Origin of the sequence: Rhizobium sp. NLR8a (assembly GCF_019685235.1) — a bacterium.
In the GTDB taxonomy this organism is placed as follows: domain Bacteria; phylum Pseudomonadota; class Alphaproteobacteria; order Rhizobiales; family Rhizobiaceae; genus Rhizobium.
Genome location: NZ_JABDWI010000008.1, coordinates 111,068 through 226,410, shown reverse-complemented (window position 1 = coordinate 226,410; position 115,343 = coordinate 111,068). Strand labels below are relative to the sequence as shown.

General features: G+C 62.5%; 101 protein-coding genes (2 of these 101 running past the window's edge). 63 read left to right on the top strand and 38 right to left on the bottom strand.

What is annotated here, in order from left to right; translation table 11 throughout:
* The 3 genes in view from hisS to hisG are tightly spaced (at most 51 nt apart) and all read left to right on the top strand, a layout consistent with a single transcriptional unit that may run on beyond the window.
* Nucleotides 1-6: the 3' portion of a histidine--tRNA ligase gene (gene hisS / locus HJC04_RS17225; protein WP_221146706.1), read on the top strand. Its footprint begins 1,518 nt before the window's first position; 6 of the gene's 1,524 nt are visible here — the last part of the coding sequence; the start codon falls outside the window, past its left edge; it ends in the stop codon at nt 4-6.
* A 51-nt stretch (nt 7-57) separates the two neighbouring features.
* Nucleotides 58-1,179 carry an ATP phosphoribosyltransferase regulatory subunit gene (locus tag HJC04_RS17220; RefSeq protein WP_221146705.1) on the top strand — a complete coding sequence of 374 codons (1,122 nt, stop codon included), beginning with the start codon at nt 58-60 and terminating at the stop codon, nt 1,177-1,179.
* Nucleotides 1,176-1,871 carry an ATP phosphoribosyltransferase gene (gene hisG, locus HJC04_RS17215; protein WP_210629043.1) on the top strand — a complete coding sequence of 232 codons (696 nt, stop codon included), beginning with the start codon at nt 1,176-1,178 and terminating at the stop codon, nt 1,869-1,871. The genes HJC04_RS17220 and hisG overlap by 4 nt, the downstream gene beginning before the upstream one ends.
* Nucleotides 1,872-1,949: 78 nt before the next feature.
* Here hisG and HJC04_RS17210 read toward each other — a convergent pair whose 3' ends face one another.
* Nucleotides 1,950-2,393: a DoxX family protein gene (locus HJC04_RS17210; RefSeq protein ID WP_210629042.1), complete on the bottom strand. Its 444-nt coding sequence runs from the start codon at nt 2,391-2,393 to the stop codon at nt 1,950-1,952.
* 203 nt (nt 2,394-2,596) lie between these two features.
* Between HJC04_RS17210 and HJC04_RS17205 the strand changes: the two genes are divergently transcribed.
* The 3 genes from HJC04_RS17205 to HJC04_RS17195 all read left to right on the top strand — a co-directional run bounded on the left by HJC04_RS17205 (nt 2,597) and on the right by HJC04_RS17195 (nt 5,359).
* A complete protein-coding gene (locus HJC04_RS17205) occupies nt 2,597-3,307 on the top strand; it encodes a glutathione binding-like protein (protein WP_210629041.1) in 711 nt (236 codons plus the stop codon).
* A gap of 403 nt (nt 3,308-3,710) precedes the next feature.
* On the top strand, nt 3,711-4,454 hold the full coding sequence (locus HJC04_RS17200) for an SDR family NAD(P)-dependent oxidoreductase (RefSeq protein ID WP_221146704.1): 744 nt from the start codon (nt 3,711-3,713) through the stop codon (nt 4,452-4,454).
* Complete coding sequence (locus tag HJC04_RS17195) at nt 4,451-5,359, top strand: sigma-70 family RNA polymerase sigma factor (RefSeq protein ID WP_221146703.1); 909 nt, start codon at nt 4,451-4,453, stop codon at nt 5,357-5,359. Before HJC04_RS17200 ends, HJC04_RS17195 begins: the two co-directional genes overlap by 4 nt.
* 191 nt (nt 5,360-5,550) lie before the next feature.
* Here HJC04_RS17195 and HJC04_RS17190 read toward each other — a convergent pair whose 3' ends face one another.
* The 3 genes from HJC04_RS17190 to groES form a co-directional block, all read right to left on the bottom strand.
* Nucleotides 5,551-5,997 carry a hypothetical protein gene (locus HJC04_RS17190; protein WP_210629039.1) on the bottom strand — a complete coding sequence of 149 codons (447 nt, stop codon included), beginning with the start codon at nt 5,995-5,997 and terminating at the stop codon, nt 5,551-5,553.
* Nucleotides 5,998-6,678: 681 nt separating this feature from the next.
* Nucleotides 6,679-8,316, bottom strand: a complete 1,638-nt coding sequence (groL, locus tag HJC04_RS17185) for a chaperonin GroEL (protein WP_088396568.1) — start codon at nt 8,314-8,316, stop codon at nt 6,679-6,681.
* A gap of 72 nt (nt 8,317-8,388) precedes the next feature.
* Nucleotides 8,389-8,685: a co-chaperone GroES gene (gene groES, locus HJC04_RS17180; protein WP_004675403.1), complete on the bottom strand. Its 297-nt coding sequence runs from the start codon at nt 8,683-8,685 to the stop codon at nt 8,389-8,391.
* 350 nt (nt 8,686-9,035) lie between these two features.
* Here groES and HJC04_RS17175 point away from each other — a divergent pair, with 350 nt between their 5' ends.
* The 4 genes from HJC04_RS17175 to HJC04_RS17160 all read left to right on the top strand — a co-directional run bounded on the left by HJC04_RS17175 (nt 9,036) and on the right by HJC04_RS17160 (nt 14,832).
* Nucleotides 9,036-9,884, top strand: a complete 849-nt coding sequence (locus HJC04_RS17175; protein ID WP_210629038.1) for a TIGR01459 family HAD-type hydrolase — start codon at nt 9,036-9,038, stop codon at nt 9,882-9,884.
* A gap of 14 nt (nt 9,885-9,898) precedes the next feature.
* Nucleotides 9,899-10,882 carry a bifunctional riboflavin kinase/FAD synthetase gene (locus HJC04_RS17170; RefSeq protein ID WP_221146751.1) on the top strand — a complete coding sequence of 328 codons (984 nt, stop codon included), beginning with the start codon at nt 9,899-9,901 and terminating at the stop codon, nt 10,880-10,882.
* Nucleotides 10,883-11,165: 283 nt separating this feature from the next.
* Nucleotides 11,166-14,072, top strand: coding sequence for an isoleucine--tRNA ligase (gene ileS, locus HJC04_RS17165; RefSeq protein WP_210629037.1), 2,907 nt, complete (start codon nt 11,166-11,168; stop codon nt 14,070-14,072).
* A gap of 130 nt (nt 14,073-14,202) precedes the next feature.
* Nucleotides 14,203-14,832: a hypothetical protein gene (locus tag HJC04_RS17160; protein WP_210629036.1), complete on the top strand. Its 630-nt coding sequence runs from the start codon at nt 14,203-14,205 to the stop codon at nt 14,830-14,832.
* Nucleotides 14,833-15,092: 260 nt separating this feature from the next.
* Here HJC04_RS17160 and HJC04_RS17155 read toward each other — a convergent pair whose 3' ends face one another.
* Nucleotides 15,093-15,530: a nucleoside deaminase gene (locus tag HJC04_RS17155; RefSeq protein ID WP_210631690.1), complete on the bottom strand. Its 438-nt coding sequence runs from the start codon at nt 15,528-15,530 to the stop codon at nt 15,093-15,095.
* A gap of 90 nt (nt 15,531-15,620) precedes the next feature.
* Here HJC04_RS17155 and HJC04_RS17150 point away from each other — a divergent pair, with 90 nt between their 5' ends.
* The 3 genes from HJC04_RS17150 to HJC04_RS17140 are packed head-to-tail and all read left to right on the top strand — an operon-like array spanning nt 15,621 to nt 18,963.
* A complete protein-coding gene (locus HJC04_RS17150) occupies nt 15,621-17,525 on the top strand; it encodes a pseudouridine synthase (protein ID WP_221146702.1) in 1,905 nt (634 codons plus the stop codon).
* Complete coding sequence (gene rsmD, locus HJC04_RS17145; RefSeq protein ID WP_221146701.1) at nt 17,506-18,066, top strand: 16S rRNA (guanine(966)-N(2))-methyltransferase RsmD; 561 nt, start codon at nt 17,506-17,508, stop codon at nt 18,064-18,066. Before HJC04_RS17150 ends, rsmD begins: the two co-directional genes overlap by 20 nt.
* A 15-nt stretch (nt 18,067-18,081) precedes the next feature.
* Nucleotides 18,082-18,963, top strand: coding sequence for a patatin-like phospholipase family protein (locus HJC04_RS17140; protein WP_221146700.1), 882 nt, complete (start codon nt 18,082-18,084; stop codon nt 18,961-18,963).
* On the opposite strand, the gene HJC04_RS17135 is transcribed toward HJC04_RS17140, so the two are convergent.
* The 3 genes from HJC04_RS17135 to HJC04_RS17125 form a co-directional block, all read right to left on the bottom strand.
* On the bottom strand, nt 18,952-19,431 hold the full coding sequence (locus HJC04_RS17135) for an EVE domain-containing protein (protein ID WP_210629032.1): 480 nt from the start codon (nt 19,429-19,431) through the stop codon (nt 18,952-18,954). The two genes, HJC04_RS17140 and HJC04_RS17135, sit on opposite strands and share 12 nt — an antisense overlap.
* Nucleotides 19,432-19,434: 3 nt before the next feature.
* Nucleotides 19,435-19,806 (bottom strand): VOC family protein, encoded by a 372-nt coding sequence (locus tag HJC04_RS17130; protein ID WP_210629031.1) that lies wholly within the window; start codon nt 19,804-19,806, stop codon nt 19,435-19,437.
* A 118-nt stretch (nt 19,807-19,924) separates the two neighbouring features.
* Nucleotides 19,925-21,739 (bottom strand): monovalent cation:proton antiporter-2 (CPA2) family protein, encoded by a 1,815-nt coding sequence (locus HJC04_RS17125; RefSeq protein WP_221146699.1) that lies wholly within the window; start codon nt 21,737-21,739, stop codon nt 19,925-19,927.
* A gap of 119 nt (nt 21,740-21,858) precedes the next feature.
* Here HJC04_RS17125 and HJC04_RS17120 point away from each other — a divergent pair, with 119 nt between their 5' ends.
* The 6 genes from HJC04_RS17120 (at nt 21,859) to lpxK (ending at nt 27,729) form a co-directional block, all read left to right on the top strand.
* Nucleotides 21,859-23,205 (top strand): TldD/PmbA family protein, encoded by a 1,347-nt coding sequence (locus tag HJC04_RS17120; protein WP_210629029.1) that lies wholly within the window; start codon nt 21,859-21,861, stop codon nt 23,203-23,205.
* 29 nt (nt 23,206-23,234) lie between these two features.
* Nucleotides 23,235-24,044: a 3'(2'),5'-bisphosphate nucleotidase CysQ gene (locus HJC04_RS17115; protein ID WP_221146698.1), complete on the top strand. Its 810-nt coding sequence runs from the start codon at nt 23,235-23,237 to the stop codon at nt 24,042-24,044.
* A gap of 62 nt (nt 24,045-24,106) precedes the next feature.
* Entirely contained in the window at nt 24,107-24,355 is a 249-nt protein-coding gene (locus tag HJC04_RS17110; RefSeq protein ID WP_210629027.1) for a DUF4170 domain-containing protein, read from the top strand.
* A 159-nt stretch (nt 24,356-24,514) separates the two neighbouring features.
* Complete coding sequence (waaA, locus tag HJC04_RS17105; RefSeq protein WP_210629026.1) at nt 24,515-25,834, top strand: lipid IV(A) 3-deoxy-D-manno-octulosonic acid transferase; 1,320 nt, start codon at nt 24,515-24,517, stop codon at nt 25,832-25,834.
* Between the two features lie 9 nt (nt 25,835-25,843).
* The gene (locus tag HJC04_RS17100; protein WP_210629025.1) at nt 25,844-26,566 is read left to right on the top strand and encodes an HAD family hydrolase; all 723 of its coding nucleotides are present in this window, start codon (nt 25,844-25,846) and stop codon (nt 26,564-26,566) included.
* An 89-nt stretch (nt 26,567-26,655) separates the two neighbouring features.
* On the top strand, nt 26,656-27,729 hold the full coding sequence (gene lpxK, locus HJC04_RS17095; RefSeq protein ID WP_221146697.1) for a tetraacyldisaccharide 4'-kinase: 1,074 nt from the start codon (nt 26,656-26,658) through the stop codon (nt 27,727-27,729).
* Nucleotides 27,730-27,777: 48 nt separating this feature from the next.
* Here the strand turns inward: lpxK and HJC04_RS17090 are convergent, their stop codons facing one another.
* Nucleotides 27,778-28,662 carry a GntR family transcriptional regulator gene (locus HJC04_RS17090; protein ID WP_221146696.1) on the bottom strand — a complete coding sequence of 295 codons (885 nt, stop codon included), beginning with the start codon at nt 28,660-28,662 and terminating at the stop codon, nt 27,778-27,780.
* A 99-nt stretch (nt 28,663-28,761) separates the two neighbouring features.
* Here HJC04_RS17090 and HJC04_RS17085 point away from each other — a divergent pair, with 99 nt between their 5' ends.
* The 3 genes from HJC04_RS17085 to HJC04_RS17075 all read left to right on the top strand — a co-directional run bounded on the left by HJC04_RS17085 (nt 28,762) and on the right by HJC04_RS17075 (nt 31,579).
* Nucleotides 28,762-29,820 (top strand): ABC transporter permease, encoded by a 1,059-nt coding sequence (locus HJC04_RS17085; protein ID WP_221146695.1) that lies wholly within the window; start codon nt 28,762-28,764, stop codon nt 29,818-29,820.
* Nucleotides 29,817-30,581 (top strand): ATP-binding cassette domain-containing protein, encoded by a 765-nt coding sequence (locus HJC04_RS17080; protein ID WP_221146694.1) that lies wholly within the window; start codon nt 29,817-29,819, stop codon nt 30,579-30,581. Before HJC04_RS17085 ends, HJC04_RS17080 begins: the two co-directional genes overlap by 4 nt.
* Before the next feature lie 80 nt (nt 30,582-30,661).
* Complete coding sequence (locus HJC04_RS17075; protein WP_210629020.1) at nt 30,662-31,579, top strand: sugar ABC transporter substrate-binding protein; 918 nt, start codon at nt 30,662-30,664, stop codon at nt 31,577-31,579.
* Nucleotides 31,580-31,788: 209 nt separating this feature from the next.
* Here HJC04_RS17075 and HJC04_RS17070 read toward each other — a convergent pair whose 3' ends face one another.
* Entirely contained in the window at nt 31,789-32,019 is a 231-nt protein-coding gene (locus HJC04_RS17070) for a DUF2093 domain-containing protein (RefSeq protein ID WP_210629019.1), read from the bottom strand.
* Nucleotides 32,020-32,086: 67 nt separating this feature from the next.
* Complete coding sequence (gene mutL / locus HJC04_RS17065) at nt 32,087-33,919, bottom strand: DNA mismatch repair endonuclease MutL (protein ID WP_210629018.1); 1,833 nt, start codon at nt 33,917-33,919, stop codon at nt 32,087-32,089.
* Nucleotides 33,920-34,102: 183 nt separating this feature from the next.
* Between mutL and HJC04_RS17060 the strand changes: the two genes are divergently transcribed.
* Nucleotides 34,103-35,833, top strand: a complete 1,731-nt coding sequence (locus tag HJC04_RS17060) for a response regulator (protein ID WP_221146693.1) — start codon at nt 34,103-34,105, stop codon at nt 35,831-35,833.
* A 145-nt stretch (nt 35,834-35,978) separates the two neighbouring features.
* Nucleotides 35,979-37,343, top strand: a complete 1,365-nt coding sequence (locus HJC04_RS17055; protein ID WP_210629016.1) for a bifunctional diguanylate cyclase/phosphodiesterase — start codon at nt 35,979-35,981, stop codon at nt 37,341-37,343.
* 273 nt (nt 37,344-37,616) lie between these two features.
* On the opposite strand, the gene HJC04_RS17050 is transcribed toward HJC04_RS17055, so the two are convergent.
* From HJC04_RS17050 to HJC04_RS17030, 5 genes are all read right to left on the bottom strand, one after another.
* On the bottom strand, nt 37,617-38,222 hold the full coding sequence (locus HJC04_RS17050; RefSeq protein WP_210629014.1) for a PRC-barrel domain-containing protein: 606 nt from the start codon (nt 38,220-38,222) through the stop codon (nt 37,617-37,619).
* A gap of 221 nt (nt 38,223-38,443) precedes the next feature.
* A complete protein-coding gene (locus HJC04_RS17045) occupies nt 38,444-39,331 on the bottom strand; it encodes an SMP-30/gluconolactonase/LRE family protein (protein ID WP_210629013.1) in 888 nt (295 codons plus the stop codon).
* A gap of 4 nt (nt 39,332-39,335) precedes the next feature.
* The gene (locus HJC04_RS17040; protein ID WP_210629012.1) at nt 39,336-39,968 is read right to left on the bottom strand and encodes a 2-dehydro-3-deoxy-6-phosphogalactonate aldolase; all 633 of its coding nucleotides are present in this window, start codon (nt 39,966-39,968) and stop codon (nt 39,336-39,338) included.
* Between the two features lie 13 nt (nt 39,969-39,981).
* Nucleotides 39,982-40,899, bottom strand: coding sequence for a 2-dehydro-3-deoxygalactonokinase (locus HJC04_RS17035; RefSeq protein ID WP_210629011.1), 918 nt, complete (start codon nt 40,897-40,899; stop codon nt 39,982-39,984).
* Complete coding sequence (locus tag HJC04_RS17030) at nt 40,899-41,696, bottom strand: SDR family NAD(P)-dependent oxidoreductase (RefSeq protein WP_221146692.1); 798 nt, start codon at nt 41,694-41,696, stop codon at nt 40,899-40,901. The genes HJC04_RS17035 and HJC04_RS17030 overlap by 1 nt, the downstream gene beginning before the upstream one ends.
* A gap of 103 nt (nt 41,697-41,799) precedes the next feature.
* Here HJC04_RS17030 and HJC04_RS17025 point away from each other — a divergent pair, with 103 nt between their 5' ends.
* The 11 genes from HJC04_RS17025 to HJC04_RS16975 all read left to right on the top strand — a co-directional run bounded on the left by HJC04_RS17025 (nt 41,800) and on the right by HJC04_RS16975 (nt 53,187).
* A complete protein-coding gene (locus HJC04_RS17025) occupies nt 41,800-42,594 on the top strand; it encodes an IclR family transcriptional regulator (RefSeq protein ID WP_210629009.1) in 795 nt (264 codons plus the stop codon).
* Nucleotides 42,595-42,851: 257 nt separating this feature from the next.
* Nucleotides 42,852-43,586, top strand: coding sequence for a LuxR family transcriptional regulator (locus HJC04_RS17020; protein WP_221146691.1), 735 nt, complete (start codon nt 42,852-42,854; stop codon nt 43,584-43,586).
* Nucleotides 43,587-44,201: 615 nt separating this feature from the next.
* Nucleotides 44,202-45,386 (top strand): Mrp/NBP35 family ATP-binding protein, encoded by a 1,185-nt coding sequence (locus tag HJC04_RS17015; protein WP_221146690.1) that lies wholly within the window; start codon nt 44,202-44,204, stop codon nt 45,384-45,386.
* Between the two features lie 448 nt (nt 45,387-45,834).
* A complete protein-coding gene (locus HJC04_RS17010; RefSeq protein WP_210629006.1) occupies nt 45,835-46,812 on the top strand; it encodes a magnesium transporter CorA family protein in 978 nt (325 codons plus the stop codon).
* A gap of 18 nt (nt 46,813-46,830) precedes the next feature.
* On the top strand, nt 46,831-48,732 hold the full coding sequence (locus HJC04_RS17005) for a potassium transporter Kup (protein WP_221146689.1): 1,902 nt from the start codon (nt 46,831-46,833) through the stop codon (nt 48,730-48,732).
* Nucleotides 48,733-49,056: 324 nt separating this feature from the next.
* Nucleotides 49,057-50,268: a cell wall hydrolase gene (locus HJC04_RS17000; RefSeq protein WP_221146688.1), complete on the top strand. Its 1,212-nt coding sequence runs from the start codon at nt 49,057-49,059 to the stop codon at nt 50,266-50,268.
* A 272-nt stretch (nt 50,269-50,540) separates the two neighbouring features.
* Nucleotides 50,541-50,876, top strand: a complete 336-nt coding sequence (locus HJC04_RS16995; RefSeq protein WP_210629003.1) for an AtpZ/AtpI family protein — start codon at nt 50,541-50,543, stop codon at nt 50,874-50,876.
* A 63-nt stretch (nt 50,877-50,939) separates the two neighbouring features.
* Nucleotides 50,940-51,692 carry a F0F1 ATP synthase subunit A gene (locus HJC04_RS16990; protein ID WP_210629002.1) on the top strand — a complete coding sequence of 251 codons (753 nt, stop codon included), beginning with the start codon at nt 50,940-50,942 and terminating at the stop codon, nt 51,690-51,692.
* 68 nt (nt 51,693-51,760) lie between these two features.
* Complete coding sequence (locus tag HJC04_RS16985; RefSeq protein ID WP_003588243.1) at nt 51,761-51,988, top strand: F0F1 ATP synthase subunit C; 228 nt, start codon at nt 51,761-51,763, stop codon at nt 51,986-51,988.
* A 77-nt stretch (nt 51,989-52,065) separates the two neighbouring features.
* A complete protein-coding gene (locus HJC04_RS16980) occupies nt 52,066-52,689 on the top strand; it encodes a F0F1 ATP synthase subunit B (protein ID WP_064800845.1) in 624 nt (207 codons plus the stop codon).
* A gap of 3 nt (nt 52,690-52,692) precedes the next feature.
* Nucleotides 52,693-53,187, top strand: coding sequence for a F0F1 ATP synthase subunit B (locus HJC04_RS16975; RefSeq protein ID WP_210629001.1), 495 nt, complete (start codon nt 52,693-52,695; stop codon nt 53,185-53,187).
* Between the two features lie 139 nt (nt 53,188-53,326).
* On the opposite strand, the gene HJC04_RS16970 is transcribed toward HJC04_RS16975, so the two are convergent.
* Complete coding sequence (locus HJC04_RS16970; RefSeq protein WP_210629000.1) at nt 53,327-54,016, bottom strand: ribonuclease HII; 690 nt, start codon at nt 54,014-54,016, stop codon at nt 53,327-53,329.
* A 166-nt stretch (nt 54,017-54,182) separates the two neighbouring features.
* The gene (locus HJC04_RS16965) at nt 54,183-55,340 is read right to left on the bottom strand and encodes a PA0069 family radical SAM protein (RefSeq protein ID WP_210628999.1); all 1,158 of its coding nucleotides are present in this window, start codon (nt 55,338-55,340) and stop codon (nt 54,183-54,185) included.
* Between the two features lie 140 nt (nt 55,341-55,480).
* On the opposite strand from HJC04_RS16965, the gene HJC04_RS16960 reads away from it, so the two are divergent.
* The gene (locus tag HJC04_RS16960; protein WP_221146687.1) at nt 55,481-55,999 is read left to right on the top strand and encodes a glycosyltransferase family A protein; all 519 of its coding nucleotides are present in this window, start codon (nt 55,481-55,483) and stop codon (nt 55,997-55,999) included.
* A gap of 411 nt (nt 56,000-56,410) precedes the next feature.
* A complete protein-coding gene (locus HJC04_RS16955; protein ID WP_221146686.1) occupies nt 56,411-56,746 on the top strand; it encodes a hypothetical protein in 336 nt (111 codons plus the stop codon).
* Between the two features lie 80 nt (nt 56,747-56,826).
* On the opposite strand, the gene moaB is transcribed toward HJC04_RS16955, so the two are convergent.
* The 4 genes from moaB to HJC04_RS16935 all read right to left on the bottom strand — a co-directional run bounded on the left by moaB (nt 56,827) and on the right by HJC04_RS16935 (nt 61,251).
* Entirely contained in the window at nt 56,827-57,378 is a 552-nt protein-coding gene (gene moaB, locus HJC04_RS16950) for a molybdenum cofactor biosynthesis protein B (protein ID WP_221146685.1), read from the bottom strand.
* The gene (locus HJC04_RS16945) at nt 57,378-58,262 is read right to left on the bottom strand and encodes a 4-(cytidine 5'-diphospho)-2-C-methyl-D-erythritol kinase (RefSeq protein ID WP_221146684.1); all 885 of its coding nucleotides are present in this window, start codon (nt 58,260-58,262) and stop codon (nt 57,378-57,380) included. The genes moaB and HJC04_RS16945 overlap by 1 nt, the downstream gene beginning before the upstream one ends.
* Nucleotides 58,263-58,274: 12 nt before the next feature.
* A complete protein-coding gene (locus HJC04_RS16940; protein ID WP_210628994.1) occupies nt 58,275-60,107 on the bottom strand; it encodes a tetratricopeptide repeat protein in 1,833 nt (610 codons plus the stop codon).
* Between the two features lie 127 nt (nt 60,108-60,234).
* Entirely contained in the window at nt 60,235-61,251 is a 1,017-nt protein-coding gene (locus HJC04_RS16935; protein WP_210628993.1) for a polyprenyl synthetase family protein, read from the bottom strand.
* A 108-nt stretch (nt 61,252-61,359) separates the two neighbouring features.
* Between HJC04_RS16935 and HJC04_RS16930 the strand changes: the two genes are divergently transcribed.
* Both HJC04_RS16930 and HJC04_RS16925 read left to right on the top strand, forming a co-directional pair.
* Nucleotides 61,360-61,587 carry a DUF2007 domain-containing protein gene (locus tag HJC04_RS16930; protein ID WP_088939554.1) on the top strand — a complete coding sequence of 76 codons (228 nt, stop codon included), beginning with the start codon at nt 61,360-61,362 and terminating at the stop codon, nt 61,585-61,587.
* Nucleotides 61,588-61,594: 7 nt separating this feature from the next.
* On the top strand, nt 61,595-62,392 hold the full coding sequence (locus HJC04_RS16925) for a tRNA1(Val) (adenine(37)-N6)-methyltransferase (protein WP_210628992.1): 798 nt from the start codon (nt 61,595-61,597) through the stop codon (nt 62,390-62,392).
* Here the strand turns inward: HJC04_RS16925 and HJC04_RS16920 are convergent.
* Entirely contained in the window at nt 62,382-63,722 is a 1,341-nt protein-coding gene (locus tag HJC04_RS16920; protein ID WP_210628991.1) for an Nramp family divalent metal transporter, read from the bottom strand. The genes HJC04_RS16925 and HJC04_RS16920 overlap by 11 nt on opposite strands.
* A gap of 182 nt (nt 63,723-63,904) precedes the next feature.
* Here HJC04_RS16920 and HJC04_RS16915 point away from each other — a divergent pair, with 182 nt between their 5' ends.
* The 11 genes from HJC04_RS16915 (at nt 63,905) to HJC04_RS16865 (ending at nt 77,112) form a co-directional block, all read left to right on the top strand.
* Nucleotides 63,905-64,765, top strand: a complete 861-nt coding sequence (locus tag HJC04_RS16915; RefSeq protein WP_221122513.1) for a S49 family peptidase — start codon at nt 63,905-63,907, stop codon at nt 64,763-64,765.
* A gap of 17 nt (nt 64,766-64,782) precedes the next feature.
* The gene (locus HJC04_RS16910; RefSeq protein WP_221122514.1) at nt 64,783-64,974 is read left to right on the top strand and encodes a hypothetical protein; all 192 of its coding nucleotides are present in this window, start codon (nt 64,783-64,785) and stop codon (nt 64,972-64,974) included.
* Between the two features lie 120 nt (nt 64,975-65,094).
* Nucleotides 65,095-66,051: a glycine--tRNA ligase subunit alpha gene (locus tag HJC04_RS16905; RefSeq protein ID WP_210628989.1), complete on the top strand. Its 957-nt coding sequence runs from the start codon at nt 65,095-65,097 to the stop codon at nt 66,049-66,051.
* A complete protein-coding gene (locus tag HJC04_RS16900) occupies nt 66,048-66,599 on the top strand; it encodes an AAA family ATPase (protein ID WP_221122516.1) in 552 nt (183 codons plus the stop codon). The genes HJC04_RS16905 and HJC04_RS16900 overlap by 4 nt, the downstream gene beginning before the upstream one ends.
* 262 nt (nt 66,600-66,861) lie before the next feature.
* Complete coding sequence (locus HJC04_RS16895) at nt 66,862-68,610, top strand: DUF2207 family protein (protein WP_221146750.1); 1,749 nt, start codon at nt 66,862-66,864, stop codon at nt 68,608-68,610.
* A 112-nt stretch (nt 68,611-68,722) separates the two neighbouring features.
* A complete protein-coding gene (locus HJC04_RS16890; RefSeq protein WP_210628987.1) occupies nt 68,723-69,274 on the top strand; it encodes a LemA family protein in 552 nt (183 codons plus the stop codon).
* Between the two features lie 90 nt (nt 69,275-69,364).
* Complete coding sequence (gene aroA / locus HJC04_RS16885) at nt 69,365-70,627, top strand: 3-phosphoshikimate 1-carboxyvinyltransferase (RefSeq protein WP_221146683.1); 1,263 nt, start codon at nt 69,365-69,367, stop codon at nt 70,625-70,627.
* Between the two features lie 38 nt (nt 70,628-70,665).
* Nucleotides 70,666-72,600 carry a DUF2207 domain-containing protein gene (locus HJC04_RS16880; protein ID WP_210628985.1) on the top strand — a complete coding sequence of 645 codons (1,935 nt, stop codon included), beginning with the start codon at nt 70,666-70,668 and terminating at the stop codon, nt 72,598-72,600.
* Between the two features lie 65 nt (nt 72,601-72,665).
* Complete coding sequence (gene purD / locus HJC04_RS16875; RefSeq protein WP_210628984.1) at nt 72,666-73,949, top strand: phosphoribosylamine--glycine ligase; 1,284 nt, start codon at nt 72,666-72,668, stop codon at nt 73,947-73,949.
* A 93-nt stretch (nt 73,950-74,042) separates the two neighbouring features.
* The gene (locus tag HJC04_RS16870; protein ID WP_210628983.1) at nt 74,043-74,504 is read left to right on the top strand and encodes a plant virulence effector HPE1-like domain-containing protein; all 462 of its coding nucleotides are present in this window, start codon (nt 74,043-74,045) and stop codon (nt 74,502-74,504) included.
* Nucleotides 74,505-75,288: 784 nt separating this feature from the next.
* Nucleotides 75,289-77,112, top strand: a complete 1,824-nt coding sequence (locus HJC04_RS16865) for a methyl-accepting chemotaxis protein (RefSeq protein WP_210628982.1) — start codon at nt 75,289-75,291, stop codon at nt 77,110-77,112.
* 131 nt (nt 77,113-77,243) lie between these two features.
* On the opposite strand, the gene HJC04_RS16860 is transcribed toward HJC04_RS16865, so the two are convergent.
* Both HJC04_RS16860 and glyS read right to left on the bottom strand, forming a co-directional pair.
* Entirely contained in the window at nt 77,244-77,732 is a 489-nt protein-coding gene (locus HJC04_RS16860) for a DUF523 domain-containing protein (RefSeq protein WP_210628981.1), read from the bottom strand.
* Nucleotides 77,733-78,025: 293 nt separating this feature from the next.
* Nucleotides 78,026-80,140, bottom strand: coding sequence for a glycine--tRNA ligase subunit beta (gene glyS / locus HJC04_RS16855; protein ID WP_210628980.1), 2,115 nt, complete (start codon nt 80,138-80,140; stop codon nt 78,026-78,028).
* A 226-nt stretch (nt 80,141-80,366) separates the two neighbouring features.
* Between glyS and HJC04_RS16850 the strand changes: the two genes are divergently transcribed.
* From HJC04_RS16850 to ubiA, 5 genes are all read left to right on the top strand, one after another.
* Nucleotides 80,367-82,676, top strand: a complete 2,310-nt coding sequence (locus tag HJC04_RS16850; protein WP_221123922.1) for a Tex family protein — start codon at nt 80,367-80,369, stop codon at nt 82,674-82,676.
* Between the two features lie 133 nt (nt 82,677-82,809).
* Nucleotides 82,810-84,069 (top strand): cyclopropane-fatty-acyl-phospholipid synthase family protein, encoded by a 1,260-nt coding sequence (locus tag HJC04_RS16845; protein ID WP_210628978.1) that lies wholly within the window; start codon nt 82,810-82,812, stop codon nt 84,067-84,069.
* A 35-nt stretch (nt 84,070-84,104) separates the two neighbouring features.
* Entirely contained in the window at nt 84,105-84,686 is a 582-nt protein-coding gene (locus HJC04_RS16840) for a histidine phosphatase family protein (RefSeq protein ID WP_210628977.1), read from the top strand.
* 306 nt (nt 84,687-84,992) lie between these two features.
* Nucleotides 84,993-85,805 carry a MipA/OmpV family protein gene (locus HJC04_RS16835; protein WP_221146682.1) on the top strand — a complete coding sequence of 271 codons (813 nt, stop codon included), beginning with the start codon at nt 84,993-84,995 and terminating at the stop codon, nt 85,803-85,805.
* 163 nt (nt 85,806-85,968) lie between these two features.
* The gene (gene ubiA, locus HJC04_RS16830; protein ID WP_210628975.1) at nt 85,969-86,928 is read left to right on the top strand and encodes a 4-hydroxybenzoate octaprenyltransferase; all 960 of its coding nucleotides are present in this window, start codon (nt 85,969-85,971) and stop codon (nt 86,926-86,928) included.
* Between the two features lie 95 nt (nt 86,929-87,023).
* On the opposite strand, the gene HJC04_RS16825 is transcribed toward ubiA, so the two are convergent.
* Nucleotides 87,024-87,590, bottom strand: a complete 567-nt coding sequence (locus HJC04_RS16825; protein ID WP_210628974.1) for a DUF6101 family protein — start codon at nt 87,588-87,590, stop codon at nt 87,024-87,026.
* A gap of 300 nt (nt 87,591-87,890) precedes the next feature.
* On the opposite strand from HJC04_RS16825, the gene HJC04_RS16820 reads away from it, so the two are divergent.
* Complete coding sequence (locus HJC04_RS16820) at nt 87,891-91,226, top strand: DUF1217 domain-containing protein (protein ID WP_210628973.1); 3,336 nt, start codon at nt 87,891-87,893, stop codon at nt 91,224-91,226.
* 263 nt (nt 91,227-91,489) lie between these two features.
* Here HJC04_RS16820 and HJC04_RS16815 read toward each other — a convergent pair whose 3' ends face one another.
* The 3 genes from HJC04_RS16815 to HJC04_RS16805 form a co-directional block, all read right to left on the bottom strand.
* A complete protein-coding gene (locus HJC04_RS16815; RefSeq protein WP_221146681.1) occupies nt 91,490-92,926 on the bottom strand; it encodes an FAD-binding oxidoreductase in 1,437 nt (478 codons plus the stop codon).
* A gap of 33 nt (nt 92,927-92,959) precedes the next feature.
* On the bottom strand, nt 92,960-93,934 hold the full coding sequence (locus HJC04_RS16810; protein WP_221146749.1) for an L-threonylcarbamoyladenylate synthase: 975 nt from the start codon (nt 93,932-93,934) through the stop codon (nt 92,960-92,962).
* A gap of 68 nt (nt 93,935-94,002) precedes the next feature.
* A complete protein-coding gene (locus HJC04_RS16805) occupies nt 94,003-94,611 on the bottom strand; it encodes a DUF6656 family protein (protein WP_210628971.1) in 609 nt (202 codons plus the stop codon).
* Between the two features lie 404 nt (nt 94,612-95,015).
* Here HJC04_RS16805 and HJC04_RS16800 point away from each other — a divergent pair, with 404 nt between their 5' ends.
* Together HJC04_RS16800 and HJC04_RS16795 are read left to right on the top strand one after the other, a co-directional pair.
* Nucleotides 95,016-96,260, top strand: a complete 1,245-nt coding sequence (locus HJC04_RS16800; RefSeq protein WP_210628970.1) for an aromatic ring-hydroxylating dioxygenase subunit alpha — start codon at nt 95,016-95,018, stop codon at nt 96,258-96,260.
* A 126-nt stretch (nt 96,261-96,386) separates the two neighbouring features.
* Nucleotides 96,387-96,836: a BA14K family protein gene (locus HJC04_RS16795; RefSeq protein WP_210628969.1), complete on the top strand. Its 450-nt coding sequence runs from the start codon at nt 96,387-96,389 to the stop codon at nt 96,834-96,836.
* Nucleotides 96,837-96,969: 133 nt separating this feature from the next.
* On the opposite strand, the gene HJC04_RS16790 is transcribed toward HJC04_RS16795, so the two are convergent.
* Entirely contained in the window at nt 96,970-97,233 is a 264-nt protein-coding gene (locus HJC04_RS16790; RefSeq protein WP_064805928.1) for a DUF982 domain-containing protein, read from the bottom strand.
* Between the two features lie 386 nt (nt 97,234-97,619).
* Nucleotides 97,620-98,615 carry a transporter gene (locus HJC04_RS16785; RefSeq protein ID WP_210628967.1) on the bottom strand — a complete coding sequence of 332 codons (996 nt, stop codon included), beginning with the start codon at nt 98,613-98,615 and terminating at the stop codon, nt 97,620-97,622.
* Between the two features lie 206 nt (nt 98,616-98,821).
* Here HJC04_RS16785 and HJC04_RS16780 point away from each other — a divergent pair, with 206 nt between their 5' ends.
* The 3 genes from HJC04_RS16780 (at nt 98,822) to HJC04_RS16770 (ending at nt 103,646) form a co-directional block, all read left to right on the top strand.
* Nucleotides 98,822-100,597 (top strand): acyl-CoA dehydrogenase, encoded by a 1,776-nt coding sequence (locus HJC04_RS16780; protein ID WP_221146680.1) that lies wholly within the window; start codon nt 98,822-98,824, stop codon nt 100,595-100,597.
* Between the two features lie 10 nt (nt 100,598-100,607).
* Nucleotides 100,608-101,360 (top strand): crotonase/enoyl-CoA hydratase family protein, encoded by a 753-nt coding sequence (locus HJC04_RS16775; protein ID WP_221146679.1) that lies wholly within the window; start codon nt 100,608-100,610, stop codon nt 101,358-101,360.
* Between the two features lie 204 nt (nt 101,361-101,564).
* Nucleotides 101,565-103,646, top strand: coding sequence for a methyl-accepting chemotaxis protein (locus tag HJC04_RS16770; RefSeq protein WP_221146678.1), 2,082 nt, complete (start codon nt 101,565-101,567; stop codon nt 103,644-103,646).
* A 64-nt stretch (nt 103,647-103,710) separates the two neighbouring features.
* Here HJC04_RS16770 and HJC04_RS16765 read toward each other — a convergent pair whose 3' ends face one another.
* Complete coding sequence (locus HJC04_RS16765) at nt 103,711-104,961, bottom strand: class I SAM-dependent RNA methyltransferase (RefSeq protein WP_221146677.1); 1,251 nt, start codon at nt 104,959-104,961, stop codon at nt 103,711-103,713.
* On the bottom strand, nt 104,958-105,743 hold the full coding sequence (locus HJC04_RS16760; protein WP_221146676.1) for a TlyA family RNA methyltransferase: 786 nt from the start codon (nt 105,741-105,743) through the stop codon (nt 104,958-104,960). Before HJC04_RS16760 ends, HJC04_RS16765 begins: the two co-directional genes overlap by 4 nt.
* Before the next feature lie 227 nt (nt 105,744-105,970).
* On the opposite strand from HJC04_RS16760, the gene HJC04_RS16755 reads away from it, so the two are divergent.
* Nucleotides 105,971-107,914, top strand: a complete 1,944-nt coding sequence (locus HJC04_RS16755) for a methyl-accepting chemotaxis protein (protein ID WP_210628961.1) — start codon at nt 105,971-105,973, stop codon at nt 107,912-107,914.
* Between the two features lie 298 nt (nt 107,915-108,212).
* On the opposite strand, the gene dxs is transcribed toward HJC04_RS16755, so the two are convergent.
* Nucleotides 108,213-110,129, bottom strand: coding sequence for a 1-deoxy-D-xylulose-5-phosphate synthase (gene dxs, locus HJC04_RS16750; protein WP_210628960.1), 1,917 nt, complete (start codon nt 110,127-110,129; stop codon nt 108,213-108,215).
* A 264-nt stretch (nt 110,130-110,393) separates the two neighbouring features.
* On the opposite strand from dxs, the gene HJC04_RS16745 reads away from it, so the two are divergent.
* Nucleotides 110,394-112,370 (top strand): phospholipase D-like domain-containing protein, encoded by a 1,977-nt coding sequence (locus HJC04_RS16745; protein WP_221146675.1) that lies wholly within the window; start codon nt 110,394-110,396, stop codon nt 112,368-112,370.
* 25 nt (nt 112,371-112,395) lie between these two features.
* Here the strand turns inward: HJC04_RS16745 and HJC04_RS16740 are convergent, their stop codons facing one another.
* The 4 genes from HJC04_RS16740 to HJC04_RS16725 all read right to left on the bottom strand — a co-directional run.
* Nucleotides 112,396-113,319, bottom strand: coding sequence for a pirin family protein (locus tag HJC04_RS16740; RefSeq protein ID WP_210628958.1), 924 nt, complete (start codon nt 113,317-113,319; stop codon nt 112,396-112,398).
* A gap of 89 nt (nt 113,320-113,408) precedes the next feature.
* Nucleotides 113,409-114,176 (bottom strand): SDR family NAD(P)-dependent oxidoreductase, encoded by a 768-nt coding sequence (locus HJC04_RS16735; RefSeq protein ID WP_221146674.1) that lies wholly within the window; start codon nt 114,174-114,176, stop codon nt 113,409-113,411.
* A gap of 87 nt (nt 114,177-114,263) precedes the next feature.
* Nucleotides 114,264-114,515 carry an exodeoxyribonuclease VII small subunit gene (locus tag HJC04_RS16730; protein ID WP_039618216.1) on the bottom strand — a complete coding sequence of 84 codons (252 nt, stop codon included), beginning with the start codon at nt 114,513-114,515 and terminating at the stop codon, nt 114,264-114,266.
* A 2-nt stretch (nt 114,516-114,517) separates the two neighbouring features.
* Nucleotides 114,518-115,343: the 3' portion of a histone deacetylase family protein gene (locus tag HJC04_RS16725; protein WP_221146673.1), read on the bottom strand. The gene runs 110 nt beyond the window's last position; 826 of the gene's 936 nt are visible here — the last part of the coding sequence; its start codon lies beyond the right edge, outside the window; its stop codon occupies nt 114,518-114,520.

The window sequence follows — 115,343 nt, the reverse complement described above, 5'->3', positions numbered from 1 at the left end:
GTCTGAGACATATACGTGCCTTCCGGCACGCCCTTCGCCTGTTGTTCGGAGCGCAGCATGCCCCTGATCAACCTCCCGGAATTCTCCAACGACCTGCTTGCCGAATTCGCTTCGCGAAATTCCGAGCGCATCGATACGCCGGTCATACAGCCGGCCGAGCCGTTCCTCGATATCGCCGGCGAGGATCTTCGCCGCCGTATCTTCATGACGGAAAGCGAAACCGGCGCCAGCCTCTGCCTGCGTCCCGAATTCACCATTCCCGTCTGTCTGCGCCACATCGAGACGGCAACCGGCACGCCGAAGCGTTACGCCTACCTCGGCGAAGTCTTCCGCCAGCGCCGCGAAGGCGCCAATGAATTCTACCAGGCCGGCATCGAGGATCTCGGCGACATCAACATACCGGGCGCCGATGCCCGCGCCATTGGTGACGCCACAGGCATTCTCGCCCGCCTGCTGCCGGGCCGGCGCTTAGCCGTGACGTTGGGCGATCAGGCGGTGTTCGAAGCGGTCGTTCAGGCGCTCGGCCTGCCGCTCGGCTGGCAGAAGCGCCTGATCCACGCTTTCGGCAATATGACGCAGCTGGAAGCCTTGCTGGCAAGCCTCGCCAGCCCGCAATTCGTCACCGGTCTTGACGTCGATATCGCCAGGCTTGTTGTGTCAGGTGACGAGCAGGCGCTGGTCGCCCATATCGAGCACGAGATGCAGGCGACCGGTTATTCCTCAAATGCCAGCCGCTCGCCGCTGGAGATCGCCCGGCGGCTCAAGGAAAAGCTCATCCTGTCCGAGACGCGTCTCGACGATGCGGCCTTCCATGTGCTGCAAGAGTTCCTGTCTCTGCACGTGCCGCTCGTCAATGCGTCCGCAGCACTTGCCGGCTTTGCCGACGCTGCCGGCCTGAAGCTCGGCAATGCGCTGTCGCGCTTCAACGGCCGCGTCGCCGCCCTTGCCGATGCCGGCGTCGACCTGTCCTGCCTGGATTACCGCGCCGCTTTCGGGCGTCCGCTCGATTATTACTCCGGCCTCGTCTTCGAGGTGACGGTGGAAGGCTCGAGCGCGGTCCTGGCCGGCGGCGGCCGCTTCGACCGGCTGTTGACCTTCCTCGGCGCGACGGACCGCATTCCGGCCGTCGGCTTCTCCTTCTGGCTCGACCGCATCGAAACCGAAAGGGCAGCCGCATGACGATCACCATCGCGCTTCCCTCCAAGGGCCGGATGAAGGACGACGCTTCGGCGATCTTCGAGCGGGCCGGCCTGCCGATCTCGGCGGTTGGCAACGACCGCTCCTATCGCGGCCGCGTCGAAGGCTGGGACGATATCGAGATCACCTTCCTGTCGGCGTCGGAAATCTCCCGCGAGCTCGGCAACGGCACCGTCGATTTCGGCGTCACCGGCGAGGATCTGATGCGGGAAGGCTTTGCCGAGGCCGACAAGCGCGTCGAATTCTGCGCCCGGCTCGGCTTCGGCCATGCCGATGTCGTCGTCGCGGTGCCCGAGATTTGGCTCGATGTCGACAGCATGGCCGATCTCGGCGATGTCGCCGCCGATTTCCGCGCCCGCCACGGTCGACGCCTTGCCATCGCCACCAAGTATTGGCGCCTGACCCAGCAGTTCTTTTCGAGCCAGCACGGCATTCAGCTTTATCGCATCGTCGAAAGCCTGGGCGCGACCGAAGGCGCTCCCGCCTCCGGCTCGGCCGATATCATCGTCGATATCACTTCCACCGGCTCGACGCTGCGCGCCAATCATCTGAAGGTGCTCCAGGACGGCATCATCCTGCATTCAGAGGCTTGCCTCGTGCGCGCCCGCAAGGAGAGCCATGCGGGCGAGCCGGCGGTGCAGGCGATCATCGAGGCGGTGCGCGCCGCCCTCTGATCCCGGTCATCAAGGCATAAAATAACCCGCCGTCGGATGACGGCGGGTTTTGCATTTTTGGGAGGATATCAACTGCTATCAGGCGGCTGCGTAGGCACCGCGGCGGGCGTCGAGCGAGTAGGCGCCGGCGCCATTGGTTGCGAGCATGATATAGGCGCCGGCGAGCGTGATGTTCTTCAGGAAGTTGACGAAGTTCAGGCCGTTAATCCAGCCGTTGGCGGCGGCCGGGAAATCGGGAACGTTGACTGGCGCAAGATGGAAGACCACGCCGGTGAAGACGCAGAAGACGGCAAGCAGCCAGCCGACGATGCGGACCTGGAAACCGACGAGCACGGCAATGCCGGTTGCGAGTTCGAAGAGACCGGCGAGATAGGTGAGCGCGGTGGAGGCCGGAAGGCCGGCGCCGGCGATCATGCCGGCAGTGGAAGCCGGATCGGTGACCTTGCCGAAGCCGGCAAAGATGAACATGAAGGAAAGAAGGATCCGGGCGATCAGGATGATGACATTGTTGGCGTTCGACATGGACATTGTCTCCGTTTGAATGGCTCTGGAGATCTTGGTGCCCCGGCACCTGTTGGACCTCTGATGCGTTCTATGTCGCCTTTTTCTGCCGTTATGGAAAGATAAACGGAAGCAGACGCTTCGTTCAATAATATGGAACGATGCCGTCGCTTGCCTTTCTGGAGCATCGTCTTCTATGGTCGCCGCCAAACATGGAGTCCCCTATGGCAGATCTTTCCGCATTTCCGATCACCACGCGCTGGCCGGCGAAAAATCCCGATATCATCCAGCTCTATTCCCTGCAGACGCCGAACGGGGTGAAGGTATCGGTCGCCCTCGAAGAACTTGGGCTCCCCTATGAGCCGCATTATATTTCCTTTGCCGCAAACGAGCAGAAGTCGCCGGAATTCGAATCCCTGAACCCGAACGGCCGCATTCCGGCGATCATCGATCCGGACGGGCCTGGGGGAAAGCCGATCGGCCTGTTCGAATCCGGCGCCATCCTGCTCTACCTCGCCGAAAAGACCGGCAAGCTCATCCCCGCCGATGCCGCCGGCCGCTATGAATGCATCCAGTGGGTGTTTTTCCAGATGGCCGGAATAGGTCCGATGCTCGGCCAGTTCGGCCATTTCCACAAATTCGCCGCCGACAAGGTCGCCAATAATTCCTATCCGGTGGAGCGTTACCGCGATGAATCCAAACGCCTGCTCGGCGTGCTCGAAGGCCGGTTGCAGGGCCGTCAGTGGATCATGGGCGATCAATATACGATCGCCGACATCACCACCTTCACCTGGGTCCGCGGCGCCGACATCTTCTATGGCGGCCGTGAGATTCTCGACTATGCGAAATTCCCCGCAGTCTCCGATTGGCTGGAGCGCTGCATCGCCCGCCCGGCAAGCGCCAGAGGCCTCAACATTCCGGTCAAACCGGAGTAACGGACGATCCGCCGGAAAATGCAAAAGGCCGCCCTGAGGCCCAGCCACTAAGGGGGTATTACTCAAGCTGGAGATTTCGGACACTCAACGCGGCTTCGATTGCCTCTCTCTCCCGGGGAGTGAACGTCAGCTTTTGCAAGAACCCGCATCGCCCGAACTTCGCGATCGCCGCAGATGTGGAGGTTCGGCGCGGTAGTCCGACTGGAAACCGGCAAACCCCGTATCAAGGACGCGATCCGCTTCGGCTGACGACCGCAATCCCGGCGGCATTCGGTCGGAGTCAGGCTTTTTTGACGCCGGCTTCCACAAATCGCAGATGGCGATGACTCTTTTCACCTCCTTGAAGCGTCGTTGTTGCGACCGTCGTCGAACGGTCGAAACCAACCCGACTAAGGACTGAGAAATGGATCTGGAAGGAAAGCGAATCGTGGTCGTCGGCGGGAGCCGCGGCTTGGGGAGTGGGCTCGCCGAGGCATTCGTTGCTCGCGCGGCCGAAGTCACCGTGGTCGCCCGAGACGCGACGGCTGAGCAGCGGCCGGCTAAGCAACCGGCCGTCACCGCCATATCCGCCGATGCGACCGATGCCGACGCGGCGTGGCGGATCATGGAGCAGACGCGACCTGATGTTGTCATCATGAATGCCGGTGCGAAACCGTCCATGGAACGGATCGACCGCATTGGCTGGGAGGCATTCACGACCAACTGGAATGTGGACGTCAAGGCCGCGCTGCATTGGGTACAGGCTGCCCTGACTTTGCCAATGGCGCCGGGCGGGCTCGTCGTCCTGGTCTCCAGCGGAGCCGCCGTGCAGGGGTCGCCGCTATCGGGAGGTTATGCCGGCGCCAAGCGCGCGCAGTGGTTCATTGCAAAATATGCCGAAGACTTGTCGGCCGAACTCGGCCTGGGCTTGCGGTTCCGGGTCATCGTTCCCCGGCAGATGTTCGTTGGAACTGGTGTGGGCGATACCGGAATTGGGGCCTATGCTGCGAAGGCGGGTCGGACATTTGCCGAGCAGGCCGCCACCTGGCCGGACATGACGCCGCGGACTTTCGGTGATACGGTCGCCGAACTGATCGGCGATTCCGGCCTCGCCGAGGCCATGGTCTATGCCGTGCGTGGTGATACGGGTGTGACGGTCATCGAATGACGAAAGACCCAGCTCTCGGGGCCGAAGAGAGGAAAACTCTGCTCGAAGACCTGGCCAGGGAAGCGGACGCGCTTCGCCCCCAACTGCATCGTTATGCTGCTCGTCTGGTGGGTTCGGTGATCGACGGCGAGGACGTGATTCAGGACGCGTTTGTCAGGGTATTTGCGACGGCCGGCTCGATCCCACCGGGCACGCGGCTGCGACCGTGGCTGTTTCGCATCGTCCACAATCGAGCCATAGATGCCCTGCGCCAGCGCAGTACGCGCCGGTCGGAGCCGCTTGAGATGGCCTTTGATCTGGCCGATATCAGCGCCGTCGGCCCGGAGGACGCGCTGATCCGGCGGGACACGGTGAGTATCGCCCTGGGTCATTTTGCAGAATTGCCGGTGCCGCAACGCAGCGCGGTGATCCTCAAGGATGTGCTGGGAGAGTCGCTTGCGGATATCGCAGCGCTGCTGGAACTGAGTGTCGATGCCGTCAAGGCCCATCTGTCGCGCGGTAGGACGCGATTGCGCGCGATCTCCGACGTGCGGTCTGAGGTCGCGCCGTCGCCAAGTCCCGAGGCCCAGAACTTTGCAGCGCTCTTCAACGCCCAAGATTGGGACGCGCTGCGTCGCTTGCTGGCCGATGACGTTCGGCTTCGCCAGGCGCGACGGCCGGAAATCTCGGGTGCCGCCGACGTCGGTCGGTTCTTCACCTACTATGCCCAATATCCGCCGGTCAGGCTCGAACCGGCCTGGCTGGAAGGCCGGGAAATATTGCTGGTATCGGCCGAACCGTCGGGCGGTCCTTCCTATTTCATGCTGCTCGAATGGCGCGGGCAAAAGATAAGCCTGATCCGCGACCATCGCTACGCGACCTATGTCATGGATGGTGCTGATGTCATGCCGGCCGCATCGCGGTGACCGATACTGGTCGAGACGAGCTTTCTCGCGGCCCGCTATGCGCCGAATACCAAATCAGAAGCCAATGCCCGAAAGCCTGCCACGTGAAGTTAGGTTCACGCGATAGGCTTAGGGAACCGCAAATTTAGCGATTCCACGTTTTACGTTAGTGGCTGAGCCCGGAGGCGGCCTTTATCTCGCGTCGCCGGTCTTCACTGCCAGCTTGTGATCTGGGTTGCGTCTTGCAGCTTGAAGCGCGGAAAGATGAAGACGCCGGCCATGCGGCCGCTGTATTTCTCCTCGAGCCCGCTCGACTCCCCCATGCAGAACAGCGGCTGACGGAAACCGTTCCGCGTGATGATCGTCGTCGAAAAACAGAAAGAGGAGCAGTGCGTCGCCGCCTGCTCGAACAGCTCCAGCACGTGGCTGCGATCCTTGGTATCGTAGCAGCGGATCAGGTTCAGCAGGCCGCATTCATCGGCGGAGATGCCGTGCAGCATCGCGCTCCATTTGCCGAGACGGATCAGGCCGGTCGAAAAATCTCCGGTCCAGCTTTCGGAAACTGACAGCTGAGCAAGCATCTGGTGATTTTGATGATTGTCGTTCAGGGAGCCGGTCATCAAGGGCACGGCTGCATTGGCTTTGGCGATCTTAAACAAGGCGTTCCCCAGTTCGGATGCGGCTCCGACGCCGCACGCTCGGCAAACACAAAGAAACAGGATCATGGGACAGGGGCATAATGCCCGCGCCTACACCGGCGATCGTTACGGCCGTTCGAGTCTCCGGACCGGATCCTCTCGAGTACGCAACTATGGCATCGCCTTCTCGCGCTCGTCTGATGGCGAAAATCATCGCCGGGCGCGCATCAATTGCAGCGCGGATTTATAGGAGCTTTTGCACAAACGGCAACGGCTTTTTAAGGGCTGTTCGGATCGGCATCAGTTGCGGGAAATGTCGGCATCCCCGCGTCTTCGGCCAGAAGTGATCAGTTTCAGCGCTTTTCGACCCGTTTCGCTGCGCTTGCGGGAGAAAGCCTGCCCCCCGTAAGCAATCTCCCGCGCATAGGAAATGAGCGGCGACATAAGCCTGACGAAAGCTTCGCGAGCGCGGACGCACTGCGCAGCATAAAATAGCGCGCAACGGATCGAATCATTTTTGGCGAAAAGAAAAGGGCGACCCGAGGGCCGCCCTTCCTGTTCCGGATGTGCCGGAATGGATTTCAGTGACGGCTTTCGCCTATCACATCATGTCCATACCGCCAGTTCAGCGCGCTTTACGCGCTGAACCATTTTGAATGATGGGCGGTTTCATGGACGATGTTGTGACAGGCCGGAGGCCTATCACATCATGTCCATACCGCCCATGCCGCCCATGCCGCCCGGCATAGCCGGAGCGTCCTTCTTCGGCAGCTCGGCGATCATGGCTTCGGTGGTGATCAGCAGCGATGCGACGGAAGCGGCATCCTGCAGGGCGGTGCGAACGACCTTGACAGGGTCGATGATGCCCATGCCGATCATGTCGCCATATTCGCCGGTCTGGGCGTTGTAGCCGTAGTTGTCCTGATCCTTGTCGAGGATCTTGCCAACGACGATCGAAGCTTCGTCACCAGCGTTCTCAGCGATCTGGCGGGCCGGAGCCTGCAGAGCGCGACGAACTATGTTGATGCCGGCTTCCTGGTCGTCGTTGACGCCCTTGGCGGAGATCTTGACGGAAGAACGGAGCAGGGCAACGCCGCCGCCCGGTACGATGCCTTCCTGAACGGCAGCGCGCGTCGCGTTGAGGGCGTCGTCGATGCGGTCCTTCTTCTCCTTGACTTCGACTTCGGTCGAGCCCCCGACGCGGATGACGGCAACGCCACCAGCGAGCTTGGCAAGGCGTTCCTGCAGCTTCTCGCGGTCGTAGTCGGAGGTGGTTTCTTCGATCTGCGCCTTGATCTGGGCAACACGGCCTTCGATGTCGGACTTGGCGCCCGAACCGTCGACGATCGTGGTGTTTTCCTTGGAGATCGAAACCTTCTTGGCACGGCCGAGCATGTCGAGCGTGACGCTTTCGAGCTTGATGCCGAGGTCCTCGGAGATGACGGTGCCGCCGGTCAGGATGGCGATGTCTTCGAGCATGGCCTTGCGGCGGTCGCCGAAGCCAGGCGCCTTGACGGCAGCAATCTTCAGGCCGCCGCGCAGCTTGTTGACGACGAGCGTTGCAAGGGCTTCGCCTTCGACGTCTTCAGCGATGATGAGGAGCGGCTTGCCGGTCTGGACGACGGCTTCGAGAACCGGGAGCATCGACTGCAGGTTCGAGAGCTTCTTCTCGTGGAGGAGAATGAAGACGTCTTCGAGGTCGGCGACCATCTTTTCCGGGTTGGTGACGAAGTAGGGGCTGAGATAGCCGCGGTCGAACTGCATGCCTTCGACGACTTCGAGTTCGGTTTCGGCGGTCTTGGCTTCTTCAACCGTGATGACGCCTTCGTTGCCGACCTTCTGCATGGCTTCGGCAATGTCGAGACCGACCTGACGTTCGCCGTTTGCGGAGATCGTGCCGACTTGGGCGACTTCCTCCGAAGTGTTGATCTTCTTGGCCTTGGCCTGGAGATCCTTGACGACTTCAGCAACGGCGAGATCGATGCCGCGCTTCAGGTCCATCGGGTTCATGCCGGCGGCAACGGCCTTGGCGCCTTCGCGAACGATCGCCTGGGCAAGAACGGTTGCAGTCGTGGTGCCGTCGCCGGCGATGTCGTTGGTCTTCGAAGCGACTTCGCGGACCATCTGGGCGCCCATGTTTTCGAACTTGTCTTCGAGTTCGATTTCCTTGGCGACGGAAACGCCGTCCTTGGTGATGCGCGGAGCGCCGAACGACTTGTCGATGATGACGTTACGACCCTTCGGGCCGAGCGTGACCTTCACTGCATCGGCGAGAATGTCGACGCCGCGCAGCATCTTTTCGCGCGCGGTGCGGCCAAACTTGATTTCTTTAGCTGCCATGTTTGTGACTCCTGAATTCGATTTGTTCGGGCGAAACGCCCGTCAGCCATTTCGGGAAAGCGGATCGGCCGATCAGCCGATGATGCCCATGATGTCGGCTTCCTTCATGATCAGAAGGTCTTCGCCGTTGATCTTGACTTCAGTGCCGGACCACTTGCCGAACAGAACGCGGTCGCCAGCCTTGACGTCGAGAGCCACGACCTTGCCGGACTCGTCACGTGCGCCGGAGCCGACGGCGACGATTTCGCCTTCCTGCGGCTTTTCCTTGGCGGTGTCGGGAATGATGATGCCGCCCTTGGTCTTCTCTTCGGACTCGACGCGACGAACGACGACGCGGTCGTGAAGCGGACGGAAATTGGTGCTTGCCATTGTCTAATCCCTCGATCGAATGACATTCGCGGACCGGAGCGGTCCACATGGATAAGTGTTAGCACTCCTCTAAGGTGAGTGCTAGCGCTCGAGCATTTAGGGATGGCTCCGAGAGGAGTCAATGAGAGCAATCACGAATTTTTGTGCCGGAATTGTGAAGAGGCGGTGAATTATCGGAGATTGTCATTGAAATGTTCTCTAACCGTTGCGTTCGGCAACGTCGCCCGACCTTGCCGTTCGCTCTGGCCGGGATTGCCGGCGCTCTTGTCTGCCAAGGTGAAGAAAATGCCTTGCCATCGCCTTGCGCCTTTGCAATGTCACCGGTGACTGAAGCAAATCGGGAAATCGGCATGGCCAGGCGGATAGAAAACTTCTCGCAGATATCGGCGCATTACGACGTGGTGCTCTGCGACGTCTGGGGGGTGGTTCACAACGGCGTCGATCCGTTTCCGAAGGCCGCCGCCGCCCTTCAAGCCGCGCGTGAGAGCGGCGTCGCCGTCGTCCTCATCACCAATTCGCCGCGCCTTTCCTGGCAGGTGGTTGAGCAGTTGCGCCATATCGGAGTCCCCGACAGCGCCTATGACCGGATCGTCACCTCGGGCGACGTCACTCGCGGGCTGATTTCAGAAGGGCCGAAGACGGTCTTTCTGCTCGGCCCCGAGCGCGACAAGGCGCTTCTCGAAGGCATTGGCGTCGAACGTCGGCCGGCGGGCGAAGCGCAATCGCTCGTCTGCACCGGCTTTTTCGACGACGAGACGGAGAAGCCCGAGGATTACACCGACATGCTTCTGGATTTTCAGGCACGCGACGTGCCGATGATCTGCGCCAATCCCGACCTCGTCGTCGAACGTGGCCATCGCATCATCCCCTGCGCCGGCGCCATGGCCGCCTATTACGAGCAATTAGGCGGCAAAACCCGCATTGCCGGCAAGCCGCACCAGCCGATCTACGAAGCGACGCTTGCGGCCGCCCGCGAGCTTCGCGGCGATTTTTCCATTGACCGCGTGCTGGCGATCGGAGACGGCATGCCGACGGATGTGCGCGGCGCCTTGAATTTCGGTCTCGATCTTCTCTACATCAGCGGCGGTATTCACGCGAAGGAATACACCTTGAACGGCGAGACCGACGAAGCGATCCTCAACGCCTATCTCGATCGGGAGAAGGCGGCGCCGAAGTGGTGGATGCCGCGTCTTGCATGAAGAGAAGCCAGCCGATGACCGTCTTCCACCGCAATGAAACCCGCGAACCCTTGCCCGCCCATCTCAAGGGCGGGGTGATCGCCATCGGCAATTTCGACGGCGTGCATCGCGGCCATCAGTCGGTGCTGAACCGTGCGCTCGAAATCGCCAAGGCGCGCGGCATTCCTGCCCTGGTGCTGACCTTCGAGCCGCATCCGCGCACGGTGTTCCGGCCGCAGACACCGGTCTTCCGTCTGACGCCCGCGCCGCTCAAGGCCCGCATCCTGGAAACCCTTGGTTTCAATGCGGTCATCGAATATCCCTTCGACTATGAATTTTCGCAGCGCTCGGCCGACGATTTCATCCATTCGATCCTGAAGGATTGGCTCGGCGCCTCCGAGGTCGTCACCGGCTTCGATTTCCATTTCGGTCGCGGTCGCGAAGGTGGTCCTGCCTTTCTGATGAATGCCGGCCAGACCTATGGTTTCGGCGTCACTCTGATCGATGCCTTCCGCGACGAGAACGCCGACGTCGTCTCTTCGAGCCACATCCGGGCGCTCCTGAAGGACGGCAATGTCAGCGAAGCGGCCGGCATGCTGGGCTACCGCTACACTGTCGAAGCCGAGGTGATCGACGGCGAAAAGCTCGGCCGCCAGCTCGGTTTTCCCACCGCCAACATGCGCCTGCCGCCCGAGGCCGAACTCGCCGCCGGCATCTACGCCGTCCGCTTCCGCCGCCAGGACGGAATGCTCCACGATGCCGTCGCCAGCTATGGCCGCCGGCCGACCGTCACGGAAAACGGCGCGCCGCTGCTCGAAACCTATCTCTTCGATTTCAGCGGCGATCTCTACGGCCAGCGCTGCGCCGTCTCCTTCTTCGGCTATATCAGGCCCGAGCTGAAATTCGACGGCCTCGATGTGCTCGTCGCCCAGATCAAACGCGACGAGGAGGAGGCGAGGGCGCTGCTGGCGGGCGTCGTGCCGCTCGGCGAACTTGATCGGAAACTGTGTTTCGCCTGAGTTCGTCACGGCTCGGGATATTCCGCATGGTGGAATCGGCCCTGACCTGGGTTGCCAGGCCTGCGATTTCTTCTCTTCCTTTTCCCGGCAAAAACGCCTATGAACCGGCGCTATGACGAAATTTCGGCTGGCGACCACGATACGAATTATCGGCCCGGCCTTCCGCGCGCGCTAAGCGGCCGGGAGGTCCGGGTTTTTGGCGCTTGCGAGCAGGCGCTTCCGCCGCCACCTATTTTCACGTCCGTTGCGCCCCTCCCTGGGCCGCCAAAAACGATTGTCGAACATGACCGAAACCGCCGAAAAGATCGATTACTCGAAGACCCTCTATTTGCCCGAAACCGATTTCCCGATGCGCGCCGGTCTGCCGCAGAAGGAGCCGGAGCTCGTTGCCCGCTGGCAGCAGATGGATCTCTACAAGAAACTGCGCGCCTCCGCCGCCGGCCGCGAGAAATTCGTCCTGCACGACGGCCCGCCCTACGCCAATGGCAACATCCATATCGGCCATGCGCTGAACAAGATCCTCAAGGACGTCATCAACCGTTCGTTCCAGATGCGCGGCTATGACGCCAACTACGTGCCCGGCTGGGATTGCCACGGCCTGCCGATCGAATGGAAGATCGAGGAGGAGAACTATCGCGCCAAGGGCAAGGCCAAGCCCGACCTGAGCGAGCCGGCGGCGATGATCGGGTTCCGCCGCGAGTGCCGCGCCTATGCCGAGAAGTGGATCAAGGTCCAGGGCGACGAGTTCCAGCGCCTCGGCATCGTCGGCGACTTCGAAAACCCGTATCTGACGATGAACTTCCATGCGGAAAGCCGTATCGCCGGTGAACTGCTGAAGATCGCCGCAAGCGGCCAGCTCTACCGCGGCTCCAAGCCGATCATGTGGTCGGTCGTCGAGCGCACCGCGCTTGCCGAAGCCGAGGTCGAATACCACGATTATGAAAGCGACACGATCTGGGTGAAGTTCCCGGTCGCGAAGGGCTCGGAGAGCCTCAAGGATGCCTTCGTCGTCATCTGGACGACCACGCCCTGGACGATCCCCGGCAACCGCGCGATCGCCTATTCCTCACGTGTCGCCTACGGCCTTTACGAAGTCACGGCCGCCGAGAACGATTTCGGCCCGCGCCCGGGTGAAAGGTTGATCTTCGCCGACAAGCTGGCTGAAGAATCTTTTGCCAAGGCAAAGCTGCAGTACAAGCGTCTCGCCGACGTCACGGCTGCCGATCTCGCCGGCATCACCTGCGCGCATCCGCTTAGAGGCCTCGACGGCGGTTACGAGTTCGAAGTCCCGCTGCTCGAGGGCGATCATGTCACTGACGATGCCGGTACCGGTTTCGTGCACACGGCGCCGAGCCACGGCCGCGAAGACTTTGACGTCTGGATGGCGCATGCCCGTGAGATCGAGGCGCGCGGCATCGAGACCAAGATCCCGTTTCCGGTCGACGACGGCGGCTTCTACACGGCCGATGCCCCCGGTCTGGAAGGCGCACGCGTGATCGACGACAACGGCAAGAAGGGCGATGCCAATGATCGCGTCATCAAGGCGCTGATCGATCGGAACGCGCTCTTTGCCCGCGGCCGTCTGAAGCACCAATATCCGCATTCCTGGCGCTCCAAAAAACCGGTGATCTTCCGCAACACGCCGCAGTGGTTCGTCTATATGGACAAGACGCTGTCGGATGGGACGACGCTGCGCAATCGGGCGCTGAGCGCGATCGATGACACCCGCTTCGTGCCGGCCGCTGGCCAGAACCGTCTGCGCGCGATGATCGAGCAGCGCCCGGACTGGGTGCTTTCCCGTCAAAGAGCGTGGGGCGTGCCGATCTGCGTCTTCGTGAATGAGCAGGGCGAAGTCCTGAAGGACGAGGCCGTCAACCAGCGCATCCTCAATGCCTTCGACGCAGAGGGCGCAGACGCCTGGTTCGCGGAAGGCGCCAAGGAGCGCTTCCTCGGCAACGAGCATGATCCGGCCAAGTGGACGCAGGTCATGGATATCCTCGACGTCTGGTTCGACTCCGGCTCGACGCACACCTTCACACTGGAAGACCGCCCCGACCTGAAATGGCCGGCCGACCTTTATCTCGAAGGGTCTGATCAGCATCGCGGCTGGTTCCATTCCTCGCTCCTGGAATCGGCCGCCACCCGCGGCCGCGCGCCCTATAACGCCGTCCTCACCCATGGTTTCACCATGGACGAGAAGGGCGAGAAGATGTCGAAGTCGAAGGGCAACGTCACCGCCCCGCAGGAAGTGATGAAGGATGCCGGCGCCGATATCCTGCGTCTCTGGGTGATGACCTCGGACTATGCCGATGATCTCCGCGTCGGCAAGACGATCATCCAGACCAATGTCGACGCCTATCGCAAACTGCGCAACACCATCCGCTGGATGCTCGGCACGCTCGCCCACGACAAGGGCGAGGTCATTGCGCTTGCCGATCTGCCGGAGCTGGAGCAACTGATGCTGCACCGTCTCTCCGAGCTCGACCAACTCGTGCGCGAGAACTATGATGCCTTCGACTTCAAGAAGATCGCCCGCGCATTGATCGACTTTGCCAATGTCGAGCTCTCGGCCTTCTACTTCGACGTTCGCAAGGATGCGCTCTATTGCGATGCGCCCTCCAGCCTTCGCCGCCGCTCGGCGCTTTATGTCATCCGCATGATTTTCGATTGCGTGGTGACCTGGCTTGCGCCGATGCTGCCCTTCACCATGGAAGAGGCATGGCTCTCGCGCAATCCCTCGGCCATCTCGGTGCATCTGGAGCAGTTCGCTCCGGTCGCAAAGGAATGGCGCAACGATGCGTTGGCCGAGAAGTGGAGAAAGATCCGCGCAATCCGCAGCGTCGTGACCGGCGCGCTCGAAATCGAGCGCAAGGACAAGCGCATCGGTTCCTCGCTCGAGGCGGCTCCGGTCGTGCATGTCGCCGACGCGGCGCTTTGCAAGGCGCTCGAGGGCCAGGACTTCAGCGAAGTCTGCATCACCTCTGGCATCACGATCAAGACGGATGCCGGCCCGGCTGACGCTTTCCGTCTTGCCGAGGTGCCTGATGTTGCCGTCGTGCCGAGGCTTGCCGAAGGCGTCAAATGCGCGCGTTCCTGGCGCATCACCACCGATGTCGGTTCCGATCCGGAGTATCCCGACGTCTCGGCGCGCGACGCCGCCGCATTGCGCGAACTCGGCATCCGCGCCTGAAGATATTTGCCGGGTGAATTGCCTTCGAGGCGTTCATCCGGTAAAAGCTGCCTGAAAATGGCCGGATTTTTGCGTCAGGGGACGGTTGTCCGGTAGGGCGACGATTGCACCGGTGGCTGGAAGGGTTTTCATGTTCGCAACGCATTGGTTCCGTGTAGGCGCCTGCCTGTCTGTTGTCATGGTGGGATGCTCCCTGGTGTCCGGCTGCGCCAGCAGCCCGACCTACGGCACCGACAAGACGGCCATGGAGCAGCTGACCGACGATCTCGGCCAGTCCGTGTCGCTGACCGGGCCCGACCCGAAGAACAAGGGCGTCAAATATACGCCGCGTCCGACGCTGGTGCTGCCGGCTGAGGGGCAGCGCGAGACCCTTATCGCGCCGCAGCCGACGGTGGCCAACAAGGACAATCCGCAATGGCTTGAATCGCCGGAGGAGACCCGCGCCCGCCTCGTTTCCGAGGCTGACGCCAATTCGGACAACCCGAATTACCGCTCGCCGCTGGCGAGCTCCGCCATCGAAGGCGGCCGGCGCACGACCGAAGCCCAGACCCAGGCCTATCGCGAGGCCCGCGCCCTGCAGAAGGGCTCATACCTCGATCAGCGCCGCTATATTTCCGATCCGCCGCCCGGTTACCGCACCGTCGACGACCCGGCAAAGCTCGACGACGTCGGCGAGCCCGAGCTCAAGAAGCAGAAGAAGCGCAAGAAGGATGCGGCAATCGCCAATTCCGGCAAGCAGTGGTGGAACTTCCTGCAGTAGCGGTTTTCCGAGCGCTTAGCGCCGCCGCAGGAGATCGGTGATGGCAGCCCCTCATCCGGCTGCCGCCACCGACCGGCGTCGAGCCACGGGCCTCGCCCGTTTTTCGGACCCCGCTCGCGGGGCGAACGGACATGCCACACCGTCTCCGTTCCTCACCAGCGTCTCGCAGGGCACGTCCCCTCGCCCCGCGAGCGGGGAAAGGGTTAGGGTGAGGGGCAGCTATCAGCGCAAAAGCCGAAGATGGCGGCGGGCACTGAGCACTACGGCGCCTCTCTCCGTTCCACAAAGAATCGCCGCAAGATCTCGGCCGACTGCACCTCGTTGATGCCGGAATAGACCTCGGGAGCGTGATGGCAGGTCGGTTGTGCATAGAATCGCACGCCATTGTCGACGGCGCCGCCCTTCGGATCCTCGGCGCCGTAATAGAGCCGGCGGATGCGCGCAAACGAGATGGCTGCCGCGCACATGGTGCAAGGCTCGAGCGTCACATAGAGATCGGCGCCGACAAGGCGCTCCTGCCCAAGCGTCTCGCAGGCGAGCCGGATTGCGGCGATTTCGGCATGCGCGGTGACGTCTTTGAGTTCGCGCGTGCGGTTTCCCGAGCGTGAAACGGCGATATCGTCGACAACGACGACCGCGCCGATCGGCACCTCGCCGCGTACTCCTGCGGCGCGCGCTTCTTCAAGCGCCATCTCCATGAAACGATTTGTCTTCACGATCGCAAGAATTTCCACTTAACCGCAGATGCGTGACCTGATAGACAGGCCCAAAAGGCAGGCAAACAGCAAATGACACCCAAAGACAAGCCAAAACGCCCGGGCGCAAAGCCCCTTTCACGGGATATCAGGCCGAAAGCCGGTCCGAAGGCCGCGGCCGCGCGCCCGGCGGCGGCCGAAGCCGAAAGCGACACCAAGGCCGAGCGCATTTCCAAGGTGATGGCGCGCGCAGGCGTCGCCTCCCGCCGCGACATCGAGCGCATGATCATGGAAGGCCGTGTGACGCTGAACGGCACGGTTCTCGAAACCCCCGTCGTCAACGTCACACTTGCCGACCGCATCGAGGTCGACGGTGTACCGATCCGTGGCATCGAGCGCACTAGGCTCTGGCTCTATCACAAGCCGGCGGGCCTCGTGACCACCAATGCCGATCCGGAAGGCCGTCCGACCGTCTTCGACAACCTGCCGGAAGAGCTGCCGCGCGTCATGTCGATCGGCCGGCTCGACATCAACACCGAAGGCCTGCTGCTGCTCACCAATGACGGCGGCCTCGCCCGCGCCCTCGAACTGCCGGCGACCGGTTGGTTGAGGCGCTACCGCGTCCGCGCGCATGGCGAGATCGATCAGGAAGCGCTCGACAAGTTGAAGGACGGCATCGCCGTTGACGGCGTGCTCTATGGATCGATCGAGGCAACCCTCGACCGCACCCAGGGCTCAAACGTCTGGATCACCATGGGCCTTCGCGAAGGCAAGAACCGCGAAATCAAGAATGTGCTCGGCGCTCTCGGTCTCGACGTCAACCGTCTGATCCGCATTTCCTATGGGCCGTTCCAGCTCGGCGATTTGCCGGAAGGCCAGGTCGTCGAGGTGCGCGGCCGCACATTGCGTGACCAGCTCGGCCCGCGCCTGATCGAGGAAGCCAAGGCGAATTTCGACGCGCCGATCTACAACGCCCCGGCTGTCGCCGCCGAGGAAGAGGAACAGGCCGCGGCACCGGCGGCGCCGGAAAAGCGCGAACGGCCGCGGCGCCAGGAGGACAAGCGTGAGCGGGCGCTGAGCCGCCTCGACACCAAACGTGACGACCGCCACGGCGGGCGCAGAGACGACGATCGCCGCGACGGCGGCCGCAGGGATGAAGACAAGCCGAAGCGCGCCCAGCCGCTCGGCCAGCGCCGCAGCGCCAATGTCTGGATGGCGCCCGGCGCCCGGCCTCTCGGCGAGAAGGCGGCGGCCAAGGCCGCCAAGAATGCGCAGACTGCGCGCCGGCGCGGCGAGCAGCCGGCGGCAAAGACCAATGCTTTCGATCGCATCGAGGATCGCCCGCGCACGCCGATCAACCGTGTGCGGGAAGAGGACGGTGAATGGATCCGTTCGAGCGAGCAGCCCCGCCGCAAGGATGAGGTCGAAGGCTTCGGCCGCCAGCGCTCGTTCGGGGATCGTCCCGCTCGCGAAGACCGCGGCTTCGGCGATCGCCCATCGCGCGGCGACCGGCCTTTCGGCGACAAGCCGCGCGGCGATCGCAAGCCCCGTGCGGATGGTGACGAACGTCCTCGTGCCGCCAGAGTCTCCACCGGCGAGGGCCGTTCTGAGCGTCCGCGCAGCGACCGCCCCTTCGGCGATCGTCCATCGCGGGGCGATCGACCTTTCGCCGGCAAGCCGCGTGGCGATCGCAAGCCGCGCGAGGAGGGTGACGAGCGCCGGCGGACAGCCAGAAGCTTCGCCGGCGAGGGTCGCTCCGAGCGTCCGCGCGGCGAACGGTCGTTCGGCGACAAGGCTGTGAGCGGCAAGCCTTCGGGCGATAAGCCGCGCGGCAAGAGCTTTGGCGCCGGGTCCGGCGGACCCAAGAATTTTTCCGGCAAACCGAAGGGCGCCAAGCCAGGCGGTGAAAGGCCGGGCGGTGACAGGCCCGCGGGCGGTCCGTCCAGAGGTGGTGCTCGAGGAAAGGGAATGACGCGCGGTGCGGATCGTCGGCGGTGAGTTTCGCGGACGGCCTCTCGCCGTGCCAAAATCCAACGAGATCCGGCCGACCGCCGACCGGACACGCGAGAGCCTGTTCAATATATTGAGCCATGCCTATCCGGAATGCGTCGACGGCACCCGGATCCTCGATCTTTTCGCCGGCACCGGCGCCGTCGGCCTCGAAGCCGTCTCGCGCGGCTGTCGCCACGCGCTCTTCGTCGAAAACAGCATCCAGGGCAGGGCGCTGCTCTGGGAAAACATCGATGCGCTCGGCCTGCACGGACGCACCCGCATCCTGCGCCGCGATGCGACCAATCTCGGCAGCGTCGGCAATCTCGAGCCTTTCGATGTGCTCTTTGCCGACCCGCCCTATGGCAAAGGCCTCGGCGAGAAGGCGATGGCGGCGGCCGCCATCGGCGGCTGGCTGCGGCCGGGGGCGATCGCGGTGCTCGAAGAGCGCGCCGACATTGTCGTTTCGGTCCACCCTTCCTATGTTTTCCTCGAAAGCCGCATCTTTGGCGATACGAGGGTGCATTTCTTCCGATATCAGCCGCAATAGGCGCAGGGGCGGGGCGTGCAGCAGGCAGAGATCATCAGTCCGAAACTGCCTGCGATCAGCGATTTGCCGACAGTCGCGGTTGCCTTCGGCGGCGGCGGCGCGCGCGGCCTGTCCCATATCCATGTCATTGAAACCCTTGACGAACTCGGGATCCGCCCGGTTGCGATTGCGGGTTCGTCGATCGGCGCCATCATGGGGGCCGGCATGGCCGCCGGCATGTCCGGCGCCGAAATCCGCGAACATGCGCTGGCAACCGTCGGCAACAAGACGGCCGTCGTTGCCCGCATCTGGGGGATGCGACCGACAACGGTGCGCGATGCGGTGGCCAAGGGCATCCGCATCGGCCAGTTCAATCTGGAACGGATACTGAAAGCCTTCCTGCCCTCCGAGCTGCCGGCCCGATTTGAAGATCTGCTGGTGCCGATGAAGGTCATCACGACAGATTATTACGGTCAGAACGAGGTGATCATCAAAGAGGGCGAGCTGTTTCCGGCACTCGCCGCCTCGTCTTCCATCCCCGCCGTTTTCATGCCGGTGCGCCTGCGCGGCCGCGTAATGATCGATGGTGGCATCAGCAATCCGGTCCCTTATGAATGCCTGATGGATCTTGCCGACATCGTCGTCGGCATCGACGTCGTCGGCGCCCCGGAAGGCGACGGCACCCATATCCCGAACCGCATGGAAAGCATCTTCGGTTCCGGCCAGTTGATGATGCAGACGGCGATCTCCCTGAAGCTGAAGCTTTGCCAGCCGCATATCTTCCTGCGCCCGACGGTCGGCCGCACCGGCGTCATGGATTTCCTCAAAGCCCGCGAAGTGCTTGCCATGTCCGTCGGCGTCAAGGACGACCTGAAATTCGCCCTCGACCGCGAGATCGAAGCGCGGCTAAAACGCTAAAGAACCTTGCATGGGCACCGTTGTTCGCGTCCGCGCGACATGAGCGAGCGGTTCAGAGAACATTGCTTCGGCTATGAGCTCGGCATCATCATTGTCGATTTCGAAGAGACCAAAGCGCAGTCGATATCCCCAGCCAGCCCGATCGCTGGTGAAAGATAGCCGACCGAGCAGCGGCCGGATGGGTGCTTCCGTGGCTCGCCACCAGGCGACATCCCGTCTCCAGGGGCGGAAGCCCGGGTGAACCTCCACCTGATATGCCTCCTTTTCCTCGATCATGCCAATGGCCGTGAACGCCTGCAGGCGATCGGTGCCGCCAAAGGTTTCGGTCGGCGAATAGTAGATGACGCGGTCGCCTGGCGCGCTCCGCTTAAGCGGAGCGGCCTTGCCGTGACAGACTTGCATGAACCCGGCTTTGCGTCCGATGCGGACATGGTTTGCTGATGCGACAGCGATCCAGCTGCGCGACATGGCTCAGTCCTCCGCCACGTTGTAGACGCGCAGACGATGCCCGTCGGGATCGGCCGCGACAAAGCTACGGCCGAAATCGAGGTTGGTCGGCGGCAGAAGGATCGGCGCGCTCTTGTCCTGCCATTCGGTGTGGAGCCTATCAACCATGTCTGCTGTCGCAACCTTGAAACCGACCTCGCAGCCGCCGCCCGCCGCAGCCGGAGCAGGCTCGACGCCCGCCTTGCCCCACAGTCCGAGTGCCAGCCCCGAAGGCAGAATGAACATGGCGAAGGTCGGGCTGGCTTCGACGGGATCCTGCCCGAGCAGCCGCGCATAAAAGCTGGCGCTCTTCGGCGCGTCGGTTACGAAAAGCAGAATGCTGTTGCTGTCGATCATGTTAGCCTCCTGTGTGTCGGTCAGGAGGACCCTAGAGAGGCATGCTGACAGATTCTGGCAGTAACCTCCGTGCCTTCCGCTTGTCGATCCGCTCGAGCGTCGCGCCTGCGGATTTGATTTATGCGTCCGCCGTCGCATCCGTGATTCCGGCCAGCGGATCATCCTCGAAAGGATCGGCGGCGCGCTTCGGCTTGACCAGCGGTTCGGGACGGACAGGGTGGGAAAACAGCATGTCGCGCCCCGCCTGGAGCCCCTCGGAGACCTGCAGGGCGAGCCGCGCCTCGTCGCGCTTGCGGATGTCCTCGCCGATTTCATAAGCGTCGGTTTCGGAGACGCCGAGCGCCTCCAGCGTCCGCCTTCCGAACAGCAGGCCCGATTCCAGTGTCTCGCGCAGCTCGTAATCGATCCCCTTGTTGCGCAGTTCGATCGAATGGATGCGGTCGTAGGAGCGTACGTAGAGGCGCGTCTGCGGATAATCGGCCTGCACCAGCTCCACCACCTTGTCGGTGATCTCCTTCTTCTGGGTGCAGACGAGCACGATCTTCGCGCGGTCGATGCCCGCCGAGCGCAGCACGTCCTTGCGGGTGCCGTCGCCGAAATAGATGCGAAAGCCGAAGGAGGAAGCCTGGCGGATACGGTCGGCGGAAAAATCGATGACGGTGACGCTGCGCCCGCCGGCAAGCAGGATCTGGGCGGCGATCTGGCCGAAACGCGAGAAGCCGACCATCAGCACGTCGGCGCCGGCGCCTTCGAAATCCTCGTCCAGCTCCTCCTGTTCATCGCCGTTGAGCAGCCGCTTCGACAGCGCCGCGCCGATCGGCGTCAGCGCCATGGACAGCGTGACGATCGCCACCAGCAGCGATGCGGTGCTCGTCGACATCAATCCGACGACGCCCGCGGTGGTAAAGAGCACGAAGCCGAATTCGCCGCCTTGCGGCAACAGGAAAGCAATGCGGATTGCGTCATTGTGCGGCGATCCCGACATCCGGCAGAGCCCGTAGATAATGATCGCCTTGACGGCCATGACGATCGGCACAGTGACGATAACAAAGAGCGCGTTGTCGACGAGAACGCCGAGCTGCAGCGACAGGCCGACGGCGATGAAGAAAATGGCGAGCAGTACGCCGCGAAAAGGCTCGATATCGGCCTCGAGTTCGTGCCGGTAGGAGGATTCGGCCAGCATCACCCCGGACAGGAAGGCCCCCATCGCCATCGACAGCCCGGCAAGCTGCATCAGGCTTGCCGATCCCATGACGACAAAGAGCGCCGCCGCGATCATCGCCTCGCGCGCGCCGGTGCGGGCGATGATCTGGAAGAGCGGCGTCAGCAGGTAGCGCCCCATGACGATCATCGCCGCCACCGCACCGACGGCCACGGCAAAATCGGTGAGCGGCGTATTGCTGCCCTTGCCGCTGCCGTCGAGAACGGTGATCAGCGCCAAGAGCGGCACGATCGCCAGGTCCTGGAACAGCAGCATCGAGAAGGAACGCTGCCCGTATCGCGTGTTGACGTCGCCGTCGCCCTCGAGGATCTGCATGGCGAAGGCCGTCGAGGACAGCGCCAGCCCGAAACCGGCGACGATGCTGCCGCGCCAATCCAGAACTTCGGAAAACCAGGCGAGCGCGGTCAGCGCCAGCCCTGTTACCACCACCTGCGCCGTGCCGAGACCGAAGATATCGCGCCGCATCTGCCAGAGCCGGCTTGGCTTCAACTCCAGGCCGATGATGAAGAGCAGGAAGACGACGCCGAGCTCGGCCACGGCAAGGATCTGTTCGCCATCGGTGATGCCGTGGAAGACGGGGCCGATGACGATGCCGGCGGCGAGGTAACCCAGCACCGTTCCGAGCCCGAGCTTCTTGAAGATCGGCGCGGCGACCACCGCGCCGCCGAGCAGCAGGATCGTTTCGGAAAAAAGGTCGTTGGGCGCTGACATGCTGGCAATTTCTTTCGACGGCGGGAAACATCCTGGCAGCCCTGACAAAGAATCGGCGGCGGCGGCCTTGATGCCAGGGAGAGTGCACAATAAATGGATGCCGAAGGAAAGGCCAAATCATGTCCTCTGAAATCGATTCCTCGACACTTCTTTCCCGCGCAAGTCAATTGATCGATCTGGCAAGGAAGGCGGGCGCCGACGCTGCCGACGCCGTCGTCGTTCGCTCTCGCTCGCAATCGGTCAGCGTCCGGCTTGGCAAGGTCGAGGGGACAGAATCGTCGGAAAGCGACGATTTTTCGCTCCGCGTCTTCATCGGCAAGCGCGTCGCCAGCGTTTCGGCCAATCCGGGCTTCGATCTCCAGGCGCTGGCCGAACGGGCCGTCGCCATGGCCAAGGTTTCCCCGGAAGACCCGTATGCGTGCCTGGCGGACGAGGCGAACCTTGCCAAGTCCTATCCCGACCTGCAATTGCTCGATGCCACCGAAGTCTCCTCGGAGATGTTGCGCGAGGCGGCTCTTGCCGCCGAGACGGCAGCTCTTGAAGTCACGGGCGTCACCAATTCCTCCGGCGCCGGCGCGTCGGCCGGCATGGGCGGCCTCGTTCTCGCCACATCGCACGGTTTCCAAGGCAGTTACATGGCCTCCCGTTTCGGCAACTCCGTCAGCGTCATCGCAGGCGAAGGCACCGGCATGGAGCGCGACTATGATTTCGACAGCCGGCTTTATTACGCCGAACTCGACGATCCCGCCGAAATCGGCCGCCGGGCCGGCGAACGGGTGGTCAAGCGTGTCAATCCGCGCCAGGTGCCGACTGGCAAGAATGTCACGGTCGTCTTTGATCCGCGCGTCGCCCGCGGTTTCGTCGGCCATATCGCCGGTGCGATCAACGGTGCCGCCGTCGCCCGCAAGACCAGCTTCCTGCGCGACAGGATGGGTCAGCAGGTGCTGAAGTCAGGGCTGTCGATCACCGACGATCCGCTGATCGTGCGCGGGCCTTCCTCGCGTCCCTTCGACGGTGAGGGCGTGTCCGGCGAGCGGCTTGTCATGATCGAAGACGGTGTCCTGAAGCACTGGTTCCTCTCGACCTCGACGGCCCGCGAACTCGGCCTGCGGACCAATGGCCGCGGCGTGCGCGGCGGCAGCGCCGTCACGCCGTCTTCCACCAACCTTGCCCTTGAGCCGGGCGAGATCTCGCCGGAGGAGCTGATCCGCAGCACCGGCAACGGTTTTTACGTCACCGAACTGATCGGCCACGGCGTCAACATGATCACCGGCGAATACAGCCGCGGCGCCACGGGCTTCTGGATCGAGAACGGCGAACTTACGTTCCCGGTGTCCGAGGTGACGATTGCCTCGAACCTCAAGGACATGTTCATGCGCCTGACGCCGGCAAATGACATCGACCGCAAGTTCGGCGTCGCGGCTCCGACCTTCGCGATCGAAGGCATGACGCTCGCCGGACAGTGAGAAGCGGGCGGCAGGAAATGGGTTGACGGATGAGCGATAGGGAAAAGCTGCGTTGGCAGAGCGATCTCGCCTTGATCGCCGATGCTGCCAAGGAGGCCGGCGCGGTCGCCTTCGGCTTCTTCAACCAGTCTCCCGAGGTCTGGTGGAAGAACGGCGACCGCTCTCCCGTCAGCGCCGCCGATTTCGCCGCCAACAAGACGCTTGAAACGATCCTGCGCAAGGCGCGGCCGGATTATGGCTGGCTGTCGGAGGAAACCGAGGACGATGCTGACCGCCTCTCGTGCGAGACGCTGTTCATCGTCGATCCGATCGACGGCACCCGCGCCTTCCTCGGTGGGCAGCTGGTCTGGTGCGTCAGCGTCGCGGTCGTGCATCGCGGTCGCCCGGTCGCCGGTGTGCTCTATGCGCCCGCGCTCGAAGAGCTCTACGAAGCGGTCGATGGCGGCGTGGCGCTGAAGAACGGCGTGCCCTTCGCCGTTTCCGCCGCCGGGCCGGACGAGGTGAGCCGGCTTGCGGTCGGCGAAGACCTGTTGAGGACGTTTCCGCCGGCGTTCCGTGACCGCGTGAGGCGCGAAAAATATATTCCATCGCTCGCCTATCGCATCGCCATGGTGGCGGACGGCCGCCTCGAAGCCACCTTCGTCAAGGGCAATTCGCACGACTGGGACCTTGCCGCCGCTGATCTCGTTCTGGCCTGCGCCGGTGGCCGCCTCGTCGATCTCGACGGCAAGCCGATCGTCTATAACAGGGCGGACGTCACCCATAAGGTGCTCTGTGCGGCGCCGACGGCCCGGATCGATGAGTTTCTAACGGCTTTTGCCGGGCGAGGAGACGGTTGACGTTTCCGTCAAAATCCCGCAGATGAGGTGGCGGAGGAATTCGGCAGAAAGAGAACAAGAAAATGACTGACTCCGGTGACAAGAAGCAGCTTTTGCACCTCGTTTTTGGCGGCGAACTGGAAAGCCTCGAAGACGTCCAGTTCCGTGATCTGGACGGTCTCGATATCGTCGGCATTTTTCCCGACTATGCCTCGGCGCTGACGGCCTGGAAGGCGAAGGCGCAGCAGACGGTCGACAATGCGCATATGCGCTATTTCATCGTCCACATGCACCGTCTGCTCGATCCGCATCAAAAGGCTGGGGGCAACTGACCTCGGCAGCCGCCGCCAGCCGAACGGGCCTTCGTGCATCGGGCGCCCGTCGATCCGGATCGTTTGACGCATTCTGAACAAATTGATCGGCCATTCCGGCCGCAACGATAATAAGGGAATGGGTTTGATGTCGATCGTCTTGGGTCGGAGGCTGGCGCGATGAGCTCCCGGATGGCGCGGCTCGGTCTGAGCACATACCGTCTGGCGGGAACCGTGGCCTCACCGGTCGTCGGCCTCTATCTGACCTACCGCACGGCCAAGGGCAAGGAAGACCGGGCGCGCCGCCTGGAACGCTTCGGCTATCCGAGCGCCAACCGGCCGCAAGGCCCGCTCGTCTGGTTCCATGCTGCAAGTGTCGGCGAAACCAATGCCGTCATTCCGCTGATCCGCGAAATCCGCCGCCGCGAGATCCATGTCATCCTGACCACCGGCACCATCACCTCCGCCAGGCTCGCCGCCGAGCGCCTCGGCCAGGAGGCGATCCATCAATATGTGCCGCTGGATCTGAAACCATCCGTCAGCCGCTTCCTCGACTATTGGCAGCCCGATTGCGCCATTATCGCCGAATCCGAGATCTGGCCGGCGACGGTGCTGGAGCTCGGCCGTCGCCGCATCCCGCAGATCCTGGTCAATGCCCGCATGTCGGACCGCTCCTTTGCCCGCTGGCGCCGCCGCCCGTCGATTGCGGAGGCCTTGTTCGAAAACCTCGCCCTCGTCATTGCCCAATCCGATGTCGATGCCGAGCGGTTCCGCAATCTCGGTGCCGTTCCCGTCATCACCTCGGGCAATCTGAAGGTCGATACCGACGCCCCGCCTTATGACAGCGCTGTCTTCTCCCGCTACAGGAAGCAGATCGGCGATCGCAAGACCTGGGCGGCGATCTCCACCTTCGACGGCGAGGAGAATGCCGCCGGCATCGTCCATCGCGCCCTGAAGGAGCGCGATCGTCAATTGACGATCATCGTGCCCCGCCATCCCGAGCGCAGCGACGAGATCGAGGCGGCGCTGGTCAAGCAGGGACTGAAGGTCGCCCGCCGCACCCGTGACGATGTCCTGTCGGCCGATGTCGATGTTTTCCTTGGCGATACGATCGGCGAAATGGGGCTTTATCTCCGTCTGACCGAAATCGCTTTCGTCGGCCGCTCGCTCTTTGCCGAGGGTGGTCAGAACCCGTTGGAGCCTGCCATGCTCGGCTGCGCCATCCTCTCCGGCGGCAATGTGCAGAATTTCCGCGAGGCCTATCAGAAGCTCGCCCGCAGCGGCAGCGCCCGCATGGTGCGCGATACCGAAATGCTGGCCAAGGGCGTGCATTACCTGCTGACCAATGATGAAGCCCGCCGTACCATGATCGAGGCCGGCGTCGCCACCGTGCACGAGATGCGGGGCGCACTATCGGCGACGGTGAAGGGGCTCGAACCCTATATCAATCCGCTGACGGTCAAGGCGCGTTTGTTGCCCAAGGCCGCGGCCCAGGTCTGAGGAGACGCGATGTCGGGCCCGGCGCATATCAAAGGCATCCTCTTCGACAAGGACGGCACGCTGCTCGACTATGACGAGAGCTGGCTGCCGGTCAATCGCGAGCTTGCCCGCATCGCCGCTGAGGGCGACCCACTTCTGGCCGACCGGCTGCTGTCTGCCTGCGGCATGGATCCGGTGAGCGGCCATATCGTTCCCGACAGCCTGCTCGCCGCCGGCAATACAAGGCAGATCGCCGAGGGGCTCGTCGCCGCCGGATCGATGATCGATATCGGGGAATTGACGATCCGTCTCGACGACCTCTTTTCCGGCGCCGCTGAATTTTCCGTGCCGGTGACCGACCTTGCCGGCTTTTTCGCAAGGCTGCATCGGCGCGGTTTCAAGCTCGGCGTTGCCTCCAGCGACAATGAGCGCTCCATCCGCCAGACGGCGGAGCGCTTCGGTTTCGCCCGCTATGTCGATTATATCGCCGGCTACGACAGCGGCTTCGGCGTCAAGCCGGAGCCGGGCATGGTGCTCGGCTTCTGCGCTGCGACCGGGCTTTTGCCATCCGAGGTCGCCATGGTCGGCGACAACAACCACGATCTGCACATGGGCCTGAATGCCGGCACGGGACTTAGGATCGCCGTGTTGACGGGAACCGGCTCGCGCGATTCACTTGCCGCGGCGGCCGATCATGTGCTCGACGATATCACCGCCCTTGAGACGTTGCTGCCCGATCTGCAGCCGGCCTGATCGTAAAGGCTTGCATTTTCATCGATTTTAACCTCTCAATCCCGCCGGGAAAACGAATTCTCTGGCCGGGCGGGGAGCGGGACGGCAAAATGATTTCAGAAGCGCCGCCGTTCTGGTGGAGGAAAGCCGATTGGCGCGCCTGGCTGCTGGCGCCGCTGTCCTTTCTCTACGGCCGTATCGCCGGCCATCGCATGGCCCATGCGCGCCGCGCTTCGGTTTCCGTTCCCGTCATCTGTGTCGGCAATTTCACCGTCGGCGGCGCCGGCAAGACGCCGACGGCGCTGACGCTCGCCCGCGCCGCCAAGGCGAAAGGCCTGAAGCCCGGCTTTCTCAGCAGAGGTTACGGCGGCTCGCTCGACGTGACGACGGTGGTCGATCCCCATCATCACCGGGCGGTCGCCGTCGGCGATGAACCGCTTTTGCTCGCCCAGGAGGCGCTAACGGTGATTTCCCGCCGGCGTGTCGACGGCGCTCGGCGCTTGGTCGCGGAAGGCGCCGACCTCATCATCATGGATGACGGGTTTCAGAGCGCCCGGCTGGCGATCGACTATGCGCTGCTCGTCATCGACGCGACGCGCGGCCTTGGCAACGGCCATATCGTGCCGGCCGGCCCGGTCCGCGCGCCGATCCGCCAGCAGCTGAGTTCGGCGACGGCACTGCTGAAGGTAGGCGGCGGTAATGCTGCCGATGGCATCGTCCGCATGGCGGCACGCGCGGCAAAGCCCTATTTCACCGCATCGCTGAAGGTACGCGGCGACAACAGGCTTGCCGGCATCAAGGTGCTTGCCTTCGCCGGTATCGCCGATCCCGCCAAATTCTTCCGCACCGTCGAATCGCGCGGCGCCGAGATCACGGTCGCCAAGACCTTCGGCGACCACGAACACCTGACCGAGGAGGAGATCGACGATATCCTGACGACGGCCGAACGCCAGGACCTCCTGATCGTCACCACCTCAAAGGATTTCGTTCGCCTCTCCGGTCATCACGGCAAGGCGGAGCAATTGGCGCAGAAGGCCAAGGTGATCGAGGTCGACATGGTCTTCGAGGATCATCTCGCCCCGGGTCTGATCATCGACCGGGCAATCATTGCCTGCCGTGATCGGCGCCTCAGGGAATTGAAGGCTGGGGCTAAAGTAACTTCAGGAACGGCCGAGCGGCCGTAACTGGCTGCTGTGAACCACCTGGGCCGCCTAAATCTGCCTGCAACCCGATCATGCGATCGAATGAAGCAAAGTTTCGCGAGCAGACGTCAGATGCAACCGACAGGCGTGATCGATCAACGCGATATTGCGGCTTTCGAGGGCTTCGATGAGCGCAAGATGTTCCCTGATGGCGACCTCGTTCCGCGCCCGTTCATCACGCTTGTTCCACTGATAGTGATAGTGAAACACCATGGCGATCACGTCTTGGAAGCTTTCAATGAATCGGTTTGGTGCAACTGCCGTAATCAGCCGGTGAAACCGGCTGTCCAATTCCGAGAAATCCTGATACCGGGAGTCGATATCGGCGAGCAGTTCCAAATGTGCGCTCCGCGTAGAGTGGAGCTGCTTCCAGACCGGCGAGCTGTCGGGCAGGGCCGCGAACAGCCGCGCCGAACGCATTTCGAACATTTCTCTGATCTCAAACAGTTCGAGTGCGAAACTCGCTGTGAACCCTTTGAAGACCCAGCCTGCGTTGGGGCGTTTCTCGATCAGCCCATATTTCTGAAATCGATTGAGAAACTCACGGACGATCGTTGTTGCGACGCCGAACCTACGAGCTAGTTCCGCCTCGTTGATTTCTGTGCCCGGGCAGGCATCACCGCGCAACATCCAGTCCATGAAGCTTGTTTCGACCTGTTCCGAAATCGCCAAGGTCTCTTCGCGTGGATAGCGTTCTATCGGCAGCGGTTGCTCACGGACGATCCGCCTGTGCGCTTCAGATACGATGATTCCACGTGCGGACATTCCTGCCAGCACCTTTCGCACTGTTGTCCTGCTTACGCCGAGCTGGGCGCGCAGTGCATTTTCGGAGGGTAACTCCTCCCCAAGATCGAACGTGCGGACAATGTCGATCATATCGTTGAACGCCCGCTTGAAAGTCGTATCGGTTCTCATGGCACAACTGCTGATCTGACTAGATATCCATAAAAAACAAGTTGACGTACGTGTATCATATGTTTCTTATGTATAAAAAACCAGGGAGGCTCGGGGAATTTGGAAGACTCCAGGACGCTGCCTCAAAATTCGTCCCGGCCTGGTGGTTCGCAGGACGCAACCTTCCATCCGAGACAATCTGGCATCGCACTGGGACTGAAGCTGTTGAGCCTGGGTCCACTGTTAATCCTCATTATGCTTATCGCCGTGGTCAGTATTGTCACCCCGGCTTTTTTAAAACCGGTAAACCTCGGGAACATCCTCGCGCAGACAGCAGTGATCGCTGTGGTGGCAATGGGCCAACAGCTTGTCATCCTGACGCGCGGCATCGACCTCTCTGTAGGCTCGAACCTTGCACTGGCGACAGTCATTGGCGGACTTGTCTACCAGCAGGTTGACTCATCGTTCATCGTCATCATGGCCATGCTGCTTGCCGGTGCTGCCGTTGGCGCTATAAACGGCCTGGTCTTTGTCTATGGTCGACTGCCACATCCCTTTATCATCACGCTTGCGACTTTGAGCATCTGCCGCGGTCTGGCCCTCGAATTGGCTCCGGGTCACACGACCATACGTGGGATGCCGGATGCAGTTACCGCCATCGGCGGCGGGACGACGCTTGGCGTACCCAATTCTTTTTTTGTCATCGGGATGTTCGGGATCGTTTTTCTGATCCTGACGAAGTCGATGGTCTGCGGCCGATGGATCTATGCCGTCGGCGGCTCGCCGAACGCCGCGACAAGCATGGGCATCCCGGTAAGAGGCGTTCTGCTCTCGACCTACATCGTTTCTGGCTTTTGTGCCGGCGTGGGCGCGGTGCTGCTTGCCGGGCGGACCGGTGCCGCCTCGCCGATCTACGGCAATCTCCTGGAACTTGACACGATTGCTGCTGTGATCATCGGTGGCGCCAGCTTCCTTGGCGGACGAGGCCACCTTGGCCACGCCCTAATGGGCGCCGTGTTGATCGGCGTCATCCGCAATGCGCTTAACCTTCTCGGCGTCGACGTGTTCTTTCAGATGATCGCGATTGGGTTCGTCATCGTCATCGCCGTCGAAGCTGACGTGTTTCGTAACCATCTCGAGTCGCGCGCACGCGTGCTTCAATCGGCGGCAGTGCAATGAACCCGGCATCCACCACACCGGCACTTTCGGTTCGAAATGCCCAAAAGCGCTTTGGCGCAATCCATGCCCTGAAGGATGTAAGTTTCGATGCTTATTCAGGTGAGGTAACGGCTCTCCTGGGTGACAACGGCGCCGGCAAGTCGACACTCGTCAAATGCATCAGCGGGCTCCATAGTCTCGACGAAGGAGAGATCCTTATAGATGGTGCTCCGGTATCGCTTCATTCAACTGCGGCCGCCCGCCGCGCCGGGATTGAAACCGTCTATCAGGATCTGGCGCTTTTCGACAACCTGACCCCCGTGCAGAATTTCTACTGCGGTCGGGAGATCTCTTTCCCCTCCTGGTTGCCGCGTCCGCTCCGCTTTCTCAGCACGGGCGAAATGAAGCGGGAAGCAGCGAACGTCATCGATCGCCTGAAGGTTAAGCTGCCGAAATTCGACGCACCGGTCGCACTGATGTCTGGGGGACAGCGACAGGCGATCGCGGTCGCACGTGCCATTGTTTTTGCGCGCAAACTGGTGATCCTTGACGAACCCACCGCGGCGCTCGGCCTTCGCGAGTCTCGCCAGGTTCTTGACATTATCAATCAGCTCAAAGCCGACGGCAATGCCGTGATCATAATCACCCATAACATGGAGCATGTCATCGAGATCGCCGATCGGGCGGTTGTCCTCCGGCAGGGTCGCAAGGTGGGTGAAGTGAAGCCCACAGAGGCGAACAAGCAGGACGTTGTTGCGATGATCGTCGGTGCGGAGGCTTAAGGGGATCGCTGCTTGGTTGGGGCAGCGGAAAACGAGATCGCGCTCTAGAAGAGGGCGGTCGAAACACGGGAGGTGTAATCATGAAACCGCAATCCCTGCTGGGAGCTGTTGCGCTCCTGGTCGTCTCTGTAGTCCCGTCCCTGGCGGAGGAGCCAGTGAAGCTCGGGTTTATAACCAAGTTCCCTGTACCGTTCTTCGCAACAATGGAAGACGCAGCGAAAGATTACGCCAAGAGAAATCCGGGCGTCGAGATCATCTACGGCCAGGGTACGTCCGCAACCGACATCGAAGGCCAGATCGCGCAGATTGAGTCGATGGTGACACGAGGGGTGCAGGGCATCGCCCTCACGCCCGTCGATCCCACCGTGTCGACGGCCCTGGACAAGGCGGTAGCGGCCGGTATCAAAGTCGTGCTGATGGACAACAACATTCCGGATTGGAACGGCAGGACAGCGCTTGCCACCACCGACAACCTCGCCGCAGGCAAAATCGCGGGGGAATACCTCAAAACCGTGCTCCATGACGGCGATACGCTCGGGATACTCGAGGGCGTGCCCGGTGTACCGGCGCTCGATGACCGTGTGAAGGGTATGCTCGAAGGACTGAAGGGCGTTGACGTCAAGATCGTCGGGAAAGGTGCAACCAACTGCACCGAGGAACTCGGGATCAGTGTCGCCGAGGATCTGTTGACGAAAAACCCGGACCTCAAGGCCATTTATGCCGCTTGCGGCCCCCCCGCTGCTGGCGCAGCACGCGCAATCAAGAACGCGGGCATTGCCAGTGACAAGATTGTGCTGGTCGGTTTCGACTTCTGCTGCGGCGAAGAGGAAGCGCTGAAGAATGGAATTGAGGATGCATCAGTGGCGCAGTTTCCCACCAAGATGGCGGAACTCGGCGTGGATGCGCTGGTAAAGTCTATTCGCGGCGAGAAAGTTGAATCATTAATTGACTCCGGCGCGGCGCTCGTGACGGCTGAGAACATGGCGAAATTCAAGTAGCTGCTTCTCTATGCGATTTGTTGAGAGCGCATACGCCGTAGTCGATGCCTTGCGGGCATCTGGTCAAGCAAACGGCTCGTCCTTCGCCGGGCGGGCCTGACATCTGACCGCTCGATTGGCGAAATCGCAGCCCCCGGGCTCGGGATGCAATTGATCGCCGATTCCCTCGGTCAGATGCCTGCGCCGACCACCCATCGGCACACGTCTCCCTAGCGCCGCTGGTTCGGCAGCACGCCGGCGCGTTTGTCGGCGTCGATTGCAGATATAACGTCGGCATAGGGCTCCTGCCGGGCGACGCTCCAGTAGCGCAGCTCGTCGAGCGGGATGTTTTTTCCGGTCATCGCGCAGACCACATAGGAGCCGGGCGAGAGAATCTGGAAATCGCCGTCGAGATAGCGGATCTTCGCCTCGCGGTTTCCGTGCCCTTCGAACAAATTCATGCGCTCCGTTCCCTACAGTCTGTCATCCGTTTGCCATACTCCCGCAAAGGCGGCTTTGCCAGCTTTTTCAGCTTCTGCCGAATAGCCGTTCGATATCGCTGAGCTTCAATTCGATATAGGTCGGCCGGCCGTGATTGCACTGGCCGGAGCCGGGCGTCACTTCCATTTCCCTCAGTAGCGCGTTCATTTCCTCCGGCCGCAGCCGCCGGCCGGAGCGAACCGATCCATGGCAGGCCATGGTCGCCGCCACATATTCGAGCTTGGCCGACAGGCCCGATGCCGTATCCCATTCGGCGATCTCGTCGGCAAGCTGGCGGATCAGGCCATGGGCGTCGACCTCGCCGAGCATGGCCGGTGTTTCGCGCACCGCGATCGCACCGGGACCGAAACGCTCGATCGCCAGACCGAGTTCGGCAAACTCTGCCGCATGCAGCATCAGCCGGTCGCAATCCTCTTCCGGAATGTCGACGATCTCGGGGATGAGCAGCACCTGCGAGGCCAGCCGCTTCGAATGCAGCGCCTTGCGCATCGCCTCGAACACCAGCCGCTCATGCGCCGCATGCTGGTCGACGATGACGAGCCCGTCCTCGGTCTGGGCGACGATATAGTTGGCGTGGATCTGCGCCCGTGCCGCGCCGAGCGGATAACGCCCAACGGTTTCGGGCGCGGCCGGGCTAGGAGAGGCCAGGCCGGGAGACACGGGGTCCGGAAAAAATTGCGGCTCGGCCCGTGCGGTCGGCATCGACAGGCCGTCGAAGGATGCCTGCGGCCGTTCGGAAAAAGCCGGTGCCGGCTGGTAGGGGCGGGAAGGGGAGGTCTCTGCCGACCATGGCGCCTGTGGCTGCTGCCCATAGGGCTGGAAACCGGGGCGGAAGGCGCGCAGCATATCGCTTGCGCCAGTCGTTGCCGCCCGGCTGCCGTCGCGCGCGAGCGCCTCGCGAATGGCGCCGACGATCAGGCCACGCACCAGGCCCGGGTCGCGGAAGCGCACGTCGGATTTGGCCGGATGCACGTTGACGTCGACGAGGGCCGGATCGAGAGCGATCGACAGCACCGCCACCGGATAACGCCCGGACGGGATCGTCTCGGCATAGGCGCCGCGGATCGCCGAGAGGATCAGCTTGTCCTGCACCGGCCGGCCGTTGACGAAGGCATATTGATGCGCGGAGTTACCGCGATTGAAGGTCGGCACGCCGGCAAAGCCGGTCAGCGCGATCTCCTCGCGCTCGGCGTCGAGCGCAATGGCGTTGTCGCTGAAGTCCTTGCCGAGCACCTGCGCCATGCGCGCCAGATGATCGTCGCCCGTCGCCGGAAATTCCAGCGTTGCGCGGTCCGAGCCGGACAGCACGAAGCGCACGGCGGGAAAGGCGATCGCCATGCGTTTGACGATCTCGGTAATGGCGCCGGCTTCAGCCTTTTCTGTCTTCAGGAATTTGAGCCGGGCAGGCGTGGCGAAGAACAGGTCGCGGACTTCGACGATCGTGCCGGGATTGGCGGCGGCGGGCCTGAGATGCAAGACCTTGCCGCCGGCAACGGCGATCTCGTGGCCGCCGGCACTGTCGCGCTTGCGGCTTGCGATGCTGAGCCTCGCCACGGACCCGATCGACGGCAGCGCCTCGCCGCGGAAACCGAGCGTTCTGATATCCTCGAGCGTCTCGGAGATCTTCGAGGTGCAATGGCGCCTGATTGCCAGTTCCAGATCGGCGGCGTCCATGCCGAAGCCGTTGTCGCTGACCCGCAGCAGCGCCTTGCCGCCGCCTGCCGTGGCGATCTCAATGCGCGTCGCCCCCGCATCGAGCGCGTTCTCGATCAATTCCTTGGCAGCGCTCGCCGGCCGTTCGATGACTTCGCCGGCGGCGATCTGGTTGATGAGCGTTTCGGAAAGCTGTCTGATGGCCATGGGCTATTTTCGGGGATTCGCGGGCTGGAGGGAAGGGGTCTCGGATCGCTTGGCGAAACTGTGATCCGCGGCTCCCCCGAATTCGGGGATCGGTAGTGTTAAGCCGGTTTTAACAGAAAAATGGCATTTCTAATCACACACCTCCGGAAGCCGCGAAATCGAACAGATGTGGGACGAAATGGAATGAGTGCCGGCTTCGAAAAGGCGGACACATCATCAGAGACCGACGGGACGCTCGCCGGGGCCGATCTGCAGACGGCGCTCTTCGATGCGGTGTGCGACAGCCTTTCGGCAGCGTTCATCATCTACGACAAGAACGATCATCTGATCTTCGCAAGCCGCCAGATTCTCGAATTCTTCCCCTTGCCGTCCGAGATGCTGAAGCCCGGAATCCGACTGCGCGATTTCCTGGGCGCGATCTACGATACCGGCGTTCGCCAGCAATATGATATCAAGCAGAGCGGCTCGCTCAGTCGCGAGGACTGGCTGTCGCAGAAGATCGCCTCGCATTGGCGCGAGCGCTTCGAATCCGTCGAGCGACATGGCGCCGACAGCTGGGTCCGCTTCGTCAAGCGCAGGCTGCCGGGCGGTTACGGCGTCACCGTCGTTTCCGACATCTCCGAGGACAAGAAGCGCGAGGAGCAGTGGCGCTCGGACCTGGAGCGGGTGCAGCTCACCGAAGACATTCTCGATAACCTGCCGTTCCCGCTTTTCGTCAAGGATCGCAACCTCACCTATGTCGCGGTGAACCTCGCCTTTTGCGAGAAATACCAGAGGAGCGCCGACGAGGTGCTCGGGCGCAAGAGCGGCGACCTCTTCTCACCCGAGATCGCCAAGCGCTTCGAGGAAAGCGATCGTCACGTGCTGGAAACCGGCGAGATGTCGATCTCCCGCCAGCGGCAGATTTCCCGCGACGGCATCGAGCGCGACATCGTCAGCCGCAAGCACCGCATCGGCAAGCCCGGCCGCTATTTCCTGGTGTCGACCATGCAGGACCTGCCGCGCGACGGCGCCGATCTCGAGGAGTTCGACCGCGCCTCGGCGATCACCGCCTCCGCCAACCAGAGTTATCGCCGCGCCTATGTGCCAGTGCCGAGCGCGGTGGAGCGCCGCGAGCCGGCAGCGATGGAGGCGATCGTTCCGGAGAATTTCTCCGGCCGCAAGATCCTCGTCGTCACCGCCGACCTCGCTGCCGAGACCGCCGCTCTGCGGACGCTGACGAAATATGGTTTCGAATCCTGCTCGGTGCGCGGCGAGGATGAAGAAGAGCGGTTCCTGGAAATCGCCACCTCCTCCGGCATTTCGCTCGATCTGCTGATCATCGACAATCAGATGGGCATGCGCTGCCTCGAGCTTGCCGAACAATATGGAATTCCGGCGCTCGTCATGGACGGGTTCCAGATCGCCAACGAACTTACCTTCCAGATCGCCCGCCATTTCAACCGCAACAGCCGCAACAGCGGCGGCGGTGCGGATACGGATTGGGAAATCAGCATTTCCGACGATACGGTCGGCCTGCAGGTTCTTGTCGCCGAGGACAACGATATCAACCAGATCGTGTTTTCACAGATCCTCGAGGGCCTCGGCTATCGTCATATGATCGCGGCGACCGGCGACGAGGTCGTGCGCCTCTGGGCCGAACACCGGCCCGGGGTGGTGCTGATGGACATTTCGTTGCCGGGCTTCAACGGTTTCGAGGCGGCGCGCCTGATTCGCCAGATGGAGGAAGCCGGCGGCGCAGCCCGCACCCCGATCATCGGCGTGCTGACTCAGGCCTTCGAGCGCGATCGCGCCGAATGCGCCAAATCGGGCATGGACGACGTCATCATGAAGCCTGTCAGTCCCGACATGCTGGAGACGATATTTCAGAAATACCTGACGGAAGGGGCTGCGCCGGTTCGAGCGAGCGGATGAGACGCAAGTCCGGTCGACGTCTCCCATAAACCGCAACCTCCCCAAATCTGGGGTAGATCAGTTCGTCAAGGCGGCTGATTACTAGCGAATTGTTAAGAAATGCCGGTCATTCTCTCCCCGGCTGCGGAGGGAAGCTCGGGTTTGGATGATGAAATCGGCGGAAACAGCTTCCTTGACCGTGAGTCACAATGAGCTTCAGGCGATGGCTTATACCGATCCGCTGACCGGGTTGGGAAACCGCAATCGCATGCGCGACAAGGTGCTGCAAATCTCCGCCGAGCGCGCCGGCGATCCCGCGCCCTTCACCATCGGTATCGCCAATCTCGACAGCTTCAAGCCGATCAACGATCTCTTTGGCTCCTCGGCCGGCGACGAGATCCTTTGCCAGGTCGCCCACCGGCTCCGGGCTTGCATTCCGGACGGAGCGCTGGTCACCCGTCACGACGGCGACGAGTTCGCCTTCGTGCTGCCGTTGATTTTCGAGCGGGCAAGCGCCGAGAAATTCGGCCAGATGATCCGCGAGGTGTTGTCGGCGCCCTATGACCTCGGCGACCGCAATGTGCGTCTGTCTGCCTCCTTCGGCTTCGCCATCTATCCCTTCGCCGGAGAGGACTGCGAAGAACTGTTGAAGAGCGCCGAAACCGCCCTCTATCGTTCCAAGCGCCGCGGCCGCGGCCAGATCACCGTCTATTCGCGTGAAATCGCCCAAGAGATGAAGCGCGCGACACAGCTGGAGCAGGCGCTCAGAAATGCCATCATCTCCGACGCGATCGACGTTCATTTCCAGCCGATCGTCTCGCTTGCCAACAATCAGGTCGTCGGCTTCGAGGCGCTTGCCCGCTGGAACGATCCCGATCTCGGTTTCGTGTCCCCCGGCGTCTTCGTACCGCTCGCCGAGGAGCGCGGCTTCATCGATGCGCTGTCGGAGGCCCTGCTTCGCAAGGCCGCCGAAGCAGCCCTGTCCTGGCCGCGCGAACTCTTCCTGTCCTTCAACCTCTCTTCGGCGCAGCTGATGGATCCCGGCACGAGCGGCAGCATCCTGTCGATCCTCGGTCGCGTCGGCTTCGATCCGCACCGCCTGGAACTGGAGATCACCGAGACGGCGGTGATGGGTTCGGCCGATACTGCCCATCGCATCATCGCCGATCTGCGCGCCGCCGGCGTGCGCATCTCGCTCGACGACTTCGGCACCGGCCAGTCGAGTCTCGGGCGTCTGCGCGACTTCATCTTCGACAAGATCAAGATTGACCGCGCCTTCGTCTCGCGCATCAATTCCGACCGCGCCTCCGAACACATCATCAAGGCGATCCTTTCCATGTGCGAAGGCTTGGAGCTTGAAGTCGTGGCCGAAGGCATTGAGGATTATGCCGAAGCGGCGAAGCTGCGCACACTCGGCTGCGGCATGGGCCAGGGCTACCATTTCGGCCGTCCGGCCGATGGCATCGCCACGCTGCGCTTCCTGCACGAGAACTATTACGATATGGCGCCCGCCGAGCGCGTCAGCGCATAAGCAATCCCAGCAAAAGTGCGCAGCGGTTTTGCGTCCGGGATTGCGTAAAGCAAACAGCCAATCCCAGCAAAAGTGCGCAGCGGTTTTGCGCCCGGGATTGCGTGGAACAAACAAGCCAATCCCAGCAAAAGTGCGCAGCGGTTTTGCCCCCGGGATCGCGTCAGGCAAAAGTGCGCAGCGGTTTTGCGTGGTGAATTGCGTGAAACATGCAATCAGAAAAAGCAATGGCGCCCCTAGGAGCGCCATCGCCTACGCTATACTACCGCGCGCGGTTTACTTAGGCGTGGTCGAGCCGGTTGCCGTCGTATCGGTACCGGTTGCGGCCGGGGCCTTTTCTGCAGACTGCATTGCCAGTGTCTTGAACTCGGGCGCAGCCTTCAACGATTCGGCCGTTTCGCTTGTTGTCAGCTTGAGACTGCCGTCCTGGGTGTTCTGGGCAACCGTGATCTTGTCTATCGGAACGGCGACATCCTTTTCGCCGATGCCGAGGAAGCCGCCGACGCCGACGATTGCGGCAACGATTCCGCCGTCCTTCTTGAGGATAAGGTCGTTGATGCTGCCGATGCTTTCATTGTTGCCGTTGTAGACCGACTGGCCGATATAGGTGTTGGCGCTGATCTGGTCCGGAGCCTGCTCCGTCAGATAGGTACCTTGAGCTACATCCGTGGTCGGTTTTGCAGCCGGAGCCTGTGCAGCGTCGCCTGCGGGCTTGGTGACATCAGGGGTGACCGGCTTGGGGGCAGCCGGGTCGGCCGGCGCTGCCTGATTGGTGGCGGCGGGATCGGCAGGCTGCGGCGCCGTCTGCGAGAATGCCGCCGGTGCGAAAGCCGTGGCAAACAGCGCGCCAGCGGCAACGGTCGTCAAAAGTTTGCGTGTCATTTCGAACCTACTTTCATTTCCCTAGAGTGATCGCTGACTCGGCAATGCATCATCCTTGCCGCGCCGGTTCGAAGGGAAAATGAGTGGTGCGCCGATTGGTTCCGGTTGAAAACACGGAAAATTTCTCGATTATCACGGAACTTTTATTAGCGAACGGGGCCGAGAGGAAAAAAGGCGCCCCCGCTTGGGAGCGCCTTGAATGCGGCTGGCCGACGCCGCAATCAGAGCACATAGACGGGATCGAACACGCCCTTGACTTCGATGCCGAGTTCCAGAAGCGCGCCGGCACTCGGCTGAGCCGAACGGGCATCCTCGTCAAGCCCTTCCCAGGCCGTCGTTACCGCCAGCCGGTCGGCATTGGCGCCGATGAAGGCAGGGCAGGAAGGCTGGACGGCGGGAACCTTGTAGCGCGAGATGCGCAAGCCATCGGGATTGTAGCGATCGACGACGCCGGCGCCCCAGCGGGCATTCCAGATATAGCCGTCGGCATCGACCACCGAGCCGTCAATGTCGCCGGGTTCGTTCATGCTGTCGACGAGCACGATCGGCTCGCCCGAGGGCAGGCCGGTCTGCGGATCGACCATGACGCGCATCAGCCGGTTGATGCGGGAATCCGTGTAGTAGCCGATCGTGCCGTCCGGGGAAAAGCAGATCGAATTCGGAATGCTGATGCCGTTGAAGATCTTTGTCACCTTGCCGCCGGCGACATGATAGATGGCGCCGGCCTGGTTCTCCGCCCGCTTGCTCATCGTGCCGATCCAGAGTGCCCCCGACGGATGGGTGCGGCCGTCGTTCGAGCGATTCTCCGGCCTGTCGTTTTCGAGCGCGGCATAGAAGGTGAGGTTGCCGCTCGCCACGTCGCGCACGAAAAGCCCTTGCTCCGTCGCAATCAGCTGCCGTTCGGCGTCGATGCGGGCCAGCACGCTTGCCATTACGGGCAGCGGATGGACCTTTTTCTCCCCTGTTGCGAGTCTGAGCTCGTGCAGCTCCTTGCCGAGGATGTTGAACCACCAGACCGTATTGCTGTCCGGATCATAGGCCGGTCCTTCGCCGAGAACGGAATTGGTGTTGCAAAGGGTCTTGCCTTCGAACTCGTAAATGTCGGTCATGCGTTCACGCTCCCATGGCTGCATCATAGGCGTAAATGGTCGCCTTGGCGCGCTCGGCAACCTCTGCCGCAGTCATTCCGGGCTTATAGAGGCTGGTGCCGAGGCCGAAGGCTGAGATGCCGGCCTTGGTGTAATCGGCGAAATTCTTGTCCGACACGCCGCCGACGGCGGCAATCGTCAGTTCCGGCGGCAGGATCGCCCGGATCGCCGTGATGCCGGAGGGGCCAAGCACGCTCGCCGGGAAGAATTTGAGACCGGTGGCGCCGGCGCGCGCTGCCGCTAAGGCCTCCGTCGGCGTAAAGACGCCGGGCATCGTCACCATACCATAGTCGCGCGCCCGGATGATCACCTCGGGCTCGACATTGGGTGTGACGAGCAGCGTGCCGCCGGCCGCATTCAGGCTGTCGACCGCCTCGACCGTCAGTACCGTGCCGGCGCCGATCAGCACCTCGGCCGGCGCCATCTTCGCGGCGATCTCGATGGATTCGAACGGCTCCGGCGAGTTGAGCGGAATCTCGATCGCCGTCAGGCCGTTTTCGATCAGGGCGCCGACGACGCTCTCGGTCTCGTCGGGCCGGATGCCGCGCAGGATGGCGATCAGCGGACGCTTCATGTCGGGGAAGGGGATACGGTTCATCGTGTCAGCTTTCTCAATTCGGCCAGATGGCTTCGGCGGCTGCCGATAGGCCGCGGCGCACGGCCGCATCGGCGTCGATGGCGGTGAAGGCAAGGGAGAGGGTGTTGAAGGCCTGCTCGTAGAGCGCCTGCAGGCGTCCGGTGGCGACGAGGGTGATGCCAGTGCCGTTGGCGGCATCTTGCAGCGCGCCGGCAATTTCGAGGCCGATCAGCGTGCCGGAAAGCCGGGCCTGCGCGGCCGCGGCGGAGATCCCGTGCAGCAGCTGGCCGGAACGAGCGGTAAACAGCAGATTGGAGGCAAGTGCGGGATGCGCAAAGGCCGCCGATACGGCCGCCTCGAAGGCAGCCGCATCCGCCGGCTGTTGTTCGGCACCTGACACGGCATGCGACAGGATCGTGTTTTTGCTGATCGCGTCGAAAAGTTCGCCGGTCATGAAGGTCGAAAAGCCGGTGACCTTGCCGTCCACGACATGCACCCATTTCGAATGCGTGCCGGGCATGCAGACTGCCTGCGCCGCCGAATTCGCGCGACCGAGCGCGCCGAGGAGCTGGGTTTCCTCGCCGCGCATGACGTCGGGCCTCGCCACATCGCGCTGGGCAAGGCCCGGCAGGATGCGGATGTCGCGGCTTTCACCCGGCACGCGGACCGCCGCGGTGAGGATCGAGGCGAGCGGCGCCGGCACGTCGATATAGCCGGCTTCGACCCAGCCCTGCCTTGCGCCGGCCATGCCGCAGACGATGACAGGCAGGCTTTCCGGCGCTTCGATGGCGGCAAGATGTGCTGATAGCACCTGGGAAAAGCCGGTCTTTGCCGCGCTCGTCATGCCTTCGCCGCTGCGGCGTTCGGCAAGGATGCCGCCGTCCCTGCCGATCAGCCAGAGCCGGAAACTGCTGGTGCCCCAGTCCACCGCGACATAAGCGGGATTAGCCATTACAAAACGCCTCCGTCGACGATCAGGGACTGGGCGGTCATCGCCGCCGCGCAGTCGGATGCAAGAAACAGGCAGGGACCGACGATGGCTTCCGCCTTGAGCGGGAATTTCAGGCATTGCTGCTCGACCGAGCGTGCGATGCTTTCCTCGGTGAGCCAGAGCTGCATCTGCCGCTCGGTGACGATCATACCGGGCAGGATGCAGTTGACCCGGATATTTTCCGGCCCGAGCCGGCCGGCCATGCTCTTCGTCAGTCCGACAACTGCCGCTTTCGCTGCCGCATAGGCGGGAAATCCGCCCATGTTCAGCTTGAAGGCGATCGACGACATATTGACGATCGCGCCGCCGCCGGCCAACCGCATCGACGGCGCCACCGCCTGCGAGGTGAAGAACACGTGCCGCAGATTGACCGCCTGATTGTTGTCCCAGTAGGCCTCGGTCACAGCGTCGAATTCGTGGCGGTCATCCCAGGCGGCATTGTTGACGAGCACGCGGATCGGCCCGGATGTCTGAACGACGGCATCGACCGTGCGCCGGATCGCCTCGATGTCGCGCAGATCGGCATGGTAGAAGAGCACCGGATGCGCCGTTTCCCGCGACAGTCTTTCCGCGAGTTCCGTGCCGGTCGTCTCGGCAATGTCGATGAAGGCGACCTTGGCGCCTTGACGTGCGAAACCTTCGACGATCGCCGCGCCGATGCCGGATCCGCCGCCGGTCACGAGCACGACGCGATCCTTGAACTCGGGAAATTGTGCTGCCACCGCGCTCACCGTCTCCTCCGGTCTCTGGTGTTCCATTATTTGGAACTTAATTTGACTATGTGGAATTATCGGATTATGCTGGCCTTTCTGTCAAGGGCGCATGCTTGCAAGGGCGGACCGATTCAATGGCACATAGACAATGACTTCGAGCGACGGCATGGCCCAAGCGCGCGAGACCGGCACCCTCGGCAAATTGATGGTTCTCCTCGATCTCGTCACCCACGCGGATGCGCCATTGCGCTTCACCGATATCCTGGCGCTCGCCGGCCAGCCGCGCGGCACGCTGCATCGCCAGCTCAGCCACCTGGTGGAGGAGGGGTTGCTTGAGTTCGATGGCGACGGCCGTTATGCGCCGGGCCTGCGCCTGCTCGATTTTGCCGCGCGCAGCTGGGCGCGCAACGAATTCCGCCTGGTTGCCGAGCCGCACCTGAGCGAACTCCAGCAGGCGACCGGCGAGACGGTGCATCTCGGCGTTCTCCGGGGACAGTCGATCATCTATCTCGACAAGGTCGAAGGCCGTCAGCCGGTGCGCATGTATTCACAGATCGGCAATGCGTCGCCCTGCTACTGCACCGGCGTCGGCAAGGCCGCTCTTTCGCTGCTTCCGCCCGAAACTCTTGTCGATCTCCTCGCCGGCCTGAGCTTCACCCGCTTTACCGCCTCGACCCATGCTTCGGCCGAGACGCTTGCCGCCGAAGTCCGCGAGATTGCCGAACAGGGCTATGCTTTCGACCGCGAGGAGCACGAGGCCGGCATCCGCTGTGTCGCCGCACCCATCTGGTCGGAGGATCGAACCTTCATCGGCGGCATTTCGGTCACCGGCCCGGCCTATCGGCTGTCGATGGAACTTCTGCACCAGTGGGCCGTTCCCGTTCAGCGGGCGGCGAGAAAGATCATGGAAGGCATGCGTGTCCGTCTCGGCCCGCGCCGCTGACGGAACAGGCATCTACCGTACCATTGCTGGACGTGATTTGCGGAGCATGCTTATGACGAGCGCGATATCGAGCCCTAGCGAATCTGGACAACTACTGCGCGAAAATCTACAATCATGCAGCGGTCATGTGCCCAATGTTGAGCATATGGCACATTTTCCTCAAACCGAAGATTGTAATTCCCGATACAATCCAACCATGCGGCGGCAGAATTCGCATGGAATTTTCCCGATTGCTGTGTCGAAGATGAAGAAATGTGATGGCACCCTTGTCACAGGTATCCACTGAAGAAGACGACTATGTTCAGGAAATAGCTGGGCTGAAGACCCAGTTCGATATCTTCCGTTTCATGAAACGCGTGACGGAAGCGTATCGCAGCCGCGCCTTCATGGTTCTCAACCTGCCGCCGATCACCTCTATGGATCTTCAAGCCAGCACAGTGATCACCAGCTGGCCGGCCGAGCTTCTGGCGATTTACGACCAAGAGGGCTTGATGGTGAACAGCCCGGTTCTGAGGCGGTTGAGGACATCGACGCGGCCGTTCTTTTACGATATGTCGCGTGGGACCTGGTCGCGGGACGACGGCAAGTCCGCCCTGGTCACGGGGTTGTTCGAGCGTTTCAGGATGATGCGCGGCGCCTATTTCCCAACCCATGAGGCCTCCGGCCTGCGCGGCGCCGTCTCCTTCTCGGGCGATCGTGAACCCTTCAGCGCCGCCGAGATGCGCGAGCTTTGCTATATCGCCATCCATGTCTTCGACAGGCTTGCCGAAATCCGCAACCTCGATGCGCGCATGACGGACTCGCTGACCGACCGCGAGATCGACTGCCTCAACTGGACGGCGGCCGGCAAGACCAGCGCCGAAATCGCCGAAATCCTGGCGCTGTCCGAACATACGGTCAATCATTACCTCAACCGCGCCACCAAGAAGCTCGACACGGTCAACCGCACCCAGGCGGTCGCCAAGGCGCTGCGGATCGGCCTGATCAAATAAGTTGCAAAGATGGCGGCGCGCTGTGGCCGGCCGCTCAGTGCTTAGGCAAAACCGGGATGCTGCCCCGGCACTTCTCCGCGCTTTTCCGATTTTTTTCATCTGGCACGCTTTCTGCATCTTTGTTGCCAGAGGTCCAGAGGGGACTTTGATGACCAGCGCCAGGAAATGGCGCGGCCGACACACCGCTGTCCGACGCCGACGCCGCTTCTCTCCCGGCGTTCGGCGTCGGAGGCGGTTGTTGCCTTTCGGCACCGCTTCGTTCGCAGCTGTTCACGAATTCCTCTTCCTGATCACTTTTCTCTGGCCTTTTTTTCGGCTTGCGCTAGTTCGCCCCGCATTGCGCCGGTTCTCGGGGAGAGAGACCGTTGCGGCCATCAGGGCGAAAAGCCCGGCGGACTTGATGGCCGCAACGGATTCGCGGGGTCCCCGCCGGCGTTTTTCGAAGCCCGCGAATTGATTTTCCTCCCGATGATTTTGTTTGGCGAAGGCGGGCGGCTCCACTATCTCTACCGCATGATTTCATGCCTTGGTCGGAATCGGCTAGGACTAAAATCATGTGTGCGCAATGAAAGACGCGCGGCGCCGTAGTCTGCGAGAAGAAGCAATGAGGGTGGAATGACCGACGTCACGAAGGAACAGGTTCTCGAAACGCTGAAGACCGTGCGCGGACCGGATCTCGAACACGACATCGTCGCGCTCGGCATGGTCTCCGATGTCTTCATTTCCGACGGCAAGGTCTATTTCTCCATCACTGTTCCGGCCGAGCGCGCCAAGGAGCTGGAGCCGATGCGGCTTGCCGCCGAGCGCGTCATCAAGGAGATGCCGGGTGTCAAAGGTGCGCTCGTCACGCTGACCGCGGACAGAAAGGCGGCGTCCGCCGCGCCCGCCGCCCGGCCCGTGCCGAATCCGCCTCACGGTCACGCCGGTCATGATCATGGGGGCCACGATCACGGGCACCACGCGCATGCGCCGCAGCAGCAGCCGCCCCGCGCCGGCAAGATCGCCGTCCCCGGCATCGGCGCCATTATTGCCGTCGCCTCCGGCAAGGGCGGGGTCGGCAAGTCGACCACCGCCGTCAACCTGGCGCTCGGCCTGCTCGCCAATGGTCTCCGGGTCGGCATTCTCGATGCCGATATCTACGGCCCCTCCATGCCGCGGCTCTTGAAGATCTCCGGCCGCCCGACGCAGATCGATGGCCGCATCATCAACCCGATGGAGAATTACGGCCTCAAGGTCATGTCGATGGGTTTCCTCGTCGACGAGGAGACGGCGATGATCTGGCGCGGGCCGATGGTCCAGTCGGCCCTGATGCAGATGCTGCGCGAAGTGGCATGGGGCGAGCTCGACGTCCTCGTCGTCGACATGCCGCCCGGCACCGGCGATGCGCAATTGACGATGGCCCAGCAGGTGCCGCTTGCCGGCGCCGTCATCGTTTCCACGCCTCAGGATCTCGCCCTGATCGATGCCCGCAAGGGCCTCAACATGTTCCGCAAGGTCGAGGTGCCGGTGCTCGGCATCGTCGAAAACATGAGCTATTTCATCGCGCCCGACACCGGCACCCGCTACGACATCTTCGGCCACGGCGGCGCCCGCAAGGAGGCTGAGCGCATCGGCGTGCCCTTCCTCGGCGAGGTGCCGCTGACGATGAACATCCGCGAAACCTCCGACGCCGGCACGCCGCTGGTCGCCTCCGATCCGAACGGCGTCGTCGCCGGCATCTATCGCGGCATCGCCGCCAAGGTGTGGCAGCAGCTCGGCGGCCAACCCCAGCGGCCGGCGCCGGCGATCGTCTTCGAATGACGTCTCCGGCTATGGGCACGACTTCCGGGCCAGGGCGCGGATGACAGCAAAGCGCTGAACCGCCGAATCACCGTTGCGATCACTCCGAATTGTGCGGGAAACGTGGTGAAAAGGCGCACTTCACGGAAGATGTCTTGATTATTTCACGGCTTTGCTTCATATGCCGCGGCGCCATGATGGCGTTGCTGCAGATGCTCATGACGGCCGTCTTCGTTTCGAAGGTCCGGCCCGCCTGCAAGGTCGAAGGATGGGTACTGCGATGCGGTTGAGCACAATGGGCATGCTGGCTTCAAGGCCGGATGCAGCCGGAGTTGTATGAACTTTCTTGATCCGCTTCCGTTTGGACCTGGAACGAGCCACCCTCGCATTGCCGCGATGGCGGACGGATGGAAAGGCTTGCAATGAAGATGATGACCACGAAGTGGCGTGAGCATCGGAGACGCTGCCGGTGATCACCGCTTATTGTTCTAATTGCAGATCGGTCGAGATCCGCGATCTCTCGCAGACGGCATCCGTTCCCCAGGATATCGTCTGGATCGACATGATCGAGCCGAGCCGCGAGGAGGAGCTTTATGTCGAAAAGGTCCTCGGTATCGGAGTTCCGACCCGCGACGATCTGAAGGACATCGAACCGTCGGCTCGCCTTTATATCGAGAACGACGCCGTCTTCATGACCGCTTCGCTGGTCTGGAAGGCGGATACCGACGCGCCGACGCTGACCGATGTCGCCTTCATCCTGGCCGGAAACCGTCTGGTCACCATCCGATACGCCCAACCTAAATCCTTTGCGCTGTTCATCGCCGCCCTGCACCGGCTGCCGGAAAACTGGCGCAGCGGTGCGGCCCTTCTCGCCAAGCTCCTGGAGACGATCGTCGACCGGACCGCCGAAATCCTGGAAACCTCGGTCTCGCGCATTGACATCCTGTCGACGCACGTCTTCGGCGACCGGGCTAAAAAGGTCCGTAAGCCGTCGAATTACCTTGAGGAAAAGCTGCGCGATATTGCCGGCCATCATCGTATGATCAGCAAGCTACGCGACAGCCTCGGCTCGCTTTCCCGGCTAATGACATTCTTTCACACCATCCCGGCGATCCAGCAGGACCGCGAGGCGAAGGAACTCTGCCGCACCGTGTCGCGCGATATCCAGTCGCTGTCGGAGCATGCCTCCTTCATCGCTGCCAACATCACCTTCCTGCTCGACGCCTCGCTCGGTCTGATCAACATCGAGCAGAACTCGATCATCAAGATTTTCTCGATCGCCTCGGTCGTGTTCCTGCCGCCGACATTGGTCGCCTCGATCTATGGCATGAATTTTCATGTCATGCCCGAGCTGGCCTGGACGGCGGGTTATCCCTATTCGCTGACTTTGATGGTAATATCGGCCGTCATCCCCTTTTTCTTCTTTCGCTGGAAAGGCTGGCTCTGAGGAGCCTGTTGAAATTTCATGTCCGAAGAGAGCCATCCTCCGCACGAACGCCATATGACGCCGCGCAAGCTGTTCTATCTCGCGCTCGGTTCCGTCGGTGTCGTCTACGGCGATATCGGCACAAGCCCACTCTACGCGTTTCGGGAAGCGCTGAAGCCCGTCGCCCATGACGGTGTCACCCGTTTCGAGGTCATTAGTCTGATTTCGCTGATGATCTGGGCGCTGACCATCATCGTCACCATCAAATACGTTCTCTTCCTGCTGCGCGCCGACAACGACGGGGAGGGCGGCACGCTGTCGCTGCTCGCCCTTCTGATGAAGACCGCCAACGGCCATACCGCACTGCTGATGCTGCTCGGACTGATGGGCGCTGCCCTGTTCCTCGGCGATGCGATGATCACGCCGGCGCTTTCGGTGCTGTCGGCCGTAGAGGGTCTGAAACTCGTCACGCCCAGCCTGGCGGACTATATCGTGCCCATCTCGGTGGTGATCCTGGCGCTGCTCTTTGTCGTGCAATCGCGCGGCACCGGTGCCGTCGCCAAGTTCTTCGGGCCGATCACCGCCGTCTGGTTCCTCGTCATGGCCGCCGCCGGCATTTCCCATATCTCCGACGATTTCGGCATCCTCGCCGCCTTCAACCCCTATTATGCCGTCAGTTTCCTGCTGCATGAGGGTTTTTACGGCGTCGTCGTTCTCGGCGCGGTCTTCCTGACGGTGACGGGCGCCGAGGCGCTTTATGCCGATCTCGGCCATTTCGGCCGCCGCCCGATTCAGTGGGCTTGGTTCCTGCTGGTCTTCCCGGCGCTGACGCTGAACTATCTCGGGCAGGGCGCACTCGTGCTCGGCAAGCCGGAGACGATGTCCGATCCCTTCTATCTGATGTATCCGCAATGGGCGCTGCTGCCGGTCGTCATCCTCGCCACCGCCGCAACAATCATCGCCAGCCAGGCCGTCATAACCGGCGCCTTTTCGCTGGTGCGCCAGGGCATCAACCTCGGCTTCCTGCCGCGCATGGAAATCCTCTTCACCTCGGAAACCAACACGGGACAGATCTTCTTGCCGTCGGTCAACGCCGTGCTGTTCTTTGGCGTCATCTTCCTGGTGCTGAGCTTCAAGACGTCGGACGCATTGGCGACCGCCTACGGCATCTCCGTCACCGGCGCCATGGTCGTCACCTCGATCATGGCCTTCGAATTCGTCCGCGCCCGCTGGAATTGGTCGCTGCCGGTTGCGGTGATCGCGCTCGCGCCGCTCGTCGTCCTCGAAATGATCTTCCTCGGCGCCAACCTTCTGAAGATCCACGATGGCGGCTATATCCCGATCCTGATCGCCACCGCCTTTACCGTGGTCATGTGGACCTGGCGCCGCGGCACCGCGATCCTGATGGAAAAGACCCGGCACACCGATATTCCGCTCGCTTCCTTCGTCAGTTCGATCGAGCGCAAGAGCGAGCATTCGCCGGCGCAGGTTCCGGGCACGGCGATCTTCCTGACCAGCGATCCGGAATCGGCCCCCGCCGCCCTGCTGCACAATCTCAAGCACAACCACGTGCTTCACGACCGCAACGTCATCCTGACGATCCGCACCGTCAACAAGCCGCGCGTACCGAGCCACGACCGCTACAAGGTCGAGCCGATTTCCGAACGGTTCTCGCGCGTCGAGCTGCTCTTCGGCTTCATGGAATCGCAGAACGTCTCGCAGGCGCTGGCGACGCTGCGCAAGACCGGACTGAAGTTCGACATCATGTCGACCTCCTTCTATCTCGGCCGCCGCAAACTGGTGCCGGATGCCAAGTCGGGCATGCCCTACTGGCAGGACCGTCTTTACATTGCGCTGGCCAACGCCGCCGCCAACCCCTCGGATTACTTCCGTCTGCCGGCCAACCGCGTCGTGGAGCTGGGCTCGCACGTTATTATTTGATGGGTGCGGACGAGATTGCTGACGGGGGTGACCGCGCTTTGAACGGCTCTTCCGCCATCTCAACCTCCGGCATGCTCGGCCTTGAGCCGAGCATCCACACTGGACCTGCCAGCAGCGGCACGGGTCCTCGGCTCAAGGTCGAGGACAACGGAGATTGGGGGATGCGTTCCCGTCCAACTCGCTCTGCAGAGCTATAAGGCCAGAAGGAGCGCAGCGGCTCTGGATGGACGAAACTATCCGCCACATTAGAATATCCAAAGGCGCTCATAGTCACTTTCCGGCACACCCCGTTAACCGGACGTCAAGGTTAATGAGTGATTTTCGATGGCATGTTCCCGCGTTCCATGCACGGAGTTCGTGTTGCGTCGAAAGAGCCCTTCCCGTAGCAAGCTGCGTCTTCTTCCCGAGAACTGGGTGTCGCCCGCTATCTTCGGGCTTGCCGGCTGGCTGATCTTCCCGAGCGTTGCTTCCCACGCCGATCTCGCCACCATGCTCGCCGGTCTCGATCGTGAGGGGGAGAGCTGGCGCATGGTGCTGACCAATTCGCCGGCCGGCTCCATCCATCAGGCCGAGCTCGCCTTCGCCGGCCCGGCAGCGACCGGCTCGATCGCCTCAGGCGCCGGCATGGTGCTGCCAGATGGCCGCAAGGTGGCTTTTACGGCCAAGGACAAGGGTCACGAGGACACGCCGGACGAGGATTGCGTCATTCGCGGCACGAAGAAAGGCCGCGTCGTCGCCGTCGAGAAGATGCAGCCGCCGAAGGATTTTTCCGCCGGCTCCATTCTCGAGCGCACCAAGATGCTGTTCACCCCGAACTTCGATCTCAAGGACAGGTCGGCTTTCGTCAAGCCGAAGATCCAGGGCAGGGAAATCGAGATCGCCACCTCTTTTTATAAGAAGCAGCCGGTGATGCCGGAGGTCGGCGTGCCGGCGATGCTCGCAAGCCTTGTCACCAGCAACAAGGCCGACGTGCTGGCCACCGCCTATGCGCCGGCGGCACCGGATTACGCCCGCCAGTCGCCCTTCGATTCGATCTTGACCGAACCCGAGAGTGGCCGCTTCGTCCCCCAGATCGGTCCGGGCGATCACGCCTGGGCCGCAAGCGTGCTGCCGCCGAGCGTCTTTTCCGCCCGCGAGCAGCAATGCCTTGCCTCCGGCATCTATTTCGAGGCGCGCGGGGAATCGGTGAAGGGCCAGGCGGCCGTCGCTCAGGTTATCCTCAACCGCGTTCGAAACCCCGCCTATCCCAAGAGCATTTGCGGCGTCGTCTACCAGAATGAGGATTGGCGCAACCGCTGCCAGTTTTCCTTCGCCTGCGACGCCATCAGGGACCGGGTGAATTCGCAATATCACTGGCGGGTGGCCCGCGACGTGGCCATGGCAGTGACATCAGGCAAGATCTGGCTGCCGCAGGTAGGTTCGGCAACACACTACCATGCCGTCTATGTCAGGCCGAAATGGGCAAAGACCATGGAGAAGGTCGGCCGCATCGGTCTCCACGTCTTCTATCGCACCTATGGTGGCGGCTGGAGCTGAGATAAAGCGCTGGGGCCAGGCCGATTTTTCGCCCCCAAAAGCGGATTCTTTCCGTCGAATTTGCGCGCTCGGCCGGAAATCGACTTATCCCTTTGATTTCACGAATTTATTTTCTGGCTGGACAGAAGCCGTCTACGCCTTGACTATACCAAGCCCTAAAACTATGTTGCGCGCGACTTCAGAACGGGCCGGAAGGGTCTCAACCTTCGCGTCCGGGGTCCGAATGACCGGGGTAGCGGGAGTGCGGGCGACGGGCAGGCGAGGAGAGATCCATGGCGGATGACCGCGAGGAAAGTCTTGAGAAGCGCCGTGCGCAACTGGGAGCGGAACTCGCGACCAAGCGCGCTGAGGCGGGAGTGGAACAAGCAAGCGAGGCCCAAGCCGAGGTAAGCCGCAAAGGTTATGCCCAGGCGATGAAGCTCTCCAGCGAGTTCATTGCCGCAATCGTCGTCGGTGCCGTCCTTGGCTATCTTCTCGACCGTTTTGTTGGCACGGCGCCTTGGGGGTTGATTGTTCTTCTGCTTCTCGGATTCTGTGCTGGCGTTTTGAACGTGCTGCGTTCTGCGGGGGTGGTGGCCCACCCTCTGGACAAGGACGATAAGAAATAGAGGGCCGGTCCCGGTCCAGTGCAATGACCCCGCGTCCTGCGGGCCAAAGAGAGAGAACAAGCGGTGTCTAGCGATCCGACTCATCAGTTCCTGATCCAGAAGATTGTCCCGATCGAAATCGGCGGAATTGATTTTTCGTTCACCAACGCATCGCTCTTCATGGTCGCTTCGGCAGCCGTTGCCGCCGGCTTTCTTTATTTCTCGACCTCGAACCGCGCCATCGTGCCGGGTCGCTCGCAGTCGGTCGCGGAAATGTCCTATGAATTCATCGCCAACATGCTGAAGGAAGGCGCGGGCAAGCAGGGAATGAAGTTCTTCCCGCTGGTCTTCTCGCTATTCATGTTCGTGCTGACAGCGAACTTGCTCGGCATGTTCCCCTATTTCTTCACGATCACCAGCCAGATCATCGTCACCTTCGCGCTGGCGATCCTCGTCATCGGTACGGTGCTCGCCTACGGTTTCTATAAGCACGGCTTCCACTTCCTGAATGTCTTCGTGCCCTCGGGCGTGCCGGGCATATTGCTGCCGTTGGTCGTCGCGATCGAAATCATTTCCTTCCTGTCCCGTCCGATTTCGCTGTCCGTTCGTCTTTTCGCCAACATGCTCGCCGGTCACATCACGCTGAAGGTGTTCGCAGGCTTTGTCGCCTCGCTTGGAACCCTTGGTGCCGTCGGTATCGGCGGCGCCGTTCTTCCCCTCATCATGACCGTCGCCCTGACCGGTCTCGAGTTCCTCGTCGCCTTCCTTCAGGCTTACGTCTTCGCGGTGCTGACTTGCATGTACCTCAACGACGCAATCCATCCGGGCGGGCACTAAGGATAACGACAACGACGTCTCCAGGGCGTCAGTCATTCGCCGCAACAACCATTTCAAAGGAGTTCAACATGGAAGCGGAAGCAGCAAAGTTCATCGGTGCAGGCCTGGCTTGCTTTGGTATGGCCGGTACGGCTCTCGGCCTCGGCAATATCTTCGGCAGCTACCTCTCCGGCGCTCTGCGCAATCCGTCTGCCGCTGACAGCCAGTTCGGCCGTCTGGTATTCGGCTTCGCCGTTACGGAAGCTCTGGGCATCTTCTCGCTGCTCGTCGCTCTCCTCCTCCTCTTCGCTGTCTGATATCGGCGAATAGATGGATCACGGCCTGCGACCGCAAGCCGTGATCCTTTGCATTTGCAGTCCACCTGGAGGTGAGCATGTTTTTTGTGACCCCGGCTTACGCTGAAGAAGCACCGGCGGCAGCGACCGGCACGGATGCGCACGCCGCTCCGGCCGCAGGCGAGGTCCATACCGAGACCGGCGTTGCCGAAGGCGAACACGCCCGCGGCCCGTTCCCGCCTTTCGATTCGACGACCTACGCATCTCAGCTGCTCTGGCTGGTGATTACGTTCGGCGTCTTTTACCTCCTTATGCAAAAGGTCATCGCGCCGCGCATCGGGGCCATCCTCGATCAGCGCCACACGCGCATCTCCCAGGACCTGGAAGAAGCAGGCCGCCTGAAGGCGGAAGCCGACGCCGCCGTCCAGACCTATGAAGGCGAACTGGCCGCTGCCCGCGCCAAGTCCCACGCGATCGGCTCCGCCGCCCGCGACGCTGCCAAGGTCAAGGCCGAAGAGGATCGCCGGACCGTCGAGGCGAGCCTGTCGGAAAAGATCAAGGCTGCCGAAGCCCGTATCGCCGACATCAAGGCCAAGGCTTTCGCCGACGTCGGCACCATTGCCGAGGAAACGGCGGCCGCCGTCGTCGAACAGCTGATCGGCAGCACCGCTGCTCAGGCAGATGTCGCCGCCGCCGTCGCGGCAGCCAAGAAGGAGGCTTGATCGATGGATATTTTTCACCTCGACGCGACTTTCTTCGCCTTTGTCGGCCTCATCCTTTTCCTGGCGCTGGTCGTCTATCTCAAGGTTCCGGGCATGATGGCGCGCTCGCTCGACGACCGAGCCGACCAGATCCGCAATGAACTGGCTGAAGCCAAGCGCCTGCGCGAGGAAGCTCAGCATCTGCTCGCCGAATACCAGCGCAAGCGCAAGGAAGCGGAAGCGGAAGCCGCCCATATCGTTGCCGCAGCGGAGCGCGAAGCCGAGATGCTGACCGCCGAGGCGAAGAAGAAGACGGAAGAATTCGTTGCCAACCGCACGGCGCTCTCCGAGCAGAAGATCAAGCAGGCCGAGGCCGACGCGATGAAGGCGGTGCGTTCCGCCGCCGTCGACCTGGCGATCGCGGCCGCCGAGACGGTGCTCGCCAAGAAGGCCGACGGCAAGGTCCAGTCCGAGCTCTTCGGCAACGCCGTCGGACAGGTCAAGACGCGGCTCAACTGAGCGGTTCTGAATAGAATGAGAAAAAGGCCGGGCATGTCCTGGCCTTTTTCTTGTTGATAGCGCTTGTTTTTGCTTGGCCGCGTGCGGAGCTGCAGTGCGGCGTCCCTGATCGGCAATTGCCGGCCCTTTCTTTTGCAGCCTATTCGGAAATCAACTCGTCCATCTCAGGACCGTCCTCGCCGTTGCGCAGCGGCCGAAAACTCATCCGGTGCAGTGAGCAGGGGCCGTGCTTCTCGATGCCGGCGCGGTGCTGCGCCGTTCCGTAGCCGGCATGCGCGGCAAAACCGTAATCGGGAAACACGTTATGCGCCCTCGCCATCATCCGGTCGCGCGTCACCTTGGCGACGATCGAGGCGGCGGCGATCGAGACCGAGCGGGCATCGCCCTTGACCACCGCCTGTCCGGGGCAATCGAGGCCAGGCGGCACGTCAAGCCCATCTGTCAGCACGTAGCTTGCGGGAATGGCGAGGCTGCAGATGGCGCGACGCATCGCGTCCAGGCTCGCCTTGCGAATGTCCGTCTCGTCGATGCGGGTCGAGCTGGAGGAGGCGATGGAAACCGTCGCGGTCGCCAGGATCTGCACGAAGAGTTCCTCGCGCCGCTGCGCCGAGAGCTGCTTGGAATCGTTGAGGCCCTCAGGGATGCGCTTCGGATCGAGAATGACCGCAGCGGCCACCACAGGCCCCGCCAGCGGCCCGCGGCCTGCCTCGTCGGCGCCGGCGACCGGCCAGTGACCGGCCTTGCGGGCTTTGAGCTCGAGCTTGAAATCCGGCACGAGAGGGACCGTGTCGAAAAGCAGGGGAGAATCGGGTGGCGTGCGACGTTTCATGCGGCTGAACCTCGCACGCCAACCCGATTTCCCGCAAGTCCCCGGATCAGGGCGGCGGCCGGGGACGGTCCGGCGGATGGTGGCGGTCAAGGCCATCCGCAGGAATTGCGCTCGGGGCTCGAAACAGGGCAGTTTTTCTGAGCAGCCGATGCGCAAGCTTAAAAAATCAGAGCAGCGACAACTGCACGCCGCTGCCATCCGGTGGCACGAACAGATCGTCGCGCAGCGGCACGCTGCGCCGCGTCAGCTCGAAGCGTTTCGCCGCCATTTCGAAACGCCGGGCGATCTGCCAGGCATAGGGGCCGGCACCCTTCATGCGCTTGCCGAATTCGGCGTCGTAATCCTTGCCGCCGCGCATCGAGCGCACCAGCGACATCACGTGCCGGTAACGATCGGGATAGTGCTGCAACAGCCAGTCGCGAAAGAGCGGGCTGACTTCGAGCGGCAGTCTGAGGATCACATAACTCGCCTCGGCGGCGCCGGCAGCCTTCGCCGATTCGAGAATGCGCTCGAGCTCGTGATCGTTCAGCGCCGGGATCAGCGGGGCGGCCATGACGGCAGTCTGGATGCCTGCCTCCGAGAGCGCATGAATGGTCTCCAGCCGTCGCGGCGGCGTGGCGGCGCGCGGCTCCATCGCCCGGGCAAGCTTGCGGTCGAGCGTGGTGACCGAGATGCCGACGCGCACCAGGTTCTTGCCGGCCATCTCCTGAAGAATGTCGAGATCGCGCAGGATCATCGCCGACTTGGTGACGATCGACACCGGATGGTTCGCCTTGTTCAGCACCTCGAGGATGCCGCGCATGATGCGCCATTCCTTCTCGATCGGCTGATAGGGGTCGGTATTGGTGCCGATCGCGATCACCCGCACCTTGTAGCCCGGCTTGGCGAGTTCCCGCTCTAGCAGCTTGGCCGCATCGGGCTTGGCGAAGAGCTTCGTCTCAAAATCGAGCCCCGCCGAAAGCCCCATATAGGCGTGCGTCGGCCGGGCGAAACAATAGATGCAGCCATGCTCGCAGCCGCGATAGGGATTAATCGAGCGGTCGAACGAAAGATCCGGAGATTCGTTGCGGGTAATCGCGGTGCGCGGCTTTTCGATCTGCACCTCGGTCCTGAACGGCGGCAGCTCTTCCAGCGTCTGCCAGCCGTCGTCGAACGTCTCCCGCTGCAGCGCTTCGAACCGCCCTGTCGGGTTCAGTCCCGCTCCGCGCCCGCGCCGCCGGTCGCCCTCGACCCTGAGACCGGACGACACGATCATCGCATCGGCAATATCTGCCGTATTGGCAGGCGCGAATGCGGCCTGCCCTGCCAGGGACTGCTCTCTCATCGGATTCTCCCGCAGCGAAAAGCCGTTGCCTCCGCCCGTTTGTGATGATTAAATTCCTATCGGCAAAACGAGAACAATGCAAGAACAAAATCAGGAAAAGGATGCTGGCAAAAAATTGTGCGGCGCATTATGAATAATCGATGTTGACGGTTGTTCTCGAATGCCAGGATCAGGAATCCGAACTGGCGCAGACCTTATCGGTATTGGTGGCAGGCGCGGTGGAAGGGCTCGTCAGCGATGTGATCGTGCTCGATCACGGCTCGCGCGACGGCACCTCGCGGGTCGCCGACGCCGCCGGCTGCCGTTTCCATTCACAATGGGATATCAAGGATATCGTTCGCTCGGCCCGAGGCGAATGGCTGCTCTTCGTCGAGCCGGGCGCCAGGCCGCAGGCCGGCTGGATCGATGAGATCGCCGAGTATGTGGCGCTGAACAAGACGCCGGCGTGCTTTACTGCGTCGCGCGGCTATCGACGCCCCTTCTTCCAGCGCGTCGCCCGCGCCCGGCCGCCGCTGGAGCTTGGGCTGTTGATGCCGAAGAACCAGGCGCTCGCCACCGCCAGAAGCGGGATGCCTGTTGCCGACTTCGCCAAGGGCCAGAAGCCGCGCAAGCTCGCAAGTGAATTGATTCCTTCCTGGGTGGCGCGTGCCGCGCGGTAGAATGCCCATCCCTGCATCGACGCTGTCCGAAAAAGTGCCCCTCACCCTAACCCTGCCCCTTGAAAACGGGGAGAGGGGACGTGCCCGGCGAGAGGTTGGTGGTGATGGCGAGGTTGCGGCATGGTTCCTTCGCTCCGTTTACGGGGGTCCGAAGGACGTCGAGACCAGTGGCTCGACCCCGGTCGGTGGCGGCAGCCGGATGAGGGGCTGGTCTCGCCGCAAGCGCGCTTTGGTGATTGCTTCCCATCATCGCGCAAAGATGGCGCCCAATCGGATTTCGCGCTATAATTCGTCCATGGCGCCGCCGAAGCGCCGCGCTTCGCAACGGGTGCCGTGGAATGCCGGTGAACGGCAGAACAGGTCGGCGAAAAACTCCTCTTCTGCCGGGTTCCCGGCGAAAGGAGGTGCGTCATGCCAGGCGGTAGTATCCACGGCGTACGCAGTATGATCTGCGGCCTGCTGGCCGTCATATTGCCGACATTGGCGATCGCGCATCCGCATTCGGCAGCATCGCAGACGATGCTCAGTTGCGCAGGTCGATCCGACGTCGTCAGTTTCCTCGACCAGAATTTCGGTGAGAAGCTCACCGCCGTCGGGCTGGTCAATCAGAACGCCGTTCTTGAGGTCTATGCCGCCAAAAGCGGCACCTGGACGCTCGTGGTCACGGATATCCACGGCATAAGCTGCATCTTGCTGTCGGGTGATGGCTGGGATTCGATGCCGGCTCTGCCGGGCATTGCCACATGACAAATGCCAGCGCGTCGGCGCCGAAAGTCTGAATCGGATTTTCGACGGCGCGACCGCGGCGCTGGAACGGCAGCTCCAGTCTATTTCTGCGCGCCGCGTTTCAGATGCTCGTCCAGGCGCGGCATGATCTCGACGAAATTGCACGGCATGCTGCGATAGTCGAGCTGTGCTTTCAGTATGCCGTCCCAGGCGTCCCGGCAGGCGCCGGGCGAGCCGGGCAGGGCGAAGATGAAGGTGGAGTTGGCAACACCCGCGGTGGCGCGCGACTGGATCGTCGCCGTGCCGATCTTATCGTAGGAAATACGGTGGAAGACGGCGGAAAAGCCGTCCATGCGCTTTTCGAACAGCGGCTCCACCGCCTCGGGCGTCACGTCTCGGCCAGTAAAACCGGTGCCGCCCGAGGTGATGACGACATCGATCTCCTCCCGCTCGGTCCAGGCTTTGACCTGGGTGGCGATTTCCTCCCGGTCGTCGGGCACGATCGCCCGCTCGACCAGCCTGTGGCCCGCCTCGGCAATCCGCGCCGCCAGCGTATCGCCGGACTTGTCCGTCTCCGGCGTGCGCGTATCCGAGACGGTGAGAACCGCAATGCCGACGGCGATGAAGGGCCGTTTTTCGTCCAAACCTGCCATCACATGCCTCCCGAAACCGTTTCCGTCGCCTGGAAATACCAGTCGGGCCGCGCCTCGTGAAGAGCCGCCGCCGCATCTCGCGCCGCGGCCATGTCGGCAAAGATCCCGAAGCAGGTAGCGCCGGAGCCGGACATACGGGCAAGAAGAGCGCCCTCGGTCCACAGCATCGCCAAGATCGCCGCGATTTCGGGCACGGCCTCGCGCGCCGGTGGCTCCAGGTCGTTGCGAGCCGCGCCGATCGCCGTAAGCCAGCCTGCGGTCTGTGCGAGCGTCAGGGGTGAATTGTTCTTTGCCTTGAGTCGGCGGAAAACCTCCGGCGTCGAAACCCCCTTCAATGGGTTGGCAAGCACCATGGCGAAGGCCGGCAGATCGGGCACGGCTTCGATCTCCTCGCCGATGCCGCGGGCAATCAGCGGCCGGCTCTCGAGGCACATGGGCACGTCGGCGCCAAGCTTCAGCGCCAGCGCAGCCAGCGTCTCTATCGGCAATCCAGTGCCCCAGAGGCGCATCAGCCCCCGCAGTGTCGCCGCCGCGTCGGCCGAGCCGCCGCCGATGCCCGAGGCGACGGGCAGGTTCTTCTGGAGGTGGATATGAACGGGGAACGCAAGGGTGCCCACGACGTCGCGCAGGAGGTCGCGCGCTCTGATCACCAGGTTGGTGCCGCCGTCGTCGGCAAGCGTCTCGCCGAAACGGCCCGATAGGGTGAAGGCGTCAGCCTGCGCCGGCAGGAAGCCCAGCCGGTCGCCGCAATCTGCGAAGGTCACCAGCATATCGAGCAGGTGATAGCCGTCCGGCCGCTGGCCCGTTACATGCAGGGCGAGATTGATCTTCGCGCGCGCCTCTTCGGTGACGCCGAAAGCATTGGCCAAGCCCTGCTCAGGCATCGGTGGCGCCCGTCAGGACTTCTTGTCGACCGGCGGCGGCGTGACCGGCGCCGGATCCGGCTGCTTCTTGTCGGCCGCCTTGGCATCGTCGTTAGCGGGCAGGCCGTTTGCGACCTTTTCCTTGATCTTCGGAATTTCGGCCGCTTCAGGCTCGGAGGCGAGCGCCCGGTTCCACTGGTAGACGGCTTCGAGCTTGCGCCCGACGCGCCAGTAGGCATCGCCGAGATGGTCGTTGATCGTCGCGTCGCCGGCCTTGATCTGTGCCGCCCGCTCCAGCTCGTCGACGGCGTCGTCGAAGCGGTTGAGACGGAAGTACGCCCAGCCGAGCGAATCGATGATGTAACCGTCGTCAGGGCGAAGATCGACGGCCTTCTTGATCATGGCGAGGCCTTCGTCGAGGTTCCGGTTCATGTCGATCCAGGAATAGCCGAGATAGTTCAGCACCTGCGGCTGGTCGGGGTTGAGCTCCAGAGCTTTGCGGAAGTTCGGTTCGGCCTGGTCCCACTTCTTCAGCCGCTCATAGGCGATGCCGCGCTGGAAGAAGACGCTCCAGTTGGCGCGGCCGGGAATTGGGCCGATCGCTTCGACCGCCTTGTCGTAATTGGCGGCCATCGCCTCGTAATCCTTGGCGTCGGAGAGCACGCTGCCATAGGCGAGGTAGCTGCGGATGTCCTTCGGGTCGGAGGCGATCAGCGCCTGCAGGTGCTTGCGTGCCTCGTCGACCTTGCCGCCCTGGGCAAGGGCGAGGCCGAGCTGCAGCTCGGAAATGCGCCGCATCGGTGAATTCTCCGGCACCTTCTTGTAGAGGGAGATGGCGCGGTCCATCTGGTTCTGCTTTTCGGCGATGCCGCCGAGCAGCACCAGCGTATCGGCGCTGTTGGGATCGAGCGCGTTGGCGGTCTGCAGGTAGAGCGAGACGATATCCTCGGCGCCGTCGCGGTTCAGCGCGCCGCCGACGGAGAAGAGCACGCCGGCGGCGCCTTCTTCGGCGGTCTTGACCTGCTGCTCCTGCTTCTCGCCCTTCTCGATACTGTCGCGCAGCGCATTCAGCGGCGCATAATTCGGCAGCAGGTTATCGCCGACGGACACGGCATCGAGCGCCTTCTGCTTGTTCCCCTGCGCCGCCTCCAGGCGGGCAAGCGCCATCACCGCACGCATGAACGTGTCGGGCGCCGTTGCCCCGCCTTCCTTGTCGAGCACGGCGTCGTTCAGATGCTGGCGGGCCGATTTCACGTCGCCGGTGACGACGGCGATCGCACCGGCATTGTAATTCTGGAAGATGCGGAACCAGTCCGGCCCCTTCATCTTCTCGACCATGGCGAGCGCTTCCTTGCCGCGGCCGGCGCCGACCCGGGCCCAGGCGAGCAGCAGGTCATTCATCATCCGGTCGAGATCGTTGGGCCCCTTATATTTCAGGATCGACTCGGCGGTCTTGTAGTCGTCGCGGCGTACGGCATCCATGCCGCGCACGATCGTGGTGATGCGCTCGACCGAGGGATCGCTCTTCAGATCATTGGCGTATTTGACGCCTTCCTTGATGTCGCCGTTGAGCAGCAGCGAGATCATCAGCCGCTGGCGAATCTCGGGATTGCCGGGCTCGATCTGCAGCGCCTTCTTGTAGAGCGCGATCGCCGTTTCGTAATCGTGATCGACATCGGCCGTGCGCGCGGCGAGGAAGGCGCCGGAGAAAGTGGTGACGCTATCGGCATCGAAGAAGCTCTCGGCCTTACCGGCATCGCCCGCCTTGGCCGCATCTTCGGCACTCGCGCCGGCAACGCCGCCGAGCGAAAGGACAGCCGCCAGGGCTGCGCTCGTAAGAAGACGGATGGCAATTCTCTGCCGCATTAGGAAACCTTTCTTCGAGAGCGTCCGGCCGCTGCCGGTCGCAAATCAGTCGTCATCACTGATTCATAACAGGATGGCTTTTTTGGAGCGGCGCTGCAAGAAAATCAGCCTCGATCGCGGCGTTCGATCAATTGACGCGCTCGATGCAGAAGTCGATCACTTCCATCAGGGCGGATTTCCATACCGTATCGGGAAGCGGCGCCAGCGCGTCCCGCGCGATCGTGCCGTAATGGACCGCCCGATTGATCGTGTCGCTCAGCGTGCCGTATTTGGTGATCAGCCCCAGCGCTTTTTCCAGGTTGGCGTCGCTGCTGTTGCCGGCCTCGATCGCATCGCGCCAGAAGGCGCGCTCCTCCGTGGTGCCGCGGCGATAGGCCAGGATGACGGGCAGCGTGATCTTGCCTTCGCGGAAATCGTCGCCGACATTCTTGCCGAGATCGGCGGCCTTGCCGCCATAGTCGAGCGCGTCGTCGACGAGCTGAAAGGCGAGGCCGAGATTCATGCCGTAGGATTTCAGCGCATTGCGGCCGGAACGGCCGGCATCGGCGACGATCGGCCCGACTTCGGCGGCAGCCGCAAAGAGAGCCGCCGTCTTGGCGCGGATGACGGAGAGGTAGTCGTCTTCCGTCGTCTCCATGTTCTTGGCGACGGAAAGCTGCAGCACTTCGCCTTCGGCGATCACGCAAGCAGCGGAAGACAAGACGTCGAGCGCATCGAGCGAGCCGACATCGACCATCATGCGGAAGGCCTGCCCGAGCAGGAAATCGCCGACCAGCACGCTTGCCTGGTTGCCCCAGATCATCCGAGCCGTCGATTTGCCGCGGCGCAGGTCGCTTTCATCGACGACGTCGTCATGCAGCAGCGTCGCCGTATGCATGAATTCGACCGAGGTGGCGAGCTTGATGTGGTTTTCGCCGCGGTAGTCGAACAGCGAGGCGGCCGCCAGCGTCAGCATCGGCCTCAGCCGCTTGCCCCCGGATGAGATCAGATGGTTCGCCACTTCGGGGATCATCTGCACGTCGGAGCCGGCTTTCGACAGAATGAGCTGGTTCACCCGCTCCATGTCAGCCCTGGTGAGATCGACCAACGGCTTGATGGATGCCAGTTTGTTTTTGCTTTCTTCAAGCGGTATGACCACGCCCAACGACCCGGACTCCTGTTCATTCATTGCATCTGACAATAGAAAGGGGCGATGGGCGCGGCAAGGGGTGAATTGTCGCGTCAGCCGAAATTGGAAGGAAAAAGACGGCAAATGCATGAACTTATCCGCGCCAACGATCCCGTCCTGCTCTCCTTTGCCGAGAGCCTGATGAAGGATGCCGGAATTCACTGCTTCATCGCCGATCAGGGGATGAGCGTTCTGGAAGGCTCGCTCGGCATGCTGCCGCGCCGCCTGCTGGTGGATGAGGAAATGGCCGACCGGGCCCGCCGTATCCTGATCGACGCCGGTCTTGGCGGCGAACTGCGCGACAGGACATGAGCGGGCGATGACCGGTAAATTCGCCGAAACCATCGATGCCTTCCATCGCGGCGCCTTTCATGTGGTGCAGCCGAAGGGCAGGGGGCATCGCGCCGGCATGGATGCGATGCTGCTGGCCGCCCTTGTCGCCGACGATCGCCCGGTCAAAGTTGCCGATCTCGGCGCCGGCGCCGGTGCTGCCGGCCTTGCCGTCGCCTCGCGCCTTGTCAAGACGCAAGTGGTGCTGTTCGAGCGTTCGGCCGAAATGGCCGATTATGCCCGCCGCAGCATCCTTTTGCCGGAAAATGCCCATCTCGCAGCCCGCCTCAGTGTCATCGAGGCCGATGTGACGCTGACCGCCAAGGCGCGCAACGATGCCGGCCTTGCCGATGAAAGCTTCCACCACGTGATCATGAACCCACCCTTCAACGATGCCGGCGACCGGCGCACACCCGATGCGCTGAAGGCCGAAGCCCATGCGATGACCGACGGCCTGTTCGAAAGCTGGATCCGCACGGCCGGCGCCATCATGATCCCGGGCGGGCAATTGTCGCTGATCGCCAGGCCTCCGTCGATCGCCGAGATCATCGATGCCTGCGGCCGGCGCTTCGGCGGCATCGAGATCACCGCCATCCATCCACGCGCCGGGGAAAATGCCGTGCGCATCCTGGTGACCGCCATCAAGGGCTCGCGTGCGCGGCTGTCGCTACGCGCGGCCCTCATCATGCACGAAGAGGGGAGCCACAAGTTCTCCCCTCTGGTCGACGATTTCAACAATGGCCGGGCAGCCTATGCCAGGCTTCGATCGTCAATCGCTAGCCGCTGACGAAGTCGAAGAGCAGCTTGACGTTCAGCCCGGCGATGACGACGGCGATCACATAGGCGGTGCCGCTCAGCCAGCGCGGCGCGACGAGTTCGCCCATCTTGGCCCGGCTGGCGGTGAACATCACAAGCGGAAAGACCGCGAAGGAAAGCTGCAGGCTGAGCACCACCTGTGTGAGGATCAGGAGTTCGGCCGTGCCCTGGTTGCCGTACCAGATGGTGACGACCGCCGCCGGCACGATGGCGATAGCGCGGGTGATCAGCCGGCGCACCCACGGTTTCAGCCGGATCTTCAGGAAGCCTTCCATGACGATCTGGCCGGCAAGGGTCGCCGTCACCGTCGAGTTGAGGCCGCAGCACAGAAGCGCGATGCCGAAGAGCGTCGGCGCGATCGCGAGGCCGAGCAGCGGCGACAGCAGCGCATAGGCATTGCCGAGCTCGACGACGTCGGTCTTGCCGTTGGCATTGAAGGCGGCGGCCGCAAGGATCAGGATCGAGGCATTGATCAGAAGCGCGAAACACAGCGCGACGGTGGAGTCGATCGTCGCATAAGTCAGCGCCTCCTTCTTCTCAGGGATCGTGTGACCATAGGCCCGCGTCTGCACAATGCCGGAATGGAGATAGAGATTGTGCGGCATGACCGTCGCACCGAGGATGCCGAGCGCGAGATAGAGCATCTCCGGATTGGTGACGATTTCGGTTGTCGGGAAGAAGCCGGTAATAACGGCGCCCCATTGCGGATCGGCAAGGAAGATCTGCACGCCGAAGCAGAGCGCGATCACGCCGAGCAGCGCGATGATGAAGGCTTCCACCCAGCGGAAGCCGAGCTTCTGCAGGAAGAGGATCAGGAAGACGTCCAGCGCGGTGATGAGAACGCCGAGCTCCAGCGGGATGCCGAAGAGCAGGTTGAGGCCGATTGCCGTGCCGATCACCTCGGCAATGTCGGTGGCGATGATGGCGATTTCCGCAAAGGCCCAGAGCGGCACTGAGACATATTTAGGAAAGGCGTCGCGGCAGGCCTGCGCGAGGTCGCGGCCGGAGGCGATCGCCAGCCGCGCGCAGAGCGATTGCAGCACGATTGCCATCACGTTGGAAAGCAGCGCGACGGTGAGCAGCGCATAACCGAATTTCGAGCCGCCGGCGAGCGAGGTCGCCCAGTTGCCTGGGTCCATGTAGCCGACGGCGACCATGTAACCCGGCCCGGCAAAGGCCGCCGCCCGGCGCCATATCGAGCTGTGACGCCCCGTGCCCACAGTGCGGTAGACGTCCGACAGCGACGCCTCTCCGCGTTCGTGCCGCCAGCCGCTTTTTGCATTGGGATTGAGGGCGTCCATGCCATTTCCACCTGTTTATCGTCCGTGCACTATGACCGATTAGAATGATAATGCAAGTCATTCGCAACAAGAAAATCAATCCGATGTTTTTCAGGAACGCGGCCATTGCGTTTGTCGTTCCAGCGCATACATGGATGCGATCGCGGATTGACGATCGCGCGAGCCGAAGCGAAGGATGGGAAATGGCCGGATTCTTGAAAAAGCTGCTGCCGAAACGGTTCCGCAAGGAGGGCCTCACCGTTCCCGTCGTCAGGCTGCAGGGTGCGATCATCAGCGGCGGTGGCCAGTTCAGGCCCACCCTCAATCTCGCCAATGTCGCCCCGGTCCTGGAAAAGGCCTTCGCCATGAAGGAGGCGCCGGCGGTTGCCATAACAATCAATTCGCCAGGCGGCTCGCCTGTTCAGTCCCGCCTGATCTTCACCCGCATTCGTGAGCTCGCCCGCGAAAAGCAGAAGAAGGTGCTTGTTTTCGTCGAGGATGTCGCCGCTTCCGGCGGCTACATGATCGCGCTTGCCGGCGACGAGATCATCGCCGACGCCACCTCGATCGTCGGCTCGATCGGCGTCGTCTCCGGCGGTTTCGGCTTTCCCGAGCTCCTGAAGAAGATCGGCGTCGAGCGCCGCGTCTATACGGCCGGCGAAAACAAGGTGATCCTCGATCCGTTCCAGCCGGAAAAGGAAAAGGATATCGAGTACCTCAAGAGCCTGCAGCTCGAAATCCACCAGGTCTTCATCGCAATGGTGCGTGAGCGCCGCGCCGGCAAGCTGACGGATGATGCGACGGTGTTTTCCGGCCTGTTCTGGAGCGGTACGCGCGGCCTCGAGCTTGGCCTCATCGACGGTATCGGCGACATGCGCCAGGAATTGAAGCGGCGCTACGGCCAGAAGACCCGGCTGGAACTCGTCACCGCCGGCCGCGGCCTCTTCGGCCGCCGCATTCCCGGCGTATCGCCTGTTACACTCGAAGGCGCGGGGGCAGGTCTCGCAACGGGACTTGTCGAAGTGGCGGAAGAGAGAGCATTGTGGAGCCGCTTCGGGCTTTGAGAGGAGCAAGAGAGGGCATGGCACAGCTTATCACCATCCTGGTGCTGGTCTTTTCGGCCTGGTGGCTCTACCGCCGCTTCGTCTCCGATGCCCGCAGGCTCGCCGAAAAGTCCCGCCGCGCCGAGAAAGAGCGCCAGACCGGCGCGATCGGCACGCTGGTCAAAGATCCCGTGACCGGGGAATATCGGTTGAAGCGGGATGACGAATAGGTCTCGGCGAAAAGCCTCGTGTGTCTCCGCACAGCTCCTCGCCCCCGCAAAACCCTTGACCCCTGCCGCCCACCATGGCACCTGTCGCGCCGATAATTCCCAAGCAATCGGTGCCGTTTCATGTCAGCCATCCCAGACCATATGAACCCGAAGCGCTCCTTCCAGGCGCTGATCCTGACCCTGCATGGTTACTGGGCGGACAAGGGTTGCGCGGTGCTGCAGCCCTACGACATGGAAGTCGGCGCCGGCACCTTCCATCCGGCCACCACGCTGCGCGCCCTCGGGCCGAAGCCGTGGAAGGCAGCCTATGTGCAGCCGTCGCGGCGCCCGTCCGACGGCCGCTATGGCGAAAACCCGAACCGTCTGCAGCATTATTACCAGTACCAGGTCATCCTGAAGCCGAACCCGCCCAATCTGCAGGAGCTCTATCTCGGCTCGCTGGCGGCGATCGGTCTCGATCCGCTGCTGCACGACATCCGTTTCGTCGAGGACGACTGGGAAAGCCCGACGCTCGGCGCCTGGGGCCTCGGCTGGGAATGCTGGTGCGACGGCATGGAAGTCTCGCAATTCACCTATTTCCAGCAGGTCTGCGGCATCGAATGCGCGCCGGTCGCCGGCGAACTGACCTATGGTCTCGAGCGCCTCGCCATGTATGTCCAGGGCGTCGACAACGTCTATGATCTGAATTTCAACGGCCGCGAGGGCGACGAGAAGATCAGCTATGGCGACGTCTTCCTGCAGGCCGAGCAGGAATATTCGCGTCACAATTTCGAATTCGCCAATACCGAGATGCTCCATCGCCACTTCGTCGATGCCGAGAAGGAATGCCGGGCGCTGCTCGATGCCGGCGCTCCCGGCCAAAGCGACAACCAGCGCCTGCACAAATGCGTCTTCCCGGCTTACGACCAGTGCATCAAGGCCAGCCACGTCTTCAACCTGCTCGACGCCCGCGGCGTCATCTCGGTGACCGAGCGCCAGAGCTATATCCTGCGGGTGCGCACGCTCGCCAAGGCCTGCGGCGAAGCCTTCCTGCTGACCGACGCCGGCGGCGTCAACCTGTCGAAAGAGGCGGCGTGACGCAAAAGCCTGCCGGCCGTATCGTCCATCTCAACGGCTGGCCAGGCACCGGGAAGCTGACGGTCGGCCGATTGCTGGCGAGAAGCCTCGGCGCGCGGCTCATCGACAATCACACGCTGCTCAATCCGGCCGAAGTTCTTTTCGCCCGCAGCAATCCTCTGCATGCATCACTGCGTAAGCAGATTCGACGAGCGGTTTTCGACCACGCCTTGCACGCCGATCCGGCTGAAAGCTTCGTCTTTACCGATGCTCTTGCGGATGACGAGCATGATGGTGCGATGTTCTCCTCGTATGTCGATCTGGCTGCCGCCAGAGGCGCGGATCTGGTCGCGGTTCTCCTCGATTGCGCGCCGGAGGAGAATGCCAGGCGCCTCATCTCTCCCGGCCGATCCGAGGCGCTCAAGCTGACGGATCCGGCGAAGCTGCAACAGCTCCGGGCAAACCATAAACTGTTGCGCGGACTGGCTGAACACACAGTCGAAATTGATACGACGGACCTTTCGCCGGAGCAGACGGCGGCTCGAATTCGCACGCATATCGGTGTTTGACGACAGCCGAGAATCCTGCGTCTTTGTTGCCCAAAGTTCTCTGCGGCGAAACGTTCCTGCTGACTGACGCCGGCGGCGTCAGCTGACGAGCCAGACGGCGTAGGCAGTCTCGAAAATTTTCGTCGGTGCAAGGCCAGCCTTCTTTTGTATTGCGCAAACCATCACTACGTTGTCAGGTGTTGCGACAACGCAAGCTTCGGTATCTCTTTTGAAGAACGATATTCTTTACTTTAAATTTTCAGATGAGAATTTCGCCGCCAGGATGTTGCGTCTTTTATCATGGCCCATCTTATGCTCCATACTGGTTGTTCTGACGTCGTGCAGCGATTTTGACAAGGAGTTCACCGTCCAGTCGGCAAACAGTACGGTCGAAGTCTACACCGACGGCACTGCCTTTGTGTCGGAGCACTTCGACATCGCGGTAAAAATGGCGATGAATTACGGCGGGGTCTACGTCGATATCCCTCAACGTTTCGTGGATGCGGCGGGTGGTGTTCACTGGCGAGATTTCCAATTGGCCGCAGCCCGGCGCGACGGACTCGACGAATACTATTCTCGGGAAAATAATGTGCCGGGCTACTCGATCTATATAGGAGCCGAGCACTGCAAAGACTGCTCTGCAGATCTGCCCACCGGTCTTGCAAAGATCCAGATCGCTTACTGGCTCGGACGCCTGGTTCGTCAGGAAGGCGACCGCGAGGTTCTCTTCCTGCCGGCCTATATGGGCCGCGTGCACGGTCAGGGCGCGAAAAAGACGCTTACTCTGAAGCTGCCGCCGGGCGGAACGTTGCGCCCTTCGCAACAGGATCGGACGGCCGCCTATGACATGGTGCGGAGCGCACCGAATGAGATCTCGGTGTCTATTCCAGCTGGTAAAGCGGATCGAGTCCTGCCAGACATCGAGATCGAATATCCCGCTGGGACCTTTGTGACCATGACGAGTGGCAAGCGGGTAGAGTGGTGGCTTTCCGATCACTTTCTCCCATTCATAAGCATTTTGGGACTGCTCCTCGCCGGTCTGTTTATCCTCAGTAGGTGGCGGGGTTGGCGATTGCCCGCATCTTCAATTGCTGTCGATAGCAAGGAGACGGAGAGCATATCGCCTGCTTTAGCCGCCTATTTGTTTTTGAACTGGAAGCCCGGTGCTGCAAAGGCAGCCTTCATGGCGTCTGCCTGCCATCTCGCAGTGAAAAGAATGCTTCGCATTTCCAGCCTTGATGAGGATGCCGAAGCTTCGGATTTGTCAGCCAGGCAAGTGCGCAAGAAGGGAAAGGTGGCGCGCGCCAGATGGTATGGTCTTCCAGCTGTGACGCGTTCGGTATTTGGTCGAATAGAAGGAGAGAGGCCAGTCAACGATCGGCGCAGGGTCAGACATGCCCTCCATGGTTTCGAACGTGACTTGCACCAGATTGTCGCAGAGGAATATCGGAAAGTTAGAGGTGGCGTAGATCGAGCAATGTTGGCGACTTCGGCGACAATTCTGGCTCTTGGCATTGCCGTCGCCTACCTTACGGGTCTTTCGCTCTATTCCGCCGCCATCTCAGGGTTATTGTTCATTGTTTTTCTGGTTGTAACCATGTTCCGCCATCCTGAGCGGTTTCCCGTCGCGACCGGCACCGCCGAGCAGTTCAAACAGGCGCTTGGTTTGATGGTGGGGCTTCCGGTGACGGTGATCGCTGCACTTGTCTATATCGGTACGACTGAGGTGATCAGCGAACAGTGGCCATATTTGATGGCGATCTTGCTGCACATTGCCGGCATTATTGCGGTTTTGGCGATGTCGCGCATGCCAACGTCGAAGCAGCGGCGGATCCGCAATAACATCCTTAGTTTGAATCGTTATTTTCGCGGCGAGATAGATGGCCCGGCAATGTCCGTCGAATGCTACGAGCACTATCTTCCTTTCGCCGTTGCCCTGAGCGTCGAGCAACGCTGGACCGAGCGGTTCAATCTTTGGCGAGAAAGCGAAAAGATGGAAACCTATGCTCCGGATTGGCGGAGCAGTTCTTAGAGGGACAGTGATGTAAAGGTCTGATTGAAATCTGCGAAGAACGACCGCACCACGATGACTTTGTCACGCCGAATCACTAACGTGCGATCATCAAATCGGGGAGCTCATCTGCATGTATGTGATACTTGCTCTTATCGTTGTCATCGCGCTTTACATCGTCTTCATTTATAACGGCCTGGTTCGTTCCCGGCAGATGGCTGAGGAAGCCTGGTCGGGCATCGATGTGCAGTTGAAGCGGCGCGCCGATCTGATCCCGAACCTGATCGAGACGGTCAAAGGCTATGCCGCCCATGAAAAGTCGACGCTCGAGGAGGTGGTTGCGCTCCGCAACAAGGCGCAGGCCGTGCCATCGGGTGACGTTGCCGGCAGGGCGCAGGCGGAAGGCCTGCTCGGCCAGGCGCTCGGCCGGGTGATCGCGCTCGCCGAGGCCTATCCCGATCTCAAGGCCAACCAGAATTTTGCCGAACTGCAGGCGTCGCTCGAAACTCTGGAGGGCGAGCTGCAGATGGCGCGGCGTTATTACAACGGCGCGGCCCGCGACCTCAACGTCAAGGTCGAAAGCTTTCCCTCCAATCTCGTCGCCGGCCAGTTCGGTTTTGCCAAGCGGGAGTATTTCGAGATCACCAACGAGGCCGATCGCGCCGTCCCCAGCGTCAAATTCTGACGATCCGGCATTTTGCCTTTGCAAAAAACCGATTAAGAGCAAGGGCAGGTGGCGACGCGCTTTAGCTCGCCCATGGACGGAAGACGTAGCATGACACGCACAGCCAAACTCACGATCATCCCGCCGGGCCGGCCGCTTTCCGGTCGCGCCATGCCGCCGGGCTCGAAGTCGATCACCAATCGGGCCCTGCTTCTCGCCGGCCTTGCCGAGGGCACGAGCCGGCTGACCGGCGCGCTGAAGAGCGACGATACCCGTTATATGGCCGATGCGCTGCGCGCCATGGGTGTTGCGATCGACGAGCCCGACGACACAACTTTCGTCGTCACCGGCAGCGGCCGGCTCATGCCGCCGAAGGCGCCGCTCTTCCTCGGCAACGCCGGGACGGCCACACGTTTCCTGACGGCGGCTGCGGCTCTGGTCGACGGTACCGTCATCGTCGACGGCGACGAGCACATGCGCAAGCGCCCGATCGGCCCGCTGGTCGAAGCGATGCGCACGCTCGGCATCGACATCACCGCCGAGACCGGCTGCCCGCCGGTCACCGTCAGGGGCACCGGCCGCTTCGAGGCCGACCGGATCCTGATTGATGGCGGGCTGTCCAGCCAGTATGTTTCGGCGCTGCTGATGATGGCGGCCGGCGGCGACCGTTCGGTCGACATCGAACTGGTCGGCGAGGATATCGGCGCGCTTGGCTATATCGATCTCACCACGGCGGCGATGAGGGCCTTCGGCGCCAAGGTCGAAAAGACCAGCCCCGTCACCTGGCGCGTCGAACCGACCGGCTACCGCGCCGCCGATTTCGTCATCGAGCCGGATGCATCGGCCGCGACCTACCTCTGGGCGGCCGAAGTGCTGAGCGAGGGCAAGATCGATCTCGGCGTACCGAACGATGCCTTCACCCAGCCGGATGCCAAGGCTTACGAGACGATCGCCAAGTTCCCGCATCTGCCGGCCGAAATCGATGGCTCGCAGATGCAGGATGCCGTTCCGACGATCGCCGTGCTTGCCGCCTTCAACGAGACGCCGGTCCGCTTCGTCGGCATTGCCAATCTGCGCGTCAAGGAATGCGACCGCATCCGCGCCCTGTCCACCGGGCTCAACAAGATCCGCGAAGGTCTGGCCGTCGAGGAAGGCGACGATCTGATCGTCCATTCCGATCCTGCTCTCGCCGGCCAGCGTCTTCCGGCCGAGATCGACACCTTCGCCGATCACCGCATCGCCATGAGCTTTGCGCTCGCCGGACTGAAGATCGATGGCATCACCATTCTCGACCCCGATTGCGTCGGCAAGACGTTCCCCGCCTATTGGCGGACGCTCGCCGCCCTCGGCGTGACCTATCAGGACAATGATTGACGAAAAGCGCGGCCGGGGCCGCCGGCAGGGAGAGAGGAATGGGGCGTCGGTTTTTCGGATTCTGCTTGGCGCTCATCTTGATGCTCGCCGCGCCGGCGGTCTTTGCCGCCGAGGTGATCGACAGCTTCGCCTCCGACATCACGCTGGAAAAGAGCGGCGCGATGACGGTGAGGGAAACGATCACCGTCAATGCCGAGGGCAACCGGATCAATCATGGCATCTTCCGGGACTTTCCGCTTTTTTTCACCGACGCCGGAGGTCGTCGCCGCAGCGTCGATTTCGACATGGTGTCGGTCAGCCGCGACGGCGCGGACGAGCCCTGGCATACCGAATCGATATCGGGCGGCATCCGCATCTATGCCGGCTCCGCCGAGGTGACGGTGACGCCGGGTCGTCATCGCTACGTCTTCACCTACCGGACCAACCGCCAGATCCGCTACTTCGACGATCACGACGAACTCTACTGGAACGTCACCGGCAATGGCTGGATCTTTCCGATCCGCTCCGCGACGGCGACGGTGACGCTGCCGCCGGGTGTCGCTGCGACGGGGACGATCTTCTTCACCGGCCCGCAAGGCGCGACTGGAAAGAACGCCCGTGTCAGCGAAAGCAGCGCCGGCCTTGTCTTTTCCACCACCGCGCCTCTTGGCCCCAATGAAGGCCTGACCTTTGCGATCCGGATGCCGAAGGGCTCGATCGATCCGCCGAGCGCGGATATGGAAAGCACCTGGTGGCTGAAGGACAACCGCAATTATTTCATCGGCTTCGGCGGCCTGATCCTGGTTTTCGCCTACTACCTCAGATCCTGGCTGAAGGTTGGTCGCGATCCCGCCCGGGGCGTCGTCGTGCCGCGCTGGGATGCGCCTGACGGCATCTCGCCGGCGCTGGTCAACTACATCGACAATAGGGGCTTTTCCGGCGGCGGCTGGACGGCGCTTGCCGCCACGGCGCTCAATCTTGCGGTCCGCGGTTACGTCAAGCTCGAAGACCTGAAGAATTCGATCGTCATTCGCGGTACCGGCAAGGCGCTCGGCAAGGAGAAGTTCCAGGCCGGCGAGGCCGAACTGCTGAAAGTGGCCGGCGGCGAAGGCAGGACGCTGACGATCGACAAGGCCAATGGCGAGCGGGTAAAATCGGTAGGGCAGTCCTTCCGTTCGGCCATCGAGAAGGAACATCGCGGCAAATATTACAATTCCAACATCGGCTATACCGCAGGCGGCATCGCGCTCAGCGCCGCCGCCCTGGTGGCGCTGTTCGTCTTCGGCTCGCTGGAGCCTGACACGATCGCACTGATGCTGATCCCGATTGCCATCTCGGTCTTCATTTCCGTCTTCGTCGCCGGTTTGGTCAAGTCGCTGCACCACGGCAGATCGCTGTTCGCCAAGGTCATGGCCGTCATCGCCGCAGCGGTCGGCGTTTTTGTCGGCGTCAGCATCCTGGCGATCATTGTCCTGACGCTTGCCTCGTCGCTGGTGGAGCTGCACGAAACGCCGATGCTCTTTGCCGTCGGCGGCATCGTGCTGCTCAACGTCCTCTATGTCTTCATCATGGGCGCGCCGACCCCGCTCGGCGCCAGGATGATGGACGGCGTTGACGGCCTGCGGCAATACCTGACGCTGGCCGAGAAGGACCGCATGAATATGGCCGGCGCTCCCCAAATGTCGCCGCAGCATTTCGAGACCCTGCTCCCCTATGCCGTGGCTTTGGGCGTCGAAAAGCCCTGGTCGCGCACCTTCGAGACCTGGCTCGCGGCAGCCGCCGCCGGCGCGGCCGCGGCCTATTCGCCCTCCTGGTATTCCGGTGATTTCAACAGCGGCAGCTTCTCCGACCGTATCGGCGGTTTCTCCTCGTCAATGGCGTCCACCATCGCGTCGACGATCCCCTCGCCGCCGCCGTCGAGTTCATCCTCCGGTTTTTCCGGCGGCGGCTCCTCTGGCGGAGGTGGCGGAGGCGGCGGAGGCGGGGGCTGGTAAGCTTTCCCGCTTGACCTTTCAGCCCGTGGCCCTTAACCGCCTGACGGAACAGGAAAGGGTCGCGCATGAAGGTTCTGTTGATCGGGTCGGGCGGACGCGAGCACGCGCTCGCCTGGAAGCTGGCGCAATCGCCGTTGCTGAGCGAACTCTACGCCGCGCCCGGCAATCCGGGCATTGGCGAACACGCCGTCCTCGTGCCGGTCAATATCGACGATCATGAAGCGGTCGCTGCCATCTGCAAGGACAAGGCGATCGATTTCGTCGTCGTCGGCCCCGAGGCCCCGCTCGTCGCCGGCCTCGCCGACCGGCTGCGCGCCGACGGCCTGGCGGTCTTCGGCCCCTCCGCCGGCGCCGCCCAGCTCGAGGGCTCCAAGGGCTTCACCAAGGACATCTGCGCCCGCTACGGCATTCCCACCGGCGCCTACCAGCGTTTCAACAACGCGCCGAAGGCGAAAGCCTATATTCGCGGGCAGGGCGCACCGATCGTCGTCAAGGCTGACGGGCTGGCCGCCGGCAAGGGCGTGACGGTTGCGATGACGCTCGATGAGGCGCTTGCTGCCGTCGACGACTGCTTCGAGGGCGCCTTTGGCGCGGCCGGCGCCGAAGTCGTCGTCGAAGCCTATCTCGATGGCGAGGAGGCAAGCTTCTTTTGTCTCTGCGACGGAAAACATGCGCTGCCGCTGGTGACCGCCCAGGATCACAAGCGGGTGGGCGAGGGCGATACCGGCGTCAATACCGGCGGCATGGGCGCCTATTCGCCAGCGCCGGTCATGACGGCCGAAATGGTCGAGCGGACGATGAAGGAAATCATCGAGCCGACAATCCGCGGCATGGCCGAGAGCGGGCATCCCTTCTCCGGCGTGTTTTTCGCCGGACTGATGATCACTCATAAGGGCCCGGAGCTGATCGAATACAATGTTCGTTTCGGCGATCCGGAATGCCAGGTGCTGATGATGCGGCTGAAGAGCGATCTGCTGCCGCTGCTGCTTGCCACCGCCAATGGCACGCTCGATCAGGTGAGCGCCGAATGGAGCGACGATCCGGCCCTGACAGTGGTCATGGCCTCGAAGGGCTATCCCGGCGCCTATGAGAAAAACACACCGATCCAGTCGCTGCCGGCGGCAGGCGAGGGCGAGAAGGTGTTTCATGCCGGCACGGGCATGAAGGACGGCGTGCTGGTCGCGACCGGCGGCCGCGTGCTCAACGTCACGGCGTCAGGCGGCACGGTTGCCGAGGCGAAGGGCCGCGCCTATGCCCTGCTGGACAGAGTTCGGTGGGAAAACGGCTTCTGCCGGCGCGATATCGGCTGGCGCGCGATCGAGCGCGAAAAAGCCTCGGACAAAGCATAAACCGCTACGTTCCTTAAATTTTTACCCTTTCCCCTGACGGGATGGAAACGAAGCTGCGCTATACCGCTGCCGTAGTGAGACGGAGGTGCGTTGATGCGTCAGATTTTCCTCGGTGCGGCAATCCTGCTGATGGCAGGCACGGCGATGGCCTCCTCGATTGAGGTGATCGGCAAAACGGCAGGCCGTGCAGAAGGCAGCATCGTCACTGAAAGCTGCGCCGCTTGCCCGCCGCTGCAGGCCGAGCATAGCCGCAAGGACTATACGGTGCCGGAACTGAAACCCGGCGTCCTCCAGGCAAGCGAAGTCCGCCACGTCGGCGGCGAAACGAAGATCTTCCGCACCGAAGCCTGGATGGGTGGTTCGCCCGTCGTCTTCGTCAGCAAGGCAACGCCGGAAGCCCTGGCTGCCGCCGAACCTTCGATATCGCCCGCCCAAGGCATCGACATGAACGCAACGACCGCAGCCGTCATCGGCGGCGATGCCAGGCCGGTTGCCGCCGGCATGGTTGAGAAGCCGGCGGCTCTCGATATTTCCGAATTCAAGCTGCGCTTCTAGACGATCAACACGCAAAACGGCTGTGTGCCACTAAAGCCAATCTGAGCCGCTGCGATAGTTCCCTGCCCCTGCCCGATCAAGGTTTCGATCGCTTGGGGTTCCACCGCGGTGGAGCGAATGCACCCTCGAAGAGAAGCGGGGGTGCATTCCTGCTTTAGAGCTTTTCCGGGTTAGATTGAAGCATTCTGTTGGCTCAAACGGGGTCGGATGGTCGACCGGCCGGCGCGTGTCGTAGCCCAGCTCTACGGCCAAGCCGGCCGGTCGATCAGCCGGCCCGTTTCAGCCAACCCTCCCGCAGATTTGCTTGGCAAATCTGCAAGACCTTGGAATCGCCGGACGCACTTGTCGCTTCGCCCACGGCGAAGCGGTGCGGCCGGTGGGCCGGGCATGTTTCCGCCAGGATCAAAGGCGATCGGCTCGGACGTACCTGGGGGTATGCCCGTCGCCAATCGCCTTTGCCCTGACGAAAACCTGCTCCGGCAGAATGCTTCAATCTAGCCCGGAAAAGCTCTAAGGCCCCGGCAGTTCTGCAGAGCGAAAACGGATGATATTCGATCGGCGGGTGAAGTCAGCGGTATGCTTGGTAACTCCGCCCCTGATTTTTAGGGAAATTTGCGCCGTTTTGAATAAAATTAAAGCTTTCTTATTGAGTCAGCTTCAATTCTTACTCACCGGTCGCAGCATGTTGTTCAGCAGCGGTAGACGCGTCCTTCTCAGATGCGCTCGCACAGGCGGTAGAAGACCGCACCGGAATGTATTCCCTCATTCCCCTTTGCGAGGAATCATGAAAAATTTGAAGATATCGAAGCAGCTCATATTGCTGATCGTCGGTTTGATGTCGGCCTTTGCGATCGCCACGTCCCTGCAGATCCGCTCCTCGGTCGATGCCATTTACAAGGAGCGTTACGACATGCTGCGTGCCGAGGTTCAGTCGGCGATCTCGGTTCTCAAGCTTTACCAGGCCAAGGTGACCGCAGGCGAAATGAAGCTGGAGGATGCCCAGAAGCAGGCTTACGCCACCGTCAATGGCATGAAATACGATCCGGACGGCTATTTCTTCGGCTATAGCTACGATGTCCAGATGATGTTTCACTACGACGCCTCGAAGGTCGGACAGAACCTGAAGGGGCAGCCGGACAGCAAGGGCAAGCTCTATCGCGAAGAGTTGGTCAAACTCGGCCAGCAGGGCGGCGGTCTCGTCGAATTTTATTCCACCAGCAAGCCGGGCCAGCCGGCCGGCGATTATCGCAAGACGGCCTATGGCCAGGCCTTCGACCCCTGGAAGGTCGTCGTTGTCACCGGCGTCTATATGGACGATCTCGATGCCCAGGTGAACAGCACGATCCTGACCGCTCTCTCCGGCAGCATCGTTCTTTTCTTCCTGGCCATGGCTGCGGCCTACGTCGTCATCCGCGGCATATCGGGGCCCCTCAACAATGTCCATGCCGCCCTGAAGGCGGTCTCCGAAGAGGACGTCTCCATCGCCATCCCGCATACCGGCATGAACAATGAGGTCGGCATGATGGCAAAGGCGACGCTGTCGCTGCAGGAGAAGATCCGCGAACGGCATCAGATGTCCGATCGCGAGGCGGCCCAGCAGCTGGCGCTGGAAAGCGAGCGCGAAAACAACCTGCGCCAGCAGCAGGACGACGCCGCACTCCAGGCCCGCGTGGTGACGACGATCGGCCAGGCGCTGGAGCTGATCGCCCGCGGCGATCTTACCGTCCGCTGCGCCGATCTCGGCCAGAAATACGCCGCCCTTCGCGACAACTTCAACGATGCGCTGTCGCATCTCGAAGCCGCCATGGCCAAGGTCAGCGCCAAGGGCAGTGACATCGGTACGAGCAAGGAAGAGATTCGCCGCGCCTCGAACGAGTTGTCGCAGCGCACCGAGCGCCAGGCCGCAAGCCTGGAGGAAACATCGGCCGCCCTCGATGAGCTCACGGTCGCCGTCCGCCAGACCGCCGATGGCGCCCATGAGGCGAGCAAGCGCGTGCACGCCGTCAGCGCCGAGACCACCCATAGCGATGCGATCGTCAGCGAGGCGATCGAGGCGATGAGCGGCATCGAGAAATCGTCTTCGGAGATATCAAAGATCATCGGCGTCATCGACGAGATCGCCTTCCAGACCAACCTCCTGGCTTTGAACGCCGGCGTCGAGGCGGCCCGTGCCGGTGAATCCGGCAAGGGTTTTGCCGTTGTTGCCCAGGAGGTGCGCGAACTCGCCCAGCGCTCCGCCGCCGCGGCAAAGGAGATCAAGGACCAGATCGCCCGCTCCTCCACCCAGGTCGATCACGGCGTCCGACTGGTCGGCGAGGCAGGCGAGGCGCTGAAGCGCATCTCCGACCAGATCAAGGCCGCCAACGAGATCGTCGCCAAAATCGCCCACAGCGCTTCCGAACAGGACACCACGCTGCGCTCGATCTCTTCGGCGGTGAACCAGCTCGACGCCGCCACCCAGCAGAACGCCGCCATGGCCGAGGAGACCACGGCATCGGCCGAGACGCTCGCCAGCGACACCGACGAACTGATCGACCTCATCCGCGGCTTCCGGGTCGGCAATGCCGGTGCTGCTCCCATTGCGCATCAAGGTCGCCGCGCTGCCTAGCGCAATTCCAGGATAGAGGCGGGTTTCCGTCAGGAATTGCATAAAAACAAAAGCAGTGTGGGGACAAACAGGATTTTCAGCACCAAATTCTTAGCGGCCGTCGGTTCTCCGGCGGCCGTGTCGTTTGGGGTTCATTGTGCCAGACGGTCGATCAATCGGTCGATTTCCCCATCGGAAAACACTTCGACGCCGGCCGCTTTCAGCGCCGCCGCCGTTACGCCGTTGCCGGCCTGCCTGCGTCCGGAAAAGGTGCCGTCATAGATGAACCCGGAGCCGCAGGACGGACTGCCGTCGATGAGCAGAGCATAGCGGCAGCCGGTCTGCCGTGCGAGCGCCACGGCATTCTCCGCCGCCTGCAGAAACTCTGCCGTCACATCGCCGCCCGTCAGCTCTATAACCCGCGCCTTGCCGGCCAGAACCTCTTTGCCGGTTGCCGCCTCTGCGATCTCCGCCGGCGCCCGCGGCACCGCCATGCCCGCCGACATCTCCGGACAGATCGTCACCAACCGCCCTTCGGCCCGCCATCTCTCGATCGCCGGGTGAAGCAACGGTTTCGCCCGTCCGTCATAACGGACGGCGTGCCCCATGAGGCAGGCGCTGACGAGAATCTTGCTGTGCATGGCTGTTTGAATAGCGCCGTGGTGGCGGCAATGCCAGGGTTGGGTGGGCGGATTGTTTAAGCGATAGCAAAACGCCCCTCATCCGCCTGCCGGCGCCTTCTCCCCGCGCGCGGGGCGAAGGGGATTTGCCGCGACCTCTCCGTTCCCCACAACCTCTCGCAGGGCAGGTCCCCTCTACCCGTTTACGGGGGTCCGGAGGACGGGACGAGACCCGTGGCTCGACCCCGGCAAAGGTTAGGGTGAGGGGCAGATGTTCGAGACCGCGCCGCGTCGGCACTGCAAGAAGCCGAATATCACCCCGAAATCTTCGAGAAATCCGCCACCGTTCCCGTCGCCTCGCGGATCAACCGCAGCAGAGCCAGGCGGTTGGCGCGGATGGCCGCGTCCTCGTCGTTGACGAGCACGTCTTCGAAGAAGCGGTCGACAGGGCCGCGCAGCTTGGAAAGCGCTTCCATCGCCGAGCGAAAATCTTCGCCGGCAACGGCATTCGCCGCATCCTGCGAAGCGCTCGATATGGCGGCGAACAGCTCCTTCTCGGCATCGAGCCTGAAGAGCGCCGGCGAAACGCCGTCGGCGATGACGGTGCCCTTCTTCTCCTCGGCGGCGAGCAGCTGCGTCGCGCGCTTGGTGCCGGCGAGCAGGTTCTTGCCGTCCTCCGAGGAGATGAAGGCCGTCAGCGCCTCGACGCGGCGCGCCACCATCAACAGATCGTCGGCTTCAGGCGTCAGCACGGCGTCGATCAGATCGTGCCGGGCACCCTGATCACGCAGATAGACCTTGAGGCGATCATGGAAGAAGGAGAGCAGATCATCATCCTTGGTCGCCGCCAGCAGCGGCAGGCGGACCCTGCGTTCCAGCAGGATACGAACGACGCCGAGGGCGGCACGCCGCAGCGCAAACGGGTCTTTTGAACCCGTCGGCTTCTCGTCGATCGCCCAGAAGCCCGTCAGCGTGTCGAGCTTGTCGGCAAGCGCCAGCGTAATCGCCACCTTGTTCTCCGGCACGCGGTCCGACGGACCCTGCGGCTTGTAATGGTCCTCGATCGCCGCGGCGACGGAGGCGTTTTCGCCCTGCAGCACCGCATATTTGCGGCCCATCAAGCCTTGCAGTTCCGGAAATTCGCCGACGGCCTCGGTGCGCAGATCCGCCTTGGCGAGCACGGCGGCGCGATCGACGAGACCGGCGTCGGCGCCGGTGATATCAGCCAATTCCTTTGCCCGCGCGCGGATGCGGGCGACCCGGTCGCCCTGCGTGCCGAGCTTGGCGTGGAAGGTCACGTCGAGCGCATCGAGCTTGGCCATGCGTTGGTCGAGCGGCTTCTTCAGGTCAAGGCCGAACCTTACGGCAGATGTTTTGAGTGTCTCGAGGTCGGGCATATCGCTCTGGTCGCGCTTCCAGAAATGCAGGGCATCCGAAAGGCGGGCGCGCACCACCTTGCCGTTGCCATGGACGATTTCCTTGCCACCGTCATGCGCCTGGATGTTGGACACCAGGATGAACCTGTTCGACAGTGTCTCTTCGCCCTGCCTTCGGGTGACGAAGCACTTCTGGTTGGTTTTGATCGTCAGCCGGATGATCTCGGAGGGAATGGAGAGATAATCTTCCTCGAAGCTGCCCATCAGCACCTGTGGCCATTCGACGAGGCCGGACACTTCCTCCAGCAAGCCTTCGTCTTCCACCAGCTCGAGCCCGTTGGCAAAAGCAATGTCGCGCGCGTCGTGCAGGATGATGTCCTTGCGCCGCTCGGCGTCGAGGATGACCTTCGCCTTTTCCAGGCTCGCCGCATAATCGTCGAAGCGGCGGACAGTGATGGCTTCGGGCGCATGGAAGCGGTGGCCATAGGTGACGTTGGAGGCGGTGATGCCGTCGATCTCGAAGGGGATGACCACGGTTTCTTCATGCTCCGGGCCGAAGGTGCAGACGATCGACTGCAGCGGCCGCACCCAACGCAGCGCGCCCGGTCTGGAGGAGGCCTTGCCCCAGCGCATCGATTTCGGCCAGGGGAAATCGCGGATGATGCCGGGCATCACCTCGGCGACGATCTCTTCCGTCGCGCGGCCGGGCTTGGAAATGACTGCGACGTAGAAATCGCCCTTCTTTGGATCGCTCACCACCTGCGCCTCGGAGACGGAGGAAAGGCCGGCGCCGCGCAGAAAGCCCTCGATTGCCTTCTCGTTGGCGTCGGTGCGCGGCCCTTTGCGTTCCTCGCGTACATCGGCCGAGCGCGCCGTCAAGCCGTGGATGTCGAGCGCCAGCCGGCGCGGCGTCCAGTATTCGCGCGCGCCCTCATAGGACAGGCCGGCTTCGACGAGCGCATCGGTGACGAGCTTCTTCAGGTCGCCGGCAGCCTTGCGCTGCATGCGGGCCGGAATCTCTTCGGAGCGAAGTTCGAGAAGAAGGTTTGGCATGTCACTCTTTTCCTTGCGCCCGCGGGCAGGGCGATCCAAAAACGTTGCTTCTGCTATCAAAGAATGCCGCATCTGCACAACCGCAAAAACGGAAGAGAGCGATGGGGATGGGCGACACGCAGATGCCCCCAATTCCCCAACTTCCGCTGTGGAAACCACAGTCGGGCATTGCCTTGCCGCTTTTCGCCGCTATGGTCCCGCAACTTTCGTCGGAACAGGAAATCCCATGGCCGCTGACCTCCGTTTTCTCGCAGCCCGTATCTCGGCCGAAATCAACGCCCGGCCGGACCAGGCCAAAGCCGCCATCGAGCTGCTCGACGAGGGCGCCACCGTGCCCTTCATCGCCCGCTACCGCAAGGAAGTGACGGGCGGGCTCGATGACACCCAGCTGCGCAATCTCGCCGAGCGGCTGGTCTATCTGCGCGAACTCGAAGCCCGGCGCGACGCGATCGTCGAATCGATCACCGGCCAGGGCAAGATGACCGAGGAGCTGATGGCGAAGGTCGCGGGCGCCGAAACCAAGGCCGAGCTCGAGGATCTCTATCTGCCCTACAAGCCGAAGCGCCGCACCCGCGCCGAAATCGCCCGCGAACGCGGCCTCGGCCCGCTTGCCGAGGCGATCCTGGCCGAGCGTGGCCGAGAGCCGGCGGTGCTCGCCGAAGGCTTCGTCACGGCTGACGTGCCCGACGTGAAGACGGCGCTGGAAGGCGCGCGCGACATCATCGCCGAAGGTATTGCCGAAAATGCCGACCTGCTCGGCAAGTTGCGCGCCCATATGCGCCAGGCAGCGCTGCTGAAGGCCAGGGTCGTTGACGGCAAGCAGGCGGCGGGCGAGAAGTTCTCCGATTATTTCGATCATTCCGAACGCTGGGCGACCGCGCCCGGCCACCGCGCGCTCGCCATGCTGCGCGGGTGGAACGAGGAGGTGCTGACGCTGACGATCGAGGCCGATGCCGAGACCGCATCGCCGAACAAGCCGGTCGAACGGATGATCGCCGCTGCCTATGAGATCGGCACCAGCCGTCCCGGCGACCGGTGGCTGATGGAGGTCGCCAGCTGGACCTGGCGCGTCAAGCTTTCCATGTCGCTGTCGCTCGATCTGATGCGGGAGCTGCGCGAAAGGGCCGAAGAGGAGGCGATCCATGTCTTCGCCCGCAATCTGAAGGACCTGCTGCTGGCCGCGCCGGCCGGCTCGCGCGCGACCATGGGTCTCGATCCCGGCATCCGCACCGGCGTCAAGGTCGCCGTCGTCGACGGCACCGGCAAGGTGGTGGCGACATCGACCGTCTATCCCTTTCAGCCGAGGAACGACGTGCGCGGCGCCCAGATCGAGCTCGCCTCGCTGATCCGCAAGCACAATGTCGAGCTGATCTCGATCGGCAACGGCACAGGCAGCCGCGAAACCGAAAAGCTGGTGGCCGACATGCTGGCCGAGCTGCCGGCCCCGAAGCCGACCAAGGTCATCGTCTCGGAAGCGGGCGCCTCGGTCTATTCCGCCTCGGCGACCGCAGCGGCCGAGTTTCCCGATCTCGACGTATCGCTGCGCGGCGCCGTCTCCATCGCCCGGCGCCTGCAGGATCCGCTCGCCGAACTCGTCAAGATCGAGCCGAAGTCGATCGGCGTCGGCCAGTATCAGCACGATGTCGACCAGCAGAAGCTGTCGCGCTCGCTCGATGCCGTGGTCGAAGACGCGGTGAACGCCGTCGGCGTCGATCTCAACACCGCCTCGGCGCCATTGCTCGCCCGTGTCTCCGGCCTCGGCCCATCGATCGCCGAGGCGATCGTCCGCCACCGCGACAGCGAGGGCCGTTTCGAGACGCGGCGCGATCTGCTGAAGGTCGCAAGACTCGGCGGCCGCACCTTCGAGCAATGCGCCGGCTTCCTGCGCATTCCGAACGGCAAGGAGCCGCTCGACGCCTCCTCGGTCCACCCCGAGGCCTACGGCGTCGCCAAGAAGATCGTTGCTGCCTGCGGCCGCGACCTGCGCGCCCTGATGGGCGACAGCGCCGTTCTGAAATCGATCGACCCGCGCCGGTTCATCGATGAGAAATTCGGCCTGCCGACGGTGAAGGACATCATCGCCGAGCTGGAAAAGCCCGGCCGCGACCCGCGTCCAAGCTTCAAGACCGCGACCTTCGCCGAGGGCGTCAACGAGATTTCCGACCTGACTCCGGGCATGGTGCTCGAAGGCACCGTCACCAATGTCGCCGCCTTCGGCGCCTTCGTCGATATCGGCGTGCATCAGGACGGTCTGGTGCATGTGTCCCAGCTTGCCGATCGTTTCGTCAAGGACCCGCATGAGGTCGTCAAGGCGGGCGATGTCGTCAAGGTGCGGGTCGTGGAAGTCGACGCCAAGCGCAAGCGCATCGGTCTCTCCATGCGCCGCGACGATGGTTCTTCGGCGTCTCAGCCGCGTGCTGATTCTCGCGGAGGTCAGGGCGGCCGGCCGCAGAACGATCGCCGGCCTGCAGCTCCGAAACCGGAGAGCCAGAGTGCCTTCGGTAGTGCACTCGCCGAAGCCATGAAACGAAAATAACGGCTTAACCGTCATTTCGGCAAAAATGCAACAGTTTGGCAGCGTTCTTTGCGGACTGCTAAATCCGGCGCTTGTAAGGCGGAGGAGAGTTATTAAGTTGATGTGACCATCCTGTCACATTTGCGAGGCGTCCATGGCGTCGGCTTTCCTATCGATTGTCCAGCAAATCATCCGCAAGGGTTCGTTGAAACTTACCCTTGCCAATGGCGAGACTCACGTGATCGGCGACGGCACCGGAGACATGGTGGTCGCCCGGCTTGCCGATCAGGAGGCCGAGGACGCCATCCGGCGCGATCCGACGCTGAAGCTCGGTGAAATGTACATGCAGGGCCGGTTCATTCTCGAACAGGGCAACATCTACGACTTCCTATCGCTGGTGAAGCAGAACACCACCAACGAGATCTTCGACTTCAAGATGGCGGCGCTGCTCGTCGGCCGTATCGCCTGGCAGCAGCTGAAGAGTCGCGTGCCGATCAATCGTAACAAGCACAATGTCGCCCATCATTACGATCTGTCGGCCAAGCTCTTCGATCTTTTCCTCGACGAGGATTGGCAATATTCCTGCGCCTATTTCGAACCGCCGGGTATCGGTCTTGACGAGGCGCAGCTTGCCAAGAAACGCCATATCGCCGCCAAGCTGCTGCTTAGGCCCAACCAGCGGATCCTGGAGATCGGCTCCGGCTGGGGCGGCATGGGCATGTATCTGACGGAGGCGACTGAAGGCGCCGAGTTCACCGGCATTACGCTGAGCGAAGAGCAGCTCAAGGTCTCCCGCGCCCGCGCCGAAAAGCGCGGCCTTTCCGAGCGGGTGCATTTCGAGCTGCAGGACTACCGCACCATGAGCGGGCGAAAGTTCGACCGCATCGTCTCCGTCGGTATGTTCGAGCACGTCGGCATCGGCAATTATGGCAACTTCTTCCGCAAGGTATCGGACCTGCTCGACCACAACGGCGTCATGGTGCTGCATTCGATCGGCCGTCCGAAGCCGAGCTTCGGCACCAATGCCTTCATCGAGAAGTATATTTTCCCCGGTGGCTATATCCCTTCCGTCGGGGAGGTCTTGCCGCCCCTGGAGAAGGCCGGGCTCCTCGTCAGGGACGTCGAAATCCTGCCGATGCATTATGCCTATACCCTGCGCCACTGGCGCGAGCGTTTCGTGGCGCGCAAGGCCGACGCGGTGGCGCTTTACGACGAGCAGTTCTTCCGCATGTGGGAATTTTATCTGGCCGGTTCCGAAATGGGCTTCCGCTGGGATGAGCTGTTCATCCTGCAGATCCAGATCGCCAAGAACCAGTTTACCGTTCCCGACAACCGCAACTATATCGCTGAGAACGAAGCGAAGCTGAAGGAATTCGAGGCGAGGCGGCCACCGCTGGAAAAGGTGACGTTCTGATCCCGCGGCGGCGTTTGTGATGAAAGGGGCTGCGGATGAGCAATGTCTTTCCCGAGATTTACCTGGTCCGCCACGGTGAAACCGAATGGAGCCTGTCCGGGCGCCATACCGGGCGGAGCGATATTCCCCTGACGGCGACCGGTGAAGCCGCCGCTCGAAAACTCGCCGAGCGGCTGGCCGGCCTTTCCTTCTCGCTGGTCTGGTCGAGCCCGTCGCAACGGGCCCGCAAGACCTGCGCGCTCGCCGGCTTCGGAGCGGGCGCGGCGATCCGCGACGATCTAGCCGAATGGGATTACGGCGCCTATGAAGGCGTCACGACGAAGACGATCCTGGCGGAGCGCCCAGGCTGGCAGCTCTTTCGCGACGGTTGCCCGAACGGCGAAACGGCCGCTGACGTCGGTGCCCGCGCCGACACCGTCATCGATGCGCTTCGCCAAGCGGCAGCCCCCATCCTGATCTTTTCCAGTTCGCATTTCCTGCGCGTGCTGGCCGCCCGCTGGCTCGGCCTGCCGCCGCAAGCTGGCGCGCATTTCGTGCTCGATACCGCCAGCATCAGCGTGCTTGGTTATGAGCACGACCTGACCGAACCGGTCATCCGCCGGTGGAACCAGAGATAGGGCGACTATTTGCTGTTTTTCTCGTGCCGACAACGGCACCTTACCAACCTCTCCCGAGTAAAACGGGGAGAGGGGACGTGCCGTGCGAAAGGTTAGCGGGGACGGAGAGGCTGAGGTTTGTTCCCTTCGCCCCGCAGGCGGGGAGAAAGTGCCGGCAGGCGGATGAGGGGCCGCTCTCGCCGGTTTCCTAGGTCTCGATGACGCGCAATCCCCTCGCCGTGGTTAACATCGCGGTAACGACCTCACGATAAATGTAGCCACCGCCGCTCTCCGCGGCTGTGTTTTTGCGTTTTCTGGAGTGCGGACGTGTTTCATCGATCAGTCGTATCGATCTCCCTGGCTATTGCCTGTTCATCCCCGGCATTGGCGCTCGCGCAGGAAAGCGGCCAGCATTTCTGGTCCGGCGACTGGTATCTCAGCGTCGGTATCGCCGGCTTTTCAGCGCCGAAATTCGAAGGCTCACGGCGCTATGAGTTCCGGTTCAGCCCGCTGATTTCGGCCGGGCGGCAGGGCTCGGCTCCGCGCTTTTCCTCGCGCAACGACAATCCGTCCTTCGCCCTCATGGATAATGGTGCTTTCCGCGCCGGCCTCGTCGGCAAATTCGTGCCTTCGCGCGACGAGGGCGACGGTCATGAACTGAAGGGCATGAAGAAGGTCAAATGGGGAGCGGAAGCCGGCGGCTTCGTCGAAGTCTATCCGACCGATTTCCTGCGCGCCCGCGCCGAAGTTCGCCAAGGCATCCGCTCCCATGACGGGGTCGTTGCCGATCTCGCCGTTGATGCCTTCACCGATATCGCCCCCAACCTGCAATTGTCCGGCGGTCCGCGCGCGACATTCGCCACCAGCGGCTATTATGATGCCTATTACGGCGTCAACGCCAAACAGTCGGCGGCAAGCGGGCTTGATCAATACAAGCCGTCGTCGGGCGTCCAGTCCTATGGCGCCGGCGCGGCCCTGACATGGAAGGCGACGGAAAACCTGTCGGCCAGCTCTTTCCTCGAATACAAGCGACTGGCGGGTCCGGCGGCCGACAGCAGCCTCGTGCGGCAGCGCGGCTCGAAGAACCAGGTGCTCATCGGTGTCTCGGCGACCTACAGGTTCAATTTCTCGCTGCAGTGATTTAATGCATGTCGCCCGGAAGTGTGCCGCGGTTCCGGGAAAACGACATGCATAAACAAAGAGCCGAAGCGCGGCCATACGAAATCAGATTTAATGCGACACGCTTCTGGCGCGCTGCGATCGCTTCTTGACCGGATCGCCGGCCCGCCGCTAGATGAATGGCATGCAAGATACCGGCGAGTTCCACGATCGCGTCTCCGACGCACCTTCCGATAACTGGGTCTACCGGATCCTGCCGCCATGGCTCTGGCCTTATGCGCAGCTTGCACGCTGGGATCGACCGATCGGCTGGCAGCTCTTGATGTGGCCGTGCTTCTGGTCGGCCACGCTCGCCTCCAATGCGGCGATTGGCCAGGGGCTCTATTCCGGCAGCCTGCTGGTGTCCCACCTTTTCCTCTATTTCATCGGCGCCGTCGCCATGCGCGGCGCCGGCTGCACCTATAACGATCTCGTCGACCACGAGATCGATATGGAAGTGGCCCGCACCCGCTCGCGTCCGCTGCCCTCCGGCCGCGTCACCCGCGCCCGCGCCAAGATCTTCATCGGCATTCAGGCGCTGGTCGGCCTCTTCGTGCTCTTGCAGTTCAACTGGTTCACCGTCTTTCTCGGCCTCCTCTCGCTCGGCATCGTCGCGCTTTATCCCTATGCCAAGCGCTTCACCGACTGGCCGCAATTCTATCTCGGCCTTGCCTTTTCCTGGGGCGCGCTGATGGGCTGGGCCGGCATTCTGGGCGGCCTCTCCTTTGCCGCCATCCTGCTCTACGCCGCCTCCGTTGCCTGGACGATCGGTTACGACACGATCTATGCGCATCAGGACAAGGAGGATGACGAGCTGATCGGCGTGCGCTCCACCGCGCGCCTCTTCGGTGATAAGACGAGGCAATGGCTGATCGGCCTTTATGGGCTGACGCTGTTGCTGATGTTTGCGGCCTTCGCGCTCGCCGGCGCCAATCTCATCGCCTTTATTGCCTTGTTCGGCGCGGCCGGCATGTTCGCTTGGCAGATTGTCCGGCTCGATATCAACGATCCCGCCCAGTGCCTGGCGCTCTTCAAGTCGAACAACCGCGTCGGCCTGACCATCTTCCTCGGCCTGTTCTTTTCGCTGCTCTTCGCCCTTCCTTGAGGGCAATGACCCGTAACACGAAAAACCCGGCACAAGCGCCGGGTTTCGAAATTTTCCGAGATATTACCGCCGAAATGGCGCTGTCGCGATTTCGGTCAGTTGCGGGCGATGATTTCCTTGCCTTCGATCTTCATGGCGACGCCCAGCTGCCCGGTGGTGCGACGCACGAGGAAGCGCGGACGGCGATTGGCGAAGTAGGAATGACGGCGGCGCGGCTTGAGGTCACTGGTGCGCAGCGCCCCGATATGCTCTTCGAGCGGCCGGGCGACGCCATCGGCCTCGACCATCAGCATCGGAATGCGGAAGGCCTCCGACCAGCTGCGCCAGTCGGCGGCGATGTCGCTGAGATCATGGGCGACGAGCAGCGGAATGCAGAGTTCCGGATCCGCATGGTGAAGCTCGAGTGTGACGGTGACCTCGCCGTCGCCATGGTCGATGGCGCGGGCGGCGACACCCTTGAAGACGCGCCTCGGCAGGGCAATCGAGAGTGGCAGGCCGCTGGAGGGAAGGACTTTCCGCAGGACCGCGCCGCGTTCGTCGATCGTGATGCTGACGTCATCCGAACAATCATGGATGGCGTAGCTGACCTGCTGCGGAAAGCGGGACGGATCGAGACGCAGCGTCGTGTCAGCCCAAGCGGGCTTCAAAACGGGATTGTTCATTTCATTCTACCCTTGTCTTACCTGAGAGCCGGTTTTCGGTCTTCTCCTCGGGACTTTTCGTCCTCTATGTCCGACAATAGGCGGCCCCCCTTCCGTACAGCTTAAAAATTGCGGTTAAGAAAACTTTGCCTCCCCTGATGGTTATCAAAACCGAATCCGGCAGGGTTTCCGGAAGGTGAACGGCCCGCTGCCCTGAAATGGCGCAGTCCAAAGGTAAGTCTCGGGTAAGTTTTGCGTGGCAAAATGGGCTCACCAGCAGTTTGTCGTTCTTTAGAGATTTTGCCGAAAAGGGCGCTTTTGATGATCACGGCCTCCCTCGCTTACACGATCCTGTCGAAGGACATGACGTCGAGCTTGAACAAGGTCGCCTCGCAGGCGACGGTCAAGAAGGATGCCCAGTACTACGCGGACAATATCAACAAGGTCAAAGACGTCGACGACTTTCTCGGCGATTACAAGCTCTACAGCTACGCGATGAAGGCCTACGGCCTTGAGGACATGACCTATGCCAAGGCCTTCATGAAGAAGGTGCTCGAGAGCGATCTGACCGATCCGAACAGCTACGCCAACAAGCTTTCCGATACGCGCTACCGCGAATTCGCCGCCGCCTTCAATTTCAACGCACCCGACAAGGACGTTCAGACCGATGCTCAGGAGGACGAGCTCATCGGCCTCTACAAGCAGTCCTTCGTCGATGCCGACAAGGTGTCTGCCACCGAGAGCACATATTACAGCAACAATATCGACAGTGTGCAGACCGTCGACGACCTGGTCAACAACACCCGGATGCGCACCTATGTGCTGAAGGCCTTCAAGATCGATCCCACCTATGCCTCAAAGGATTTCCTGCGGCAGGTGCTGACGAGCGACCTCAGCGACCCGACAAGCGTCGTCAACACCCAGGGCGGCGACAAATACAAGGCGCTTGCCGCCCAGTTCAGCTTCAATGCCGATGGTACGGTCAACGGCAGCGCCCAGACCGCGACGCAGAAGGCGTCGATCATCGAGACCTATACGCTGAACAACCAGTCTGTGATCATCGACAATTCCGTCGGTTCCGATGTCGTCTATGTCAGCAAGACGGCGGCCGAATACAATCAGGCCTATTACACCGCCAAGATCGGCACGATCACCAACGTCGACGATCTCGTCGCCGACAGCCGACTGACCTCCTATATCAAGACCGCCTACAGCATGGGCGCCGATTTCACCGCGCCGGCGCTGCGCATGGTGTTGACCGACCCCGGTTATGCCCAGCTGATGGGCTTTACCGACGTCTATAACGCCTTCAATTTCAAGGCCGACGGCACGACATCGACAACGGCGCGTGCCCAGACGATCGACCAGTCGAACAAGCTGAAGGACGCGGCGGCAAGCACCGCCAATTATTATAGCGTGACTTCGCGGTCGAGCAGCATCACCAATGTCGACGACCTGCTCGCCGACAGCGTTCTGGCGCGCTATATCAAGGATGCCTACGGCCTCGGCACCAGCTTCAGCAATGCCGAGCTGAAGAGCATTCTGACGGACTCGACCTATGCCGCCGCCCAGGGGAAAGCCGGGCTCAATGCCGACTTCAACTTCAATGCGGACGGCTCGATCAACGGTTCGGTGATCCAGACCGACGCACAGCGCAAGTCGACCACCGACAAATCGGCGGCGAACGCAGCGCACTTCAACGCCATGATCGGCAATATCACCAATGTCGACGACATCATGTCCGATCCCGTCGCCGTCAGCTATCTCAGAACCAGCATGCAGATCGCCGACAGCGTTTCCGACGCAACGCTGAGGAGCTTCCTCGTCGATCCCGCGGCTGCCAGCGCCCAGGGCTATAGCGACGTCCACGATCTCTTCAATTTCAAAACGGACGGCTCGGTCGCGACCCTCTATGCCACGCAGAGTGCGGCGCAAAGCGCCAGCACGGCAAGCAAGGCCGACGATGCCGCCGTCTATTACCAGGCAACGATCGCCGGCATCTCCAATGTCGACCAGCTGCTAAGCGACCGCCGGCTGAACAATTTCATCCGCAACGCCTACGGCATCCCGTCGACCGTCAGCGATGTCGATCTGCGCGCTATCCTGACCGATCAGAGCGGCACCGGCACCTATGCCGACGTCGCCGCCGCCTTCAACTTCAAGGCGGACGGTTCGCTCGAGGATGGCATGGCGGCACAGACATCCGCCCAGATCACCAACACGAAAATTGCCGCCACGGCGCGCACGGACGACTATTCCGCCCGCATGGCGACGATCGCCAATGTCGATGATCTCATCGCCGATCCTGCCATCACCAACTTCCTGAAGAGCACCTACAATCTGCCGTTCGATATCACGGACGCCGATCTCAAGAGCATCCTGACCGATGCGACCGCCGCTGCCGCGGCCGGCTATTCCGACCTCAATGCCGATTTCAACTTTGCCGCCGACGGATCGCTTCCCGTCGTCAGCTCGATCCAGACCGCAGATCAGGCGCAGACCACCAACGACAACTACATGGCGCGCTATGACGACGAGCGCGACGAGGCGATCGAAGAAGTTGCCGACAATTACAAGAGCATGATGGCCGACAGCACGAGCCTGCTCGATTTCTCCGAGATCAACAGCGTCAACGACTTCCTGCGCACCAATCGAACGGCAGATTTCAAGAAGAGCAACGACAATCTGCCGGATCTCTATCATGTCGCGCTGCAGGCCTACGGCTTGACCGATCAGGACGTGCCGCGCTCGATGATGCGTAAAATCCTGACGAGCGATGCCTATGATCCGGACGGCTATATCGCCTCGCTGAAGGACGAGCGCATCACCAACCTGGCGCGCGCCTTCAACTTCGGCCCCGACGGCAAGCCGGCGGCGCCCCTCCAGGCGCTGCCGGACGCGACCATGGCCAAATACGCCACGGACTACAAGGCGCATGTAACCATGCTGCTGAAGGCTGGGCCGGTAAAGGACAAGGCATCGAAGGACGCAACGGCCGAGGTGGATTATTTCGCCAAGGGTATGGCGAAAGTGCAGTCGCTCGACGATTTCCTCGATGATAGCCGCCTGACCGATCTGGTGTTGAAGGCGAACAACCTCGACCCGAAGGATTACGACAAGGCGACGCTGAAGAAGATCTTCACCTCCGATCCCGACGACAAGAAGAGCTACCTCAACACCAAGGCCGATGCGCGCTTCAAGGATATCGTCGCCGCCTTCAACTTCGACAAGGACGGCAATCTGACCCGTGCCAAGATAGGCTCCATCCAGAACAAGGCGGCCGAGGAGAATACCCAGGAGCTCTACCTGCAGCAGACGCTGGAGACCCAGGAGGGCGAAAGCAACGACGGTGTGCGTCTGGCGCTCTACTTCAGTCGCAAGGCCTCCAGCATCACCTCGCTCTATTCGATCCTCGGCGACAAGGCGCTCTATCAGGTCATCACCACGGCCTACAGCCTGCCGTCACAGATGTCGAGCATGGATGTCGCCAAGCAGGCCGATCTCCTCAACCGCTTCGTCAAGCTCGAGGATCTCCAGGATCCGAAGAAGGTCGACAAGCTGCTGCGGCGCTTCACCGCGATGTACGACGTCCAGAACAGCACCCAGCAGTCGCCGGCGCTGCAGATCCTAACCGGCGGCGGCACGCAGCAGGCTTAAGGTGGTTCAGGCAGGAGCGCGCACAGCGGCGCGGGTGGCGGGCCCTCACCGTAACCTTACCGGGGGTGAGCCACTCGTCTCGCCCACGGCGGTGAAGCCGGCGCACCCGCTTCGTTTGGCGAAAAGCTAATCCCATACTCCGTCATCCCAGGCCTTGAAGCCTGGGATGACCGAGTGTGAGGTCGACGGAAGAGCCAATCAGGGCGCTCGACAACGGTCCGTGCCCGCAGGCGGACGAGGGACAATTCCCTGACTGCCGCCGCTCACGCCTCGAGACTGACGACCTTTCCCGGGTTCATGATATTGGCCGGATCGAAAGCCCGCTTGATGCGGCGCATCAGTTCGATCTCGATCGCCGGGCGGATCGCCGCCAGTTCGTCGCGCTTCAGCTGGCCGATGCCGTGTTCGGCCGAAATCGAGCCGCCATGGGCGAGCACCATCTCATGCACGATATGGTTCATTTCGCGCCAGCGGGCGATGAAGGCGGCCTTGTCGGCGCCGATCGGCTGGGAAATATTGTAATGAATATTTCCGTCGCCCATATGGCCGAAGGCGCAGATGCGCGCGCCCGGCATGGCCGCTATGACGGCTCTTTCCGCTTCGGCCATGAAATGCGGGATCTTCGACACCGGCACGGACACGTCGTGCTTGATCGAGCCGCCTTCCGGCTTCTGGGCGTCCGACATGCTCTCGCGCATATGCCAGATCGCCTTCTGCTGGGCGACCGATGAGGCGATCGCGGCGTCCAGCACCAGACCGGCCTCGAAGCCCTGCTCCAGCACGCCATTCATCATCCGCTCCGCCGTTTCGGCTGAATCCGATGTCGAAATGTCGATCAGCACGTACCAGGGGTAAGCCGCTTGCAGCGGATCGCGGACGCCGTCGATGTGGCGCGTGGTGATCTCGACGCCGAAGCGCGGCATCAGCTCGAAACCGGTCAGCGATGTGCCGCAGAGGCTGGCGGCAAGATTGAAAAGCGCAAGCGCATCCTCGACCGAATTGAGGCCGGCGAACGCAACCTGGTGGCCGAGCGGCTGGGGAAACAGCTTCAGCACCGCCCCGGTGATGATGCCGAGCGTGCCTTCGGCGCCGATGAAGAGATCGCGCAGGTCATAGCCGGTATTGTCCTTCTTCAGGCGGCGCAGGCCATCCCAGATCTCGCCGGTCGGCAGCACCACTTCGAGGCCGAGGCAGAGCTGGCGCATATTGCCATAGGCAAGCACGGCCGTGCCGCCGGCATTGGTGGAGAGATTGCCGCCGATGCGGCAGGAGCCCTCCGAGCCGAGCGACAGCGGAAAGAGCCGTCCATGCGCCTCGGCCGCCTTCTGCACATCGGCAAGGATGGCGCCGCCATCGGCGACCAGCACATTCGCCACCGGGTCGACGTCGCGGATCCTCGTCATGCGTTCGAGCGACAGGATGATGTCGGCCTGGCCGGTGCGCGGCGTCTGGCCGCCGACGAGGCCGGTATTGCCGGTCTGCGGCACGATCGCCGTTCCGGTCTCGGTCGCAAGCTTCATGATCTCGGAGACTTCCTCGACCGAACCTGGCTTCAGCAGGAGAGGTGAGGAGCCATGATAGAGCCCGCGGTTTTCGATCAGATGCGGCGCCAGATCGGCGTCATCGCGCAGCGCATATTTTTCGCCGACGATTGCGGCGAAACGGTCGAGAAGATCGGTGGAAATGCCGGCGCTGTTCATCTGGTCGATCCTCTATCGCTTCTATCAGGTCAGTCAGTCGCGGGGCGCGGCGGCCCTTTGCAGCCGGTCGTTGATGGCTTCGCCGAGTCCGTCGTCCGGAATGGGCGAAAAGGCGATGCTCGACACCCCGCAGGCATCGGCTCGCTTCATGTAGTCGAACAGATTGGCCGCCGCTTCCGCCAGATCGCCGCGCGGGCTGAGGTCGAGGGCGATGCGTGCCTGGCGCGCGCCTTCGACCGCCGCACCGCCGAAGACGATCAGCGCTTCGCCGGGTTCCACCGCCGTCGCATTGAGGCGCACGCTGGCGCCCGGCGCATAATGCGAGGCGAGCATGCCGGGCGCCTCGATTGCCGCCGATGCCTTTTTCGCGCGCAGCAGCGGCTGGCCCGCCACGCGCTCGATCTCGCGCGCCGCCAGCCCGCCGGGCCGAAGCAGCCGTAGCCGGCCACCCTCCGCCTTGACGATTGTCGATTCGACGCCGACCGCGCTCGGTCCCGCGTCGAGGATCAACGGGATTCTCGCCCCGAGATCGGCTTCGACATGGGCCGCACTGGTCGCGCTGATGGCGCCTGAGGTGTTGGCGCTGGGAGCTGCGAGCGGCCGTCCGAAGGCGCCGATCAGGGTGCCGGCGAAGCCCTTGGGCACGCGCACGCCGACGCTGTCGAGGCCGGCGGTCGCCAACGCGTGGATCGGGCTTTCAGCCTTCAGCGGCAGTACGAGCGTCAGCGGGCCGGGCCAGAAGGCTTCGGCGAGCGCCCGCGAGACGGGGTCGAACTCGGCATGCTGTTCGGCCATCTCGAGATCGGCCATATGGCAGATCAGCGGATTGAAGCGCGGCCGACCCTTGGTTTCGTAAATGCGGGTGATGGCGGTCGGATTGGTGGCGTCGGCCGCAAGGCCATAGACCGTCTCTGTCGGCATGGCGATGGCAAAACCTTGGGAAAGAGCGGCACAGGCCGCTTCGAGCGCCGCCTGCCTGTCTGCCCTGATGTCGATGATGCGTGCCATATGCTGCCCGTGTCTGGTTCCGGCAGTCATTAGGCTTTCCGCGGCCGGCGATCAATCGCCTTGTTGGCTCACAGTTGGCGGATGATTTCGCGCAGCTGTTCGTTGCGGGCGCCGAGCAGCAGGATGTTTCGGATCGCCGCCTGCGGATCGTGGGTGCGAAAGAGCAGCCCATTGCCGCGCACCGAGCGGTCGATGGTCATCTTTTCGGCGGAATCCTCCCCAGGCTTGATCGCGACGGCGAAATACATCCGGGAATAGCCGACGTCGATCCGTTCGAAGAAATTGTCGTTGTCGCCGATATCGGAATAGAAATTGGAGATGTAGAAGGCCCAGCTCACCTCTTCATAATGGGCGAATTTGGTGCGCGCCGCGGTGACGTGGCAATAGCCGAGATGCGGGCTGTCCTGCAGCGTCCGGTGAAAGATCATCTTCGGAAACTGGATCGAGTGGTGGAAGCCGTTGATGTGCTGATGCGTCTTCTCGCCGGCCGCCTCCAGCTTGCGGCCGGTCTTTGCGGCGACCTCGTCATGGGTGAGGTAGCGCCTTTCCTCGGCCAGCCAGTGCCGCCGTTCGCGGGGGATGCGGCCGGTGCGCAGGAATTCGGAATGCGCGGCGACCAGTTGCCGCTCCTGCGGCCGGATTACTTCTTTCGCGTCGAAATAGCGGAGTCTGGCCATGGTTTACGTGCTTCGTCGGTCTGAGGTCGACAGCAGGATAAGAGCGTATGCTTAAAGCGGTATTAAGAGGCGACCGGCGCATCGGCGGAAGCCGGCGATGTCGTAAATGCGACAATCACCAATATCGGGGAGCCGCCCTCTTTGCCAATCCGGTCTTTACGCAATGTCGCAATTGACGATAATTGCCTGCAGAGTCCGACATCGGGTCGATCGCGAGGGGCTGTGTCGAAGCCTCGGCGCATCCTGTCGTCAATTTCGAAGCCGATGTCGCATTACAACCAAGCGGCAGGAATGCCAGGTGATTAAATGGCGTCATGAACAATTCTCCCGCAGGAGAAGGAAGCAGGCGCGCTTCCATAGCCTTCCGCTTGAAGGCGCGGCAGCCGGTGCACGAGGACATGAAGATGGATATTCGCAGCAACGTATTACGTCAGCTCAAGAACCGCCGCGAGGGCTTCAGCCTCGAACAGCCGTTCTACACCGACGAGGATTATTTCAAACTCGACATGGAGATGATCTACTATCGCGACTGGCTGTTCATGGGCCATGATTGCGAGTTGCCGAAGCCGGGCGCCTATTTCACCGTCCAGATCGGCTCTTATCCGGTCGTCATCGTCCGTGGCCGTGACAATGTCATCCGCGCCTTCCACAACAGCTGTCGTCATCGCGGCTCGCGCGTCTGCACGAAGGAGCACGGCTCTTCCGTGCGTCTCGTCTGCCCCTATCATCAGTGGACCTACGATCTCGACGGCAAACTTGCCTTTGCCCGTCACATGGGCGACGATTTCGACAAAACCGGCTTCAATCTGAAGCCCGTCCACTGCGAGAGCGTGGCAGGCTATATTTTCATCTGCCTCGCCGACACGGCCCCGGATTTCAAGCCGGTGCGCGACAAGATCGAGCCCTATATGGCGCCGCACCGGATCGGCGAGACCAAGATCGCGTTCCAGAGCACGATCATCGAGAAGGGCAACTGGAAGCTCGTCTGGGAAAACAACCGCGAGTGCTACCACTGCGCCGCCAATCACCCGGAACTCTGCCGCACCTATCCGGAAGCGCCGAGCGTCACCGGCACGGACGGCGGCGCCGACGATCCGGAGATCGCCGGCCATTGGGCGCGCTGCGAGGCCGCCGGCCTGCCGAGCAAGTTCCAGATTTCGCCGGATGGTCAGTTCCGCACCGCCCGCATGCCGTTGATCGAGGACGCCGAAAGCTACACAATGTCGGGCAAGCCCGCCGTGCAGCGCCGGATATCCGACGACATCTCGATCAATCGTATCGGCACGATGCTGCTCTTCCACTATCCGACGACGTGGAACCATCTGCTCGGCGACCACGCCATCTCCTTCCGGGTGCTGCCGCTCAACGCCAACGAGACGGCGGTGACGACCAAGTGGCTCGTCCACAAGGACGCGGTGGAGGGCGTGGATTACAATCTCGAGGAACTGACCCACGTCTGGACCGAGACCAACGACCAGGACCGCCGGATCGTCGAGGAAAATGCCTTCGGCATCCACTCGCCCGCCTATGAGCCCGGCCCCTATTCCGCCCTGCACGAGGGCGGCGTCATGCAGTTCCTCGAGTGGTATTCGAACTTCATGGTGAACCGCCTGCAGGGCGACCAGGCGAAAATCTCCGCCGTCGCTTGACCTCTGTCGGTTGAGCGGGCCAAGCTCTACTCATCCGGAAGCTGCCGATTCCGGCGGCTTTTGGAACCATTCTCGCTCGTAAGCGTTGCAGGGCAAGCAGTGATCGCTGTTGAATGGGAGAGAGAAATGATCGGGCTGAGAAACAGGATGGTAACCGCGGTGCTGGCCGGTGCTATCGTTTTGACGAGCTTCGTGCCGTCGCAGGCAATCCAGATGCCGGCCGCGCCGCAGGTGGGAAAATCCTCGGCTGTCGAGAATGTCCAGTACTATTACCGACGTGACTATTACCGGCCCGGCTATCGCCCCGGCGCCTATTACCGGCCCGGCTGGTATGGCGGCTATCGCGGCTATTCCTACTATCGCCCCGGCTACCGCCACTATAACGGCTACTGGTATCCGCTCGCCGCCTTCGGCGCCGGCGCGGTCATTGCGGCTCCGCGCTACGCCGCGCCCGCGCCGCGCATGGGTTCGGCTCACGTCGCCTGGTGCGCGAACCGCTACCGGTCTTACCGCGCCTACGACAACACCTTCCAGCCTTATGACGGCCCGCGCCAGCAGTGCTATTCCCCGTATTGATAGGTGCCGATGCTACCCCTGACCCCCTCCCCATGAAAACGGGGAGAGGGGACGTGTCGAAGCTGGGGAGCGGTAACGAGACGGCGGTGGCATGAAGAAGCCCGTGAACCCATTTCATGGTCGGCTGCGATAATCAGTGAACGACGGTGATCACCGAAATGCCTGCCTCCTTGGCAGCACGAATCAGCGCTTCTCTCGCGTCCTCGGCCGGAAGGTCCCCATGGATCGCATCGCGGCACGCCATAACAGCCGTAAGATATTCTTCGCCGTCGTCGAACGGCCAGCAAGCCGTCAGCATCTGGGCCGCCTCCCAAAGGCTCGCGATAAGCTTGTATTTTTCTGGCCCGTTCACAACGAGCATCAGCGGGCTGAATTCTCCAGGTGTGTGCCACTTCATGACATCAGGCCTCCCCACGGTGAACATATTAGTAACCGTGCAAGAACCGTTCCGGGCGAGGTGGTGGCATAAGCCAGTTGAGCACTCTGCCACCGCCGAGGCAGAAATCAGATGAACGAAGCGTCGCAATGGTGACAGTGGCCGCGTCCCACATGACGCGATAGGCGCAATGTCGCGCCATCCGCTGCGTCGGCGGCGAATTTGGCAACCCTCCCTCATCCCAGGCCTTGAGCCTGGGATCCATGGCCACTGCGGACCAGGGCAGCGTGGATCCTCGGGTCAAGCCCGAGATGACGTAGCGTTGGATGAGCTCTGTGGCAAGTACCGCGACGTTTGATGGTATAGAAGCGACTGCGCCTCCCGACAGTCACGTCTAACTCTCACCCTCAAAGAATATTCACCCGCCGCAGCAGCCACCAGGCAAACGCAATCGAGGCGATGATCAGGATGACGGCGTATTCCGTGCCGTAATCGCCGACGGCGAAGGGCAGGTTGGCGGTGTTCATGCCGAAGAAACCCGTCACCAGCGTCGGCGGCAGCAGGAAGGCGGTCATGATCGACAGCAGATAGAGGTGGCGGTTGGTCTCGGAGGATTGTTTGGAATCGATTTCTTCGTGCAGCAGGCGGGCCCGGTCCTGCAGCGCGTAGACATCGTGGTCCACCGTTTCCAGCCGGCTCGTCAGCCGCCGCGCCACGTCCTCGAAGCCGAAGGGCATTTCATCGTCATCGGCCGCCGCCGCGCGGCGCATCAGCGCCAGCACCGTGCGCAGATGCCGGTGCAGCCGGACCACGGTTCGCCGCACCGGCGCCAGCCGCCGGCGCTCGTCGCGCGGCGCATTGTCGTAGACGATATCCTCGATCTGGTTCAGCTCTTCGGTGAGCTCGATGACGATCGCAATCAGCGTGCGCTGGAACTCGATCACCAGCAGCTCGAACAGATCGACCGGCCGCGAGAATTTGCCCGGGTTCTTCTCGATCAGTGTGCGCGCCCGTTCGACGCTGCGCAGCGGCTGCAGCCTTGTGGTGATGATGAAGCGATCCGACATGGCGAAATGCAGCCAGCCGAGATTGTTGGTGTCCTGGTCGAAATCGCGCTGGCAATCGACGAGCGTGCCGTAGAGCATCTGCTCGTCGACGGTCAGCGCCGCATGCGTGTCATGCGTCGTCAACGCCGATTTCGCGTCTTCGGTCAGTCCGTCAAGCGTCTCGAGCAGGGCAGGTACACGGGCATCGACGAGGTTGAGATGCAGCCAGTAGAAGCAGTTCTCGGCGGTCAGATCCGCCACCGTCGCGGTGTTGGTCAGCCGCACCGCCGTCTTTTCATCCGGCGAGAAACGATAGGCCCAGACGAAACCGGGTATGTTGACGGGCAATGTATCCATTGGTCGCCGTTCCTTTGCGAGGGCGATAGATTGTCTTCAGTTCTCCATGCCGTCCATGGGCGCCGCTGTGCAAGAGGAAAGCACCGCGCCAGTGGAATTATCGCATCGCGCGTTATGAATCAAAATTGACGTTTACGTAAAAATCAACTAGCCCTTGCCGGGGAGGGCTTTGCATGCGGTGCAGGTACCCCACGGAGGAGGAAGCAATGTACAAGGCGCCCGTCGAGGAAATCGCGTTCACATTGAAGCATGTAGCCGGCATGAGCGAGGTGATGTCGAATGGTCTTTTCGGCGATCTCGGCGAGGATCTCGTCGACGCCATCCTGGCCGAGGCGGGACGTTTTGCCACAGAGGAAGTGGCGCCTCTCGCTGAAATCGGCGACCGCCAGGGCGCCCGCCTGATTGACGGCGAGGTCCGGCTGCCGGATGGCTGGCGTGACCTCTACCGCAACTGGATCGCCGGCGGGTGGAACGGCCTGACGGCGCCTGAAGCTTTCGGCGGCCAGGCTCTGCCCGATATGCTGAATGTCGCAGCGCTCGAAATGTGGAATTCCGGATCCATGGCTTTTGCGCTGGCTCCGACGCTGACGATGGGCGCGATCGAGGCGGTCAGCACCCATGGCAGCGCGGCGCTGAAAGAGAAATATCTGGCAAAGATGGTGTCGGGCGAATGGACCGGCACCATGAACCTGACCGAGCCGCATGCCGGCTCTGATCTCGGCGTCCTGAAAGCCCGCGCCGAACGCAGGCCCGACGGCAGCTATCGCATATCAGGCCAGAAGATCTTCATCACCTGGGGTGAACACGACGCGGCCGACAACATCATCCACCTGGTGCTGGCGCGGCTGCCGGATGCGCCGGCCGGCACGCGCGGCATCTCGCTCTTCCTGGTGCCGAAGTTTCTGGTGAACGACGACGGCTCGCTCGGGACCCGCAACGATCTCTTCTGCCATGCGCTGGAGCACAAGCTCGGCATCCATGGCTCGCCGACCTGCACGATGATTTATGGCGACGGCCGGTTCGGCGACGAAAAGGGGGCGATCGGCTGGCTGGTCGGCGAGGAGAACAAGGGGCTCGCCTGCATGTTCACGATGATGAACAATGCCCGCCTGGCGGTCGGCATGCAGGGGGTGGCGATCGCCGAGGCCGCCACTCAGAAGGCTATCGCCTATGCCGGCGAACGCACACAGGGCAAGGCCCCGGGCTGGTCGGCCGCCGGCATGAGCCCGATCATTGAACATCCTGACATCGCCCGCATGCTTCTCACAATGAAGGCGCTGACCCAGGGCTCGCGCGCCATCTCCTATGCCTGCGCCCATGCGATCGACATGTCCCGCCGGGCAGGCGACCGCCGCCACTGGCAGGAGCGTGCCGCGCTGTTGACGCCGATCGCCAAGTCGTTTTCAACCGATGCCGGCGTCGAGGTCGCCTCGCTCGGCATCCAGGTGCATGGCGGCATGGGCTTCATCGAGGAGACCGGTGCGGCCCGTTATCTCCGCGACGCCCGTATCGCGCCGATCTACGAGGGCACCAACGGCATCCAGGCGATCGATCTCGTCACCCGCAAGCTGCCGCTTTCCGGCGGCGATCAGGTAAAAGGCTTCATCGCCGAGTTGAAGGGGATCGCCGACGGTGTCCGCCGCTCGAATCTCGATGGTTTCGGCGAGACAGGCGCGCGGCTCGATGCAGCCATCGCCGACCTTGAGCAGGCCACGGCCTGGCTTCTGGAGGCGCTGGCAGACGACAGAACCGCGGAAGCGCTCGCCGGCGCCACGCCCTATCAGCGACTGTTCGGGCTGGTGCTCACCGGCTGTTATCTCGCCAAGGGGGGCCTGGCCGTGAGCGGCGACGGCAAAGCCGAGGGCCGAATCGCGCTCTGCCGCTTTGCCGCCGAAAACCTGCTCGCCGAGACCGCAGCCCTTCGCGACCGAGTCGTCAATGGCGCGGCAAGCCTTGCCGCCGCCCGCATTCTGCTTGTCTGAGGAAAACTCCATGACCGATCACATCATCGTCGAGCAGCCTTCCGCCCATCCCGGCGTCCAGCTCATCCGCTTCAACCGGCCGGAAAAGAAGAATGCGTTCACGCGGGCGATGTACCGCAGCATGACCGATGCGCTGAATGGCGCCAATGCGGACGCGAAGATAAGGGTGACGGTGTTCCTCGGCACCGATGGCAGCTTTTCGGCCGGCAACGACATCGCCGATTTTCTGGCCGCCGCAACGGGCGGCGGCATGGGAGAGGAGCTGATCGATTTTCTCTACGCGCTCGTCAGATCCGAAAAGCCGCTGGTCTCCGGGGTCGACGGCCTGGCGATCGGCATCGGTACGACCCTCAACCTGCATTGCGACCTGACGATCGCTTCCGACCGCAGCCAGTTCCGCACGCCCTTCGTCGATCTGGCGCTGGTGCCGGAAGCGGCGTCCAGCCTGATTGCTCCGCGCATCATGGGACACCAGCGGGCTTTTGCCATGCTCGCCGCCGGAGAGACCTTCAGCGCCGAGGACGCACGGGAAGCCGGGCTTGTCTGGAAGGTGACGACGCCGGAAGAGGTTGAAAGCCAGACGCTGGCTGCTGCCGCAAAGCTTGCCGCCAAGCCGCCCGAGGCGCTGCGCATCGCCCGCGAGCTCGTCCGCGGCCCGCGCGAGGAAATTATCGCCCGCATCGATGAAGAGGCTCGCCATTTCTCAGCCCGGCTGAAAAGTGCAGAGGCGCGGGCCGCCTTCGAAGCTTTTATGCGACGTTGAGCCCCTATAATCTAACGGTTCTTGATGAGATTTTAAGCTCCTTTTAAGTATAAGCTAAATAACTAGAGCGCGACGGATTCCTCGGCCGTCCGGGCGCATGATGTGCTTGACCCCCTTGTTCAAATTCATCCAACGGTTGCCGCCGCCCATTTGGCAGCGTGCTTAACCGTTGCGCCCCCGAATCTATTTGAAGGAGTGCATGGCATGACAAAGAAGACCAATCTGATGACGCGCATCCTGGTTGCAGCGTCTATCGTGGTTCTAGCCGCTTTCGCCGCCTTTTCCTATTATATCGATTACGTTCAGCGTAGCGTGACCACCTCTTCAATCGAAGCGAATATCAAATCCTCGGGCGAGCAGGCTGCCCACAGCCTTGCCAACTGGATGAATGGGCGCGTCATCCTGACCGCCATGGTAGGCGATGCTGTCGGTAAGGCGGTCGATCGCGACAGCGTGCGCAAAGTCCTGCAGAATGACGTGCTCGTCACTCAGTTTGTCAGCACCTATTTCGGCGATGAGCAGGGCGTCTTCACATCGTGGCCCGACCTGCCGCTGCCGGCGGGTTACGATCCGCGCAAGCGCCCCTGGTATCAGGATGCCGTCAAGGCAAATGCTCCCGTGCTGACTGAACCCTATACCGATGCATCCAGCGGCAATCTAATCATCAGCACCGCGGTCCCGGTTTCCCGCGACGGCAAGCTTGCCGGTGTTGCCGCCAGCGACTTCTCGCTGGAAACCATGGTCAAGATGATCAAGGAGATCAATCTTGGCGGGCAGGGAGAGGCTTTCCTCGTTAATAGCAGCGGCCAAATTCTCATCCACCCCGATGCAAAGCTGGTGACGAAGACATTGGCCGATGCCTTTCCGACGGTCACCCCCTCGATCGGCGGCAGCCTCACAGAGACCGAATTTACCGGCAAACCGGTGCTCGTGTCCTTCGTACCCGTCGAGGGTCTTCCGACTGTAAAGTGGTATCTCGGCTTCGTGGTCGACAGCGACAAAGCCTTCGCCACGCTCAACCAGTTCCGCATCGCGGCCTTCGTCGCCACGTTTCTGGCCGTCGGCATCATGATTGCCGCCATGGCATGGCTGTTGCACGGCCTCGTCATCCGTCCGATCACGGCGATGACCGCCGCCATGCAGAAGATTGCCGGCGGAGATCTTTCCGCCGCCATTCCGGGCGAGGAACGCCATGACCAGATCGGCTCGATGGCGGAGACCGTTGCCGTGTTCAAGGCCAATGCCATCGACCGGGAGCGCCTGGAAAGCGAGGCTGAGCAGGGTCGCTCGCTGACGGAACGCGAGCGCCGGGAACGCGAAGCGCAGAAAACGCGTGAGGCCGCGGAGATCCGTGAGGCCGTCGATGCGCTTGCTGGCGCGCTCGGAGCACTTTCCGAAGGCAATCTTGCCCATCGCATCGATACGCCTTTTGCCTCCCACCTCGATCGCTTGCGCAGCGACTACAACACCTCGGTCGCCAAGCTGGACGCTGCCCTCCAGGCCGTCGGCAGCAATGCCCACGCAATTGACGCTGGAGCGACGGAAATCCGTACCGCCGCGGACGGTCTTGCCCGCCGCACCGAACAGCAGGCCGCCTCCGTCGAGGAAACGGCTGCCGCTCTGGAAGAGATCACCACGACCGTCAAGGATACCGCTCGCCGCGCCGAAGAGGCCGGCAGTCTGGTTGGCCGCACACGCAACGACGCCGAACATTCGGGCGAGATCGTCAGCAAGGCCGTCGATGCCATGACCGGCATCCAACAGTCCTCGGAGAAGATCTCAAGCATCATCGGCGTTATCGATGATATTGCCTTCCAGACAAACCTGCTGGCTCTCAACGCTGGCGTCGAAGCCGCACGCGCTGGTGAAGCCGGCAAGGGTTTTGCCGTCGTTGCCCAGGAAGTGCGCGAACTGGCCCAGCGTTCGGCCCAGGCCGCCAAGGAAATCGAAGGCCTGATCATGACTTCGAATGCTCAGGTTCGTTCAGGCGTCACACTCGTCGGCGATACCGGCAAGGCGCTCCAGTCGATTGTTACGCAGGTGCAGGAAATCAGCCGCCATGTCGAGGCGATTGTGATCGCCACGCGTGAACAGTCGACAGGCCTCGCCGAGATCAACACTGCCGTCAACACAATGGATCAGGGCACCCAGCAAAATGCAGCCATGGTCGAGGAACAGACGGCCGCCAGCCATGGTCTTGCCCAGGAGGCCGCGAAACTGATGCGGCTTCTGGCGCAGTTCAGACTCGGCGCTCAGGAAGCGTTGGCTGTCCGCCGCGCAGCTTGACAAAGGTTATCATCGGAGATGCCCGCTCTCGCCGCGGGCGTTTCCGATTGCCGAATGACGCCGGTTACTTCTCCAGCGTCGCCACCACCTCGACATGCGAGGTCCACAGGAACTGATCGATCGGCGTCACCCCGGTGATGCGGTAGCCGCCCTCGACGAGGATCGCCAGATCGCGCGCCAGCGTCAGCGGATTGCAGCTGACCGCGGCGATCTTCTTCACCGCCGATCGGGCCAGCTCCTTGCACTGGAACTCCGCGCCGGCGCGCGGCGGGTCGAAGACGACGGCGTCATAGGGCTTCAGCTCCTGCGTCATCAGCGGACGGCGGAAGAGATCGCGCTTTTCGATCGTCACCGGCTTCAGCCCCTGGGTATTGCGGGCGGCCTGGTCGAGGGCTGCGAGCGCCTTCGCCTCGGCTTCGACCGCATGGACGCGGCCGACCCGCGCCAGCCTGAGCGAAAACGTGCCGGCGCCGGCAAAGAGATCGGCGATCCGTTTCGATTTCCCGGCATGGGCAAGCACCAGCTCCGCCATCGCCTCTTCCGCCGGCTTGGTCGCCTGGGCAAAGCCGCCTGACGGCGGCGAAACCGAGACACCGCCGAAATCGACGAGCGGCTTCGACGGCTCGACCAGGATCTCGCCATTCACCGTCACGCGGGCGATGCCGCGCAAGGCCAGCACGGTTTCGATCGCCTTGCGCCGCTGCGGGTCGGAGAGTTTCTTGATCTCGTCGACCGCCAGGTCGAGGCCGGAGAGCGTTTCGAGCACCGCGATCCGGAAGGGGTCGGCGCTGGACGCGAGCGACGCGGCGATCGCCGTGATCGCCGGCAGCCGGGCAACAATGCCCGGAGACGAGATCGGACATTCCTCAATGGCGACGATATGATGGCTTTCGGCCTGGTTGAAGCCGATCAGCATATCCTTCTCGGTCTTGCGCGCCGCAAACACCACGCGCCGGCGCTCGCCCGGCCGGGCCGGAACGATCTCGCCGACCTCAGGCGTCAACCCCTTCGATCTCAGCGCATCGATGACCAGCTGTCGCTTGAAGGCGCGGTAGGGGCCGTCTGCCAGATGCTGCAGTGTGCAGCCGCCGCAGGTGCCGTTGACGCCGTCGGGACCGAAATGCCGGCAAGGCGGCTCCTGCCGGTCGGGTGAGGGCGCCGCGATCGACATGATCGTGCCATGGCTTTTGACGCGGGCGATCGCCACTGTTTCCCCCGGTAGGGAAAAAGGTACGTAGACCGGCCCCTCGGCCTGGTTTGCAATGCCATCGCCCTGGGCGCCGAGTTTCTCGATCGTGACGGTTTCGGTGCTCACGCTTTCAATCCTGCCAGAAGGTATTCCCGATTGCCGTCGCCGCCTGGTATCGGCGAGGGGATGAGGCCGAGGCTCTTCCAGCCCATGTCCTCGGTGAACCAGCGCTCCAGCTCGGAGGCAACCGCGGGAGCAGAGGAGGGATCTTTCAAAAGCCCGCCCTTGCCGATCGCCTCGCGCCCGGCCTCGAACTGCGGCTTGACGAGCAGCACGGCAACGGCGCCCGGCGCAGCGAGATCAAGCGCCGGCGCCAGCGCCAGCTTCAGCGAGATGAAGGAGACGTCGGAGACGATGAAGGTGGCGGGCTCGCCGATATCGTCGGCGCTGAGACTGCGGGCGTTGAGGCCCTCGCGGTTCGTCACCCGCGGATCGGCCGAGATCCGCGGATGCATCTGCCCATGCCCGACATCGATGGCGGTGACATGCGCAGCACCCCGCTGCAGCAGCACCTCGGTGAAACCGCCGGTGGAAGCGCCGATATCGAGACAGTGATGGCCGGCAGGATCGAGCCGGAAATGGTCGAGAGCGGCGGCGAGCTTCAATGCGGCGCGTGAGACGTAAGCCTGTGCCGGGTCGTGGATCTCGATCTCGGCATCGTCGCCGAAGAGCGCGCCGGCCTTGGTTACAAGCTGGCCGCCGATCCTGACGGTGCCGCGCTGCACGGCGTCGCGCGCCCGCGAGCGGCTGGCAAAGAGGCCGCGGGAGACGAGAAGCTGGTCGAGGCGTTGGCTGTTCTGAGCTGACATCGGCTGTGAATGACCGGCAAAGCCGTCGGTTGCAAGCATTTTATTCCCTGCGGATTGCCGGGCAATTCCTGAGGTGCGCAATTTAAGCAAATTTAAAGTCTGCCCGCATAGGGTCGGCACGATTACAGCGGTTGGTTCAAACCGCTTGGCGCCATGAAGGCGCAGGCGTCTTCCGCCGATCATGTTTCCGATTCCCAGTCTCTGCGGTTGCGCCTTGTGCGCGGCCGTCTCTCGCCGCGTCGACTGTCGCCAGGAGAAATTCATCGATGTCTGCCAAAAATATATCCTTGAACGGGAAGCTTGCGGCCACGTTCGCAGCCCTCATTCTGATCTTCGTGTCCGTTTCGGCTTTCGTCTATTCGAAGGCGACGGCGTCGGCGGCCGCCTCCGCCGAGCAGGAAAAATCGGAGCTGCTCGTCAATCAGATCGATGATGCGCTGCAGGCCATGCTCGAGCAGGCGGTCAACCTGCGCGGCTTCATTCTCTTCCGCAGCGACAGCACCTATGGCGACGTCTTCGCCAATCGCGAGCGCATGCTGAAGGCGATCGCCGCCGCCAGGCAGACGGCGGCGGGCGAGCCGCAACTGGTCGAGATGATCGACGGCATGCAGAAGGCCGCCGACCTCTATTTCCATGAACTTGCCGAACCGCAGACCAAGGCGCGCAAGGAAACCGACATGCCGATCGAAGAGGTCGTCAAGATCGGCGTCAACGCCACCAAGGGTCAGCTCGATGGTTTCCGCCAGGCGTCCGCCAAGATCAAGGCCACCGCCCGCGAAAAGTCGAATGCGCTCGCCGCGATCCGGGCCGATGCCAACAGCGATCTGACGACGACGCTGCTGGCCGGGGGCATCGTCGCCTCGCTTGCCGCCACCCTTCTTGCCTGGCTGATGTCGCGCACCATCGTCCGCCCGGTCGTCGGCATGACCGCCGCCATGGATCGTCTCGCCGGCGGTCAGAACGACATCGAAGTCCCGGCCGTCGAACGCGGCGACGAAATCGGCCGCATGGCCCAGTCGGTTCTCGTCTTCAAGCAGGCGGCGATCGAGAAGCTGCGTCTTGCCGGTGAAACCGACCGTATGCGCGACGATGCAGAGCGCCAGCGCCAGGCAAGCGATGAGCAGAAGGCGCGCGAGGAGGGCGAGCTCCGCTACGCCGTCGACGCTTTGGCCGGTGGCCTGGCCGGCCTTGCCGTCGGCGATGTCGCCGCCCGCATCCAGACGCCCTTCGCATCGCAATATGACAGCCTGCGCAACGACTTCAATAATGCCGTGGAAAAGCTTCAGGCGGCACTCCAGTCGGTCGGCCGCAATGCCTCGGCCATCAATGCCGGCGCCGGCGAGATCCGCTCGGCCGCCGACGATCTTGCCCATCGCACCGAGCAGCAAGCCGCCGCGGTCGAAGAGACCGCCGCAGCGCTCGAGCAGGTGACGACGACGGTGCGCGACAGCGCCAAGCGCGCCGAGGATGTCGGCAATCTCGTCGAGCGCACCCGCCTCGGCGCCGAAAAATCCGGTGATGTCGTCCGCAAGGCGGTCTCGGCAATGCAGCAGATCGAAAAGTCCTCGGGCGAAATCTCCAACATCATCGGTGTCATCGACGACATCGCCTTCCAGACCAACCTCCTGGCGCTGAACGCTGGCGTCGAGGCCGCACGCGCCGGTGAGGCAGGCAAGGGCTTTGCCGTCGTTGCCCAGGAAGTGCGCGAACTGGCGCAGCGTTCCGCCAAGGCTGCAAAGGAAATCAAGGACCTGATCACCAATTCCGGCACCCATGTCCAGACCGGCGTCACGCTGGTCGGCGAAACCGGCAAGGCGCTGGAAGCGATCGTCGCCGAGGTGCAGGAGATCAACCGCAACGTCAACGCGATCGTCACCGCCACGCGCGAACAGTCGATCGGGCTGCAGGAGATCAACACCGCCGTCAACAACATGGATCAGGGCACGCAGCAGAATGCGGCGATGGTCGAGCAGCAGACCGCTGCAAGCCATGCGCTTGCCCAGGAAGCAAGCGCCCTGGACGAGCTGCTGCGCCAGTTCAAGCTCGGAACCGAGCCTGCCGCTTCGGCCCAGAGGACGGCAGTCGCGACACCTGCCTCCCGCCCGGTCGCCTCTCCGGCCCGCGCCCTTGCCAGCCAGGTCACCAAGGCCTTCGCCGGGCGCCAGGCAACCGCCGCAGCTGCGGTGCAGGAGGAGTGGACGGAGTTCTGAGAGCGCTCAGAGTGGGATGCTAGATGAAGAGGGCGGTGCAGTGATGCGTCGCCCTTTTTCGTTGGAGGGACCGCAGATAAACACGAGAATCATACAGCGATCCACTGCGCCAGCGACGCGTTGGGCAAATACGGAGATGGGAGGTGGGGGAGATGCGCCGCCCATTTATTGAGGGACTTGCGTGTGGCCCCCTCATCCGCCTGCCGGCGGCGGCGTGTCGATTCCCTCTTCTCCCCAGCGGAGAGAAGGTGCCCGTAGGGCGGATGAGGGGGCCACATGGCATGCCCTCACAATTCATCTACCCCGCAACTCCAACAGCAACACCGCGCCCGAGCGCCCGGAACACGGTCGAAACAATCCCGGCGCGGTCCAACCCGGCATGGGCGTTCATCGCTTCCGGCTTGGCCTGTTCCATCCAGATGTCGGGCATGACGAGCGAGCGGATCTTCAGGCCGTTGTCGAGCAGGCCTTCGCTCGAAAGGTATTGCATCACCTGGCTGCCGAAGCCGCCGACCGAGCCTTCCTCGACGGTGATCAGCATCTCGTGGTGGCGGGCGAGCTGGCGGATCAGGTCGCGATCGAGCGGCTTGGCGAAACGCGCATCGGCGACCGTTGTCGAAAGGCCGGCAGCCTCGAGATCTTCGCTGGCGAGCAGGCAGTCGGCAAGCCGGGTGCCGAAGGAGAGCAGCGCCACCTTGGTGCCTTCCTTGACGATGCGGCCCTTGCCGATCTGCAGGATTTCGCCGCGCGCCGGCATGTCGACGCCGACACCTTCGCCGCGGGGATAGCGGAAGGAGATCGGGCCGGCATCATAGGCGGCTGCCGTGCGCACCATGTGCTTGAGTTCGGCCTCGTCGGCCGCCGCCATCACCACGAAGCCGGGCAGGGTCGCGAGGAAGGCGGTGTCGAAGGAGCCGGCATGGGTCGGCCCGTCGGCGCCGACGAAGCCGGCGCGGTCGATCGGGAAACGCACCGGCAGGCCCTGGATCGCCACATCGTGCACGACCTGGTCATAGGCGCGCTGCAGGAAGGTGGAATAGAGTGCGGCGAACGGTTTGTAGCCTTCCGCCGCAAGGCCGGCGGCAAAGGTCACGGCATGCTGTTCGGCGATGCCGACGTCGAAACAGCGCGACGGGAAGGCTTCTGCGAGCTTGTCGAGACCGGTACCATTCGGCATGGCGGCGGTGATGCCGACGATCTTGTCGTCGAGAGCGGCTTCCTGCACCAGCGCTTCGGCAAAGACGCTGGTATAGCTCGGTGCGTTCGGCTTGACCCGCGCCTGCGCGCCCGTGATGACGTCGAACTTGTTGACGCCGTGATATTTGTCGGCAGCGGCCTCCGCCGGCGGATAACCCTTGCCCTTCTGGGTGACGACATGGATCAGCACCGGCCCGCGGCCATTGTCGCGCACATTGCGCAGCACCGGCAGCAGATGGTCGAAGGAATGCCCGTCGATCGGCCCGATATGATAGAAGCCCATCTCCTCGAACATCGTGCCGCCAGTGACGTAGCCGCGCGCGTGCTCGACGGCGCGCGTGATCGCCCGGTCGATATTCTTGCCGAGATAGGCCGTCAGCTTCTTGCCGAAGTCGCGGAAGCCCATATAGGTGCGCCCCGAAGCGAGGCGGGCGAGATAGGCGCTCATTGCGCCGGTCGGCGGCGCGATCGACATGTCGTTGTCGTTGAGGATGACGATGAGGCGGGCATCGAGGGCACCGGCATTGTTCAGCGCCTCATAGGCCATGCCGGCCGACATCGCCCCGTCGCCGATGACGGCGATGACGCGGCGGTCGGTTTTGTCGAGATCGGCGGCAATCGCCATGCCGAGGCCGGCCGAGATCGAGGTCGAGGAGTGCGCTGCCCCGAACGGATCATATTCGCTCTCGGCCCGGCGGGTGAAACCGGAAAGGCCGTTTTCCTGGCGCAGCGTGCGGATGCGGTCGCGCCGGCCGGTGAGAATCTTGTGCGGATAGCATTGGTGGCCGACATCGAAGATCAGCCGGTCGTTGGGCGTATCGAAGACGCTGTGGATGGCGATCGTCAGCTCGACCACGCCGAGGCCGGCGCCGAGATGACCGCCGGTGCGCGACACCGCATCGATCATTTCATCCCGGACCTCGCGGGCAAGCTGCGGCAGGTCGCGATCCTCGAGCTTGCGCAGGTCGGCGGGATAGACGACCTGGTCGAGCAGGGGGGTCTTCGGCAGTTGTGTCACGGGCGGGCGCTCTTTCTTGCTTTTCCTCGTTTCGCTTTATTCGATTAGATCGGGGCAAAACAAGTGCATTTCAGGAACCGAAGGTTTTCACCTTAGAGCATGGCGGAAAAAAGTGTGAGCGGTTTCGGTAGATATCACTTTCTATTTCTGTGAGTTGCATTTGCCCGTTTTTCCCAGCCGATCGAACGCGCGAAGAGCTGGCGAGCAGCTTGAATATGACACGGAAGGGTAGCAATGTTGCCTTGCTCACTGGGGAGACGGGTCATGGGAACGATTGTTGCAGCGCATGCCTATGTGAACAACGAGGTCGCCTATGTGGCCTGGGAGATAGACGACAAAATCGACGGATGCCTCGGCTTCGAAGTCGTCCGCGTGTATCTCGACGAGCAGGGAAACGTCGCGAAAAGAGCCGATGGCAGCGAGGACCGGGTGACCTGCGCCGCCTGGGTAGCCTTCAAGGGACAGCGCAATCCGCATTGGCTGCCGCAAACGACCTCGCTCTGGCCGGTGCAGAAGCTCTCCTGGCGCGATCTGACGCTGCGCAAGCGGCGCAACGAGATGAGACGACGGCCGGACGAGGTCCGCGTGCGTTACGAGATCCGTCCACTTGGCGACCTGAAGCCGGGCCTGCAGGCCGCGCCCGATCCGACACCTGAGATCGTCCAAATCAACAAGCGGGACGAAAAGGGCAGGCCGATCAGGAAGCCTGACGGCACCTTCGAGAAAATCTCAGTCAAGGCCTATGAAGGGCCGCCGCGGCCGCTCGGTTATCTCGGGCCGGCCGTCGCCTCCAATCGGGTTCATGTGACGCGCAAGCGCGGCCAGTTCGAATCGACCTTCACCAACGGTATCCTGGCTGCCCAGTGGCTGCGAAACGTCCTGCTGGAAGACGGTGTGAAGAAGCCGAACGAGCTGATCGACATGATTTCCGATCCGGCGAACGGCATCCGCAAATATCTGGCCGGCGATGTCATTCCGATGCTCAGGGAGTTCATGAATGCGCCTGGACGCTTTCTGATCGCCCTCTATGAGTTGGAGGACAAGGAACTGCTCGAGCTTCTGCTGGCCAACAAGGACAGGTTACGCATCATTCTCGCCAACACCGGCAAGGTTAGCGACGATTGGGATGTGCGCAATCATGAGGCGCGCAAGGCGCTGATTGAGGCCGGCGTCGAGATTCACCACCGGATGTTCAACAATTCGAGCCAGATCGGCCACAACAAATTCGTGGTGCACATAGCGCCCGACGGGACGCGCAGCGTGTTCACCGGCAGCACCAACTGGACGGCCACGGGACTTGCCGGCCAGTCCAACAACGCCTTGATCGTCCGCAACGATGCGGTCGCCGCGGCCTATGTTGCCTATTGGGAGCGGATGCTGGAAGATAATGCGACGCTGGAAGCTCCCGTCGAATTCGACGACGGCATGCCCGACAACCAGCAGAGCAAGGCGTTCCGTCGCTCGAACGAGACGCCGTCCATTGTGCCCACCGGCAATGGCGCTTCGGTGGAAGCATGGTTCTCGCCGAACATGCAGAGCCGAAGGAAGGGCAAGGATACACCGCCCGACCTTCGCGAGGTCTACCGGCTGATGCGCCGCGCCGAGCATGCGGTGCTGTTTCTGGCCTTCTATCCCGGACAGTCCGGCAAGGATTGCATCGTCGGCGAGGCGATCGACATCGGCCTCAAGGACCAGAAGCTGATCGTCACCGGCGCCGTTTCCAGCCCCCAGGCCATGCCCAACTATGTCCCCAGCAAAAAGAACGATCCCGACGACGAGGACGACGATGTCGACGCCACCTCGCCGCATACGTTCGACGAGGCCAACGTCTCGATCGTCCGGGCCTCGCGCATCGACGACCGGCAACTGCTGGCGGATTTCGGCGCGGAGGAACTGACGGCCAAGAAGGTCGGCGCCATCATTCACGACAAGGTGCTGGTGATCGATCCCTTATCGGATGAGTGCGTCGTCGTCCTCGGCAGCCATAATCTCGGTTTCAAGGCCTCCTACGCCAATGATGAGAACATGCTGATCGTCAAAGGCGACCGCGCCCTTGCCGAGGCCTATGCGGTGCATATCCTCGATGTCTACGACCACTATCGCTTCCGTGCGGTCGAGGCGGAACTGAAGCGCCAGGGCAAGAAGGGCTGGTCGGGCTTCCTCAACGTCGACGACAGTTGGCAGGACGGCTACGTCAATCGCACGAAGGGGGCGCTGACGCGCTATTTCGCGGCGGGTTGATTTCCAGGCGGCCGATCCGCCGCCGTCACCCCTCCGGCAGAGGCACGAATTCCTCTTCGTCACCCGGCACGATATCGAAGCGGCCAGTGCGCCATTCCTCCTTGGCCTTTTCGATCCGTTCCTTCGAGGAGGAGACGAAATTCCACCAGATATAGCGTTTCGAATTCAGCGCCGCGCCGCCGAAGAGCATTAGATGACAGCCGTCGCCGCCGGCTTCCAGCGTGATCGGATCGCCGGGCCGGAAGACCAGCAACTGATCGGCGACGAAGCGATCGCCTGCGATGACCACCTCGCCCGACAGCACGTAGACGGCGCGCTCCTCATGGCCGGCGCCGAAGGGAAAGCGGACGCCCGGCTGCAGGTTGAGATCGACATAGAGCGTGTCGGAGAACGTGCCGACCGGCGATCTCATGCCTTCGAACGAACCGATGACGACCCGGCCGCGCACCCCTGATGTTTCGATCAGCGGCATGTCGGTCTTTTCCGTATGGGCGAAGGAAGGATCGATCTCCTCCTTGTCGTCGGGCAACGCGAGCCATGTCTGCAGCCCGGACATCAGCAACGGGTGGCCGCGCAGATTGTCCGGCGTGCGCTCGGAATGGACGATGCCGCGGCCGGCCGTCATCAGGTTGATGTCGCCGGGACGGATGACCTTTTCGGTGCCGAGGCTGTCGCGATGGCGGATCTCGCCGTCGAAGAGGTAGGTAACGGTCGACAGGCCGATATGCGGATGCGGCTTGACGTCGAGCGCCTCATTGGGCTTCAGGATCGCCGGTCCCATGCGGTCGAAGAAGATGAACGGCCCGACGAGCCGCCGCTGCCGCGTCGGCAGCGCGCGCCGCACCTGGAAGCCGCCGATGTCGCTCGTGCGCGGAATGATCAGGTTCTCGATCGCATCGCAGGCGAAGGCATCGCCGGGCAGGGGATCTTTACCGGGAAAGAAGGACATGAGGGATCTCCGCTTGCAGGGACGTCGACCACAAATAGTCCCTGCAGCGCCGCGCGTCCAACAGGATGTGCCGAAGAGGCTCCATGATGTCAGATCGCGGTGAAGCCGTTATCGACGAAGAGATGAGCGCCATTGACGAAGCTCGATTCATCGCTGGCGAGATAAAGGGCGGCGCGCGCCACGTCTTCCGGTTCGCCGATCCGTCCCTGCTGCGCGGCAATGGCGGCATCCGAAACATCGACGCCGAGCGCCTGCAGGTCGGCGACCTCGCGCAGCCCGTGCGGCGTGCGGATGAAACCGGGGCAGACGGCGTTGCAGCGGATGTTTCGGTCGCGGAACTCGACGGCGATGGCGCGGGCGAACATGTGCACCGCGCCCTTGGTGGTGTCGTACAGCACTTCCATCGGGGTGGCGGCGACCGCCGAGATCGACGAGGTGCAGACGATCGATCCGCCGCCGGCGGCGATCATCTTCGGCAGCACCGCCTTGGTCATCAGGAACATCGAGCGCACATTGACGGCGTGCAGCCAGTCCCATTCCTGAAGCGTCGTCTCCAGGAAAGGCTTGATGACGATGGTGCCGGCATGATTGAAGAGGACCGTCACCGAGCCATAGCGTTCCTCGACGCCGGCCACGGCGGCATTGACGGCGGCTTCGTCCGAGACATCGGCCGTCCAGCAGTCGGCCTCGCCGCCGTCATCACGGATCTGTTTCACCGTCTCGGCGGCCGCCTGGCCATTGCGGTCGATGATCGCAACGCGCGCGCCTTCGGCCGCAAACAGCTTCGAGGCAGCCCCCCCCATGCCGGTCGCGCCGCCCGAGATGATGGCGACCTTGCTCTTCAATCTGTCCGTCATTGTTTGTCCCCTGATGGTTCCGGAAGGGGATCATAGATCGACCGAAAGCCGATCGCCAAGCGTCTTCAAGTGCCGCGTTCGCTACGCTCAGGCGCCGTCCAGCGGCTCGACGCCCTGTGGCCTGCCGGCGCGGTCGAGCCTGATCTTCTCGATGCGGTTCTCGGCCGCCGAAAGCAGCGTCTCGCAATGTTTCTTCAGCGCTTCGCCGCGCTCGTAGATCTCGATTGATTCATCAAGCGCCACGTCGCCGCGTTCCAGCCGGGCAACGATGCTTTCGAGTTCGGCGACCGCCTTTTCGAAGGAAAGGCCTGATACTTCAGGCTTGGCGCTGTCAGTCATTCTCAACCCTTCATCATTCTCAGAATATGCATGCCCGCCGATTCGGCCAGCCCCTCGAGATCATAACCGCCTTCGAGCAGGCTGACGACCCGGTTCTTCGCGTGCCGGTCGGCCAGTTCCAGGACTCTGCCCGTCGCCCAGTCGAAATCCTCGCCCGTCAGATTGATCTGCGCCAGCGGGTCGCGGTGATGCGCGTCGAAGCCGGCGGAGATGATGATCAGATCCGGCCGAAAATCGTCGAGCGCCGGCAGCACGCGCGATTTGAACGCTTCGCGGAAATGGTCGCTGCCGACATTCGGCGAAAGCGGCGCATTGACGATGGTATTGTGCTTGCCCTTCTCCTCCTTGGCGCCGGTGCCGGGATAGAGCGGCATCTGATGCGTCGAACAGAACAGCACCGAGGCATCGTCCCAGAAAATATCCTGGGTGCCGTTGCCATGATGCACGTCCCAATCGACGATGGCGACGCGCTCGGCGCCATGCCTCTTCTGCGCATGACGGGCGGCGATCGCCGCATTGTTGAAGAAGCAGAAGCCCATCGCCGTCATCTTCTCGGCGTGATGGCCGGGCGGACGCGCGGCGACGAAGACATTGTCGGCCTGGCCGGAAAAGACATCGTCCACCGCCGCCATCGCCCCGCCGATCCCGGTCAGCGCCGCCTGCAGGCTCTTGACGCTGGCATAAGTATCGGCTTCGAGCTGGTTGATCCGATCCTCTTCCTCGGGGATTTCCCGCATCACGGCGGCAAGATGCTCCTCCGGATGCGCCAGCAGCACCGCATCCTCGCTCGCCTCAGGCGCCTGCCGGCGCTCCAGCCGTTCGAAATTC

Coding starts and splice junctions, on each gene's coding strand:
- HJC04_RS17220 (WP_221146705.1), top strand. CDS start 58: ATGCCCCTGATCAACCTCCCGGAATTCTCCAACGACCTGCTTGCCGAA.
- hisG (WP_210629043.1), top strand. CDS start 1,176: ATGACGATCACCATCGCGCTTCCCTCCAAGGGCCGGATGAAGGACGAC.
- HJC04_RS17210 (WP_210629042.1), bottom strand. CDS start 2,393: ATGTCGAACGCCAACAATGTCATCATCCTGATCGCCCGGATCCTTCTT.
- HJC04_RS17205 (WP_210629041.1), top strand. CDS start 2,597: ATGGCAGATCTTTCCGCATTTCCGATCACCACGCGCTGGCCGGCGAAA.
- HJC04_RS17200 (WP_221146704.1), top strand. CDS start 3,711: ATGGATCTGGAAGGAAAGCGAATCGTGGTCGTCGGCGGGAGCCGCGGC.
- HJC04_RS17195 (WP_221146703.1), top strand. CDS start 4,451: ATGACGAAAGACCCAGCTCTCGGGGCCGAAGAGAGGAAAACTCTGCTC.
- groL (WP_088396568.1), bottom strand. CDS start 8,316: ATGGCAGCTAAAGAAATCAAGTTTGGCCGCACCGCGCGCGAAAAGATG.
- groES (WP_004675403.1), bottom strand. CDS start 8,685: ATGGCAAGCACCAATTTCCGTCCGCTTCACGACCGCGTCGTCGTTCGT.
- HJC04_RS17175 (WP_210629038.1), top strand. CDS start 9,036: ATGGCCAGGCGGATAGAAAACTTCTCGCAGATATCGGCGCATTACGAC.
- HJC04_RS17170 (WP_221146751.1), top strand. CDS start 9,899: ATGACCGTCTTCCACCGCAATGAAACCCGCGAACCCTTGCCCGCCCAT.
- ileS (WP_210629037.1), top strand. CDS start 11,166: ATGACCGAAACCGCCGAAAAGATCGATTACTCGAAGACCCTCTATTTG.
- HJC04_RS17160 (WP_210629036.1), top strand. CDS start 14,203: ATGTTCGCAACGCATTGGTTCCGTGTAGGCGCCTGCCTGTCTGTTGTC.
- HJC04_RS17155 (WP_210631690.1), bottom strand. CDS start 15,530: ATGGAGATGGCGCTTGAAGAAGCGCGCGCCGCAGGAGTACGCGGCGAG.
- HJC04_RS17150 (WP_221146702.1), top strand. CDS start 15,621: ATGACACCCAAAGACAAGCCAAAACGCCCGGGCGCAAAGCCCCTTTCA.
- HJC04_RS17135 (WP_210629032.1), bottom strand. CDS start 19,431: ATGTCGCGCAGCTGGATCGCTGTCGCATCAGCAAACCATGTCCGCATC.
- HJC04_RS17130 (WP_210629031.1), bottom strand. CDS start 19,806: ATGATCGACAGCAACAGCATTCTGCTTTTCGTAACCGACGCGCCGAAG.
- HJC04_RS17125 (WP_221146699.1), bottom strand. CDS start 21,739: ATGTCAGCGCCCAACGACCTTTTTTCCGAAACGATCCTGCTGCTCGGC.
- HJC04_RS17120 (WP_210629029.1), top strand. CDS start 21,859: ATGTCCTCTGAAATCGATTCCTCGACACTTCTTTCCCGCGCAAGTCAA.
- HJC04_RS17115 (WP_221146698.1), top strand. CDS start 23,235: ATGAGCGATAGGGAAAAGCTGCGTTGGCAGAGCGATCTCGCCTTGATC.
- HJC04_RS17110 (WP_210629027.1), top strand. CDS start 24,107: ATGACTGACTCCGGTGACAAGAAGCAGCTTTTGCACCTCGTTTTTGGC.
- waaA (WP_210629026.1), top strand. CDS start 24,515: ATGAGCTCCCGGATGGCGCGGCTCGGTCTGAGCACATACCGTCTGGCG.
- HJC04_RS17100 (WP_210629025.1), top strand. CDS start 25,844: ATGTCGGGCCCGGCGCATATCAAAGGCATCCTCTTCGACAAGGACGGC.
- lpxK (WP_221146697.1), top strand. CDS start 26,656: ATGATTTCAGAAGCGCCGCCGTTCTGGTGGAGGAAAGCCGATTGGCGC.
- HJC04_RS17090 (WP_221146696.1), bottom strand. CDS start 28,662: ATGAGAACCGATACGACTTTCAAGCGGGCGTTCAACGATATGATCGAC.
- HJC04_RS17080 (WP_221146694.1), top strand. CDS start 29,817: ATGAACCCGGCATCCACCACACCGGCACTTTCGGTTCGAAATGCCCAA.
- HJC04_RS17075 (WP_210629020.1), top strand. CDS start 30,662: ATGAAACCGCAATCCCTGCTGGGAGCTGTTGCGCTCCTGGTCGTCTCT.
- HJC04_RS17070 (WP_210629019.1), bottom strand. CDS start 32,019: ATGAATTTGTTCGAAGGGCACGGAAACCGCGAGGCGAAGATCCGCTAT.
- mutL (WP_210629018.1), bottom strand. CDS start 33,919: ATGGCCATCAGACAGCTTTCCGAAACGCTCATCAACCAGATCGCCGCC.
- HJC04_RS17060 (WP_221146693.1), top strand. CDS start 34,103: ATGAGTGCCGGCTTCGAAAAGGCGGACACATCATCAGAGACCGACGGG.
- HJC04_RS17055 (WP_210629016.1), top strand. CDS start 35,979: ATGATGAAATCGGCGGAAACAGCTTCCTTGACCGTGAGTCACAATGAG.
- HJC04_RS17050 (WP_210629014.1), bottom strand. CDS start 38,222: ATGACACGCAAACTTTTGACGACCGTTGCCGCTGGCGCGCTGTTTGCC.
- HJC04_RS17045 (WP_210629013.1), bottom strand. CDS start 39,331: ATGACCGACATTTACGAGTTCGAAGGCAAGACCCTTTGCAACACCAAT.
- HJC04_RS17040 (WP_210629012.1), bottom strand. CDS start 39,968: ATGAACCGTATCCCCTTCCCCGACATGAAGCGTCCGCTGATCGCCATC.
- HJC04_RS17035 (WP_210629011.1), bottom strand. CDS start 40,899: ATGGCTAATCCCGCTTATGTCGCGGTGGACTGGGGCACCAGCAGTTTC.
- HJC04_RS17030 (WP_221146692.1), bottom strand. CDS start 41,696: ATGGAACACCAGAGACCGGAGGAGACGGTGAGCGCGGTGGCAGCACAA.
- HJC04_RS17025 (WP_210629009.1), top strand. CDS start 41,800: ATGACTTCGAGCGACGGCATGGCCCAAGCGCGCGAGACCGGCACCCTC.
- HJC04_RS17020 (WP_221146691.1), top strand. CDS start 42,852: ATGGCACCCTTGTCACAGGTATCCACTGAAGAAGACGACTATGTTCAG.
- HJC04_RS17015 (WP_221146690.1), top strand. CDS start 44,202: ATGACCGACGTCACGAAGGAACAGGTTCTCGAAACGCTGAAGACCGTG.
- HJC04_RS17005 (WP_221146689.1), top strand. CDS start 46,831: ATGTCCGAAGAGAGCCATCCTCCGCACGAACGCCATATGACGCCGCGC.
- HJC04_RS17000 (WP_221146688.1), top strand. CDS start 49,057: ATGGCATGTTCCCGCGTTCCATGCACGGAGTTCGTGTTGCGTCGAAAG.
- HJC04_RS16995 (WP_210629003.1), top strand. CDS start 50,541: ATGGCGGATGACCGCGAGGAAAGTCTTGAGAAGCGCCGTGCGCAACTG.
- HJC04_RS16985 (WP_003588243.1), top strand. CDS start 51,761: ATGGAAGCGGAAGCAGCAAAGTTCATCGGTGCAGGCCTGGCTTGCTTT.
- HJC04_RS16980 (WP_064800845.1), top strand. CDS start 52,066: ATGTTTTTTGTGACCCCGGCTTACGCTGAAGAAGCACCGGCGGCAGCG.
- HJC04_RS16975 (WP_210629001.1), top strand. CDS start 52,693: ATGGATATTTTTCACCTCGACGCGACTTTCTTCGCCTTTGTCGGCCTC.
- HJC04_RS16970 (WP_210629000.1), bottom strand. CDS start 54,016: ATGAAACGTCGCACGCCACCCGATTCTCCCCTGCTTTTCGACACGGTC.
- HJC04_RS16965 (WP_210628999.1), bottom strand. CDS start 55,340: ATGAGAGAGCAGTCCCTGGCAGGGCAGGCCGCATTCGCGCCTGCCAAT.
- HJC04_RS16960 (WP_221146687.1), top strand. CDS start 55,481: ATGTTGACGGTTGTTCTCGAATGCCAGGATCAGGAATCCGAACTGGCG.
- HJC04_RS16955 (WP_221146686.1), top strand. CDS start 56,411: ATGCCAGGCGGTAGTATCCACGGCGTACGCAGTATGATCTGCGGCCTG.
- moaB (WP_221146685.1), bottom strand. CDS start 57,378: ATGGCAGGTTTGGACGAAAAACGGCCCTTCATCGCCGTCGGCATTGCG.
- HJC04_RS16945 (WP_221146684.1), bottom strand. CDS start 58,262: ATGCCTGAGCAGGGCTTGGCCAATGCTTTCGGCGTCACCGAAGAGGCG.
- HJC04_RS16940 (WP_210628994.1), bottom strand. CDS start 60,107: ATGCGGCAGAGAATTGCCATCCGTCTTCTTACGAGCGCAGCCCTGGCG.
- HJC04_RS16930 (WP_088939554.1), top strand. CDS start 61,360: ATGCATGAACTTATCCGCGCCAACGATCCCGTCCTGCTCTCCTTTGCC.
- HJC04_RS16925 (WP_210628992.1), top strand. CDS start 61,595: ATGACCGGTAAATTCGCCGAAACCATCGATGCCTTCCATCGCGGCGCC.
- HJC04_RS16920 (WP_210628991.1), bottom strand. CDS start 63,722: ATGGACGCCCTCAATCCCAATGCAAAAAGCGGCTGGCGGCACGAACGC.
- HJC04_RS16915 (WP_221122513.1), top strand. CDS start 63,905: ATGGCCGGATTCTTGAAAAAGCTGCTGCCGAAACGGTTCCGCAAGGAG.
- HJC04_RS16910 (WP_221122514.1), top strand. CDS start 64,783: ATGGCACAGCTTATCACCATCCTGGTGCTGGTCTTTTCGGCCTGGTGG.
- HJC04_RS16905 (WP_210628989.1), top strand. CDS start 65,095: ATGTCAGCCATCCCAGACCATATGAACCCGAAGCGCTCCTTCCAGGCG.
- HJC04_RS16895 (WP_221146750.1), top strand. CDS start 66,862: ATGTTGCGTCTTTTATCATGGCCCATCTTATGCTCCATACTGGTTGTT.
- HJC04_RS16890 (WP_210628987.1), top strand. CDS start 68,723: ATGTATGTGATACTTGCTCTTATCGTTGTCATCGCGCTTTACATCGTC.
- aroA (WP_221146683.1), top strand. CDS start 69,365: ATGACACGCACAGCCAAACTCACGATCATCCCGCCGGGCCGGCCGCTT.
- HJC04_RS16880 (WP_210628985.1), top strand. CDS start 70,666: ATGGGGCGTCGGTTTTTCGGATTCTGCTTGGCGCTCATCTTGATGCTC.
- purD (WP_210628984.1), top strand. CDS start 72,666: ATGAAGGTTCTGTTGATCGGGTCGGGCGGACGCGAGCACGCGCTCGCC.
- HJC04_RS16870 (WP_210628983.1), top strand. CDS start 74,043: ATGCGTCAGATTTTCCTCGGTGCGGCAATCCTGCTGATGGCAGGCACG.
- HJC04_RS16865 (WP_210628982.1), top strand. CDS start 75,289: ATGAAAAATTTGAAGATATCGAAGCAGCTCATATTGCTGATCGTCGGT.
- HJC04_RS16860 (WP_210628981.1), bottom strand. CDS start 77,732: ATGCACAGCAAGATTCTCGTCAGCGCCTGCCTCATGGGGCACGCCGTC.
- glyS (WP_210628980.1), bottom strand. CDS start 80,140: ATGCCAAACCTTCTTCTCGAACTTCGCTCCGAAGAGATTCCGGCCCGC.
- HJC04_RS16850 (WP_221123922.1), top strand. CDS start 80,367: ATGGCCGCTGACCTCCGTTTTCTCGCAGCCCGTATCTCGGCCGAAATC.
- HJC04_RS16845 (WP_210628978.1), top strand. CDS start 82,810: ATGGCGTCGGCTTTCCTATCGATTGTCCAGCAAATCATCCGCAAGGGT.
- HJC04_RS16840 (WP_210628977.1), top strand. CDS start 84,105: ATGAGCAATGTCTTTCCCGAGATTTACCTGGTCCGCCACGGTGAAACC.
- ubiA (WP_210628975.1), top strand. CDS start 85,969: ATGCAAGATACCGGCGAGTTCCACGATCGCGTCTCCGACGCACCTTCC.
- HJC04_RS16825 (WP_210628974.1), bottom strand. CDS start 87,590: ATGAACAATCCCGTTTTGAAGCCCGCTTGGGCTGACACGACGCTGCGT.
- HJC04_RS16820 (WP_210628973.1), top strand. CDS start 87,891: ATGATCACGGCCTCCCTCGCTTACACGATCCTGTCGAAGGACATGACG.
- HJC04_RS16815 (WP_221146681.1), bottom strand. CDS start 92,926: ATGAACAGCGCCGGCATTTCCACCGATCTTCTCGACCGTTTCGCCGCA.
- HJC04_RS16810 (WP_221146749.1), bottom strand. CDS start 93,934: ATGGCACGCATCATCGACATCAGGGCAGACAGGCAGGCGGCGCTCGAA.
- HJC04_RS16805 (WP_210628971.1), bottom strand. CDS start 94,611: ATGGCCAGACTCCGCTATTTCGACGCGAAAGAAGTAATCCGGCCGCAG.
- HJC04_RS16800 (WP_210628970.1), top strand. CDS start 95,016: ATGGATATTCGCAGCAACGTATTACGTCAGCTCAAGAACCGCCGCGAG.
- HJC04_RS16795 (WP_210628969.1), top strand. CDS start 96,387: ATGATCGGGCTGAGAAACAGGATGGTAACCGCGGTGCTGGCCGGTGCT.
- HJC04_RS16790 (WP_064805928.1), bottom strand. CDS start 97,233: ATGAAGTGGCACACACCTGGAGAATTCAGCCCGCTGATGCTCGTTGTG.
- HJC04_RS16785 (WP_210628967.1), bottom strand. CDS start 98,615: ATGGATACATTGCCCGTCAACATACCCGGTTTCGTCTGGGCCTATCGT.
- HJC04_RS16780 (WP_221146680.1), top strand. CDS start 98,822: ATGTACAAGGCGCCCGTCGAGGAAATCGCGTTCACATTGAAGCATGTA.
- HJC04_RS16775 (WP_221146679.1), top strand. CDS start 100,608: ATGACCGATCACATCATCGTCGAGCAGCCTTCCGCCCATCCCGGCGTC.
- HJC04_RS16770 (WP_221146678.1), top strand. CDS start 101,565: ATGACAAAGAAGACCAATCTGATGACGCGCATCCTGGTTGCAGCGTCT.
- HJC04_RS16760 (WP_221146676.1), bottom strand. CDS start 105,743: ATGCTTGCAACCGACGGCTTTGCCGGTCATTCACAGCCGATGTCAGCT.
- HJC04_RS16755 (WP_210628961.1), top strand. CDS start 105,971: ATGTCTGCCAAAAATATATCCTTGAACGGGAAGCTTGCGGCCACGTTC.
- HJC04_RS16745 (WP_221146675.1), top strand. CDS start 110,394: ATGGGAACGATTGTTGCAGCGCATGCCTATGTGAACAACGAGGTCGCC.
- HJC04_RS16740 (WP_210628958.1), bottom strand. CDS start 113,319: ATGTCCTTCTTTCCCGGTAAAGATCCCCTGCCCGGCGATGCCTTCGCC.
- HJC04_RS16735 (WP_221146674.1), bottom strand. CDS start 114,176: ATGACGGACAGATTGAAGAGCAAGGTCGCCATCATCTCGGGCGGCGCG.
- HJC04_RS16730 (WP_039618216.1), bottom strand. CDS start 114,515: ATGACTGACAGCGCCAAGCCTGAAGTATCAGGCCTTTCCTTCGAAAAG.